Annotated in this window: 98 protein-coding genes, 5 tRNA genes, 1 rRNA gene, 2 pseudogenes and 1 riboswitch (1 of these 107 only partly in view); of the genes and pseudogenes, 41 read left to right on the top strand and 65 right to left on the bottom strand. The window is 59.5% G+C overall.

What is annotated here, in order from left to right; genetic code table 11:
- Together BKX96_RS33010 and BKX96_RS20305 are read right to left on the bottom strand one after the other, a co-directional pair.
- Positions 1-335: ribosomal RNA gene (locus tag BKX96_RS33010) — 16S ribosomal RNA — on the bottom strand; the annotation flags it as partial.
- 694 nt (positions 336-1029) lie between these two features.
- Positions 1030-1106: transfer RNA gene (locus BKX96_RS20305), tRNA-Arg, on the bottom strand.
- A 576-nt stretch (positions 1107-1682) separates the two neighbouring features.
- Here BKX96_RS20305 and BKX96_RS20295 point away from each other — a divergent pair.
- Positions 1683-2009 carry an Arc family DNA-binding protein gene (locus BKX96_RS20295; RefSeq protein WP_003178899.1) on the top strand — a complete coding sequence of 109 codons (327 nt, stop codon included), beginning with the start codon at positions 1683-1685 and terminating at the stop codon, positions 2007-2009.
- A 102-nt stretch (positions 2010-2111) separates the two neighbouring features.
- On the opposite strand, the gene mgtE is transcribed toward BKX96_RS20295, so the two are convergent.
- The 8 genes from mgtE to ltaE form a co-directional block, all read right to left on the bottom strand.
- Positions 2112-3554 carry a magnesium transporter gene (mgtE, locus tag BKX96_RS20290; RefSeq protein ID WP_046819623.1) on the bottom strand — a complete coding sequence of 481 codons (1443 nt, stop codon included), beginning with the start codon at positions 3552-3554 and terminating at the stop codon, positions 2112-2114.
- Positions 3555-3962: 408 nt separating this feature from the next.
- Positions 3963-4039: transfer RNA gene (locus BKX96_RS20285), tRNA-Arg, on the bottom strand.
- A 72-nt stretch (positions 4040-4111) separates the two neighbouring features.
- A tRNA-Arg gene (locus tag BKX96_RS20280) sits at positions 4112-4188 on the bottom strand.
- 107 nt (positions 4189-4295) lie between these two features.
- Positions 4296-4386, bottom strand: a tRNA-Ser gene (locus BKX96_RS20275).
- Positions 4387-4448: 62 nt separating this feature from the next.
- A complete protein-coding gene (gene csrA / locus BKX96_RS20270) occupies positions 4449-4637 on the bottom strand; it encodes a carbon storage regulator CsrA (protein ID WP_002554426.1) in 189 nt (62 codons plus the stop codon).
- Between the two features lie 188 nt (positions 4638-4825).
- Complete coding sequence (locus BKX96_RS20265; protein ID WP_046819622.1) at positions 4826-6067, bottom strand: aspartate kinase; 1242 nt, start codon at positions 6065-6067, stop codon at positions 4826-4828.
- 91 nt (positions 6068-6158) lie between these two features.
- Complete coding sequence (gene alaS / locus BKX96_RS20260; protein ID WP_046819621.1) at positions 6159-8780, bottom strand: alanine--tRNA ligase; 2622 nt, start codon at positions 8778-8780, stop codon at positions 6159-6161.
- Between the two features lie 146 nt (positions 8781-8926).
- Positions 8927-9931: a low-specificity L-threonine aldolase gene (ltaE, locus tag BKX96_RS20255; protein ID WP_046819620.1), complete on the bottom strand. Its 1005-nt coding sequence runs from the start codon at positions 9929-9931 to the stop codon at positions 8927-8929.
- 174 nt (positions 9932-10105) lie between these two features.
- Positions 10106-10278: riboswitch (FMN riboswitch) on the top strand.
- A gap of 113 nt (positions 10279-10391) precedes the next feature.
- Here ltaE and BKX96_RS20250 point away from each other — a divergent pair.
- Positions 10392-10904 (top strand): 6,7-dimethyl-8-ribityllumazine synthase, encoded by a 513-nt coding sequence (locus tag BKX96_RS20250; RefSeq protein WP_046819619.1) that lies wholly within the window; start codon positions 10392-10394, stop codon positions 10902-10904.
- Between the two features lie 110 nt (positions 10905-11014).
- On the opposite strand, the gene astE is transcribed toward BKX96_RS20250, so the two are convergent.
- The 14 genes from astE to acs form a co-directional block, all read right to left on the bottom strand.
- On the bottom strand, positions 11015-12025 hold the full coding sequence (gene astE, locus BKX96_RS20245) for a succinylglutamate desuccinylase (RefSeq protein ID WP_077185300.1): 1011 nt from the start codon (positions 12023-12025) through the stop codon (positions 11015-11017).
- Between the two features lie 11 nt (positions 12026-12036).
- Positions 12037-12327 (bottom strand): hypothetical protein, encoded by a 291-nt coding sequence (locus BKX96_RS20240; protein ID WP_045057447.1) that lies wholly within the window; start codon positions 12325-12327, stop codon positions 12037-12039.
- 25 nt (positions 12328-12352) lie between these two features.
- Positions 12353-13699 (bottom strand): N-succinylarginine dihydrolase, encoded by a 1347-nt coding sequence (gene astB / locus BKX96_RS20235; RefSeq protein WP_046819617.1) that lies wholly within the window; start codon positions 13697-13699, stop codon positions 12353-12355.
- Between the two features lie 139 nt (positions 13700-13838).
- Positions 13839-15308, bottom strand: coding sequence for a succinylglutamate-semialdehyde dehydrogenase (gene astD / locus BKX96_RS20230; RefSeq protein WP_166620463.1), 1470 nt, complete (start codon positions 15306-15308; stop codon positions 13839-13841).
- Positions 15305-16330, bottom strand: coding sequence for an arginine N-succinyltransferase (gene aruG, locus BKX96_RS20225; protein WP_046819615.1), 1026 nt, complete (start codon positions 16328-16330; stop codon positions 15305-15307). The genes astD and aruG overlap by 4 nt, the downstream gene beginning before the upstream one ends.
- Before the next feature lie 73 nt (positions 16331-16403).
- Positions 16404-17423 (bottom strand): arginine/ornithine succinyltransferase subunit alpha, encoded by a 1020-nt coding sequence (aruF, locus tag BKX96_RS20220; RefSeq protein WP_046819614.1) that lies wholly within the window; start codon positions 17421-17423, stop codon positions 16404-16406.
- Positions 17424-17661: 238 nt separating this feature from the next.
- Positions 17662-18882, bottom strand: coding sequence for an aspartate aminotransferase family protein (locus BKX96_RS20215; RefSeq protein WP_046819613.1), 1221 nt, complete (start codon positions 18880-18882; stop codon positions 17662-17664).
- 302 nt (positions 18883-19184) lie between these two features.
- Complete coding sequence (gene argR / locus BKX96_RS20210) at positions 19185-20165, bottom strand: transcriptional regulator ArgR (protein ID WP_046819612.1); 981 nt, start codon at positions 20163-20165, stop codon at positions 19185-19187.
- A 241-nt stretch (positions 20166-20406) separates the two neighbouring features.
- Complete coding sequence (locus BKX96_RS20205) at positions 20407-21171, bottom strand: ABC transporter ATP-binding protein (protein ID WP_046819611.1); 765 nt, start codon at positions 21169-21171, stop codon at positions 20407-20409.
- 27 nt (positions 21172-21198) lie between these two features.
- Positions 21199-22311: a M14 family metallopeptidase gene (locus BKX96_RS20200; RefSeq protein WP_046819610.1), complete on the bottom strand. Its 1113-nt coding sequence runs from the start codon at positions 22309-22311 to the stop codon at positions 21199-21201.
- 1 nt (position 22312) lies between these two features.
- Positions 22313-23011 carry an ABC transporter permease gene (locus tag BKX96_RS20195; RefSeq protein ID WP_046819609.1) on the bottom strand — a complete coding sequence of 233 codons (699 nt, stop codon included), beginning with the start codon at positions 23009-23011 and terminating at the stop codon, positions 22313-22315.
- Positions 23008-23697 carry an ABC transporter permease gene (locus tag BKX96_RS20190; protein WP_047532379.1) on the bottom strand — a complete coding sequence of 230 codons (690 nt, stop codon included), beginning with the start codon at positions 23695-23697 and terminating at the stop codon, positions 23008-23010. The genes BKX96_RS20195 and BKX96_RS20190 overlap by 4 nt, the downstream gene beginning before the upstream one ends.
- Before the next feature lie 83 nt (positions 23698-23780).
- Positions 23781-24557 (bottom strand): L-arginine-binding protein AotJ, encoded by a 777-nt coding sequence (gene aotJ / locus BKX96_RS20185; protein WP_046819607.1) that lies wholly within the window; start codon positions 24555-24557, stop codon positions 23781-23783.
- 690 nt (positions 24558-25247) lie between these two features.
- Complete coding sequence (acs, locus tag BKX96_RS20180; protein WP_046819606.1) at positions 25248-27203, bottom strand: acetate--CoA ligase; 1956 nt, start codon at positions 27201-27203, stop codon at positions 25248-25250.
- Between the two features lie 474 nt (positions 27204-27677).
- On the opposite strand from acs, the gene BKX96_RS20175 reads away from it, so the two are divergent.
- The 4 genes from BKX96_RS20175 (at position 27678) to BKX96_RS20160 (ending at position 31438) form a co-directional block, all read left to right on the top strand.
- A complete protein-coding gene (locus tag BKX96_RS20175; protein WP_046819605.1) occupies positions 27678-27941 on the top strand; it encodes a DUF2790 domain-containing protein in 264 nt (87 codons plus the stop codon).
- Positions 27942-28481: 540 nt separating this feature from the next.
- Positions 28482-29729 carry a ribonucleotide-diphosphate reductase subunit beta gene (locus tag BKX96_RS20170; protein WP_007978181.1) on the top strand — a complete coding sequence of 416 codons (1248 nt, stop codon included), beginning with the start codon at positions 28482-28484 and terminating at the stop codon, positions 29727-29729.
- A 354-nt stretch (positions 29730-30083) separates the two neighbouring features.
- Complete coding sequence (locus tag BKX96_RS20165; RefSeq protein WP_046819604.1) at positions 30084-30623, top strand: BRO-N domain-containing protein; 540 nt, start codon at positions 30084-30086, stop codon at positions 30621-30623.
- A 101-nt stretch (positions 30624-30724) separates the two neighbouring features.
- Positions 30725-31438, top strand: coding sequence for an HNH endonuclease (locus BKX96_RS20160; RefSeq protein ID WP_077185298.1), 714 nt, complete (start codon positions 30725-30727; stop codon positions 31436-31438).
- Between the two features lie 129 nt (positions 31439-31567).
- Here BKX96_RS20160 and BKX96_RS33275 read toward each other — a convergent pair.
- The 6 genes and pseudogenes from BKX96_RS33275 to arcD (BKX96_RS20130) form a co-directional block, all read right to left on the bottom strand.
- Positions 31568-32128 (bottom strand): annotated as a pseudogene (locus BKX96_RS33275) (DUF6933 domain-containing protein); the annotation flags it as partial.
- A 46-nt stretch (positions 32129-32174) separates the two neighbouring features.
- Positions 32175-32930: a hypothetical protein gene (locus BKX96_RS33440; protein WP_179092162.1), complete on the bottom strand. Its 756-nt coding sequence runs from the start codon at positions 32928-32930 to the stop codon at positions 32175-32177.
- Positions 32931-33053: 123 nt separating this feature from the next.
- Positions 33054-33437 (bottom strand): hypothetical protein, encoded by a 384-nt coding sequence (locus BKX96_RS20145; RefSeq protein WP_046819600.1) that lies wholly within the window; start codon positions 33435-33437, stop codon positions 33054-33056.
- Positions 33434-34846, bottom strand: coding sequence for a PAAR domain-containing protein (locus BKX96_RS20140; RefSeq protein WP_077185296.1), 1413 nt, complete (start codon positions 34844-34846; stop codon positions 33434-33436). The genes BKX96_RS20145 and BKX96_RS20140 overlap by 4 nt, the downstream gene beginning before the upstream one ends.
- A gap of 213 nt (positions 34847-35059) precedes the next feature.
- Positions 35060-35923 (bottom strand): DNA-3-methyladenine glycosylase family protein, encoded by an 864-nt coding sequence (locus BKX96_RS20135; RefSeq protein ID WP_077185295.1) that lies wholly within the window; start codon positions 35921-35923, stop codon positions 35060-35062.
- Positions 35920-37347: an arginine-ornithine antiporter gene (gene arcD / locus BKX96_RS20130; RefSeq protein ID WP_077185294.1), complete on the bottom strand. Its 1428-nt coding sequence runs from the start codon at positions 37345-37347 to the stop codon at positions 35920-35922. Before arcD (BKX96_RS20130) ends, BKX96_RS20135 begins: the two co-directional genes overlap by 4 nt.
- A 439-nt stretch (positions 37348-37786) precedes the next feature.
- Between arcD (BKX96_RS20130) and arcD (BKX96_RS20125) the strand changes: the two genes are divergently transcribed.
- From arcD (BKX96_RS20125) to BKX96_RS20070, 12 genes are all read left to right on the top strand, one after another.
- Entirely contained in the window at positions 37787-39214 is a 1428-nt protein-coding gene (gene arcD, locus BKX96_RS20125; protein WP_077185293.1) for an arginine-ornithine antiporter, read from the top strand.
- A 33-nt stretch (positions 39215-39247) separates the two neighbouring features.
- Entirely contained in the window at positions 39248-40504 is a 1257-nt protein-coding gene (arcA, locus tag BKX96_RS20120) for an arginine deiminase (RefSeq protein ID WP_046819595.1), read from the top strand.
- A gap of 68 nt (positions 40505-40572) precedes the next feature.
- A complete protein-coding gene (locus BKX96_RS20115; protein ID WP_046819594.1) occupies positions 40573-41583 on the top strand; it encodes an ornithine carbamoyltransferase in 1011 nt (336 codons plus the stop codon).
- Positions 41584-41773: 190 nt separating this feature from the next.
- Positions 41774-42703: a carbamate kinase gene (gene arcC, locus BKX96_RS20110; protein WP_046819593.1), complete on the top strand. Its 930-nt coding sequence runs from the start codon at positions 41774-41776 to the stop codon at positions 42701-42703.
- Positions 42704-42715: 12 nt separating this feature from the next.
- Positions 42716-43078: a DUF5064 family protein gene (locus tag BKX96_RS20105; protein WP_046819592.1), complete on the top strand. Its 363-nt coding sequence runs from the start codon at positions 42716-42718 to the stop codon at positions 43076-43078.
- Between the two features lie 238 nt (positions 43079-43316).
- Entirely contained in the window at positions 43317-44825 is a 1509-nt protein-coding gene (gcsR, locus tag BKX96_RS20100) for a transcriptional regulator GcsR (protein ID WP_077185292.1), read from the top strand.
- 437 nt (positions 44826-45262) lie between these two features.
- Complete coding sequence (gene gcvH / locus BKX96_RS20095; protein ID WP_046819590.1) at positions 45263-45646, top strand: glycine cleavage system protein GcvH; 384 nt, start codon at positions 45263-45265, stop codon at positions 45644-45646.
- A 10-nt stretch (positions 45647-45656) separates the two neighbouring features.
- Entirely contained in the window at positions 45657-48506 is a 2850-nt protein-coding gene (gene gcvP, locus BKX96_RS20090) for an aminomethyl-transferring glycine dehydrogenase (RefSeq protein ID WP_077185291.1), read from the top strand.
- A 210-nt stretch (positions 48507-48716) separates the two neighbouring features.
- Complete coding sequence (locus tag BKX96_RS20085; RefSeq protein WP_077185290.1) at positions 48717-50093, top strand: L-serine ammonia-lyase; 1377 nt, start codon at positions 48717-48719, stop codon at positions 50091-50093.
- Between the two features lie 36 nt (positions 50094-50129).
- A complete protein-coding gene (gene gcvT / locus BKX96_RS20080; protein WP_077185289.1) occupies positions 50130-51254 on the top strand; it encodes a glycine cleavage system aminomethyltransferase GcvT in 1125 nt (374 codons plus the stop codon).
- 402 nt (positions 51255-51656) lie between these two features.
- Positions 51657-51869 (top strand): cold-shock protein, encoded by a 213-nt coding sequence (locus BKX96_RS20075; protein WP_007977299.1) that lies wholly within the window; start codon positions 51657-51659, stop codon positions 51867-51869.
- A 95-nt stretch (positions 51870-51964) separates the two neighbouring features.
- Positions 51965-52453: an RDD family protein gene (locus BKX96_RS20070; RefSeq protein WP_077185287.1), complete on the top strand. Its 489-nt coding sequence runs from the start codon at positions 51965-51967 to the stop codon at positions 52451-52453.
- A gap of 135 nt (positions 52454-52588) precedes the next feature.
- Here BKX96_RS20070 and nadA read toward each other — a convergent pair whose 3' ends face one another.
- From nadA to BKX96_RS19975, 19 genes are all read right to left on the bottom strand, one after another.
- Positions 52589-53647: a quinolinate synthase NadA gene (gene nadA / locus BKX96_RS20065; RefSeq protein ID WP_008054654.1), complete on the bottom strand. Its 1059-nt coding sequence runs from the start codon at positions 53645-53647 to the stop codon at positions 52589-52591.
- A 276-nt stretch (positions 53648-53923) separates the two neighbouring features.
- Positions 53924-53999: transfer RNA gene (locus tag BKX96_RS20060), tRNA-Lys, on the bottom strand.
- 63 nt (positions 54000-54062) lie between these two features.
- Positions 54063-54755: a 7-cyano-7-deazaguanine synthase QueC gene (queC, locus tag BKX96_RS20055; protein WP_046818800.1), complete on the bottom strand. Its 693-nt coding sequence runs from the start codon at positions 54753-54755 to the stop codon at positions 54063-54065.
- Position 54756: 1 nt separating this feature from the next.
- Entirely contained in the window at positions 54757-55404 is a 648-nt protein-coding gene (gene queE, locus BKX96_RS20050; protein ID WP_046818801.1) for a 7-carboxy-7-deazaguanine synthase QueE, read from the bottom strand.
- Positions 55405-55571: 167 nt separating this feature from the next.
- Positions 55572-56417, bottom strand: coding sequence for a tol-pal system protein YbgF (gene ybgF, locus BKX96_RS20045; protein ID WP_046818802.1), 846 nt, complete (start codon positions 56415-56417; stop codon positions 55572-55574).
- 6 nt (positions 56418-56423) lie between these two features.
- Complete coding sequence (gene pal / locus BKX96_RS20040) at positions 56424-56921, bottom strand: peptidoglycan-associated lipoprotein Pal (RefSeq protein ID WP_003178634.1); 498 nt, start codon at positions 56919-56921, stop codon at positions 56424-56426.
- Positions 56922-56973: 52 nt separating this feature from the next.
- On the bottom strand, positions 56974-58254 hold the full coding sequence (gene tolB / locus BKX96_RS20035) for a Tol-Pal system beta propeller repeat protein TolB (protein ID WP_179092165.1): 1281 nt from the start codon (positions 58252-58254) through the stop codon (positions 56974-56976).
- Between the two features lie 17 nt (positions 58255-58271).
- A complete protein-coding gene (gene tolA, locus BKX96_RS20030; protein WP_077185284.1) occupies positions 58272-59369 on the bottom strand; it encodes a cell envelope integrity protein TolA in 1098 nt (365 codons plus the stop codon).
- Positions 59369-59821 (bottom strand): protein TolR, encoded by a 453-nt coding sequence (gene tolR, locus BKX96_RS20025; protein ID WP_162488917.1) that lies wholly within the window; start codon positions 59819-59821, stop codon positions 59369-59371. Before tolR ends, tolA begins: the two co-directional genes overlap by 1 nt.
- A 23-nt stretch (positions 59822-59844) precedes the next feature.
- Positions 59845-60540, bottom strand: coding sequence for a protein TolQ (tolQ, locus tag BKX96_RS20020; RefSeq protein WP_007995636.1), 696 nt, complete (start codon positions 60538-60540; stop codon positions 59845-59847).
- The gene (gene ybgC / locus BKX96_RS20015; protein WP_046818806.1) at positions 60530-60997 is read right to left on the bottom strand and encodes a tol-pal system-associated acyl-CoA thioesterase; all 468 of its coding nucleotides are present in this window, start codon (positions 60995-60997) and stop codon (positions 60530-60532) included. The genes tolQ and ybgC overlap by 11 nt, the downstream gene beginning before the upstream one ends.
- A gap of 127 nt (positions 60998-61124) precedes the next feature.
- Positions 61125-62186, bottom strand: coding sequence for a Holliday junction branch migration DNA helicase RuvB (gene ruvB, locus BKX96_RS20010; protein WP_046818807.1), 1062 nt, complete (start codon positions 62184-62186; stop codon positions 61125-61127).
- Entirely contained in the window at positions 62187-62795 is a 609-nt protein-coding gene (gene ruvA, locus BKX96_RS20005; RefSeq protein ID WP_046818808.1) for a Holliday junction branch migration protein RuvA, read from the bottom strand.
- Positions 62796-62909: 114 nt separating this feature from the next.
- Positions 62910-63434: a crossover junction endodeoxyribonuclease RuvC gene (ruvC, locus tag BKX96_RS20000; protein WP_008015799.1), complete on the bottom strand. Its 525-nt coding sequence runs from the start codon at positions 63432-63434 to the stop codon at positions 62910-62912.
- Positions 63435-63568: 134 nt separating this feature from the next.
- Positions 63569-64315 (bottom strand): YebC/PmpR family DNA-binding transcriptional regulator, encoded by a 747-nt coding sequence (locus BKX96_RS19995; protein ID WP_046818809.1) that lies wholly within the window; start codon positions 64313-64315, stop codon positions 63569-63571.
- A 126-nt stretch (positions 64316-64441) separates the two neighbouring features.
- Positions 64442-66217: an aspartate--tRNA ligase gene (gene aspS, locus BKX96_RS19990; protein ID WP_046818810.1), complete on the bottom strand. Its 1776-nt coding sequence runs from the start codon at positions 66215-66217 to the stop codon at positions 64442-64444.
- A 109-nt stretch (positions 66218-66326) separates the two neighbouring features.
- Positions 66327-66548, bottom strand: coding sequence for an FmdB family zinc ribbon protein (locus BKX96_RS19985; RefSeq protein WP_007977333.1), 222 nt, complete (start codon positions 66546-66548; stop codon positions 66327-66329).
- Positions 66549-66684: 136 nt separating this feature from the next.
- Positions 66685-67023: a ribbon-helix-helix domain-containing protein gene (locus BKX96_RS19980; RefSeq protein ID WP_046818811.1), complete on the bottom strand. Its 339-nt coding sequence runs from the start codon at positions 67021-67023 to the stop codon at positions 66685-66687.
- 255 nt (positions 67024-67278) lie between these two features.
- Positions 67279-67749 carry a Dps family protein gene (locus BKX96_RS19975; protein WP_046818812.1) on the bottom strand — a complete coding sequence of 157 codons (471 nt, stop codon included), beginning with the start codon at positions 67747-67749 and terminating at the stop codon, positions 67279-67281.
- A 307-nt stretch (positions 67750-68056) separates the two neighbouring features.
- Between BKX96_RS19975 and BKX96_RS33435 the strand changes: the two genes are divergently transcribed.
- Complete coding sequence (locus BKX96_RS33435) at positions 68057-68659, top strand: cold-shock protein (RefSeq protein ID WP_046818813.1); 603 nt, start codon at positions 68057-68059, stop codon at positions 68657-68659.
- A gap of 77 nt (positions 68660-68736) precedes the next feature.
- Here the strand turns inward: BKX96_RS33435 and BKX96_RS19965 are convergent, their stop codons facing one another.
- The 3 genes from BKX96_RS19965 to BKX96_RS32440 are packed head-to-tail and all read right to left on the bottom strand — an operon-like array spanning position 68737 to position 69672.
- Positions 68737-68943 carry a SlyX family protein gene (locus BKX96_RS19965; RefSeq protein WP_007977339.1) on the bottom strand — a complete coding sequence of 69 codons (207 nt, stop codon included), beginning with the start codon at positions 68941-68943 and terminating at the stop codon, positions 68737-68739.
- Between the two features lie 3 nt (positions 68944-68946).
- A complete protein-coding gene (locus BKX96_RS19960) occupies positions 68947-69372 on the bottom strand; it encodes an HIT domain-containing protein (RefSeq protein ID WP_046818926.1) in 426 nt (141 codons plus the stop codon).
- A 54-nt stretch (positions 69373-69426) separates the two neighbouring features.
- Positions 69427-69672, bottom strand: coding sequence for a hypothetical protein (locus BKX96_RS32440; protein ID WP_143512448.1), 246 nt, complete (start codon positions 69670-69672; stop codon positions 69427-69429).
- 605 nt (positions 69673-70277) lie between these two features.
- Between BKX96_RS32440 and BKX96_RS19955 the strand changes: the two genes are divergently transcribed.
- A complete protein-coding gene (locus BKX96_RS19955; RefSeq protein WP_046818814.1) occupies positions 70278-71606 on the top strand; it encodes an OprD family porin in 1329 nt (442 codons plus the stop codon).
- 204 nt (positions 71607-71810) lie between these two features.
- Here BKX96_RS19955 and BKX96_RS19950 read toward each other — a convergent pair whose 3' ends face one another.
- Together BKX96_RS19950 and BKX96_RS19945 are read right to left on the bottom strand one after the other, a co-directional pair.
- A complete protein-coding gene (locus BKX96_RS19950; RefSeq protein ID WP_046818815.1) occupies positions 71811-72653 on the bottom strand; it encodes a mechanosensitive ion channel family protein in 843 nt (280 codons plus the stop codon).
- Positions 72654-72790: 137 nt separating this feature from the next.
- Positions 72791-73276: a YajQ family cyclic di-GMP-binding protein gene (locus BKX96_RS19945; RefSeq protein ID WP_007977344.1), complete on the bottom strand. Its 486-nt coding sequence runs from the start codon at positions 73274-73276 to the stop codon at positions 72791-72793.
- Between the two features lie 142 nt (positions 73277-73418).
- Between BKX96_RS19945 and BKX96_RS19940 the strand changes: the two genes are divergently transcribed.
- The 3 genes from BKX96_RS19940 to BKX96_RS19930 are packed head-to-tail and all read left to right on the top strand — an operon-like array spanning position 73419 to position 77002.
- Entirely contained in the window at positions 73419-74336 is a 918-nt protein-coding gene (locus tag BKX96_RS19940) for a putative 2-dehydropantoate 2-reductase (RefSeq protein ID WP_077185282.1), read from the top strand.
- A 45-nt stretch (positions 74337-74381) separates the two neighbouring features.
- Positions 74382-76418: a sensor histidine kinase gene (locus BKX96_RS19935; protein ID WP_046818817.1), complete on the top strand. Its 2037-nt coding sequence runs from the start codon at positions 74382-74384 to the stop codon at positions 76416-76418.
- A 2-nt stretch (positions 76419-76420) separates the two neighbouring features.
- Positions 76421-77002: a cob(I)yrinic acid a,c-diamide adenosyltransferase gene (locus BKX96_RS19930; RefSeq protein ID WP_046818818.1), complete on the top strand. Its 582-nt coding sequence runs from the start codon at positions 76421-76423 to the stop codon at positions 77000-77002.
- Between the two features lie 140 nt (positions 77003-77142).
- Here the strand turns inward: BKX96_RS19930 and BKX96_RS19925 are convergent, their stop codons facing one another.
- The 4 genes from BKX96_RS19925 to secA form a co-directional block, all read right to left on the bottom strand.
- On the bottom strand, positions 77143-78087 hold the full coding sequence (locus BKX96_RS19925) for a Nudix family hydrolase (RefSeq protein ID WP_077185281.1): 945 nt from the start codon (positions 78085-78087) through the stop codon (positions 77143-77145).
- A complete protein-coding gene (locus BKX96_RS19920) occupies positions 78084-78716 on the bottom strand; it encodes a glutathione S-transferase family protein (protein ID WP_077185279.1) in 633 nt (210 codons plus the stop codon). Before BKX96_RS19920 ends, BKX96_RS19925 begins: the two co-directional genes overlap by 4 nt.
- A gap of 133 nt (positions 78717-78849) precedes the next feature.
- Entirely contained in the window at positions 78850-80067 is a 1218-nt protein-coding gene (argJ, locus tag BKX96_RS19915; RefSeq protein WP_046818821.1) for a bifunctional glutamate N-acetyltransferase/amino-acid acetyltransferase ArgJ, read from the bottom strand.
- 121 nt (positions 80068-80188) lie between these two features.
- The gene (gene secA, locus BKX96_RS19910) at positions 80189-82924 is read right to left on the bottom strand and encodes a preprotein translocase subunit SecA (RefSeq protein ID WP_046818822.1); all 2736 of its coding nucleotides are present in this window, start codon (positions 82922-82924) and stop codon (positions 80189-80191) included.
- A 307-nt stretch (positions 82925-83231) separates the two neighbouring features.
- On the opposite strand from secA, the gene BKX96_RS19905 reads away from it, so the two are divergent.
- Entirely contained in the window at positions 83232-83687 is a 456-nt protein-coding gene (locus tag BKX96_RS19905; protein ID WP_046818823.1) for a DUF721 domain-containing protein, read from the top strand.
- Positions 83688-83731: 44 nt separating this feature from the next.
- Here the strand turns inward: BKX96_RS19905 and BKX96_RS19900 are convergent, their stop codons facing one another.
- On the bottom strand, positions 83732-85219 hold the full coding sequence (locus BKX96_RS19900) for a helicase HerA-like domain-containing protein (protein ID WP_077185306.1): 1488 nt from the start codon (positions 85217-85219) through the stop codon (positions 83732-83734).
- Positions 85220-85408: 189 nt separating this feature from the next.
- Here BKX96_RS19900 and BKX96_RS33570 point away from each other — a divergent pair.
- From BKX96_RS33570 to gpgF, 5 genes and pseudogenes are all read left to right on the top strand, one after another.
- Positions 85409-86440 (top strand): annotated as a pseudogene (locus tag BKX96_RS33570) (cache domain-containing protein); the annotation flags it as partial.
- A gap of 93 nt (positions 86441-86533) precedes the next feature.
- On the top strand, positions 86534-87298 hold the full coding sequence (locus tag BKX96_RS33565; protein ID WP_410454539.1) for a methyl-accepting chemotaxis protein: 765 nt from the start codon (positions 86534-86536) through the stop codon (positions 87296-87298).
- A 138-nt stretch (positions 87299-87436) separates the two neighbouring features.
- On the top strand, positions 87437-88558 hold the full coding sequence (gpgS, locus tag BKX96_RS19890) for an N-acetylglucosaminyl phosphatidylglycerol synthase (RefSeq protein ID WP_077185278.1): 1122 nt from the start codon (positions 87437-87439) through the stop codon (positions 88556-88558).
- On the top strand, positions 88551-89327 hold the full coding sequence (gene gpgD / locus BKX96_RS19885) for an N-acetylglucosaminyl phosphatidylglycerol deacetylase (RefSeq protein WP_077185277.1): 777 nt from the start codon (positions 88551-88553) through the stop codon (positions 89325-89327). The genes gpgS and gpgD overlap by 8 nt, the downstream gene beginning before the upstream one ends.
- Positions 89324-90319, top strand: coding sequence for a glucosaminyl phosphatidylglycerol flippase (gene gpgF, locus BKX96_RS19880; protein ID WP_077185276.1), 996 nt, complete (start codon positions 89324-89326; stop codon positions 90317-90319). Before gpgD ends, gpgF begins: the two co-directional genes overlap by 4 nt.
- A gap of 213 nt (positions 90320-90532) precedes the next feature.
- Here gpgF and purU read toward each other — a convergent pair whose 3' ends face one another.
- A complete protein-coding gene (gene purU, locus BKX96_RS19875; RefSeq protein WP_046818827.1) occupies positions 90533-91381 on the bottom strand; it encodes a formyltetrahydrofolate deformylase in 849 nt (282 codons plus the stop codon).
- 336 nt (positions 91382-91717) lie between these two features.
- On the opposite strand from purU, the gene mvaT reads away from it, so the two are divergent.
- Positions 91718-92095, top strand: coding sequence for a histone-like nucleoid-structuring protein MvaT (gene mvaT, locus BKX96_RS19870; RefSeq protein WP_008058684.1), 378 nt, complete (start codon positions 91718-91720; stop codon positions 92093-92095).
- Positions 92096-92193: 98 nt separating this feature from the next.
- Here mvaT and sbcB read toward each other — a convergent pair whose 3' ends face one another.
- Positions 92194-93624, bottom strand: coding sequence for an exodeoxyribonuclease I (gene sbcB / locus BKX96_RS19865; RefSeq protein WP_046818828.1), 1431 nt, complete (start codon positions 93622-93624; stop codon positions 92194-92196).
- Between the two features lie 184 nt (positions 93625-93808).
- On the opposite strand from sbcB, the gene BKX96_RS19860 reads away from it, so the two are divergent.
- The 6 genes from BKX96_RS19860 to BKX96_RS19835 are packed head-to-tail and all read left to right on the top strand — an operon-like array spanning position 93809 to position 100528.
- Positions 93809-94534 (top strand): RDD family protein, encoded by a 726-nt coding sequence (locus tag BKX96_RS19860; protein WP_077185275.1) that lies wholly within the window; start codon positions 93809-93811, stop codon positions 94532-94534.
- Positions 94531-95508, top strand: a complete 978-nt coding sequence (locus BKX96_RS19855) for a stage II sporulation protein M (protein WP_046818929.1) — start codon at positions 94531-94533, stop codon at positions 95506-95508. Before BKX96_RS19860 ends, BKX96_RS19855 begins: the two co-directional genes overlap by 4 nt.
- The gene (locus BKX96_RS19850) at positions 95495-97042 is read left to right on the top strand and encodes a DUF4129 domain-containing protein (RefSeq protein WP_077185273.1); all 1548 of its coding nucleotides are present in this window, start codon (positions 95495-95497) and stop codon (positions 97040-97042) included. The genes BKX96_RS19855 and BKX96_RS19850 overlap by 14 nt, the downstream gene beginning before the upstream one ends.
- Positions 97039-98202 (top strand): DUF4350 domain-containing protein, encoded by a 1164-nt coding sequence (locus tag BKX96_RS19845; RefSeq protein WP_077185271.1) that lies wholly within the window; start codon positions 97039-97041, stop codon positions 98200-98202. The genes BKX96_RS19850 and BKX96_RS19845 overlap by 4 nt, the downstream gene beginning before the upstream one ends.
- On the top strand, positions 98199-99200 hold the full coding sequence (locus BKX96_RS19840; RefSeq protein WP_046818832.1) for an AAA family ATPase: 1002 nt from the start codon (positions 98199-98201) through the stop codon (positions 99198-99200). Before BKX96_RS19845 ends, BKX96_RS19840 begins: the two co-directional genes overlap by 4 nt.
- Positions 99197-100528 carry a DUF58 domain-containing protein gene (locus BKX96_RS19835; RefSeq protein ID WP_077185269.1) on the top strand — a complete coding sequence of 444 codons (1332 nt, stop codon included), beginning with the start codon at positions 99197-99199 and terminating at the stop codon, positions 100526-100528. Before BKX96_RS19840 ends, BKX96_RS19835 begins: the two co-directional genes overlap by 4 nt.
- Positions 100529-100561: 33 nt before the next feature.
- Here BKX96_RS19835 and BKX96_RS19830 read toward each other — a convergent pair whose 3' ends face one another.
- On the bottom strand, positions 100562-100921 hold the full coding sequence (locus BKX96_RS19830) for a PilZ domain-containing protein (RefSeq protein ID WP_046818834.1): 360 nt from the start codon (positions 100919-100921) through the stop codon (positions 100562-100564).
- A 241-nt stretch (positions 100922-101162) separates the two neighbouring features.
- On the bottom strand, positions 101163-101537 hold the full coding sequence (locus BKX96_RS19825) for a tetratricopeptide repeat protein (protein ID WP_046818835.1): 375 nt from the start codon (positions 101535-101537) through the stop codon (positions 101163-101165).
- A gap of 172 nt (positions 101538-101709) precedes the next feature.
- Here BKX96_RS19825 and pyk point away from each other — a divergent pair, with 172 nt between their 5' ends.
- Complete coding sequence (gene pyk, locus BKX96_RS19820) at positions 101710-103161, top strand: pyruvate kinase (protein ID WP_046818836.1); 1452 nt, start codon at positions 101710-101712, stop codon at positions 103159-103161.
- 337 nt (positions 103162-103498) lie between these two features.
- On the opposite strand, the gene BKX96_RS19815 is transcribed toward pyk, so the two are convergent.
- Positions 103499-104434, bottom strand: a complete 936-nt coding sequence (locus BKX96_RS19815) for an iron-sulfur-binding ferredoxin reductase (RefSeq protein WP_077185267.1) — start codon at positions 104432-104434, stop codon at positions 103499-103501.
- Positions 104427-105533: a GGDEF domain-containing protein gene (locus BKX96_RS19810; protein WP_077185265.1), complete on the bottom strand. Its 1107-nt coding sequence runs from the start codon at positions 105531-105533 to the stop codon at positions 104427-104429. Before BKX96_RS19810 ends, BKX96_RS19815 begins: the two co-directional genes overlap by 8 nt.
- A gap of 323 nt (positions 105534-105856) precedes the next feature.
- Here BKX96_RS19810 and BKX96_RS19805 point away from each other — a divergent pair, with 323 nt between their 5' ends.
- The 4 genes from BKX96_RS19805 to BKX96_RS19790 all read left to right on the top strand — a co-directional run.
- Entirely contained in the window at positions 105857-107380 is a 1524-nt protein-coding gene (locus tag BKX96_RS19805) for a fumarate hydratase (protein WP_008061943.1), read from the top strand.
- A 144-nt stretch (positions 107381-107524) separates the two neighbouring features.
- Positions 107525-109300, top strand: coding sequence for a sensor histidine kinase (gene mifS / locus BKX96_RS19800; RefSeq protein WP_077185263.1), 1776 nt, complete (start codon positions 107525-107527; stop codon positions 109298-109300).
- Positions 109285-110616, top strand: a complete 1332-nt coding sequence (gene mifR / locus BKX96_RS19795; protein ID WP_046818841.1) for a two-component system response regulator MifR — start codon at positions 109285-109287, stop codon at positions 110614-110616. The genes mifS and mifR overlap by 16 nt, the downstream gene beginning before the upstream one ends.
- A gap of 202 nt (positions 110617-110818) precedes the next feature.
- Positions 110819-111911 carry the 5' portion of an MFS transporter gene (locus BKX96_RS19790; RefSeq protein WP_046818842.1) on the top strand. Its footprint extends 227 nt past the window's final position, so the window shows 1093 of its 1320 coding nt (coding positions 1-1093); the start codon lies at positions 110819-110821; the stop codon falls past the right edge of the window.

Below are 111911 nucleotides of genomic sequence, written 5' to 3'. Positions count from 1 at the left end.
AGATGTGTATAATATGCAGGTTCCAGTGTGACTGTTCATCCTCTCAGACCAGTTACGGATCGTCGCCTTGGTGAGCCATTACCTCACCAACTAGCTAATCCGACCTAGGCTCATCTGATAGCGCAAGGCCCGAAGGTCCCCTGCTTTCTCCCGTAGGACGTATGCGGTATTAGCGTCCCTTTCGAGACGTTGTCCCCCACTACCAGGCAGATTCCTAGGCATTACTCACCCGTCCGCCGCTGAATCAGAGAGCAAGCTCTCTTCATCCGCTCGACTTGCATGTGTTAGGCCTGCCGCCAGCGTTCAATCTGAGCCATGATCAAACTCTTCAGTTCAAACATCTTTGGGTTTTGAGAAAACCCTAAACTTGGCTCAGCAATCGTTGGTTACATCTTTGATTTCTCGCGGAGTAACTTGTGATGCTGATAATCTGTTGACTAGCAGTCTGACTCCACAAGCACCCACACGAATTGCTTGATTCAGTTGTTAAAGAGCGGTTGGTTAAGATCTTTCGTCTCAACCGAGGCGCGCATTCTACAGCAGCCTCACTTGCTGTCAAGTGATATTTTTCAGAAGTTTTCAAGGAATCCTTAACAACTTCAACCACTTGCGCTTCAGATCTCTCATCAGCGGGAGGCGAATTCTACAGCGTTACACGCTGCTGTCAACACCTCTTTTTCAACTCCCTGCCGGCTTCGATGAACTGAAGCAAGTCACTGTCAAAACTGCGTAACTCTTTGTTTACCAAGGAGTTTTCCGTTTCGACTGCGCCGGAAGTGGGGCGAATTATAGGCTTCCAGAATCTGCCGTCAACCACTGATTTACTGTTTCTATCAAAAAGGCAATTTGAAGCGGGAAAAACCGCCCTTCTATATAGAAGAGAGCTCCAAACAATCACCCATTATGAAAAAGCCCCGCCAGATACCTATCTGAGCAGGGCTTTCATGCCTCAAGCAATCCGCTTGCACCTACCCGGCACTCACAAAGGCCAGGCGAGAGAATCATGAACTGCTGAAGGTTGAATACGTATGGTGTCCCAGGGCAGGTTCGAACTGCCAACCTTCCCCTTAGGAGGGGGATGCTCTATCCAATTGAGCTACTGAGACACAGATGCCGGCGGAAATACGCGCAGCGAGACGGCGTGCATGTTAACGGGCGAGCCTGCCTTTGTCATGTCATCCGTGGGCTTTTTAAGTGTAGGCAGATGTCACGCGAGGGCTCGGACTTTCGACGCGCAAGCAGACGACAACCCGCCCTCCCCCTCCCAGCAAGACACAGCTACATGAAATCAGCCTGCCACCCATCCTAAACGAGTCTCGCTACACGCTTGCCACTAGTAAATCGGCCAATTGCCACTATCCTGTACAGATAAGGATCAGTGATCGAATTCGCATGGGATGCCCCAGGTTTTTTTCAGAAGGACCAGAGGGTAAAGGACGCGACCAGAGAGACGGACCCGGCAGTTTTTCAAAACCAGTCCGCATTTCTGATAATTGGTGCTGGCATAACGCCTTTATCCAGCTCAATATTTGTCACAGAATTGGCGCCAATGATCTGGCGATTTTGAGGCATGATGTCTGCCTCTATCAATTCAGGTTGAACATTTGGCCAGAGCGCTTGTCCTATCAGACATCCTGCGGCCAATCCCGAGAACCGCTCCCCTGAACTAACCGGTTAAATATATGCGCCCATTGAAACAGGCAATTTATTCCAGCCGTACGGCTGACAAGTTCGTCGTACGTCTGCCAGACGGAATGCGTGAACGCATTGCCGAAGTGGCTCGCAATCATCACCGCAGCATGAACTCTGAAATCATTGCGCGCCTGGAGCAGAGTCTCATTCAGGAAGGCGCACTGGGCGAAGAGCTGAGCATGCGCCTGGACAGCCCGGAGTTGTCACTGCACGAGCGCGAGCTGCTGCAACGCTTCCGCCAACTCTCTCACCGTCAGCAGAATGCGCTTGTCTCACTGATCGCCCATGACGCCGAGATGGCTGCAGACGCTTCCTGACTCATCCCCGCAAGTTCAAGCCAGCGTGATCGCTGGCTTTTTTTTGCCTGAAATTCGGTCATAAAAAAGCCCGCCGTAGGGCGGGCTTTAAAACAGAGCGCTTCAGAGCAGGAAAATCGTTGCCAGCCCAAGGAAGATAAAGAAGCCACCACTGTCGGTCATGGCGGTAATCATCACACTGGCCCCCATCGCAGGGTCCCGCCCGAGTCGCGCCAGGGTCATCGGGATCAGGACCCCCATCAACGCCGCAAGCAACAGATTGAGGGTCATGGCCGCAGTCATCACGACACCGAGTGACCAGCTGCCATACAACAGGTAGGCGACAACGCCGATCACCCCACCCCAGATCACGCCGTTGATCAAGGCTACCGCCAGCTCCTTGCGCATCAGCCGCGAAGTATTGCCCGTACTCACCTGATCCAGCGCCATGGCCCGAACGATCATGGTGATGGTCTGGTTGCCGGAGTTACCGCCGATGCCTGCGACGATCGGCATCAACGCCGCCAGCGCCACCAGCTTCTCGATGGAGCCTTCGAACAGACCGATCACCCGGGAAGCGACAAATGCGGTGATCAGGTTCACTGCCAGCCAGGCCCAGCGGTTACGCAGGGACTTCCAGACTGACGCAAATATGTCCTCTTCTTCACGCAGACCTGCCATGTTGAGAACTTCGTTTTCGCTCTCCTCACGAATCAGGTCGACCATCTCATCGATGGTCAGACGGCCGATGAGCTTGCCGTTCTTGTCGACCACGGGCGCCGAAATCAGGTCGTAACGCTCGAATGCCTGGGCAGCGTCATAGGCTTCTTCATCCGGATGAAAGCTCACCGGGTCGCTGGCCATGACTTCGGAAACCTGCTTGTCCGGATCATTGACCAGCAAGCGCTTGATCGGCAGCACACCCTTGAGCACACCGTCGTAGTCAACCACGAACAGCTTGTCGGTATGGCCAGGCAGCTCCTTGAGGCGGCGCAGGTAACGCAGGACCACTTCGAGGCTGACATCCTCACGGATGGTGACCATCTCGAAGTCCATCAGCGCGCCGACCTGGTCCTCGTCATAGGACAACGCCGAGCGCACTCGCTCGCGCTGCTGGCCGTCAAGGGTTTCCATCAGCTCGTGGACGACGTCTCGCGGCAGCTCGGAAGCCAGGTCGGCAAGCTCGTCGGCATCCATGTCCTTCGCCGCAGCCAGGAGCTCGTGATCGTCCATGTCGGCGATCAGGGTTTCACGAACCGAATCGGATACTTCGAGCAGGATGTCGCCGTCGCGATCAGCCTTGACCAATTGCCACAGCGTCAGACGATCATCCAGCGGCAAGGCTTCAAGAATATAGGCGACGTCGGCGGAGTGCAGGTCATCGAGCTTGCGTTGCAGCTCGACCAGATTTTGCCGGTGAACCAGGTTTTCAACTCGATCCTGATGCGGACCTTCCTGGCGATGGGTCAGGTCTTCAACCACTCGCTGACGCTGCAACAGCTCAACAACTTGAGCCAGGCGGTCCTGCAAGCTTTCCTGCGTTTTCTTTACTTCAACTTCAGACATAGGCGAACTCCACTCCCAGCAGCGGGGCGCGCCGGAAGGATCAATCAGTCAATTCATGATTGGAAAATCGGGTTATTGAGTAACTACTGGGTAAGTCCATGGAAGTAATCCAAAAGCCCCGGCGGGGCTGACGGGGGCAATCATACACCGACTGACGGCTTAAAACGTTAAAAAATCATGGCTGAAACAAGCGCTTGCGAAACAATCTTGAGCGCGCACCTAACGCTACAAAGTGCGACGACTCATCTGGAAAAGAAAACACAATGGTGATGGAAAATGCGGGCGCTTACCTTGATCGGTAGCTGTCATGGCGAACGAACATCGAATTCGACGAGAGAGGATGCAGGAAGGAAAAAGCCAAAACCCAGACGGCAAAAAGCCCGCGTAAAACGCGGGCTTTTTGGTGTATGGTGCACTCGACAGGATTCGAACCTGTGACCGCTCGGTTCGTAGCCGAGTACTCTATCCAGCTGAGCTACGAGTGCATTTTGTGTTTTTAGACCAGATCACAACTGGTTGGAGCCAAGTCATTCACATCACTGCAAACAACTCTTAAATGGTGCACTCGACAGGATTCGAACCTGTGACCGCTCGGTTCGTAGCCGAGTACTCTATCCAGCTGAGCTACGAGTGCATTTGTTGCCGCGCATTATAGGCCGTCTAATCTCTATGTCAAGCACTTTTTCTAGTAATTTCAACAACTTACCGAAGAAGCCAGATTACAACGTACTACGCAAATAATGGCGGAGAACGGGGGATTCGAACCCCCGACACCCTTTTGAGGTGTACTCCCTTAGCAGGGGAGCGCCTTCGGCCACTCGGCCAGCTCTCCGCAACACGGGGCGTATCTTAACCAACCTTTTCCCCGTTTGCAAACATAAAAAACGATAAAAATTAATGGCTTGGTTCTTCGTCCTTCTCTTTCTTTATACGCAGGTAAATTTCCTCACGGTGGACCGCAACCTCTTTAGGGGCGTTGACACCGATACGCACTTGATTTCCTTTGACGCCGAGCACGGTCACGGTGATTTCGCCATCACCAATAATCAGGCTTTCTGCGCACCGACGAGTCAGAATCAGCATACCTTTCTCCTCACGCATTACATTTTCAGGGACAACAGTCTGCAAAAAAAAGGCACTCGACCTACAACCAGAATGGTCATCGGCCTACATGCCTGAGTATTGACCAGCGCGAGCAAAAGAACAGCCTTGGGGTCGCGCCTTGCAAAAAAACAAAAGGCGCGGTCAGACCGCGCCCCTTGGCAAACGCATCACTCGCCCTGGCGGACCGGTGCGTCCAGTTCGAAAGCCGTGTGCAAGGCGCGCACAGCCAGTTCCAGATACTTCTCTTCGATCACGACGGAGACTTTGATTTCCGATGTGGAGATCATCTGGATATTGATGGTTTCCTTGGCCAGTGCTTCGAACATGCGGCTGGCAACGCCTGCGTGGGAGCGCATGCCAACGCCGACGATCGAGACCTTGGCGATCTTGGTGTCACCGATGACTTCACGGGCACCCAGCTCGCTAGCGGTCTTTTCCAGCACGGTTTGCGCCGCCTGGTAGTCGTTGCGGTGCACGGTGAAGGTGAAGTCGGTGGTGTTATCGTGCGCAACGTTCTGCACGATCATGTCGACTTCGATGTTCGCGGCGCTGATAGGGCCGAGAATCTTGAAGGCAACGCCCGGGATGTCTGGCACGCCACGGATGGTCAGCTTGGCTTCATCGCGGTTGAAAGCGATACCGGAAATGATCGGCTGTTCCATGGTTTCCTCTTCATCAATAGTAATGAGGGTGCCCGGACCCTCCTTGAAGCTGTGCAATACGCGCAGCGGAACGTTGTACTTGCCGGCGAACTCCACCGCACGGATCTGTAGCACCTTGGAACCGAGGCTGGCCATTTCCAGCATCTCTTCGAAGGTGATCTTGTCCAGGCGCTGGGCCACGGACACGACGCGCGGGTCAGTGGTGTAGACGCCATCGACGTCGGTGTAGATCTGGCACTCGTCGGCCTTCAAGGCTGCTGCAAGGGCCACGCCGGTGGTGTCGGAGCCGCCACGACCAAGAGTGGTGATGTTGCCGTGCTCGTCGACACCCTGGAAACCGGCGACAACCACCACACGACCGGCCTTCAGGTCGCCGCGAATCTTCTGGTCGTCAATCTGCAGGATACGCGCTTTATTGTGCGCACTATCCGTCAGGATCCGTACCTGGTTGCCGGTGTAGGACACTGCCGGCACACCGCGCTTGATCAGCGCCATGGCCAACAGGGCAATCGTCACCTGCTCACCCGTGGAAACGATCACATCCAGCTCGCGAGGAACCGGTTGATCGCCGCCACTGATTTGCTTGGCCAGATCAATCAGACGGTTGGTTTCGCCGCTCATTGCAGACAGCACAACCACCAGGTCATCGCCGGCATCGCGGAATTTCTTAACCTTGTCGGCAACCTGCTCGATTCTCTCGACGGTGCCGACCGAGGTGCCTCCAAATTTCTGTACGATCAAAGCCATTTCAAAGCCGCCTCTGCCCATGAAGGGCGCCCAAATAATCACTCAAACAGCGTTGCGACCCGCCACTAGACTGCGGGCCGCAGGCACTGCCTTATAAACCCTGCTCTACAAACGGAACGGTCAGCGCGAGTGCCGCATCCAGGGCGCCAGCGTCGGTACCGCCGCCTTGCGCCATGTCTGGACGACCACCGCCCTTCCCGCCCACTGCCGCAGCGGCTTGCTTCATCAAATCACCGGCTTTGAGTTGGCCAGTCAGGTCTTTGGTTACGCCTGCAACCAGAACGACCTTCTCCTCATGGACACTGCCGAGCAGGATCACTGCGCGGCCGAGTTTGTTTTTCAGTTGATCGACCAGCGCCAGCAGCGCCTTGCCATCCTGCCCGTCCAGACGCACGGCCAGCACTTTCACGCCCTTGACGTCCAGGGCTTGCGCCGACAGATCGTCACCCGCGGCGCTCGCGGCCTTGGCTTGCAACTGCTCGAGTTGCTTCTCCAGCAGACGGTTGCGCTCCAGCACAGCCGACAGCTTGTCGATCAGGTTTTCGCGGCTGCCCTTGACCAGGCTGGCCGCTTCCTTGAGTTGTTCTTCCGCCGCGTTCAAGTAGGCCAGTGCTTGCGCACCGGTGACCGCCTCGATACGACGCACACCCGAAGCCACACCGCCTTCGCTGATGATTTTCAGCAGGCCGATGTCGCCGGTGCGGTTGGCGTGGATACCGCCACACAGCTCAACGGAGAAATTGCCCATGCTCAGCACGCGCACGTTGTCGCCGTATTTCTCGCCGAACAGCGCCATGGCGCCTTTCTGCTTGGCGGTTTCGATGTCGGTTTCTTCGGTTTCAACGGCGGAGTTCTTGCGAATCTCGGCGTTGACGATGTCTTCCAGTGCCTTCAGTTGCTCAGGCTTGATGGCTTCGAAGTGGCTGAAGTCAAAGCGCAGGCGCTGACTGTCGACCAACGAGCCTTTCTGCTGGACGTGATCGCCCAGCACCTGACGCAAGGCGGCGTGCAGCAAGTGAGTCGCGGAGTGGTTCAGCGAAGTGGCGTGACGTACGTCGGCATCCACCTGCGCCTGAACCGGCGAGCCAACGATCAGGCTGCCCGAATCCAGCACACCGTGGTGCAGGAACGCGCCGCCGGTCTTGGTGGTGTCGCGCACGTCGAAACGTGCAGCGCCAGCCTGGAGGAAGCCGCAATCACCAATCTGACCACCGGATTCTGCATAGAACGGCGTCTGGTCGAGAACGACCACGCCCTCTTCGCCTTCGCTCAACACGTCGACCGACTGCCCATCTTTATAGAGCGCAACAATCTTGGCGCTACCGCTGTGAGCGGTGTAACCGGTGAACTCGGTATCGACGTCAACCTTGACCAGGCTGTTGTAGTCCATGCCGAAGGAGCTGGCCGAACGCGCGCGAACGCGTTGGGCTTCCATCTCGCGCTCGAAACCGGCTTCGTCGATGGTCAGGCTGCGCTCGCGCGCGATGTCGCCCGTCAGGTCCATCGGGAAACCGTAGGTGTCGTAGAGCTTGAACACGACATCGCCCGGAACCACATCGCCCTTGAGCTCGGCCAGATCCTGCTCGAGGATTTTCAGGCCCTGCTCCAGGGTCTTGGCGAATTGTTCTTCTTCGGCTTTGAGCACGCGCTCGATGTGCGCCTGCTGGGATTTCAGTTCCGGGAAGGCTTCGCCCATCTCGGCGACCAGGGCCGCGACGATCTGGTAGAAGAAGCTGCCCTTGGCGCCCAGTTTGTTGCCGTGACGGCAGGCCCGACGAATGATCCGGCGCAGTACATAACCGCGACCTTCGTTGGATGGCAGCACGCCATCGGCAATCAGGAAACCGCAGGAACGAATATGGTCAGCCACGACTTTCAGGGAAGCCTGGGCGTCGTTGGTGCAACCGATGGCCTTGGCCGATGCGTTCAGCAGGCTCTGGAACAGGTCGATTTCATAGTTCGAGTGAACGTGCTGCAGCACGGCACTGATCCGCTCCAGGCCCATGCCGGTGTCGACCGACGGCGCTGGCAGCGGGTGCAACACGCCATCGGCGGTGCGGTTGAACTGCATGAACACGTTGTTCCAGATTTCGATGTAGCGGTCGCCGTCTTCTTCCGGTGAGCCCGGTGGGCCACCCCAGATGTCGGCGCCGTGATCGTAGAAGATCTCGGTGCAAGGACCGCACGGGCCGGTATCGCCCATGGTCCAGAAGTTGTCGGACGCGTACGGCGCGCCTTTGTTGTCGCCAATACGCACCATGCGCTCGGCCGGAACGCCGATTTCCTTCGTCCAGATGTCGTACGCCTCGTCATCGCTGGCGTAGACGGTGACCCAGAGCTTTTCCTTCGGCAGGTTCAGCCATTTGTCGGAGGTCAGGAAGTTCCAGGCGTAAGTGATCGCGTCACGCTTGAAGTAATCGCCGAAGCTGAAGTTACCCAGCATTTCGAAGAAGGTGTGGTGACGGGCGGTATAACCGACGTTTTCCAGGTCGTTGTGCTTGCCGCCGGCGCGTACGCATTTCTGGCTGCTGACGGCGCGGGTGTACGCGCGCTTTTCCTGGCCCAGGAAGCAGTCCTTGAACTGGTTCATCCCCGCGTTGGTGAACAGCAGGGTTGGGTCGTTGCCCGGAATCAAAGAGCTGGAGGCTACACGGGTGTGGCCTTGCTCTTCGAAGAAGCGAAGGAAGGCTTCACGGATTTCTGCGCTTTTCATTAGGTTCTTCCACGGAGGCTGCGGCCAAAGGCCTGTTCGAAACGTCAACAGACGAATCGACGGCAAAGGGCCGCATTATATCGGCCCTGCGCGCGGGGTACAGCGTGTTTATACGATAGAAACGTTCAATTGGAGCGCTAACGCTATCACTTACGGGAAAAGTCGACGAATGTCGCGACGACCTGCTCGATTTGCCCGCGACTGACGTCCATGTGCGTGACCATGCGCAGACGAGCGGCAGCACTGAGCATGATCCCGCGCCCGGCGGCGAACGACTTGAGTGCTTCCGCCTCGTCGCCCATCGCGACGTAAACCATATTGGTTTGCACCGGTTCGACCTCAAAACCTGCTTCACGCAGGCCTTCGGCGAGCAATTGGGCGTTGGCGTGATCGTCGGCCAGGCGCTGAACGTTATGTTCCAGCGCGTACAGGCCTGCCGCCGCGAGAATCCCGGCCTGGCGCATGCCGCCGCCGACCATCTTGCGCAGGCGCCGGGCCTTGCCAATCAACTCGACCGAGCCACACAGCACCGAACCTACCGGCGCGCCCAGCCCCTTGGACAGGCAGACCGAGACGGAATCGAAATGCCGGGTGATTTCCCGGGCATCGACGCCCAGCTTCACCGCCGCGTTGTACAGCCGCGCGCCGTCCAGGTGCAGTTGCAACCCGTGCTCACGGGTGAAGCTGCGGGCCCGGGCCAGGTATTCCAAGGGCAGGACCTTGCCCTGCATGGTGTTTTCCAGCGCCAGCAAACGGGTGCGAGCGAAATGGAAGTCGTCCGGCTTGATCGCCGCGGCGACCTGTAAAAGGTCCAGCGAGCCATCGGCCTGCACTTCCAGCGGCTGAGGCTGGATCGAACCGAGTACCGCCGCCCCGCCACCTTCGTACTTATAGGTGTGTGCCTGCTGGCCGACGATGTATTCGTCACCGCGCTCGCAATGGGCCATCAAAGCCAGCAGGTTGCTCATGGTGCCCGTCGGGACAAACAGGGCGGCAGCAAAACCCAGCCGTTCTGCCAGCTCGGCTTCCAGTCGGTTGACCGTCGGATCTTCGCCATACACATCGTCACCGGTGGCCGCAGTAGCCATCGCCTCGAGCATGCCGGGGGTGGGTTGGGTGACGGTGTCGCTGCGAAGATCAATCACACTCATGACTCGGGCCTCGTAAACAGGGGAAATCGTTGTAAGGAAAGGATTACTGCGGTCAAGCCGCTGAATAATCAACCCTTATACAACGGAAAACTCGATAACAATCATCCGAAAGGTCCGATGCGCGCGTAGGAAATATGTGATAAAAACGCTTCGCTGCCAAACAATCTGGTAGCAAAACGTTCTCAGGGCGGGGTGCAACTCCCCACCGGCGGTAATTGCGTGCAACACGCATAGCCCGCGAGCGCTTGGTGACAGACACGGGGTTTTGCCGTGTGTGGCGACAAGGTCAGCAGACCCGGTGTGATTCCGGGGCCGACGGTCATAGTCCGGATGAAGAGAGAACGGGATTGGCGCACCTGGCACCTATACCAAAGCGCCGTCCGTGGGCACTTGTGCCTGCGTACCCTTAAATCCCATTCGATTCATAAGCCCTGTTTTTCACACAAACAGGAATCAGAACATGCAACCCACCGCAATCGACAGCAAAAGCAAACACCATCACGGCGAGCGCGTAGCGTTCATCCAGGCCTGCTGGCACAAGGACATTGTCGACCAGAGCCGAAAAGGTTTCGTCGCCGAAATGATTGCCCAGGGTTATCAGGAGTCCGACATCGACTTCTTCGAAGTCGGCGGCGCCTTTGAAATGCCCCTGCACGCCAAGTTGCTGGCCAAGACCGGCCGTTATGCCGGCATTGTCGCCGCTGCCCTGGTAGTGGACGGCGGCATCTACCGCCACGAGTTCGTTGCCCAGTCGGTGGTCAGCGGCCTGATGCAGGTTCAGCTGGAAACAGAAGTGCCGGTGTTCTCGGTGTCCCTGACCCCGCACCACTTCCATGCCGGCGAAGAACTGCATCATAAGTTCTTCTTTGATCACTTCGTGCACAAAGGCCAGGAAGCGGCGAAGACGTGTGCGGATACGCTGCACAAGATTCGTGCACTGCGTCGCACCGAGCCGCGTGCCGTCGCGGTTTAACGCAGGACCTGTAGGAGCCTGGCTTGCCAGCGAAGACGGCGGCACATCCACATGAATGTGCCTGTTACACCGCTTTCGCCGGCAAGCCGGCTCCTACAAAGGGGGTAGTGTCAGGCGAGGTTTTCGTCGGTGGTCGGCACGATCAGGATGCCGGCCCGCAGACCATTCTTCACCTTGGGGTTCGGGAAGATGATCCGGGCGCCCTCCTCCTCGATGATCCAGCGGGTATTGGCGATGTCTTCCGCCAGCAGGTAACCCACTTCCAGCTCTGAAAAGTTCTCGATGTCCACTGGCAGGTTCAGGCGGAAGCTGTCGCTGTGCTTGATGATTTCCCGTGCCACGCTGAACAGCTGCAAACCGTCCAGTGCCTCTTCAGCCAACTCGGGCTCGGTGCCTTCGATGATCTGCTTGAGACGGGTTTCCAGGCGGGAGACGTTCACCCCGTCGTTCTGCCCGAACGGCCGCGCCTTGCCCAGTTCGAGGGTGAAGGCCTCGGCGCCGAGCTTGTCGTAGGTATAGGAACTGAAGACGATGGACGGCTTGTTCTGCAACAGCACCGCTTCCATGCCGGCGGCGCGCAGACGGGCCAGTTCCTGCCGCGAATGCTGGCGATCTTCCTTCCAGGGGTACAAGGCGAACTGTTCGATTTTCGAACCACGAATCGCCGTGTGCAGGTCGTAGTGCAGTCGCTGGCGATCCGGCAGGCTGAAGAAACTGGCCGCCAGGCGTTCCAGTTCACAGGCGCGCAGGGCTTCGCAGCCACTGCTTTGTTCGTGACGGCCGTTGAACAGCCGATTGACGTCCTGCTCGACAAAACGCTCGCCCTTGCGAATCGCGTCGGGGTTGCCGAACAGAAACAGAATACGGGCGCGCGGTTTCAGGTCGCCGCGGGCGATGTCATGCAACAGGCGATCGAGCAGTTCGATCGGCGCTGTTTCGTTACCGTGGATACCGGCCGACAGGAGGAGGTCCAGGCCGTTGTCGCGCACTTCGGGCGGCCGGACTTCCAGCGCACCTTCGCTCAACCAGCGCATGCGCACGCCTTCGACAGTCAGTTGAGTCTTCTCCGCCGGTTCGCGGCCGGCGAGGGTCAGTTCAAGCAGTTTGCCGAGGGCGAGCATAGGCGGTTTCCTTAATGGTCGTGATTGCAATCCGGGCCGTGAACGTGTTCCTCGTCGTCGCCCAGGTCAGCCGGTTCCATCTCCAGTTGCAGACTTACCAGATTAGTCGCCAATGGGCGCAACAGCAGGTTGGCGTATTCGGCGTCGCCTTCTTCGACGTCCACGCCGATCAGCAACTGGCCACGGCCATCCTGCTGGATCCACAGCTCTTTGCCTTGCCACATGACCGCGACGCGGGTGCAAGACGTTTCCAGTTGCGTGCCGTCGGTGTCTTCAAGGATCAGCTGCAGGGTATCGCTCATGTCTTTACGCTCTCGTTTGAGACTTTCAATTGATCTGGAATGGATAAACCGCGCCCAGTTTAAGGATTTGCGTCAGTTCATCCAGTGCCGTCCGGCACTCAAGCAGCAATTGCGGGTCCGCCAGATCGTTTTCGGTCATGCGGTCGCGGTAGTGCTTCTCGACCCATTCGGTCAGAGTGCCGTACAACGGTGCCGTCATGATAACCCCTGGGTTGACCGCCGCCAGTTCGGTTTCGTTGAGTGCGACACGCAACCTCAGGCAAGCAGGGCCACCGCCATTCTGCATGCTCTGCTTGAGATCGAAGACTTTCACTTCGCGGATCAGGCCGCCGGAGCTGGTCAAACCCTGCAGGTATTGCCATACGCGCTCGTTGCCACGGCATTCTTCCGGCACGATCAACAGCATGGAGCCGTCAGGACGCGACAGCAGCTGGCTATTGAACAGGTAGGAGCGAACCGCGTCTTCGACGGTGACCGCGGAACGCGGAACGCACACCGACTGAAATTTCCCACCGACCTTGGCGAGTTTGCCCTGCAATTCGGCGAGCATCTTGTCGGTCTCGAGGAAAGCGTCCTCGTGATAGAACAGCACTTCGCCATTGCCCACGGCGATCACGTCATTGTGGAACACGCCCTGGTCGATCACCGACGGGTTTTGCTGGCCATAGACCACGCCGTCATCGCTCAGGCCGTGCAGGCGAGCAACCGCCTGGGATGCTTCGAGGGTCTGGCGCGCCGGGTACTTCTGCGGAGCCGGGTAGCGGGTGTCGAAGGCACTGCGGCCGAACACGAAGAATTCGACGCCGGCTTCGCCGTACTCACGGCAGAAACGGGTGTGGTTGGCCGCGCCTTCGTCACCGAACTGCGCCACGGCCGGCAATGCGGCGTGGTGGGCGAAGTGCTTCTGGTCGGCGAACATGGCGCCCAGCACGCGGCTGGTGGTCGGGTGTTCGATGCTGCGGTGATACTTGCAGTTGAGGTTCGCGGCGGTGAAGTGCACGCGGCCATCCGCGGTGTCAGCACTCGGGCTGACGGTGGCGGCGTTGGCTACCCACATGCTCGATGCCGAGCAACTGGCGACGAGCAATGGCATGGCTTCCTTGGCGGCACGTTCGATCACTTGCGCGTCGGTGCCACTGAAACCCAGGCGGCGCAAGGCGGCCACGTCCGGGCGCTCCTGCGGGGCTAGAACGCCTTGCTGAAAGCCCATGTCCATCAACGCTTTCATTTTCGCCAGGCCTTGCAGCGCCGCTTCCTTCGGATTCGAAGACTGCTGGCTGTTGCTCTGGGACGCGACGTTGCCGTAGGACAGGCCGCCGTAGTTATGGGTCGGCCCCACTAGACCGTCAAAATTGACTTCATAGGATTTCATCGGCGAGGCTCCACGAGAATCTGTTGTTATAGACTTCAAGTAACAATTCAGTAAGACCGAGGCGTGGCCTTCGCGAGCAGGCTCGCTCCCACAGGGAAATGCATTCCAATGTGGGAGCGGGCTTGCTCGCGAATGGGCATCACGCCATTTTCACGCCTGGCGTCAGGGCCGCTGGCAAAGTCAGGCTCGGTGTTTCCAGCGACGCCACCGGGTACGCGCAGTAATCCGCCGCGTAGTAGGCACTGGCGCGATGGTTACCCGAGGCACCGACGCCACCGAACGGTGCGCTGCTCGCGGCGCCGGTCAGTTGCTTGTTCCAGTTGACGATGCCGGCGCGGCTTTCCAACCAGAACTGCTGGTAGCGCGCTTCGGAATCCGACAGCAGGCCAGCGGCCAGGCCGTACTCGGTGTCGTTGGCTTCAGCGATCGCCGCCTCAAAATCAGCGTAGCGGATCACTTGCAGCAGCGGGCCGAACAGCTCTTCGTCCGGACGATCAGCGACCGCCGTGACGTCGAGAATGCCTGGGGTCAGCAAGGCGGCCTGGGCCTGGGGCTGGGTCATTTCCAGCAACGCCACCGCACCGTTGGCCAACAGATGCTCCTGGGCATCCATCAACGCTTTCGCCGCGCCGAGGGAAATCACCGAGCCCATGAAGGGGGCCGGTTGCTGATCGAACGCACCGACTTCAATCGATGCACTGACCGCCACCAGGCGCGCCAGCAATGTGTCGCCCCAGGCGCCTTGCGGCACCAGCAAGCGACGGGCACACGTGCAGCGCTGGCCGGCAGAGATGAATGCCGACTGGATGATGGTGTACACCGCGGCATCGAGATCGGCGACCTGATCCACCACCAGCGGGTTGTTGCCGCCCATCTCCAGCGCCAGGATCTTGTCCGGGCGACCGGCAAATTGCTGGTGCAGGTGATTGCCCGTGCGGCTGGAACCGGTGAAGAACAGGCCGTCTATGCCCGGGTTCGCCGCCAGGGCGATACCGGTTTCGCGAGCGCCCTGCAGCAGGTTCAGCACGCCCGCTGGCAACCCGGCTTCGATCCAGCACTTGACCGTCAGCTCGGCAACTTTCGGCGTCAGCTCGCTCGGTTTGAACAGCACGCTGTTACCGGCCAGCAGTGCCGGCACGATATGCCCGTTGGGCAAGTGCCCCGGGAAATTGTAAGGGCCGAACACCGCTACCACGCCATGGGGCTTGTGGCGCAGCACCGCAGTGGCATCGCCCAGCGGGCCGCTTTTCTCGCCCGTGCGCTCGCGGTAGCTCTGTACCGAAATCGCAATCTTGTTGACCATGCTGGTGACTTCGGTGGCCGATTCCCACAGGGGCTTGCCGGTTTCCTCGCCGATGGCATGGGCCAGTTCGTCTGCATGACTTTTCAGGGCTGCGGCAAAGGCTTCCAGCACCGCGATACGCTCTTCCAGGGTGCGCCGGGCCCAGCCGGGGAACGCCTGGCGCGCAGCCTGCACGGCCGACTCGACCTGATCGGCGGTGGCACCGTTTCCGGACCACAGCACCTGCTGGGTCACCGGGTTCAGCGACTCGAAGACTTCGCCCTGACCGGCCAGCCATTCACCTGCAATGTATAGCGACTTCATTATTTCGACTCCCGAGCAGCGGACAACGCCACGGCGCGCACTTGATCGCCAGCGTTGAGTTGAAGACGTTTGGCGGTCAGCGGATCGACCACCAGCGTGCCGGCGGCAAGACGTGCCGGAGCGGCAGTGATGCGGCAGTCTTCGCGCTTGCGGTTATGAATGATGAACGGCGTGGCGTCGTCACCCGGCGTGCCGATGGCCAGCACCAGTGCCTGGCTATCACGCACGGCGCGGATCTTGCTGGTTTCGCATTCGATGGCCGGGCCGGCGTCGAAGATGTCGACGTAGCCCTGGTAACTGAAGCCTTCGCTCTTGAGCATCGACAACGCAGGCTCGGTGTCCGGGTGCACCTGGCCGATCACGTTGCGCGCATCTGGCGACAGGAAGCAGGTGTACAGCGGAAACTTCGGCATCAGCTCGGCGATAAAGGCTTTGTTGCCTACGCCGGTCAGGTAGTCCGCCTGGCTGAATTCCATCTTGAAGAAGTGCCGTCCCAGGCTTTCCCAGAATGGCGACCGCCCGGCTTCGTCGGACACACCGCGCATCTCGGCAATGATCTTGTTGCCGAACAGTTGCGGGAATTCGGCGATGAACAGCATCCGCGCCTTGGACAGCATGCGACCGTTGAGGCCACTGCGGTAATCGGCGTGCAGGAACAACGAGCACAACTCGGAATTGCCGGTCAGGTCGTTGGCCAGGAAAAGGGTCGGGATTTCCCGATAGATGTTCAGCTCCTGCGAAGCGCTGACCGTCAGACCGACACGGAAGTTGTACCAGGGCTCACGCAGGCCGACGGCGCCAGCAATGGCGGAAATACCCACCACGCGGCCGTTGTCGTCTTCGAGCACGAACAGGTAATCCGCATCGCCCCGTCCGGCTTCGCCGCGAAAGGTCTTCTCGGCCCAGCCAACCCGGTGGGCCAGACGCTCTTCGTTGGCCGGCAAGGTGGTCAGGCCGGTGCCGGTGCTGCGGGCCAGGTCGATCAGAGCGGGTAAATCGCTGCTGCGTACGGGACGAACGATCATGCTATCTCCTCAAACGGGCCGCTTGCGCCACCCGTGAAACTCGCTGCTTTCTAAGCATTCTTTTAAGCAGGTGTTAAACCGCCACCAGGCGCACGCTGGCACCTTCACCGACGCCCAGGGCTTCGGCCGTTTCCAGGTCCAGGGTCACCGGCTTGCCCGGCGCGTAGTCAAGCTCGAGCATGACCGCGCGGTAGTCCTGCAACTGGGCATTGGCCACCAGGTACTGACGACCGACGCCTTTGACCGGCTCGCCGATCTTCACTGGCACCACGCGGCTCTGGGCGATCGAACGGATCCCCGAGACACGGGCATGCAAGGTCGGACCGCCGTCGAAGATGTCGATGTAGTGATCGGTTTCGAAGCCTTCGCGCATCAGGATGTCGAAGGTGATCTGTGCCCGAGGGTGCACCTGGCCCATGGCTTCCTGGGCGGAGTCCGGCAGCAGCGGCACGTAGATCGGGTAGTGCGGCATCAGTTCGGCGAGGAAGGTCCGGCTCTTCAGGCCACACAGGCGTTCGGCCTCGGCGTAGTTGAGGTCGAAGAAGTTGCGACCGATGGCATCCCAGAACGGCGAGTCGCCATTTTCATCGCTGTAGCCGACGATCTCGGTCACCACCGAATCGGCGAAGCGTTCCGGGTGGCTGGCGACGAACAGCAAGCGGCCACGGGAATTGAGCTCGGCCCAAGGCGAGCCCACCAGCTCGCGCTGTACGTAGAAACTGGTCAGCAAGCTGTTGCCGGTCAGGTCGTGGCACTGCGAGAGCACGTGAATCTTGTTATGAATCTTCAGCTCGCGGGAGGCGTGCACAAAGGTTTCATTACGGAAACTGTAGAACGGCTCGGAATAACCCGCCGAGGCCACAATCGCCGAACAGCCCACCAACTTGCCGGTGGCCGTGTCTTCGAGCACGAAAAAATAACTCTCTTCACCGTTGAAGCTGACTTCGGCGGCGAACGAGGCTTCGCTCGCGGCAATCTTGTCGCTCAGGCGTTCAACGTCATCCGGCAAGGAAGTGACACCAATCGGGCTGTCCGCAGCCAGACGCTGTACCTCGCCCAGGTCAGCCATTTGCGCGGGGCGCATCACCAGCATGGTGTCACTCCTTAATCAAGAACAGGTCGACCCGATTGGTCGACGGAGAAAAAATACCTGGGCTGCCCTGCGACGTCCCTTGTAGGAGCTGGCTTGCCAGCGAAGAGGCCCTTAAGCCTTGTGGCGACTTATTGGCCGCCTTCGCTGGCAAGCCAGCGCCTACACAGGGGGGAGCGTCAGGACTGTCCGGCATAAAAATTGGGTTCGACGCCTGAAAAGCCAGGCGTCGAAGGGTCTATCAGGCTTGCGTCAGTTTTGCTGCAGCGCGTTCGAAACGGTCCAGGCCTTCGTCGATGTCCGCATCTTCCACCACCAGGCTTGGGGCGAAACGCACCACGTCCGGGCCGGCTTGCAGCACCATCAGGCCTTCACGCTCGGCGGCGTTGAAGATGTCCTTGGCCTTGCCTTTCCAGGCATCGCTCAGGACGCAACCGATCAACAGGCCCATGCCACGCACTTTAGTGAACAGGCCGTATTTCTCGCCGATCTGCTCCAGGCGCGCCTTGAACTTGTCGTGCTTGGCATTGACGCCGGCCAGCACTTCAGGGGTGTTGATCACGTCGATTACCGCTTCGGCGACCGCACATGCCAGCGGGTTGCCGCCGTAGGTGGTGCCGTGGGTGCCGACGACCAGGTGCTTGGCCAGGTCTTCGGTGGTCAGCATGGCCGCGATCGGGAAACCGCCGCCCAGGCTCTTGGCACTGGTCAGGATGTCCGGGGTCACGCCGTAATGCTGGTAGGCGAACAGATGGCCGGTGCGGCCCATGCCGGTTTGCACTTCGTCGAAAATCAGCAGCGCGTTGTGCGCGGTGCAGAGTTCGCGGGCACCTTGCAGGTATTCCAGTTCAGCCGGGATCACGCCGCTCTCGCCCTGGATCGGCTCCAGGACCACCGCGCAGGTCTTGTCGGAAATGGCGGCTTTCAGCGCGGCCAGATCGTTGTACGGCACGTGGGTAATACCGGTGATCTTCGGACCGAAGCCGTCGGAGTACTTCGACTGGCCACCGACGTTCACGGTGAACAGGGTACGGCCGTGGAAGCTGTTAAGCGCGGCGATGATTTCGTACTTCTCGCTGCCGAAGCGGTCGAAACCGACACGACGGGCCAGCTTGAAGGCTGCTTCGTTGGCTTCGGCGCCCGAGTTGCAGAAGAAGGCACGCTCGGCAAAGGTGGCATCGACCAGTTTGTGGGCCAGGCGCAGGGCCGGCTCATTGGTGAACACGTTGGACACGTGCCACAGCTTGTTGGCCTGCTCGGTCAAGGCACCGACCAGCGCCGGATGTGCGTGGCCCAATACGTTGACGGCAATACCGCCGGCGAAGTCGATCAGCTCGCGACCGGACTGATCCCAGACGCGGGAACCGGCGCCACGCACGGGAATGAAGGCGGCAGGCGCGTAGTTGGGAACCATAACCTGATCGAAATCGGCGCGTTGTACCGCAGCGTGCTCAACGGACATCGGAGTCTCCTGAAGAGAAAACACTCGCCTGAAACTGGCGAGCTTGGTGAGGATTGTAAGGACAGTTTTCAGCCCGGCCTTGCCGCCAAGCGACAACTTCTTATAGCGCAAACCCCGGTTTTTCCCGGGTTTACGGCAATGCGACATATAGGGTCGCAAAGGCGCAGTTTAAACTGTCGCGAGCGCTTGTAGGAGCTGGCTTGCCAGCGAAGGCGGCCCAGCGCCATGCACCGCCCCTGAGGACGCCTTCGCCGGCAAGCCGGCTCCTACAGGGGATGACGCAGGATGAACGGGCGCTGGAGTTAGCCGCGCTCGGAGGGTACCGAGGACAATTCGAACGGGCTGCTGCTGCGCCGCTGGTTGCGATCTTCGCGCGGCGTGGCGCCGAAGAAGTTGCGGTAGGCGCTGGAGAAATGCGGGCCGGAGGAGAAACCGCAGGACAGGCCGATCTGGATGATCGACTTGCTGGTCTGCATCAGCATCTGCCGGGCCTTGTTCAGGCGCAGTTCCAGGTAGTACTGGCTCGGCACGCGGTTGAGGTATTGCTTGAAGATCCGCTCCAGTTGTCGACGAGACACGCACACATGCTGGGCGATTTCGTCGGTGGTCAGCGGCTCTTCGATGTTGGCTTCCATCAGCAACACCGCCTGGGTGAGCTTGGGATGGCTGGAGCCGAGGCGGTTCTGCAACGGAATACGCTGGCGCTCGCCGCCCTCGCGAATCCGCTCGACCACCAGTTCTTCCGACACCGCGCCAGCCAGCTCGGCACCGTGATCGCGGGCCAGCACCGCCAGCAACAGGTCGAGCACCGACATACCGCCACACGCGGTCAGGCGATCGCGGTCCCAATCAAACAGATGACTGGTGGCGATGACTTTCGGAAAGCGTTCGGCGAAATCATCCTGCCAGCGCCAGTGCACCGCGGCGCGGTAACCGTCGAGCAAACCCAGTTGCGCCAGCGGATAAACACCGGCCGACAAGCCGCCGATCACGCAGCCGGCACGCACCAGTTGCTTGAGCGCACTGCTCAGCGCCGGCGCGAGGCTGGTCGGCGGCTCGTCGGCGAGCAGGAACAGTTTCTGGAAGTTTTCCAGCTTGCCGGCCCAGGCTTCACCCGGCAATTGCCAGGCGCTTTCGGTCGCCGGTTCGGCTTGCAGGAAGGACAGTTCATAGACCACGTCCGGATGCACACGCTGGGCAACGCGCAAGGCCTCCTCAGCCAGCGCAAGCGTCAGTGCTTTAGTGCTGGGCCAAATCAGGAAACCAATTCGATGGGCAGTCATGGGCGAGCAATCCGAAGCGAAGAACAGTGATGAAGGCATGGGCCAATGCTAGCCCGTAAATGAACGCAAATCTCAAAGCCTACACAGATCAACTGTAGGAGCTGGCTTGCCAGCGATGGCGGTCCAGAGTCATGCACCACCCTTGAGGACGCCTTCGCCGGCGAGCCGGCTCCTACAGGGATCGGAGCCAGCCTTCAGGTTGCGAAGCATGCACGATCCCGGTGCACAACGGCAGTCCTGATTATTTCAAGCTGCCGGACAGGAATTGCTGCAAGCGTTCGGACTGTGGATTGACCAGCACTTCACGCGGGTTGCCGCTTTCTTCGACCACACCTTTGTGCAGGAACACCAACTGGTTCGACACTTCACGGGCGAAGCCCATTTCGTGGGTCACCACGACCATGGTCCGGCCTTCCTGGGCCAGGGCCTGCATGACTTTGAGCACGTCGCCAACCAGTTCCGGATCCAGAGCCGAGGTCGGTTCGTCGAAGAGCATCACCTCAGGTTCCATCGCCAGCGCACGGGCAATCGCCACGCGCTGCTGTTCGCCGCCGGACATGTGGCCCGGGTAGGCATCCTTGCGATGCGCCACGCCCACCTTGTTCAGGTAGTGCTCGGCTTTCTCGCGGGCCTCGGCCTTGGACACGCCCAGTACATGCACCGGCGCCTCCATGATGTTTTCCAGCGCGGTCATGTGCGACCACAGGTTGAAATGCTGGAACACCATCGACAGGCGCGAACGCATGCGTTGCAGTTGTTTCGGATCGGCGGCCTTCATGGCGCCGTCCTTGCCTGCCACCAGTTTCAGCTCTTCGTTGTTGAGCAGGATCCTGCCCGCGTGCGGCTGCTCCAACAGGTTGATGCAGCGCAGGAAGGTACTTTTGCCGGAGCCACTGGAGCCGATGATGCTGATCACATCGCCAGCCGCCGCTTTCAGGGACACGCCCTTGAGCACTTCGTGACTGCCATAGCGTTTATGCAGGTCTTGGACTTCAAGCTTGTACATGCGGTCGGTTCTCACAAAAACAGTCAGTCAGTCGTTGAGCAAGCGCCCGTGACGCAGCGCTTCGCGCCCCGCCACCTTGGCCAGCCAGAAACCGGGTTGGGCGTAACGCAGCCGCTCAATGGCAAACAGCACCCCGGACGTACCAGCACACACCGTGCTGACCCGATCCGCCAGCGGATCGATCACTTCGAAAATCTCGTCGCCCGCCTCAACCCATTCACCAGGTTTACGCAGGAAACTCACCACACCGGGGTGCGGTGCGAACAGCAATTCGGTGCCTTCGAACGGCAGGCCTTCGCACGCTGGCTGGGCAGGTTGCGGCCAGTCTCCGCTGATCAATCCCTGCTCGGCGAGGAACGCCAGGATGCCCTCGGCGTAAGCCTCAGTCTCAGGGCGACCGGTATCAGCCTGACCACCCAGTTCAAGGGTCGTCGCCAGGCACGCCAGCGGAATCTGCGCGTCCGGGAACTGACGCGACAAGCGCAACCACGGCAACGAACAGGCTTCGTCGAAGGAACTGCCGCCGGAGTCTTCCGCCAGCAAGCCAACTCGAACATTCAAGTGCGCAGCCAGCGAACGCCACTGCGGCCAATGTTGCGGCAAGGCATACATGTGCAGCGCCGCTTCGGCATCGCAATGCAGGTCCAATACCACGTCGGCAGTGCAGGCATGGCTGAGCAGGATGCGCTGCATGCCCTGCAACTGGCTGCTGGCCGGTGGCAGTGCGGCCAGATGATCGCTCATGGCCTGGCGGATCAAGCGGATATTGGCGTGCGGGTCATCGCCCAGATGGCCATCGAGTCCTGCGGCCACCGGCGCGCTCAGCTCGACGAAATCGCGGTTGAAATTCTTACCGCTGCCGGCCTCGAAACGCCCTTGATGATTGCCCTGCAGCAACTGACCGAGGCCCAGTGGATTGGCCACCGGCACCAGTTCGATCACGCCGTTGAGCAAGCCTTGGGCTTCGAGCTCGGCCAGGCGCGTTTTCAGCGCCCAGGCGGTGCGCATGCCGGGCAATTCATCGGCGTGCAGGCTGGCCTGGATGTAGGCCTTGCGCTCACCGCTGCCGAAGCGGAACACCGAGATCTGGCGCTCGCTGCCCAGGTGGCTCCACGGCAAAACATGATCGATGCGTTCCATATCAGTGCTTCCGCGGGGCCAGGTAGCCCAGCCAGCGGCGCTCGGCCATCTTGAACAGCTTCACCAGGATGAAGGTCAGGCACAGGTAGAACACGCCGGCGGTGATGTAGGCCTCGAACGGCAGGTAGAACTGGGCGTTGACCGTGCGCGCGGCACCGGTGATATCGATCAGGGTCACGATGGACGCCAGGCTGGTGGTCTGCAGCATCATGATCACTTCGTTGCTGTACTGCGGCAGTGCGCGGCGCAGGGCCGACGGCAGCAGGATGCGCTTGTACATCTTGAAGCGCGACATACCCATGGCCTTGGCCGCTTCGATCTCGCCGTTCGGCGTGGCGCGCAGGCTGCCGGCGATGATTTCGGCAGTGTAGGCGCTGGTGTTGATGGCAAACGCGAGGCAGGCACAGAAGGTTGCGCTGGACAGCCACGGCCACAGGAAGCTTTCACGTACCGCTTCGAACTGCGCCAGACCGTAGTAGATCAGGAACAGCTGCACCAGCATCGGCGTGCCGCGGATCACGTAGGTGAAGAGCCAGGCCGTCATGTTGACGACTGCGTTCTTCGAGACGCGCATCAGGCCCAGCGGCAAGGCCGCCAGCAGACCGAAAAACAGCGACAGCGCGAGCAATTTGAGGGTGGTCACCAGGCCGCCGAAGTACAGCGGCAAGGCCTCCCAAATGACGTTGTAGTCGAAGATCATAGATCAGCCGCCCTTACGCCTACCGAGTAGCGCTTCTCAAGGTGACGCAATGCCAGCAACGAGACACTGGTGATCACCAGGTACATCGCCGCCACTGCGAGGAAGAAGGTGAAAGGCTCGCGGGTGGCATCTGCCGCCTGCTTGGCCTTGAACATCATGTCTTGCAGTCCCACCACCGAAATCAGCGCGGTGGCCTTGGTCAGCACCAGCCAGTTGTTGGTGAAACCCGGAATCGCCAGGCGAATCATCTGCGGCACCAACACCCGGAAGAACACCTGGAAACTGCTCATGCCGTAGGCCATGCCGGCTTCAGCCTGCCCCTTGGGAATCGCCATGAACGCACCACGGAAGGTTTCCGACAGGTAGGCACCGAAGATGAAGCCCAGGGTGCCGATACCGGCGGCCAAGGGGTTCAGGTCAATGTATTCGTCGAAACCGAGCAGCGGCGCGACACGGTTAAGCAGGTCCTGACCACCGTAGAAAATCAGCAGGATCAGCACCAGGTCGGGAATCCCGCGGATTACCGTGGAGTACAGGTCGCCCAGCCAGGCCAGCCAGCGCACCGGCGACAGACGCAGCGCCACGCCGATCAGGCCCAGGACAATGGCCAGGGCCATGGACGACAAGGCGAGCTGAAGCGTCAGCCAAGCGCCATCGAGGATGACAGCCCCGTAGCCTTTCAACATGATTCAGGTCCTCGAAAGTTGGGATGAAAAAATGGCGCAAACCTCAGAAAAACCTGTTGCTTGCGCCATTTCGGACGTGTCTGTTACTTGCCGTAGATATCGAAGGCGAAGTACTTGTCCTGGATTTGCTTGTACTTGCCGTTCTCGCGGATGGCCGTGATCGCGGTGTTGATCTTGTCTTTCAGCGCGTCACCCTTGCGAACCGCGATACCCACGCCGTCGCCGAAGTATTTGACGTCGGTGAACGCCGGGCCAACGAAGGCGAAACCTTTACCGGCGTCGGTTTTCAGGAAACCGTCATTGAGCAGCGTAGCGTCTGCCACGGTGCCGTCGAGGCGGCCGGCGGCCACGTCGAGGTAAATCTCGTTCTGCGAACCGTATGGCTTGATCTCGGCACCCAGTGGCGCCAGGACTTCGCGGGCGAAACGCTCGTGGATCGAACCACGCTGCACGCCGATGTTCTTGCCCTTGAGCTCGGTCAGACCTTCGCTGACCTGAGTGCCTTCCTTCATGACCAGGCGAGCTGGGGTGTTGTAGTACTTGTTGGTGAAGTCCACGGACTTCTTGCGGTCTTCAGTGATCGACATGGACGACAGGATTGCATCGATCTTGCGCACTTTCAGCGCCGGGATCAGGCCGTCGAACTCTTGCTCGACCCACACGCACTTGACCTTCATCTCTTCGCACAGGGCGTTACCGATGTCGTAGTCGAAACCCACGATGCTGCCGTCCGGCGCTTTGGAGGCGAACGGAGGGTAAGCCGCTTCGATACCGATCTTCAGGGGCTTTTCATCGGCGAAGGTTGGCAGGGACAGCACGCAGGACATTGCCAGGGCGCCAAGCAGCACGAGTTTCTTCATCTTGGGACTCCATCGGTAAAGGGCTAAAACGGCAGAGTGAGCGACAGCCCAATATGCGAATGAGTGAAACCGCAAAACGTTGCTGCGTCCTAGGATGCGGGCGTTGAAATTCAACACAGGCAATGACGAGCGAGTGATCGGCATTCTAACGACAGGCCCGGAGCCGATATTTCTTCAATGCGACAACTAGTTACAGATGCACCAAGAAAGCCGTTCGAGCACATTGACAGCCCTGCAAAATCATGCGAGAGCAAAAGACGGTAAACCGATCTGTATTGCAAGTTGCGGGCCTATTATTGGCAAACCCTTCTAATCCGGCAAGCGCAGCGTGGATTCTTATTTTTTGTGGAGGCATCCAACAGGGCTTCGCGTTTCCCAACGCCCCGAATTGGCGCAGCACGGTTACACATTCAGTAACCTGAAAGGTCGCAGGTAACAGTAGGAAAGATCCTACAGGGGAAGCCGATAATTATTGGCTGTTGTTTATGCGGAGCCTGTTCTGGCCCCTTCGCGGGCAAGCCCGCTCCCACAGGTTTCCATGGTGTGACACAGATCGCGCCCCCTCCATAGCCCCCTGTAGGAGCGGGCTTGCCCGCGAAGAGGCCAGCACTGCCAACACAAAACCCTCAGCCAACAAAAAGCCCCACCAGGCTCAACACCTGGCAGGGCTTCAATGACGCTGAACGCTACTTAAGCAACATTCATGGTCCGGTGCGTATCAATCAAATGCTGCACCACACCCGGGTCGGCCAGGGTGGAAATATCCCCCAGCCCATCGTACTCAGCCGTGGCAATCTTGCGCAGGATCCGGCGCATGATCTTGCCCGAACGAGTCTTCGGCAGCCCCGGCGCCCACTGGATCACATCCGGTGAAGCAATCGGGCCGATCTCCTTGCGCACCCAGTTTTTCAGCTCCAGGCGCAGCTGCTCGCTCGGCTCCTCACCATTTTTCAAGGTGACATAGACATAGATGCCCTGCCCCTTGATGTCGTGCGGCACACCAACCACCGCCGCTTCGGCGACTTTCGGGTGGGCGACCATCGCGCTTTCGATCTCGGCGGTGCCCATGCGGTGACCGGACACGTTGAGCACGTCGTCGACGCGACCGGTGATCCAGTAGTAACCATCGGCATCACGACGGGCGCCGTCACCGGTGAAGTACATGCCACGGAAGGTCTTGAAGTAGGTGTCGACGAAACGGTCGTGATCGCCGTACAGCGTACGTGCCTGGCCTGGCCACGAATCGAGAATCACCAGGTTACCCTCGGCCTCGCCTTCGATGATATTGCCCAGGTTGTCCACCAGTGCCGGCACTACGCCGAAGAACGGACGCGCCGCGGAACCCGGTTTCAGGCCATGAGCACCCGGCAGCGGGCTCATCAGGGTCGCGCCGGTTTCGGTCTGCCACCAGGTGTCGACGATCGGGCAACGGGATTGACCGACATTCTTGTAGTACCAGTCCCAGGCTTCCGGGTTGATCGGCTCACCCACCGAACCCAACAGGCGCAGACTGCTGCCATCGGCACCTTCTACGGCGGCCGTACCCGCGGCCATCATGGCGCGAATGGCGGTCGGGGCGGTGTAGAGGATATTGACCTTGTGCTTGTCGACGATCTTCGCCACCCGGGTGATGTCCGGATAGTTCGGTACGCCTTCGAACAGCAGCGTGGTCGCGCCGTTGGCCAGCGGGCCATAGACGATGTAGGTGTGGCCGGTGACCCAGCCGACGTCGGCGGTGCACCAGTAGACTTCACCCGGACGGTAGTCGAACACGCGCTCGTGGGTCATGGCCGCGTACAACAGGTAACCGCCGGTGGTGTGCTGCACGCCCTTGGGCTTACCGGTGGATCCGGAGGTGTAGAGGATGAACAGCGCTTCTTCGGCGCCCATCTCTTTAGGCGCGCAAACAGTGCCCGCCACTTTCATCAGGTCTTCGTACCAGATGTCCCGGTGCTGGTTCCACTTGATGTTGCCACCGGTACGCTGGCACACGATGACTTTCTGGATGCTGCTGGTTTCCGGGTTGGTCAGGGCGTCGTCGACGTTGGCCTTGAGCGGGATCTTCTTGCCGGCACGAATGCCTTCGTCTGCGGTGATTACCACTTTCGACTTGCAGTCGATGATGCGACCGGCCAGGGCCTCCGGCGAGAAACCGCCGAACACCACCGAGTGAATCGCGCCGATCCGGGTACAGGCCAGCATGGCGACCACGGCTTCGGGGATCATCGGCATATAGATAGTCACCACGTCGCCGCGGTGCACGTCCTGGCCACGCAGGGCGTTGGCGAACTTGCAGACCTGTTCGTGCAGTTCGCGGTAGGTGATGTTGCGGCTTTCGGCAGGGTCATCGCCCTCCCAGATGATCGCGACCTGATCGCCGCGCTCGGCCAGATGACGGTCCAGGCAGTTGTAGGAAACGTTGAGGGTGCCGTCGGCGAACCACTTGATGTCGACGTGGTGATCGTCGAAGGACGTCTGTTTCACCGTGGTGAAAGGCTTGATCCAGTCGAGGCGCTTGGCCTGTTCGCGCCAGAAGCCGTCCGGGTTGACGACCGACTGCTGGTACATGGCCTTGTAGGTCGCCTCGTCAGTCAGCGTGTTGGCCAGAACCTCGGGACGAACGGGATACAGGGAAGCCGCACTCATCTTTCTTACCTCGGTGGAATAGTTGTTTTTGTATGACCCTGTTGTAGCCCGGGCGGGGCCTATAGAACCATTCGACGATGGTAGTAACAAGCCCACACGAAATGTCCTGATACCCGCACGCATCCCACCCCCCCTGTGGGAGCGAGCCTGCTCGCGAAAAACCCGAGAACACCAAGGGGCATCAGACACAGCGCGTTATTGTTAACGATCATCGTCGGAACGCCGCCCGGAGCAAGCTCGCTCCTACAGAGGGTGCCCGGGGATTGTTACAAAATCCGCCAAAGGTGTTTATCAAAACCACGCCTATATGAATGCCACCCCCACGCCTAAAATTCGCTCCGCCAACCCGGCAAACTGAGTTAACCAAGTTACAGCCCCCACGAAGGCAGTTAACCCAAACCCAAGTAGTCCGATCCACACGCAACCCCAAAAAGGTTGCGTGACCCCACTCGACTTGAAAAAGGTAAACACTAGATGAAAGCTTTATTGGTTCTGGCCCTCAGCAGCCTGTGCGCAACCGCCATGGCAGACGAGGCCCAGACTGATGTCGCGCAGCAACAACCGGCTATCGAGGATTACACTTATTCGATGGACCTGGACATCGCCAAAGTTATTTCCATGAGCGAAGTCCCCAATGTGTGTGAAGTTGTGCCGATGAAAATGGAATATGACGACTCCAAAGGCCAGCGCCATATCCTGCGCTACAGCGTCATGGGTAACGGCTGCTCCAGCGGCTGATCTGACTGCGCCGAATCCGGCCGCTTCAGCGCTTAGCTGGAGGTCGATTCCAGCCCGGCTCGCGCCGGGCTCAGTTGTGTCTTAACTGGTCAAAAATCGCCCACAAACACAAGATGTAGTAAAAAAGGCGCTTTTCTGCTTACTTTTTGAGCAAAACCGATTCCCCGCCATTTGCGCAAAAAAAAATCTTCACCCGCCAAAGCCCTGTAAACCCTCGCTCCGACCGAAAAACCCGCCCTTTCCACCGCTCCATGCGCGGATTCGCCCCACCACGACCGTGAAAATTTCCCTATAATGCGGCCTTAAACGGGCCTGCAATATCCCCTTACAGGGATGAAAAGCCAGTCTGAAGCCCCGCAACGGCATTCGATGCCGATTGCGCCCATCAGTGGCTCTCGGAACCCCGTACAAAATTTATGTTTATTGCCTGCGTGTACCGCTGCAAAAAACGCTATCCAACGCGGCCAGCACCGCCGTGTGAAAAACCAACCCATCATTTTCACACGGGCACACTGGCCCTCACGCAGGAGACGACACGTCATGCTGAGCTGGGACGAATTCGACAAAGAAGACACGGAAGTAGCAGTCAAGAGCGCCAACGCTGGCCACGCCACCGAAGCCAACATGGACCGTCTCGACAGCGCCGGCGGTGCCGCCGCCCTCGAAGCGCGCGCCGTGACCGCCGCTGACTCTGCCGCCGTTGCCCGCGCCAAAGCCGCCCTGGACTCGCTCGACGTCGCCGAAGGCCTCGCCGAACTCGAAGGCGCCTCCGCCCGTGTCGCTGTCGATGAAAAGCGCATGATCAACTGCCGTGCCGACCTCAACCAGCTCGTACCTTTCAAGTACGACTGGGCCTGGCAGAAGTACCTGGACGGCTGCGCAAACCACTGGATGCCGCAAGAAGTCAACATGACCGCCGACATCGCCCTCTGGAAAAACCCGGAAGGCCTGACCGACGACGAGCGCCGCATCGTGATGCGCAACCTCGGCTTCTTCTCCACCGCCGACTCCCTGGTTGCCAACAACCTGGTGCTGGCCGTGTACCGCCTGATCACCAACCCGGAATGCCGCCAGTACATCCTGCGCCAGGCCTTCGAAGAGGCGATCCACACCCACGCCTACCAGTACTGCATCGAATCGTTGGCCATGGATGAAGGCGAAATCTTCAACATGTACCACGAGATCCCATCGGTCGCGAAAAAAGCCACCTGGGGCCTGAAGTACACCCGTTCGATCTCCGATCCAAAGTTCGAAACCGGCACCGTCGAAACCGACAAAGAGCTGCTGCGCAACCTGATCGCCTACTACTGCGTCCTGGAAGGCATCTTCTTCTACTGCGGCTTCACCCAGATCCTCTCCATGGGCCGCCGCAACAAAATGACCGGCGTCGCCGAGCAGTTCCAATACATCCTGCGCGACGAATCCATGCACCTGAACTTCGGCATCGACGTGATCAACCAGATCAAAATCGAAAACCCACATTTGTGGGATGCTGAAATGAAGGAAGAAGCTTCGCAGATGATTCTGCAAGGTACTCAGCTTGAGATCGAATACGCTCGTGACACCATGCCTCGTGGCGTGCTGGGCATGAACGCAGCGATGATGGAGGACTACCTCAAGTTCATCGCTAACCGTCGCCTGTCGCAGATCGGTTTGAAAGAAGAGTACCCAGGGACTACGAACCCGTTCCCTTGGATGAGCGAGATCATGGACTTGAAGAAAGAGAAAAATTTCTTTGAGACTCGCGTAATCGAATACCAAACCGGTGGTGCGCTTAGCTGGGATTGATTCCTTGGCAAGCCACGATTCAGCGATTTGAATCGCTAAATCGAACATCTAAAAGCCCCGATCTGATCGGGGCTTTTTTTGACAGCAGGAAAACCCCTACAGCATTTCCAGCTGCATCCGCATTGATGACCATTCAAAGCCATTCTAATCTCTGCTGCAGGTGCCTAAGAAACGCCCAACGTAGAAGCTAACCTCACACACAGAACGCATGCTGCTACCAGCAAGTAAGCGCATTCGTGTGTGGGCAAACAGCTTCGTTGGGATTCTTAGGTCCTCTACGTTGGGCTCCGGCCCTCTTCAAATTCAAACGTAGAGGTAATGGAAATGCCTGCACAAACTCCACACCGATCGGTAATGACCGATCCTCTCAGTTCGACAGTCTTCCACCGCCATAACCTCCCACTCCACGCCCTCCTCCTTGAAAACCAACCATGGTTCTGTGCCCACGATGTCGGTCGATTGATGGGTTTTCACTTGAGTGAGCGCATGCTCAACAAACTGGACAAAGACCAGCATCGCGCGTTGTGGATTGAGTATTACCGACAACCGAAAAAACAACTGATGCTCAGTGAGTCCGGCGTGTATGCGCTGTTGGTGTATCACTACGCACCCGGAAATCGGTTGTTGCGTGAATGGCTAACCCATCAGGTCGTACCGGCTTTACGAGATGCTGATCAACCGAAGAACTCGGATCGGCCGATGTTGAGTTTGTTGGATTGGCCGGAGATGTCCTTAAGTCTGTTGTGTTGGCAAGATGAAGGTTGGATTCGGCTGCGCGATATGCCTTACCTACTGCATGATCACACGCAGCGGAGAGCGCCTGTCGCTAGGCCTTGGTGGCGGAGAGTCGTGCAGGTGTTTCGGTCGTCGAAGCATTCGATGACGCGCTTGTAGGATCCTCTTCAAGATCTGTCGCTATTTCTTGTAGGAAATTTCGTAGACAGTCGTAGTGGCCACTCAGTATCGTCCGAGGGTTTTCAACTCTCGGCGATTGTATGAGCGAAAAGATAAAAGACGGCGACTGGAGCGTTTCTGAGATCAAGGCCGCGGTAGATGCCTATCTGAAGATGCTCGCGCTAGAGCTAAGCGGGCAAAAATTCGTGAAGACTAAAGTGAATCTGGCTCTACGCGAAACAGCCTTACCCACCCGCACCAAAGGCTCCGTCGAATTCCGGATGCAGAACATCTCTACGGTTCTGATGAAGATGGATCGGGAGTTCATCAAGGGATACAAGCCTGCCAAGAATGTTGGTTCGAATGTTGAGCAGTTAATTCAGGCCGCGCTCACCGAACGAGGCGTTCAGCCTGGCGACCCCACCGCTCCGACAGATGACGAACAAACCCTAGAGCGTCGTGCTGCTGCGCTTCAAAAGCTAAAGATCAAGAAGCCGCCAGAAGGCATTAAGAAACCGAAACGAGCGGCGAGCTCAAGCACAGTTTTTGTCCGTGACCCCGAGGTGCGAGCGTGGGTGCGAAATGAAGCCGAAGGTCATTGCGATGGCTGTGGCGAACCTGCCCCGTTTCAAAAACTTGGGTTGCCTTATCTAGAAGTTCACCACGTTAAGCCGCTCGCCGAAAAAGGCTCGGATCAAGTCACCAACGCCGTAGCGCTGTGCCCAAACTGCCATCGTCGCTGTCACCATTCGAGCGACAATGAGGAGTTCACCGCTTCGCTTTATAAGAAGGTCAGACGGTTGATTCCTGAGTAATCGAACTCTGTGTCGGGATCGCTTATCCGCTTTGCCGACTCAGCGAAGTCCAAAGCAACTGCATGACCAGAAAGTTTGATGCGGACCAGAGACAGATGATGCTCATTGACCTCTATGCTGCCGCGAAAGATCATCTGGGTAGTAATAGTCCTTGCGGCCTTTACTGCTTCGCGGCGTGTCGTTCATATCACTGTCGAAGCGACCAGCCACCAATTCATCCCGGGGCAACGTACCCCATTCGGCGGCGCAACCTTCGAAGATCCAGGCAATTTCATTGAGGTGTTTTTGCGCACCGCGATGCCCGCGTTTGTAAAACACGTACTCGCGGCAACTCTCCTAGAAGCGCTACATCATCGGCTCGTCATCGACCCAATGAAGGATGTCGTGGTGGCCCGCATGGCGGATCAGGCCATTTATCCAACGCTCGGCAAAACGATCGACGAAACCTTCAATATCCGCTTTGTTCGCGTCCGCGAATATCATGCAATACCGGGTTTGCACATGGATGACGAGCAGCACGTGCTTGCGTTGAACGGTAATAGTGTGGACCAGCCACTGCTCGGCTGACGCATCAGGCACATCGTCTTCAATAACGTACGATGGTGGTTTGTCCACCGGAGTAATTTTCTTCATGCTCAAGGAGTTGTCGACAGGAGGATCGCCAGTGCGGGCAGAATGGACGCTAGCCATCACCCTCAACTGAACATTCAACCGTCTATTAGCATTTTTTAATGAGTCACCTATAGTCAATATCATCGGCAAAGAAAATAGATATCCAGTATAAAAAAAGCCCGAAACACAGACTGCGCCTTATTATTCTCTCACATGCCTTTTCGTTAGAGTAGCGATAGAGATTAGCCGCAACGACAGTCAACAAACCAACTGCGAACATAATCAATGCCAGCGCAGGAACTGCAACCCCAAGACCGTTGAACGCCAACAACCTGGATCTCACACGCCCTCCCCCATAAGGCAATACGATATGATTGTAATAAATCGAATAACCAGCCAACAGCAAACAACACAGGGAAATAACACTGAGCAAGACCTTCAACCTTACAGAGGCCTGCTTCAGCATATTCACTCCTCTCGCATCATGCAGTGATTTTCTACACGTATAGCAGAGTCCACCCTTAATTCGCGCCATATTCACTTCGTTTGTCACGCTACAATGCTTGCATTTTTTTGCTAACAGCTTTACTTTTCCACGCACCATCAGACCGCCCCCCCGCCCACCAGCCACTCCTCCGCTAAAACTCCCCAACTCTGTTAGTCGGACTCGTTCACATGCGTCGATACTTCCTGCAACGCAAACCTTTTGAACCTTCATGGCAGATGCCCCGCCATCAATGGCGATACAGAGCCAACCGCCGTAATTAACGTACTTCGAAGCCTTCGCCACGCCTTCAAGATGGGTGGCGTAACCTGGAATTTGCCCCCCGGGACTGGCATTGATCGAGTGGTGGATCAGGCTTTGGCTGGAAATACCCAACATTTTTTCAAGTTAATGTGGTGTGGAAAACCGATCCCTTTTCGGGTCAGTGCCGTCATACGGACAAAAGGGGACAATTATTTCCATTCGAAAGCGTGAATAATAAATCATCCCCCTTTTTAGTCAGTCAAGTATTCCTGACCCTCTTATACAGACCAATAATGCCATGGAGATGAAAATAACTATAAACCCCCATTGCAGCGCTATAAGCTTTCGCCTGAGGTGCAAAGGGAAGTTTCTAATATCTTCAGCATCAAGGACGCCTTGCTTCAAAAAAAATCGAGGAAATGTCAAAACAAAAGATATCCCTCCTACTAACTGCATTTTACCGTAAGGGCCGGAGTGTTTGTGCGTAGCGCTAGTTATGCTTGATGAACTATTTTTGAAATGCTTAGTCATTTCTTCGCTTTGGGTATATCCCAAGTAAAGAGCGAGTGCAATACAAATGAACAGGCTAACAATCACGATGCAACTCAAGCTACCAACAACCAGTCCTGCGGTAGTCATTTCATCGCCTCATAAATTACTTCACCAGCCATTTCACCTAGCTGACCACCCAATGCACCACCCGCATAAGAGCCAACGCCAACCACGACGATACTGCATGCCAACGTCCCTATCCCGCCTGTAGGCACCCCCAACCCAATGCAAAGTGCACCGACAACGGGGGCACTTAACATCCAGCCAGCACCCATGCCACCGCCGATACCCACAACAAAGCTTCCTGTCTCGGTAAATCTAACACGCTCGCAAGCTTCGGAACTTCCCGCCGTACACACATCCTGCACCTTTAAGACAGATGCTCCTCCGCCGACGACCGTCCCGACCCAACCGCCGTATTTGACGTATTTAGAAGCCTTCGCCACACCTTCAAGATGGGTCGCATGACCCGGTATTTGCCCCCCGGGACTGGCATTGGTCCAGTGGTGGACCAGGCTTTGGCTGGAGATACCCAACATTTTTTTCAAGTTGATATGGTCAGGGAATCCAATGCCCTTGCGGGTCAGTGCCGTCATATGGCTGTTCAGCTGTGCGAGCAGACGCTGGCGCTCTGCAAAGAACGCTGGCGAGCGCAGGTGCCCATCTCTTTGAAGCGTATTCCGTTGCAACGCTTCGATATCACTCAAGGCATTGCCTACGTTATCCAGGTTGTTCTTGAAAACGCTCGCGCCAATGCCGATAGCGTTCGAGCCATAGGTCAGGAAGGTCTGGATGACATCACGGTGTTGCACCATGAAATCCGCTTCTTCAGGGCTAAGCGTTTCAATGATCTGGTTGGTCTTGGCTGCCACATCCATGAGCAGGGCTTCTTCACGGGTGCATTGGTAATTTTGGGGGTCGCTCAGCACGACCATCGAGCCGGCTTTGACGTCGCGCAGGTTAGGATTGAGCAACTTGAATTTGCCCATCACCGCCGGGTCACGCACGGTGAACAAGGAGGCTTCAATCTGCTCACGGGTGGTGCTTTTCGGCACGATGTAGAAGCCCGGTTCCTGGGCTGCTGTAGTGCCCAGGGGCACTGGCTTGGAAGTGCTCGACGCAGACGCGAAACCGGCTGGCCGTGGCGCTGCCGGATTGCTGGCGAGAGGTGTGGTGGGTTGGGCCACGGCCCTTGTGGTCTGGGGCGCAGCACTGCTACGCGACTCATAAGTGGCAGTAAAAACCGACGGGATCAACCTGGCTCTGCAAGGGCAGGTGCTGTAGCTGTCCAGCGAGCCCGCCACGATCCTGCCATGACTGTTGATGTAAGAGACGCCTCCCACGATGGTGTAGGTTTCGTCGTTTTTTCCGCAGGAAACGCGGTCGCCTTCACGCGCATGGGCGATACCAAACATCATGACGCGTGTATCGGCTTCCAAAACCTTGCCGCCGCAAGTGGTCTCGTCACCCAGGCGAATGAAATGTCCTTTGGCCATTGCTGATCTCCCTCTCTGCTGGCGCCCCATTTATGGAAAGCGCACCACTGTTCACGATCGATAAGCCGACTCAGGATGAGTGGCTTAACGCAAAGTACGTGGACAAAGAGGAAACTCAAGATGGTCTAGAAAATCAGGAAAGATCCCACAAGCCATGCAGAAAAAGCCGACGAAAATGGAGATAGGCGAAAATGATCTGTTCAACCAGCTCACTCAATCCGCTCGACTCAACGAAGTCCACAACAACTGCGCCGCATACCCCCGATACGGCCGCCACCCTTCAGCCCGCGCCAACAAATCCCGAGCCGTCACCGCCCCACCCTCCAATGCCGCCAGCGCATTGATCAACCCCACATCCCCATTCGGCAACCCATCCATCTCCCGTAATTGCCGCAGGGCAATGTACTGCGCCGTCCAGTCACCAACCCCATACAACCCCAGCAACCGCGTCACTCCGCCCTGCCGACCAGGCTCAAACAATAGAGGATCATCGAGCAAGGCCTGAGCCACACCCGACAGCGTACGGCCACGGCTTTTCGGCATCCCCAATGTCGACAGGTCCGCCGCCGCCAACACCGCAGCCTCAGGAAACACGTGGGTCAAGCCGTCGTGCGGCGAGGTCAGTGGCGCGCCGTATTGCGCCACCAGTTTGCCTGCCAGTTTGATGGCCGCGCCTACGCTGATCTGCTGCCCCAACACGGCGCGGATCGCCAGTTCCAGACCGTCCCACGTCCCTGGTACGCGCAGTCCCGGACGCTGTGCGATCAGGCGTGCCAGCAAGGGATCGGCCACCAGGTGACGTTGCATGGTGACCAGGTCGGCGTCCAGGTCAAACATCCGCCGCAGCCTGGCGACGATCTCGGGTACTGCGTTCGCATCGGGGAAGTCGAGGGTCAGTTCCAGTGAGTCTGCGGTCGCAGGCTTGATCGAGAGTGTGCCGTGAAGTCCGTTCAAGCCGATGCTGCGCGAGTAAACGCCGTCGACCACTGCTTCGATTCCGGTAATCGCCCGTGCCGACAGAAACCCCAGCATCGCCGGCCAGTCGTAGGGCGGCTGGAATGCCAGTAGCCGCTTCACAGCCGCAGCACCCCGCTGTACAGCGCATACGCGGCCAAGCCGGCTCCGCTGATGACGCAGGTAAAGATGCCCTTCTCGAGGGTGGTGAACACTGGCTTGCCCTGTTCGCGCCTGGCCTTGGCGAACAGGATCACGCCCGGCGCATAGAGCAAGGCGGAGAGCAGCAGGTATTTCAAGCCACCGGCGTACAGCAGCCACACCGCGTAGCACAGGGCGACGCCGCCGATCAGCAGGTCTTTGGTCCGCTCGGCGGAGGCGTGCTCGTAGGTTTCACCGCGTCCGCTCAACAACACGGCATAAGCCGCCGACCACAGGTAGGGCACCAGGATCATCGATGAAGCGAGGTAGATCAGGCTGGTGTAGGTGCCGGCGGAGAATAGCGTGATCAGCAAAAACAGCTGGATCATCACATTGGTCATCCACAGCGCATTGACCGGCACGTGGTTGGCGTTCTCCTTGGTCAGGAACGCCGGCATGGTCTTGTCCTTGGCGGTGGCAAAGAGGATTTCGGCGCACAGCAGCGCCCAGGACAGCAAGGCTCCCAGCAGTGAAATCCCCAGGCCGACGCTGATAAGCAATGCGCCCCAGGGGCCGACGATGTGCTCGAGCACCGCGGCCAGCGACGGGTTCTGCAAGGTGGCCAGTTCCGGCTGGCTCAGGATGCCCAGCGACAGCACGTTGACCAGCACCAGCAATGCCAGCACCCCGAGAAATCCGATGACCGTGGCCCGGCCCACGTCGGCACGTTTCTCGGCCCGCGCGGAATAGACGCTGGCGCCCTCAATGCCGATGAACACGAACACCGTGACCAGCATCATGTTGCGCACCTGGTCCATCACGCTGCCGAAACTCGGGTTGCTGCGCCCCCAGATGTCACGGGTAAAGACGTCAGCTTGAAAAGCCACGGCGGCGATGACGATGAACATGATCAGCGGCACAATCTTCGCCACCGTCGTCAGCAGGTTAATTAAGGCTGCCTCCTTGATCCCGCGCAGCACCACGAAATGCACCGTCCACAGCAGCACCGAGGCACAGGCGATGGCGATCGGGGTGTTGCCTTCGCCGAACACCGGGAAGAAAAACCCCAGGGTGCTGAACAGCAATACGAAGTAACCGACGTTACCGAGCCAGGCGCTGATCCAGTAGCCCCAGGCGGATGAGAAGCCCATGTAGTCGCCAAAACCGGCCTTGGCGTAGGCGTACACTCCTGAGTCCAGTTCCGGCTTGCGATTGGCCAGGGTCTGGAACACGAAGGCCAGGGTCAGCATGCCGATGGCAGTAATTCCCCAGCCAATCAATATCGCACCGGCGTCGGCCTTGGCCGCCATGTTCTGCGGCAGGGAAAAGATTCCTCCGCCAATCATCGACCCCACCACCAGCGCGATCAATGCGCTCAGGCGAAGCTTTTGCGTGGATTGCGACATTGGCTGCGTCTCCGTTCCCAGGGGCGGCAGTCGCCGCGAGATCGTCACAAAAACCTGCATTACTTAAATGAATGAAGCGTAATGACGTTTATTCGATAGCGCCAACCAACGCCCTTTGTTGCGAAATGTGACGAAATGCAATGCATATAATCATTCGCTTTATACAAGTTAGCTTATAAGCCATTTCCATTCTGACAAGACTTGAGGAAAATTTGCGGATTGGTAAAAACGAACTAGCTTCATAAATCGCAAGGAATGCGAAAAATTTCCAACAATCTCAACGAGGCGTCTGAAACGCGCATTGCCGGCAGTAGCCATGTGCAAGTCAATTATTCAGTTATTAAAAATGGAATGAAGACTTTCTCTGATCTAAGTCATCTGACTGCAAGGTCGACGCACTTAGTCTGTTGTCTCACTTCTCCTGCAATGGAGTCATGCAATGTCTGAAGCCCCCGGAAAACTGAAACTTGGCGCACTGGTTGCGTTGGTCGTCGGTTCGATGATTGGTGGCGGTATCTTTTCCTTGCCACAGAACATGGCGGCCAGTGCTGACGTCGGCGCCATCCTGATTGGCTGGGCGATTACCGCTGTCGGCATGCTCACCCTCGCCTTTGTGTTCCAGACGCTGGCCAACCGCAAACCTGACCTGGACGGCGGGGTGTACGCCTACGCCAAGGCCGGTTTCGGCGACTACATGGGTTTCTCGTCAGCCTGGGGTTACTGGATCAGTGCCTGGCTGGGCAACGTTGGCTACTTCGTGCTGTTGTTCAGCACCCTGGGCTACTTCTTCCCGGTGTTTGGCGAAGGCAACACCGTCGCCGCCGTGGTCGGCGCGTCCGTGTTGCTGTGGGCCGTGCATATGCTCGTGCTGCGGGGGATCAAGGAAGCGGCGTTCATCAACCTGGTGACCACGGTCGCCAAGATCGTACCGTTGATCCTGTTTGTGCTGATCGCGATTTTCGCCTTCAAGCTGGAGATCTTCACCGCCGACATCTGGGGCCTGAAGAACCCGGACCTGGGCAGCGTGATGAACCAGGTGCGCAACATGATGCTGGTCACCGTGTGGGTGTTCATCGGCATCGAAGGCGCGAGCATTTTCTCGGCACGTGCGGAAAAACGCAGCGATGTGGGTAAGGCCACGGTGATCGGCTTTATCACCGTGCTGCTGATTCTGGTGCTGGTGAACGTGCTGTCGCTGGGCATCCTGACCCAGCCGGAACTGGCCAAGCTGCAGAACCCTTCGATGGCCGCCGTGCTGGAACACGTGGTGGGCAAGTGGGGGGCGGTGCTGATCAGCGTCGGCCTGATCATCTCGTTGCTCGGTGCGCTGCTGTCCTGGGTGCTGCTGTGCGCGGAGATCATGTTCGCCGCCGCCAAGGACCACACCATGCCGGCGTTCCTGCGCAAGGAAAACGCCAACCAGGTACCGGTCAACGCCCTGTGGCTGACCAATGCCATGGTGCAGATATTCCTGATCATCACACTCTTCTCGGCCAGCACCTACCTGTCGCTGATCTATCTCGCCACCTCGATGATCCTGGTGCCGTACCTGTGGTCGGCGGCGTACGCCCTGTTGTTGGCCGTGCGCGGCGAAACCTACGAAGGCGCGGCGAGCGAGCGCCAGAAGGATCTGATCATTGGCGCGGTGGCGCTGATCTACGCGGTCTGGCTGCTGTACGCCGGGGGCGTCAAATACCTGCTGCTCTCGGCCCTGCTCTACGCGCCCGGCGTGATCCTGTTCGCCAAGGCCAAGCTGGAACTCAAGAAACCGGTTTTCACCAACGTCGAGAAGCTGATTTTCGCCCTGGTGATCGTCGGCGCCCTGGTGGCGGCCTACGGTCTCTACGACGGCTTCCTGACCCTGTAACACGACTGTCTTGCCCTCTGGAGGTTCACTGAAATGACCACGGAAAAAGTTAAGTACGGCGTCCATTCCGAAGCCGGCAAACTGCGCAAAGTCATGGTTTGCTCCCCCGGCCTGGCCCATCAGCGGCTGACCCCGAACAACTGCGACGAATTGCTGTTCGATGATGTGTTGTGGGTGGCCCAGGCCAAGCGCGACCATTTCGATTTCGTCACCAAAATGCGCGAACGCGGTGTCGATGTGCTGGAAATGCACAACCTGTTGACCGACATCGTCGCCATCCCCGAAGCCCTGGACTGGATTCTCGAACGCAAGATCACCGCCGATTCGGTGGGCCTGGGCCTGATCAATGAAACCAGTTCGTGGCTGCGCAGCCTGGAGCCGCGACACATCGCCGAGTTCTTGATTGGCGGTGTCTCTGCCGATGACCTGCCGGACAGTTTCGGCGGCAAGACCATCCAGATGTTCCGAGAATTCCTCGGCCACTCCAGCTTCATCCTGCCGCCACTGCCCAACACTCAGTTCACCCGCGACACCACCTGCTGGATCTATGGTGGCGTCACGCTCAACCCGATGTACTGGCCGGCGCGTCGCCAGGAAACCCTGCTGACCACCGCCATCTACAAGTTCCACCCGCAGTTCACCAACGCCGAATTCGAAATCTGGTACGGCGACCCGGACAAGGACCACGGCAGCTCAACCCTTGAAGGCGGCGACGTGATGCCGATTGGCAACGGCGTGGTGTTGATTGGCATGGGCGAACGCTCCTCGCGCCAGGCCATCGGCCAACTGGCAGTCAGCCTGTTCAAGAACAAAGCAGTGGAGAAAGTCATTGTCGCCGGCCTGCCGAAATCCCGAGCGGCGATGCACCTGGACACCGTGTTCAGTTTCTGCGACCGCGATGTGGTGACCATCTTCCCGGAAGTGGTGAACCAGATCGTCGCCTTCACCCTGCGCCCCGATGAAAGCAAACCCGGTGGCATCGACATCCGCCGCGAAGAAACCAACTTCCTCGACACCGTGGCCCAGGCCCTCAACCTCAAGGCCCTGCGCGTCGTCGAAACCGGCGGCAACAGCTTCGCCGCCGAACGCGAGCAATGGGACGACGGCAACAACGTGGTCGCCGTAGAGCCCGGCGTGGTCATCGGCTACGACCGCAATACCTACACCAACACCCTGCTGCGCAAGGCCGGGGTGGAGGTCATCACTATCAGCGCCGGCGAACTCGGTCGCGGTCGCGGCGGCGGCCACTGCATGACCTGCCCGATCATCCGCGATCCGATCGACTACTAACCCATCAGCGTTGGCCCGCGCGAACCTGTGCGGGCCAACGGGATACCCGACACCTTAGGAGATCCAAAATGGCGTTCAATATCCATAACCGCAATCTGCTGAGCCTGGAACACCACACCCCTCGCGAATTGCGCTACCTGCTCGACCTGTCACGCGATCTCAAGCGCGCCAAATACACCGGCACCGAACAGCAACACCTCAAGGGCAACAACATCGCGCTGATCTTCGAAAAAACCTCGACCCGCACCCGCTGTGCGTTCGAAGTCGCGGCCTATGACCAGGGTGCCAACGTTACCTACATCGACCCGAACTCCTCGCAGATCGGCCACAAGGAAAGCATGAAGGACACCGCCCGGGTGCTGGGGCGCATGTACGACGCCATCGAGTACCGTGGCTTCAAGCAGGAAATCGTCGAGGAGCTGGCCAAGTTTGCCGGCGTGCCGGTGTTCAACGGCCTGACCGATGAATATCACCCGACGCAAATGATCGCCGACGTGCTGACCATGCGTGAAAACGCCGACAAACCGATCCACGAAATCAGCTACGCCTACCTTGGGGATGCGCGTAACAACATGGGTAATTCGCTGCTGCTGATCGGCGCCAAACTCGGGATGGACGTGCGCATCTGCGCGCCGAAAGCCCTGTGGCCGCTGGACGACCTGGTGGCCCGCTGCAAGAAGTACGGCGAAGAAAGCGGTGCGCGCATCACCCTCACCGAAGACCCGAAAGCGGCGGTCAAGGGCGTGGACTTCATCCACACCGACGTCTGGGTCTCCATGGGCGAACCGGTCGAAGCCTGGGCCGAGCGCATCCAGCAACTGCTGCCGTACCAGGTGAATGCCGAACTGATGAAAGCCACCGGCAACCCGCGCACCAAGTTCATGCACTGCCTGCCGGCGTTCCACAACAGCGACACCAAGGTCGGCAAGCAGATTGCCGAGCAGTACCCAAACCTGAAGAACGGCATCGAAGTGACCGATGACGTGTTCGAGTCGCCGGCCTGCATCGCCTTCGAGCAAGCGGAGAATCGCATGCACACGATCAAGGCGATTCTGGTGTCGACCTTGGCTGACCTCTAAAGACCGACCCGGCTCCCACTGAAGGAACAGGGTCAATGTGGGAGCGGGCTTGCTCGCGAAAGCGGTGTGTCAGTCGACATCATTGTTTCCTGATAAACCGCATTCGCGAGCAAGCCCGCTCCCACACTGGCCCGATTCCAACCGGGAGACCGCGTTGCTTGCAAACTCTTTGTTTAGAAGGACATGCACCATGCGTATCGTCGTTGCTCTGGGCGGTAACGCCCTGCTCCGCCGGGGTGAACCCATGACCGCGGATAACCAGCGCGCCAACATCCGGATCGCCACCGAGCAGATCGCCAAGATTCATGCCGGCAACCAACTGGTCATCGCCCATGGCAATGGCCCGCAAGTCGGCCTGCTGTCGCTGCAAGCGGCGGCCTACACCTCGGTGTCACCTTACCCGCTGGACGTGCTCGGCGCCGAAACCGAAGGCATGATCGGCTACATCATCGAACAGGAACTGGGCAATCTGCTGGACTTCGAAGTGCCCTTCGCCACCCTCCTGACCCAGGTCGAAGTCGATGCCAACGACCCGGCCTTCCAGAACCCGACCAAACCCATCGGCCCGGTCTACTCCAAGGCCGAAGCCGAAAAACTCGCCGCTGAAAAGGGCTGGGCGATTGCCCCCGATGGCGACAAATATCGCCGCGTGGTCGCCAGCCCCAAACCCAAGCGCATCTTCGAAATCCGTCCGATCAAGTGGCTGCTGGAAAAAGGCAGCATTGTGATCTGTGCTGGCGGTGGCGGCATCCCCACCATGTACACCGCACCCGGCAAGCTTGAAGGCGTCGAAGCGGTGATCGACAAGGACCTGTGCTCGGCGCTGCTGGCCGAACAGCTTGAAGCTGACCTGCTGGTGATCGCCACCGACGTCAGCGCTGCGTTCATCGACTTCGGCAAACCGACCCAGAAGAGCATCTCCCAGGCGCACCCGGACGAAATGGAAAAGCTCGGCTTTGCCGCCGGCTCCATGGGACCGAAAGTGCAGGCAGCCTGCGAATTCGCGCGCCATACTGGAAAGGTCGCGGTGATCGGCTCACTCGCGGATATCGAAGCGATCGTCCAGGGCACGGCCGGCACGCGCATCAGCACGGCGACACCTGGCATTACCTACTTGTAAGGAGAGACGCCCATGGCACAGTTTGAGCCAGGTCACTTGCACATTGAGCGTCATGCGCTGACACCGGACGATGTCAGCTACAACGTGCACCTCGACTATGAAGTCAGCAAGAATGACAAAGGTGAAAAAGGCATCCAGTTCACCATGCATGGCAGCATTCAGGGCAAGGACATGTCAGAGCCCTTCTTCCTGCCCAAGGAAGAGGCCTACAACTTTGCCAGGGATGTGACGAGAATTGCCGAGAAGTACGGAATCCCGAAAACCCACAGCCAGATCGGCTCGGTGCACAAGCATTACGACTTGATGTTCGAAGACATCCGGCAGCAGTTGAATATGAAGTCCGGCGACGCGGTGAATCCCGAGCACTTCGAATAACCCGAACAAACATTCTGGGGTCAATCCAAACCACTGTGGGAGCGAGCCTGCTCGCGAAAGCGGTGTGTCAGTCGCCATCCACGTTGCCTGACACGACGCCTTCGTCGGAACGCCGCCCGGAGCAGGCTCGCTCCCACAAGGGGACCTCGCCACGCTGAAATCCCGCGCAGGATTTCATCATTCGCTTGCTCCAAGGCATACTTGCCACCCTCCGCACGCCAGAACCCAAAACCGCCCCATGCGTATCCACGTCAGCTTCATCGATCGAGTCGGCATCACCCAGGAAGTCCTGGCCCTGCTCGGTGGACGCAACCTCAACCTGGATGCGGTGGAAATGGTCCCGCCCAACGTCTACATCGATGCGCCAACCCTGAGTCCGCAAGTGCTCGAGGAACTGCGCGATGCGCTGCTGAGCGTCCGTGGCGTGCAGGCGATGACCGTGGTCGATATTCTTCCCGGCCAGCGCCGGCACCTGCAGCTCGATGCGCTGCTCGCGGCGATGACCGACCCGGTGCTGGCGCTGGACAGCGCCGGCAAGGTACTGCTGGCCAACCCGGCATTGATCGCCCTGTATGGTCGCGAACCGGCCGGTGAAAGTGTCGCCGACCTGTTTGCCGACCCGGCGCTGCTCGATGCCTTGCTCGAACAGGGTTTTCGCCTGCCGCTGCGGGAAATTACCGTCAACGGCCAGACGTTGTTGCTGGACGCCACGCCGATCACCGACGCTGGCGCCCTGCTCACCCTGTATCAACCCAACCGCATCGGTGAACGCCTGTCGGCCCTGCACCACGATCACGCCGAAGGATTTGATGCGCTGCTCGGTGAATCACCCGTGATTCGCACGCTCAAGGTCCGAGCGCAACGGGTGGCGGCACTCGATGCGCCCCTGTTGATCCAGGGCGAAACCGGCACCGGCAAGGAACTGGTGGCGCGGGCTTGCCACGCCATCAGTGCACGGCACAGCTCACCATTTTTGGCCTTGAATTGCGCGGCATTGCCGGAGAACCTCGCCGAAAGCGAACTGTTCGGCTACGCCCCTGGTGCCTTCACCGGCGCGCAACGGGGCGGCAAGCCGGGGCTGATGGAACTGGCCAACCAGGGCACGGTGTTTCTCGACGAGATCGGCGAGATGTCACCCTACTTGCAGGCCAAGTTGCTGCGCTTCCTCAACGATGGCAGCTTCCGTCGGGTCGGCGGCGATCGTGAGGTCAAGGTCAATGTGCGGATCCTCAGCGCCACCCACCGTGACCTGGAAAAAATGGTCAGCGAAGGCTTGTTCCGCGAAGACCTGTTCTACCGCCTCAACGTGCTCAATGTCGAAGTCCCGCCCCTGCGTGAACGGGGCCAGGACATTCTGCTGCTGGCCCGCTACTTCATGCAGCAGGCCTGCGCACAGATCCAGCGCCCGGTCTGCCGCCTGGCGCCGGGCACTTATCCGGCGTTGTTGGGTAACCGCTGGCCGGGCAACGTGCGGCAACTGCAAAACGTGATCTTCCGTGCGGCAGCCATTTGCGAAAGCAGCCTGGTAGACATCGGCGACCTCGACATCGCCGGTACCTCGGTGGCGCGCCAGAGCGACCAGGAGGTCGACAGCCTGGAGCAGGCCATGGATGAGTTCGAGAAAACCCTGCTGGAAAAGCTCTACGTCAGCTACCCCTCGACCCGTCAACTGGCCAACCGCCTGCAAACCTCTCACACCGCCATCGCCCATCGACTGCGCAAGTACGGCATTCCTAATAAGCCCTGACCGCTCGGTCAAATGTGGGAGCGGGCTTGGTCCGGGCGGCGTTCCGACGAAGGCAGTGTGTCATTCACAGATGAATTGACTGGTCTGCCTTCGCGAGCAAGCCCGCTCCCACAGGTTTGAGTCCGGCCCGGAAATTTCACTCCAAAAACGACCTCCACCTGTACTGAAAGCGCTACAGCGGAACGATATCGCTACACCCCTCTTCTAACGGCCCTGCGCAAGGCTTTGATCCACTTCAGCTTTTTTCTTCTGCCGCCTCTGTAGCGATATCGCTACAGCCTGCGAATTCAGTTGCGCCGTGAATTATCGCAACCTGTTGATTTAAAACAATAAAACAACATTGGCCGCGTTCTTGCTTAGTAACCCTGCATAAACCAGGGCATTGCCCAAGCATTCAATCGCGTCCACCAGACGAGTCTGGCCCCTTAGGAGTTTCCATGAGCGAGTTGCGTTTTACTGAAGATCACGAATGGCTGCGCACCGAAGCTGACGGCAGCGTCACAGTCGGCATCACCGCTTTCGCGCAGAACGCCCTGGGTGACGTGGTTTTCGTACAACTGCCGGAGCTGCAGTCCTACGACAAAGGCGCTGAAGCCGCCACCGTGGAATCGGTAAAAGCCGCCAGCGGCGTGTACATGCCACTCGACGGCGAAGTGCTGGAAGTGAACCCGGCGCTGGACAGCAGCCCTGAGCTGGTCAACGAAGATCCGCTGGGCGAAGGCTGGTTCTTCCGCTTCAAGCCCGCTGACGCTGCCGCTGTCGGCCAACTGCTGGATCAGGACGCCTACGACCGCCTGATCAAAGCCCAAGCCGAAGCCTGAGGAACCCGCCATGACGATTAATCTCAGCACCGCCAACGAATTCATCGCCCGCCACATCGGCCCCCGCGCCGGTGACGAGCAGGCCATGCTCAACACCCTCGGTTTCGACTCCCTCCAGGATCTGAGCGCCAGCGTCATCCCCGACAGCATCAAGGGCACCAGCGTGCTCGGCCTGGAAGAYGGCCTGAGCGAAGCCGAYGCCCTGGCGATGATCAAAGGCATCGCCGGCAAGAACCAGCTGTTCAAGACCTTCATCGGCCAGGGCTACTACGGCACCCACACGCCGTCGCCGATCCTGCGCAACCTCTTGGAAAACCCAGCCTGGTAYACCGCCTACACCCCGTACCAGCCGGAAATTTCCCAAGGCCGTCTCGAAGCGCTGCTGAACTTCCAGACCCTGATCAGTGACCTCACCGGCCTGCCGATCGCCAACGCCTCCCTGCTCGACGAAGCCACCGCCGCCGCCGAAGCCATGACCTTCTGCAAGCGCCTGAGCAAGAACAAGGGCAGCYACCAGTTCTTCGCATCACGGCATTGCCACCCGCAGACCCTCGACGTGCTGCGCACCCGTGCCGAACCGCTGGGCATCGAGGTGGTGGTCGGTGACGAGCGCGAACTGAGCGACGTGACGCCGTTCTTCGGCGCCCTGCTGCAGTACCCGGCGAGCAACGGTGACGTGTTCGACTACCGCGAACTGACCGAGCGCCTGCACGCCGCCAACGCCCTGGTGGCCGTGGCCGCCGACCTGCTGGCCCTGACCCTGCTGACCCCGCCGGGCGAATTCGGTGCCGACGTGGCCATCGGCAGCGCGCAACGYTTCGGCGTGCCGCTGGGCTTCGGWGGCCCRCACGCGGCCTACTTCTCCACCAAGGACGCGTTCAAGCGCGACATGCCGGGSCGTCTGGTCGGCGTCTCCGTCGACCGTTTCGGYAAGCCGGCCCTGCGCCTGGCGATGCAGACCCGCGAGCAGCACATCCGCCGCGAAAARGCCACGTCGAACATCTGCACCGCGCAAGTGCTGCTGGCCAACATCGCCAGCATGTACGCCGTGTACCACGGTCCGAAAGGCCTGACGCAGATTGCCCAGCGTGTGCATCACCTGACTGCGATCCTGGCCCAAGGCCTGAAAGCGATCGGCCTGAACGTCGAGCAAGAAACCTTCTTCGACACCCTGACTCTGGCCACTGGCGCGCAAACCGCTGCGCTGCACGAACAGGCACACGCCCAACAGATCAACCTGCGTGTGGTCGATGGCGAGCGCCTGGGCCTGTCCCTGGATGAAACCAGCACCCAGGCCGATGTGGAAACCCTGTGGGCGCTGTTCGCCGCGGGCCAGGCCCTGCCGGATTTCGCCGCCCTCGCCGCGTCGACTCAAGCAACCATCCCGGCCGCATTGGTKCGCCAATCGCCGATCCTCAGCCACCCGGTGTTCAACCGCTACCACTCGGAAACCGAGCTGATGCGCTACCTGCGCAAGCTCGCCGACAAGGACCTGGCGCTGGACCGCACCATGATCCCGCTGGGCTCGTGCACCATGAAACTCAACGCCGCCAGCGAAATGATCCCGGTGACCTGGGCCGAATTCGGCGCCCTGCACCCGTTCGCCCCGGCCGAACAAAGCGCCGGTTACCAGCAGCTGACCGATGARCTGGAAGCGATGCTCTGCGCCGCCACCGGCTACGACTCGATCTCGCTGCAGCCCAACGCCGGGTCCCAGGGCGAGTACGCCGGCCTGCTGGCCATCCGCGCCTACCACCAGAGCCGTGGCGACGACCGCCGCGACATCTGCCTGATCCCGTCSTCGGCCCACGGCACCAACCCGGCCACCGCGCAGATGGCCGGCATGCGTGTRGTSGTSACCGCCTGCGACGCCCGCGGCAACGTCGACATCGAAGACCTGCGCGCCAAGGCCATCGAGCACCGCGACCACCTCGCYGCGCTGATGATCACCTACCCGTCGACCCACGGCGTGTTCGAGGAAGGCATCCGCGAAATCTGCGGCATCATCCAYGACCACGGCGGCCAGGTGTACATCGACGGCGCCAACATGAACGCCATGGTCGGCCTGTGCGCCCCGGGCAAGTTCGGCGGCGACGTCTCGCACCTGAACCTGCACAAGACCTTCTGCATYCCCCACGGCGGTGGYGGCCCGGGYGTCGGCCCGATCGGCGTCAAGTCGCACCTGGCGCCATTCCTGCCAGGCCACGCGCACATGGCGCGCAAGGAAGGCGCGGTGTGCGCCGCACCGTTCGGCAGCGCGAGCATTTTGCCGATCACCTGGATGTACATCCGCATGATGGGCGGTGCTGGCTTGAARCGCGCTTCGCAGCTGGCGATCCTCAACGCCAACTACATCTCCCGTCGCCTGGAAGAGCACTACCCGGTGCTGTACACCGGCAGCAACGGCCTGGTCGCGCACGAATGCATCCTCGACCTGCGCCCGCTCAAGGACAGCAGCGGCATCAGCGTCGATGACGTCGCCAAGCGCCTGATCGACTTCGGCTTCCACGCCCCGACCATGTCCTTCCCGGTGGCCGGCACCTTGATGATCGAGCCGACCGAAAGCGAATCCAAGGAAGAACTGGACCGCTTCTGCGACGCCATGATCCGCATCCGCGAAGAGATCCGCGCGGTGGAAAACGGCACGCTGGACAAGGACGACAACCCGCTGAAAAACGCCCCGCACACCGCGGCGGAATTGGTTGGCGAGTGGTCGCATCCGTACAGCCGCGAGCAGGCGGTGTATCCGGTAGCGTCGCTGATCGAAGGCAAATACTGGCCGCCGGTCGGTCGTGTCGACAACGTCTTCGGCGACCGCAACCTGGTTTGCGCCTGCCCGTCGATCGAAAGCTACGCTTAAACGAATGGGGGCAGGTTCGCCTGCCCCCACTTTCCAGAACACCGCTCCCCCCTGCAGGAGCTGGCTTGCCAGCGAAGACGGAATATCAGCCAACACAACTGTTGCCTGACACACCGCCTTCGCTGCGATGCGGCGACCCGACAAGCCAGCTCCTACAGGATCTCCACAAGATTTGCGCCAATTCCTATAACAAGAAACCGGAGAACAACCATGTCGTTAAGCGTGTTCGACCTGTTCAAGATTGGCATCGGCCCCTCCAGCTCCCACACCGTCGGTCCGATGCGTGCTGCTGCGCGTTTCGCCGAAGGTCTGCGCCGTGAAGGGCTGTTGGCTGCAACCACCTGCGTCAAGGTTGAGCTGTACGGCTCACTGGGCGCCACCGGCAAGGGCCACGGCAGCGACAAGGCTGTGTTGCTCGGCCTGGAAGGCGAACACCCGGACACCGTGGATACCGAAACCGTCGCCGCCCGCCTGCAAACGATACGCGGCAATGGTCGCTTGAACCTGCTCGGCGAACACAGCATTGCGTTCAATGAGAAAGAACACCTGGCGATGATTCGCAAACCGTTGGCCTATCACCCCAACGGCATGATTTTTCGCGCGTTCGATGCCGCCGGTCTGCAAATCCGCAGCCGCGAGTACTACTCGGTCGGAGGTGGTTTTGTCGTCGATGAGGACGCCGCTGGCGCCGACCGCATCGTCGAAGACGCCACCCCCCTGACCTTCCCGTTCAAAAGCGCCAAGGACCTGCTCGGTCACTGCACCACCTATGGCTTGTCCATCAGCCAAGTGATGCTGACCAACGAAAGTGCCTGGCGCCCGGAAGCGGAAACCCGCGCCGGCTTGCTGAAAATCTGGCAGGTGATGCAGGACTGTGTCGCCGCCGGTTGCCGCAACGAAGGCATCCTGCCCGGCGGCCTGAAGGTCAAGCGTCGGGCAGCCGCGCTGCATCGGCAATTGTGCAAGAACCCCGAATCAGCACTGCGCGACCCGCTGTCGGTACTGGACTGGGTCAACCTGTACGCCTTGGCGGTCAACGAAGAAAACGCCAACGGCGGGCGCGTGGTGACAGCCCCGACCAACGGCGCGGCCGGGATCATTCCGGCGGTGCTGCATTACTACATGCGCTTCATTCCCGGCGCGACCGACGACGGGGTGGTGCGCTTCCTGCTGACCGCCGCGGCCATCGGCATCCTGTACAAGGAAAACGCCTCGATCTCCGGCGCCGAAGTCGGCTGCCAAGGCGAAGTCGGCGTGGCTTGCTCCATGGCGGCGGGCGCCCTGTGCGAAGTGCTTGGCGGCACCGTGCAACAAGTGGAAAACGCTGCGGAAATCGGCATGGAACACAACCTCGGACTGACCTGCGACCCGATCGGCGGGCTGGTGCAAGTGCCTTGCATCGAGCGCAACGCCATGGGTTCGGTCAAGGCCATCAATGCCGTGCGCATGGCCATGCGCGGCGACGGGCAGCACTTCGTGTCCCTCGACAAGGTCATCCGCACCATGCGCCAGACCGGCGCCGACATGAAAAGCAAATACAAGGAAACCGCCCGAGGCGGTTTGGCGGTCAACATTATCGAGTGCTGATGCGCGCTCATCTGCACACTTCTCCAGGAGTTGAATATGTCCACCGAACAACTGTTGAAAACACCGTTGCACGCCCTGCACATCGAATTGGGTGCGCGCATGGTGCCGTTCGCCGGCTATGACATGCCGGTGCAATACCCACTGGGCGTGATGAAAGAACACCAGCACACCCGCGAGCAGGCTGGCCTGTTCGATGTTTCGCACATGGGCCAGATCCGCCTGACCGGCGCCAATGCCGCCAAGGCCCTGGAAACCCTGGTACCCGTCGACATCATCGACCTGCCGGTGGGCATGCAGCGCTACGCGATGTTCACCAACGAGAGCGGTGGCATCCTCGACGACCTGATGGTCGCCAACCTGGGTAACGACGAGCTGTTCCTGGTAGTGAATGCCGCGTGCAAGGACCAGGATCTGGCCCACCTGCGCAAGCACATCGGCGACCAGTGCACCATCGAGCCGCTGTTCGAAGAACGCGCCCTGCTCGCCCTGCAAGGCCCGGCTGCCGTGACCGTGCTGGCACGCCTGGCGCCAGAAGTGGCCAAGATGACTTTCATGCAGTTCGCCCGCGTGACTCTGCTGGGCGTGGATTGCTTTGTCAGCCGCTCGGGTTACACCGGTGAAGACGGTTACGAAATCTCGGTTCCGGCCGCCAGTGCCGAAGCCTTGGCCCGCGCCCTGCTGGCCGAGCCGGAAGTGGCGGCCATCGGCCTCGGCGCGCGCGACTCCCTGCGCCTGGAAGCCGGCCTGTGCCTGTACGGCCATGACATGAACACCGACACCACCCCGATCGAAGCCAGCCTGCTGTGGGCCATCTCCAAGCCGCGTCGTGCCGACGGTGCGCGTGCCGGCGGCTTTCCTGGTGCAGAAACAGTATTCGCCCAACAACAGGGCGGTGTTACCCGCAAGCGCGTTGGCCTGCTACCGCAGGAACGCACCCCGGTGCGCGAAGGCGCGGAAATCGTCAACGAAGCTGGCGAAATCATCGGCAGCGTTTGCAGCGGCGGCTTCGGACCGACCTTGGGCGGCCCTCTGGCCATGGGTTACCTCGACAGCGCCTACATCGCCCTCGAGACGCCGGTATGGGCCATTGTTCGTGGGAAAAAGGTGGCTTTGCTTGTAAGCAAAATGCCATTTGTTCCACAACGCTACTATCGCGGCTGATTAACTGTTCCTATAAGTAACGCGGTTGTGCTTACACTGCACTAATGTGTAACGCAACCGCCATAAAATAGTGCATCGTTTGGCTCTAAGCTTCGATTATGAACTTTGATTATAACGATCGAAAACATTTGAACACCGCCAGTGCATAAGGCCGGGCTAGTTGTCATCCATGCCAGGAACCTGAGCAAATCCGGGCCTTGCAGAGGGCTTGTTTTTTATCCCGTAGTTGGCGTAGAGTTTGTTCACTGTGTTTGCATGGGTCGCTTGGAATCGTGACCTGGGCAGTAGCCTACAAGTTAGCTACATCCCGTTCGACGTCTTCTTACTCTCCTGCAACCAGCCCCAGTACTCTTTCATGAGAGAGAGACTGTCATTAATTTTTTGCGTCAAAGGAAATAAGAAATGTCCCAACGTCAGAGCGGTACCGTCAAGTGGTTTAACGACGAGAAAGGTTTTGGTTTTATCACTCCTGAAAGCGGTCCGGATCTGTTCGTGCATTTCCGCGCCATCCAGGGCAACGGCTTCAAGAGCCTGAAAGAAGGCCAGAAAGTGACTTTCATCGCCGTGCAGGGCCAGAAAGGCATGCAGGCTGACGAAGTACAAGCAGAAGCCTAATCTTCTGTAACGAAAAAGCCCCTGATGCTGACATCAGGGGCTTTTTTGTGCGTGTAAATCCGTAAAATGGCTTCTTTTTGCGCCCAGAGGCTGCCATGTCGAAACACTTCCTCAAACCCCAGGGCGACTTCCCCGCCGTCGGCCTGGGTCGTCGCCTGGCAGCGATGTTCTATGACTTCCTGTTGTGCACCGCCCTGCTCATCGTCACCAGCGGCGTCTACAAGATGATCCAGATGGCGATCATCGGGGAAGAGAAAATGCGTACCCTCACCGAAGCCGGCGCGCTGGACGGCGATCCACTGCTGTCGACGGTGCTACTGTTCGTGCTGTTCGGCTTCTTTGCCAAGTTCTGGACCTACTCCGGCCAGACCCTGGGCATGCAGGTGTGGGGCGTGCGCGTACAGAATGCCGATGGCTCGTCCATCAGCCTGTGGCAGGCCCTGTTGCGCTTTGTGGTGTCGATCGCATCGTTGTTGTGCGTGGGCCTGGGGTTCTTCTGGTCGCTGTTCGACAAGCAGAAACGCAGCTGGCATGACATGTACTCCAATACCCAGCTCGTTCGCATTCCAAAGAAGACCAAATAATTTTCGGTAAACACAAACCAATGTGGGAGCGGGCTTGCTCGCGAAGAGGCGCGTCAGACAATATCACTGTCGACTGATACACCCTCTTCGCGAGCAAGCCCGCTCCCACAGTTTTATCGGGTTACCTGACAGACCTCAGGCGTTCCCGGCCAGCTTCATCCGCGCCGCCTGGGTAAAGTCCAACATCCGCTTCAACGGCCGAATAGCCTGCGGAATCAACGCCGGATCAACAAAGATCTCGTTCGTCCCCTCTTTCAAGCTCTTGAGCGTGCGCTCAAGGGTGTTCATCGCCATCCACGGGCAATGCGCGCAACTACGGCATGCCGCGCCGTTACCGGCCGTTGGCGCTTCGATAAAGACCTTGTCCGGACACAACTGCTGCATCTTGTAGAAGATACCGCGGTCGGTGGCGACAATCAGGGTCTTGTTCGGCAGGCTCTGTGCCGCCGCGATCAACTGACTGGTGGAGCCGACGGCATCCGCCAGCTCGATCACCGAGGTCGGCGACTCCGGATGCACCAGGATCGCCGCATCCGGATACAGCGCCTTCATATCTTCGAGCTGCTTGGACTTGAATTCTTCGTGAACGATGCAGGCACCGTCCCACAGCAGCATGTCGGCACCGGTCTGGCGCTGGATGTAGGTGCCCAGGTGCTTGTCCGGCCCCCAGATGATGGTTTCGCCGTTATCCATCAGGCTTTCGACGATTTCCAGCGCACAGCTGGACGTCACCACCCAATCCGCGCGGGCTTTGACCGCCGCCGAGGTATTGGCGTAAACCACCACCGTACGCTCCGGATGCTGGTCGCAGAATGCGGAAAACTCATCGACCGGACACCCCAGGTCCAGTGAGCACGTCGCCTCCAGGGTCGGCATCAGGATGCGTTTCTCGGGGTTGAGGATCTTGGCCGTCTCGCCCATGAATTTCACCCCGGCGACCACCACGGTCTTGGCCGGATGGGCATTGCCGAAGCGGGCCATTTCCAACGAGTCGGAGACACAGCCACCGGTTTCTTCGGCCAGGGCCTGAATAACCGGATCGCAATAGAAGTGCGCCACCAGCACCGCGTCCTGAGCCTTGAGCTCGGCGGCGATGGCGGCACGGTAATAAGCTTCCTCGTCGGCGGTCAGCGGCTTGGGCTGCTTGGCGTCGAGGTGGGCTTGAACCAGAAGGCGTTCGGAAATCTGCGTCATTTTCGCAAGACCTGCAGGCGCTTAAGCGCGAAAGTCGAGTATACACCCCGGCTCCGGACCCTTGAGGGTACCGCCGGGAGAGTGAGTCATCATCAGAGCTTTGAAGAGGCGCAAGGCTACAGAATATCCGCGGGATGCAAAAGATGATTCTGACCTGAGCCGTGCGGTGCTGATCGGGATCGGAATCAGGATCGGCGAAAGCACAAATCGCAGGCAAAAAAAAACCCGGAAATCCTCACTTGCGTGGGCCTTCCGGATTTTCTAAACCGCCAAAAATGGTGGGTCGTGTGGGATTCGAACCTACGACCAATTGGTTAAAAGCCAACTGCTCTACCAACTGAGCTAACGACCCGCTGTGTGGTGGCGCGTATAATACTGATTTTTAAGGACTATTCAACACCTATTTTAAAAATAATCAAAAATAAGGTGTTGGGTCGCTGATTCCGGCCGCCGCAAAGCCTTCTGCGCGCAGACGGCAGCTGTCGCACTTGCCGCAGGCACGGCCGTTATCGTCGGCCTGATAGCAGGAAACGGTCAGGCCGTAATTCACACCCAGCTTCACGCCAGCCTGGACGATTTGCGCCTTGCTCAGGTTTTGCAGTGGCGCCTGGATGCGGAAGCCATTGCCTTCTACGCCGGCCTTGGTCGCCAGGTTGGCCATACGCTCGAAAGACTCGATGAACTCGGGACGGCAGTCCGGGTAACCGGAGTAATCCACTGCGTTGACACCGATGAAGATGTCCCGTGCGCCGAGCACTTCCGCCCAGCCCAATGCCAGGGACAGGAACACCGTGTTACGCGCAGGCACGTAGGTCACCGGAATGCCCTCGCCCAGCTCTTCCGGGATATCGATGCTGCTGTCGGTCAGCGCCGAGCCACCCATGCCGTTCAGGTTCAGGCCGATGACCTTGTGCTCGACCACCCCCAGGTCGCGGGCGACCCGCTCGGCGGCGTACAGCTCGGCGTGGGAACGCTGACCGTAGTCGAAACTCATGGTGTAGCAGCTGTAGCCTTCGGCACGCGCCATGGCCACGACAGTTGCCGAGTCCAGGCCACCGGACAACAGGATGACCGCACGTTTTTCAGCAGTGTTGAGTGGTTCAGTCATTTCAGCGCCCCGGTTCGTCATTCCATAGATATTTATGCAGCTGCAACTGCAAACGCACTGGCAGGTTATCCGCCACCACCCAGTCCGCCAGGTCTCGTGCATTGAGATCATGGTGGCTTGGCGAGAACAGGACTTCACCAGCGCGCTTGTCCAGACCGTACTGGATCAGCTTGGACACGGACCAGTCATAGTCTTCCCGCGAGCAGATGACAAACTTCACCTGATCGTTGGGCGTCAACAGCTCGATGTTTTCGTAGCGGTTGCGATGCGCTTCCTTGGACCCTGGGGTTTTCAGGTCGACAACGCGACTGACCCGGGAATCTACCGCCGAGATATCGATCGAGCCACTGGTTTCCAGTGACACTTCGTAACCGGCATCACACAGGCGCTTGAGCAATGGAATGGCATTGGGCTGGGCCAGGGGCTCGCCGCCCGTGACACAGACGTAGCGCGGACGAAAACCGGCGACCTGCTCGAGGATATCGTCGAGGGTGCGCAGGGTTCCGCCAGTGAAGGCGTAGGCGCTGTCGCAGTATTGGCAACGCAGGGGGCAACCGGTCAGGCGCACAAAAACAGTGGGCAGGCCAGCAGTCCGCGTTTCACCCTGCAACGAGTAGAAAACTTCGGTAATTCTCAATGTGTCTTGCATAGTCGCCACGGGCGTAACAGCTAAACAGGCTGTCCGCCTCCGTCAGGCACTTCAAGGAGCCTCGGCAATGCGCAGGCCCCAAAAAGCGTGTTTCATAAAAAGGGCGTGAATTCTAACGAAAAAACCCGCGACAAGCGCGGGTTTCTTCGAAAGGGGTCAAGCAGCCCTTACATTTTTTGCAGGTCACGCTGGGCCAGCTGAGCGGCGGAAGTGCCCGGAAACTGGGACACAACCTGCTGCAGAATGCCTTTTACCTTGTCTGGATGACCGAGGCGGCGCTCTACGTCAGCAAGCTTGTACAGCGAGTCAGGCACTTTGGCGTGCTTGGGGTACAACTGCGAAACCTTGGCAAAGGCCTGACCCGCACCTTGCAGATCGCCTTTGGCCAGGTTCACTTCGCCCAACCAGTACTGGGCATTGCCGGCGTACTGGCTGTTCGGGTACTTGCGCAGGAAAGCGGCAAAAGCCTGGCTGGCCTTGTCGAAATCCTTGGCCTTGATCAGGTCGAAGGCAGCATCGTAATAGAGCTTTTCCTTCGCCGGATCCGCCGGCTCGCTACCCGCGGCGGGTGCTTGAGCGGCGGCCGCTCCCGCACCTGCAGCTGCGCCAGCGGCTGCACCGGGGGCGTTCAAGTCGCCACCGGTTGAAGAATTCTCAGGAGTCGCGGCTGGTGCAACGCCGGTTCCTATGCGCCGATCAAGATCCTGGTATCGCTCCAGGCTTTCCTGCTTCATGCGCGCTACATCATTTTGCAGCTCTTCGATCACACCCTGTTGGCGTGAGATCTGATCCTGCATTTGTTGCAGTTGGTTGAACAGCTGGCCCTGTGCCGAGACAGGGGCCGAAACCCCTCCCCCGGCATAGGCGCCGTTCGTACCGTAGCCTGCAGGCGGATAAGTGCTCCCGCTATTGTTATAGCCGGAGTCATTATCGACCACAGGAACCGCAGCCCACGCCGCAAGCGGCGCGAGGCTGAGAGCCAGAACAGTTACAGCACGACGGCACGTTCGCATGACGAATTACTTACGCAGTTCGACGCGACGGTTTTGAGCCCAGGACTGCTCGTCGTTGCCGGTAGCAACTGGACGCTCTTCGCCGTAGGAAACCAGTTCCAGCTGAGCTGGGGAAACGCCTTGCAGTACCAGGTAGCGCTGAACGGCTTTCGCACGACGCTCGCCCAGTGCCATGTTGTACTCACGAGTACCACGTTCGTCGGTGTTGCCTTCCAGAACAACGCGAGCGCCGTTTGCTTTCAGGTCTTTGGCGTGAACGTCCAGAGCGCGCATGGCTTCTGGCTTCAGGTCCGAACTGTCGTATTCGAAGTAGAAAGTGGTGATAGCGCGCAGTGCAGCTTCTTCGCTCAGGGAGCCGTCAACTGCACCAGTGTTTGCGCCGTAACCAGCGTTTGGATCTACCGCGCCTTCACCGGCATTGTCGCCGCCTTTGGACGAGCAACCTACAGCTACAGCCATGGCCAGTGCCAGCGCAGCAAATTTACCAAACTTCAGCATTTCCATCGTGAAACTCCTAATGAACCCCAGTGTGTTAAGTAAAACGTATAGCGCCGCGTCAGTTCAGGTAAGGGGACCAGGAAGGTTCTCTGACTTCGCCTTGAGCGGTAGGAAGCGGGAGCCTTACGCGTCCATTGATAGACACGAGCATCAAGACTCCCCGGCCCTGCTGGCGGGTGGCGTAGATTACCATGGTGCCGTTGGGCGCGACAGTGGGCGACTCGTCCAGAGTGCTATCAGTGAGGATTTTTACACTACCGCGTTGCAAATCCTGGGCCGCCACCTTGAAATTGGTGAAGCCATCCTGACGGTGAATCATGACAAGCGTCTTTTCATCAGCCGACAGTTTAGGGTTGGCGTTGTAGTTACCGACGAAAGTCACTCGTTCGGCACCGCCGCCGCCCACACTGGTCTTGTAGATCTGCGGCTTGCCACCACGATCGGAAGTGAAGTAGATGGTCGAGCCATCCTTGCCCCAGAACGGTTCGGTGTTGATGCCAGGACCGTTGGTGACACGGGTGATCTGACGCGAACCCAGGTTCATCACATAGATGTCCGGGTTGCCGTCTTTCGACAGTACGAACGCCAGGCGATTGCCATCCGGCGACCAGGCTGGCGCGCCGTTCAGGCCTTCGAAGTTGGTGATCTGCTCACGGCGACCGGTGTCGATGTTCTGCATGAAAATGCGCGGACGCTTCTGCTCGAACGAGACGTAGGCGATACGCTTGCCATCGGGTGCGAAACGCGGCGACAGGATCGGCTCGCGCGATTGCAGCAGGGTCACGGCACGGGCGCCGTCATAGTCCGAACGCTGCAGCGTGTAACGGGTGTTCTTTTCGGAGAAGCGCTCGGCCGTCACGTACAGCAGGCGAGTCGAGAACGCACCCTTGATACCGGTGAGCTTTTCGAACGACTGGTCAGCGATGTAGTGCGACATGTCGCGCAACTGATCGACGCTGCCCGACACGCTGCCGGTCAGCACTTGCTGCTCGGTGGCGACGTTGAACAGGGCGTATTGAACCTGCAGGCGACCGCCCGTTGGCGCAATGCTGCCGACCATCACGTACTGTGCGCCCAGCGCCTTGAAGTCGCGGAAGATGATTTCGCTGGCCTGGCTAGGCTGGCTGATCATGTTCTGCTTTGGAATCGGCGAGTAGTAACCCGAGTTGCGCAGGTCGTTACCGATGATTTCCGCCATGTCGTCCGGCAGCACGCTGCCGCCCTGGTTGCCAAACGGCACGACCGCGATCGGGGTGGCCCGATCGCTGCCGCTGGTGACCAGAATGTTTTTCTCATCTGCCATCGCGATCCCTGCCATGCAGCAGATCACGACGAGCATTCCTCGAAGGAGGTTTCTCACGGGGCTAGATCCTCAGGTGTGAATGTCATCTTGAATGAACGATACGGAGCAAAATCGCTCGGCTTCATTCCCTGCATTTCTGTCAAACGTCCAATATTCTTCACTGCCGCTACGGCTGAAGCGTCAAACGGACCGTCGCCACTGGACTTGAGCACCTTGACCGAAGTCACCGTACCGTCCGGCAACATGCCGATTTGCAGCTGAACCGTCATGCCTTTGCGGGCCGAAGGTGGACGAGCCCAGCCTTCCGCTGCACGCACTCGAATCAGGTCGTCGAAACTGCCGGCGACTTCGTCACCCTGCTCATCGGCCAAGGCCTGCTGACGCTGCGGCGTATCGGAAAGCAAATCTGCCAGGGCCTGGGCCTTTTTGTCTTCGGCGGATTTACGCGCCGCATCCTGCGATTTCTTCTTCGCAGCATCGGCAGCAGCTTTCTTCTTCGCTTCTTCGGCGACTTTCTTCTTCGCCTCTTCAGCTTCAGCTTTCTTCTTGGCGTCTTCGGCGGCTTTCTTTTTCGCGTCTTCGACGATCTTTTTCTTCGCTTCTTCAGCGGCCGCTTTCTTGGCCTCTTCTTCAGCAGCCTTCTTGGCTTCTTCTTCCGCTTTCTTCTTGGCTATATCAGCCAATTGTTTCTCTTCTGCCTTCTTGGCTTCGGCGGTCTTCTTCGCTTCATCGGCTTTCTTGGCTTCATCAGCCTTCTTGGCCTCATCAGCCTTTTTCGCCTCTTCCGCTTTCTTCGACTCGTCGGCCTTCTTGGCTTCCTCGGCCTTTTGAGCCGCGTCTTCTTTCTTTTGTTCCGCAGCCTTTATCGCTTCCTGCTCGACCTTCTTCTGTTCCAACTGCTCGACTTCGGTCTGGCGCGCGGCGGATTTCTTCGCCTCACCCGCAATCTTCTGATTGGTCTGGGTGGTCGCCTGACTTTTCGATTTCAGCTGGTACAGGGTCGCCTGGACGATCGGCTTGGCCGGCGGCAGCTCCGGGGTGAAGGCAAAACTGACGAACAGCATGCCGAACACCAGCACGTGCAAGCCAATCGCCCAGACACTAGGCCAGAAGTAGCTTTCCGAGGCGGACGGCTCTCGCTGTTGCTGCATCAGGGCGCCTCGGTAATCAAGCCAACATTACCGACGCCGGCTTTCTGCAACCCGCCCATGGCGCCCATGACGGAGCCGTAGTCGACACTCTTGTCACCGCGGATGAACACCTGGGTGCGCTTGCCGCTTTCGTTGCCTACGCGAATGATCTTGGTCACCGCATCAGTCATCTGCGGCAGGGTCATGGCCCTGTCCTGCTGCTTCTCGGTGTCGACTTCGCTGCCAAGGTTCCAGTAGTAGGTCTTGTCGGATTTGATCGAAATGGTCAGGACCTGGGTGTTGTTGTCTTGCGGCAAGGCTTCGCTGGAAACCTTGGGCAGATCAACTTTCACGCCCTGATTGAGCATTGGCGCGGTCACCATGAAGATGACCAGCAGCACCAACATCACGTCGATGTAGGGCACTACGTTCATCTCGGCGACCGGCTTGCGCTTTTTGCGAGCTCGAGCGATTAAAGCCATTGGAAATTACCTGCTTATTCTTCGCTGGTGTGCACTTTACGGTGCAGGATCGCCTGGAATTCATCGGCGAAGGTGTAGTAGCGGCCCAGCAAGGTTTCGCTGCGAGCAGCAAAACGGTTGTAAGCGATAACGGCTGGAATGGCAGCGAACAGACCGATCGCGGTGGCGATCAGGGCTTCAGCGATACCCGGGGCCACGGTGGCCAGGGTCGCTTGCTGGGCAGTCGCCAGGCCACGGAAGGAGTTCATGATGCCCCAGACCGTACCGAACAGACCGATATACGGGCTCACGGAACCGACAGTGGCAAGGAATGGCAGGCTCTGCTCGAGCTTTTCTTCTTCACGGGAAATGGCCACGCGCATGGCACGGGCCACACCTTCCATGACCGCCTCGGGATCGACTCCAGGCTGCTGGCGCAGACGGGAGAATTCCTTGAAGCCGGCGCGGAAGATCTGCTCGACACCTGAATCCGGGTCCGGGTTGCTACCCGCCTGACGGTAGAGCTTGGACAGGTCGATACCCGACCAGAAGCGCTCTTCGAAGCTCTCCAGGGCACGTCGACCGGCGCGCAGCAGGTTGCTGCGCTGAAAGATCATGATCCATGAGGTCACCGATGCGGCTACCAGGGTCAGCATTACCAGTTGCACCACGATGCTGGCATTGCTGACCAGGCTCCACATGGAGGAATGGTCGACGACGTTAGCTTCCACGCTTTATCTCCTGCTTTGAGTGTGTACCCGCGCCGCTCACGGCGGCAAAGGCCGCTCGTAGAGCTTCGGGAATGGCCCGGGGTTTCAAACTGTCGGTGCGCACACAGGCCACCAAAAACTGCCCTTCGCAGAGCAGCGCATCATCCGTCGCCCGCCTGACCTGCTGTTTGAAGCGCAGGCTGGCACGGTTCAATTCAATTACTTCAGCGCTTACCAGCAGCTCGTCGTCCAGTCGCGCCGGCGCGTGGTAGCGCGCTTCGCTGGAATGCACGACGAACAACAGGTCCTCCCCTGCCAGCTGCGATTGGGCAAAGCCCAGCTCTCGTAGCCGCTCGGTTCGAGCCCGTTCCATAAACTTGAGGTAATTAACGTAATACACGATGCCGCCCGCATCGGTGTCCTCGTAATAAACGCGACAACGATGTGCGAAAGGCTCAAGCCCGTTTTGCGCGCGCATACTCTAGTGCTTACTCCTCAGGTTGCCAATCCGGCCAGGCAACTGTTTTTCAAAGTTCTGCGGCTTTCGCGCAAAAGTACGGTCCTCGGACCACACATTGCCCGAAAAAATCAGCTCGCAACGTTAATTAATCGTCCACGGCATCAAGAAACTCGTCTACTACGGGCATTTCGCCCAATCGTGACGGAATGTTTAATCCGAAATGCAGGTACGCATGCCGAGTCACCACCCGGCCCCGCGGCGTGCGCATGATGTAGCCCTGTTGGATCAGGTATGGCTCCAGCACGTCTTCAATGGTGTGACGCTCTTCGCTGATGGCTGCGGCCAGGCTGTCCACCCCCACCGGGCCGCCATCGAACTTCTCGATCATGGTCAGCAACAGACGTCGGTCCTGGTGATCGAAGCCACGCTCGTCGACATCCAGCAGGTTCAGGGCCAGGTCGGCGATCGGCTTGGTGATGTGGCCTTTGGCGCGCACTTCGGCGAAATCCCGTACCCGGCGCAGCAGGCGGTTGGCGATCCGCGGTGTGCCACGGGCTCGACGAGCGATTTCGAAGGCGCCCTCCGGGTCCAGCGGCAGGCCGAGAATGTTCGCCGAACGGCTGACAATCGTCGACAAGTCGGCGGTGCTGTAGAACTCAAGACGCTGGACGATACCGAAACGATCACGCAACGGGTTGGTCAGCATCCCCGCCCGGGTGGTCGCCCCGACCAGGGTGAACGGTGGCAGATCGAGCTTGATCGACCGCGCAGCCGGACCTTCGCCGATCATGATGTCGAGCTGGAAATCCTCCATGGCCGGATAGAGCACTTCCTCGACAATCGGCGACAAGCGATGGATTTCATCGATGAACAGCACGTCGTGCGGCTCAAGGTTGGTCAGCAGCGCCGCCAGGTCACCAGGCCGCTCGAGGACCGGCCCCGAGGTGCTCTTGATCGACACGCCCATTTCCTGGGCGATGATATTGGCCAGGGTGGTCTTGCCCAGCCCCGGCGGGCCGAAGATCAACGTGTGGTCCAGGGACTCGTTGCGCCCGCGGGCAGCCTGGATGAACAACTCCATTTGCTCGCGAACGGTCGGCTGGCCAATGTACTCGGCCAGGCTGACGGGACGTATCGCCCGGTCCTGGACTTCCTCGCGATCACGGGGGGCGCCCGTGGCGGCGATCAGACGGTCGGCTTCAATCACTTAGATCATTCCCTTCAGGGCACGACGAATCAGGTCTTCGCTGCTCAAGCCTTTCTCCTTGATCGCGGAAATCGCCTTGCTGGCTTCCTGCGGCTTGTAGCCCAGGGAGATCAGCGCGCTGACCGCATCGTTTTCGGCGCTGTTGACCGGCGCTGGCCCGTCCGGCTGGTTCGGCACCAGGGCAAACATGGCCGGCACGGTTTCCCAGGCCTTGAAGCGATCCTTGAGCTCGACCAGCAGGCGTTCGGCGGTTTTCTTGCCGACGCCCGGCACCTTGGTCAGTGCCGAGGTGTCCTGGGACTGCACGCAACGGACCAGTTCGTCGACTTCCAGGCTCGACATCAGGGCCAGGGCCAGTTTCGGCCCCACACCATTGAGACGGATCAATTCGCGAAAAAAGTCTCGCTCACGCTTGCCGACGAAGCCATAGAGTAACTGCGCGTCCTCGCGCACGACCAGATGGGTGTGCAGCGTCAGCGGTTCACCGACCGACGGCAGGCGATAAAGCGTGGTCATGGGCACTTCAAGCTCATACCCCAGGCCATTTACATCCAGAATCAGGTGCGGCGGCTGTTTCTCAGCCAGTGTGCCGCGCAAGCGTCCAATCACGTTACAGATCCTTGAGCGTTGGCCAGCCCTGGGCCAGCGACTGAGAGAACGAGGATTTGGCGCCGACAACCCAGGCGCATCCCCCTCATTCCAGAAAAATAATTGCTGATGCTATCAGAGACGCAGGCGCCCGCCACGACTGCGTGCGGCGCCCAGGCCATGGGGCAACAGGCTGGAGCGGGTGTGCGCATGGCAAATGGCAATGGCCAGGGCGTCGGAGGCATCGATTTGCGGTTTGCTGGTCAGCTTGAGCATGTGCATGACCATCATCTGTACCTGTTCTTTATTGGCCGCGCCGGTGCCGACCACGGCCTGTTTGACCTGGGTTGCCGTGTATTCGGCGATCTCCAGGCTTTCCTCGGCGCCGGCGACGATGGCGGCGCCACGGGCCTGCCCCAGTTTCAGGGCGGAATCGGCATTGCGTGCCATGAACACCTTCTCGATGCCCATGGTGACCGGATGGTAGGTCTGAATGATCTCGCGCACCCCGCGATAGACAATCTGCAGACGCTCATGCAATTCGCCAGCTCCAGTGCGGATGCAACCGGAGGCCACGTACTCGCAGCCACGCCCGGTATCACGAACCACGCCATAACCGGTAATGCGCGAACCGGGGTCGATACCAAGAATTAAAGTCATAACGCCTGCAACGCTGAAGCAAATATCCAAGGGAATTGTAGGAGCTGGCTCGCCAGCGAAGGCGGCCTCAAGACTTGCACAAGTTCAAGGGCCTCTTCGCTGGCAAGCCAGCTCCTACAATGAAGGCGTAGCATTCAGCTTAGTTGTGCGGCGACCGATTCCGGGATTTCGGCGTTGGAGTAGACGTTCTGCACGTCATCCAGGTCTTCGAGCATGTCGATCAGCTTGAGGACTTTTTCGGCACCTTCCAGGTCGAGCTCGGCACTGGTGGTCGGCAACATGACGATTTCCGCGTCATCGCCTTTGAAACCGGCCGCTTCCAGCGCGTTGCGCACCGCGTAGAATCCGGTGAACGAGGTGAACACATCGACGGAGCCATCTTCGTTGCCGACCACGTCATCGGCATCGGCTTCCAACGCTGCTTCGGTCAAGGCATCTTCATCGACGCCTGGCGCAAAGCTGATTTGCCCCTTGCGCTCGAAAAGATAAGCCACCGAACCGTCGGTGCCGAGGTTGCCGCCGCACTTGCTGAATGCATGGCGAACAGCCGCTGCGGTCCGGTTGCGGTTGTCCGTCATGCACTCGACCATCACCGCCACGCCGCCAGGCCCGTATCCTTCGTAGGTCAGTTCTTCGACGTTGTCGGCTTCGGTCGCACCCGCGCCACGGGCAATGGCGCGATCGATGATGTCGCGACTCATGTTCGCCCCAAGCGCCTTGTCCAGGGCCAGGCGCAAGCGCGGATTCGAGCCCGGATCGCCACCACCCTGACGGGCCGCGACGGTCAGCTCACGAATCCATTTGGTGAAGATCTTGCCCCTCTTGGCATCCTGACGTTCTTTGCGGTGCTTGATGTTCGCCCACTTGGAATGACCTGCCATAACTCGCTCCGAATTCTCTTTGAAACATTGCCCGCCACGCTGCATCGCGCCGGCCGGCAAAACAAAAATCTTGAACTGCTTTATGTATAAAGAAAGGGCGCATCCGCAGATGCGCCCTCCTGGGCCTTACTCAGCCTTGGGCGTTTCGCGCAAGCGAATGTGCAGTTCGCGCAATGCCTTGGCATCGACCTGGCCCGGTGCCTGAGTCATGACGTCCGCCGCGCTCTGGGTTTTCGGGAAGGCGATCACTTCACGGATCGACTGGGCGCCGGTCATCAGCATCACCAGACGGTCCAGACCGAAGGCCAGGCCACCGTGCGGCGGCGCGCCGTATTTCAGGGCGTCGAGCAGGAAGCCGAATTTCTCTTCCTGTTCCGCTTCATTGATGCCCAACAGACGGAACACCGACTGCTGCATCTCTTTGCGGTGGATACGGATCGAACCGCCACCCAGCTCGGTGCCGTTCAAGACCATGTCGTAGGCACGGGACAGGGCGCCAGCCGGATTGGCTTCCAGCTCTGCCGGGGTGCACTTCGGCGCGGTGAACGGGTGGTGCAAGGCGGTGAAGCTGCCGTCTTCGTTCTCTTCGAACATCGGGAAGTCGACGACCCACATTGGTGCCCACTTGCAGGTCAGCAGGTCCAGGTCGTGGCCGAGCTTGATCCGCAGCGCGCCCAGGGCTTCGCTGACGATCTTGGCTTTGTCGGCCCCGAAGAACACGATATCGCCGTCGACCGCACCGACGCGATCGAGGATCACGTTCAGGTTGGCTTCCGGGATGTTTTTCACGATCGGCGATTGCAGACCTTCAACACCGGCAGCGCGCTCGTTGACCTTGATGTACGCCAGGCCCTTGGCACCGTAGATACCGACAAACTTGGTGTAGTCGTCGATCTGTTTGCGCGGCATGCTCGCCCCGCCTGGAACGCGCAGAGCGGCGATACGGCATTTAGGGTCGTTGGCCGGGCCGCTGAATACCTTGAAATCGACTTCCTTGAGCTGGTCGGCAACGTCAACCAATTCCAGCGGGTTACGCAGGTCCGGCTTGTCGGAACCGTAGCGACGCATGGCCTCTTCGAAGGTCATGTGCGGGAATTCACCGAACTCCAGACCCAGCACTTCCTTGAACAGGTTGCGGATCATTTGTTCGGTCAGGCCCATGATCTCTTTTTCATCGAGGAAACTGGTCTCGATGTCGATCTGGGTAAATTCCGGCTGACGGTCGGCGCGCAGGTCTTCGTCGCGGAAGCACTTGGCGATCTGGTAGTAACGGTCGAAGCCGGCCACCATCAGCAGTTGCTTGAACAGCTGCGGCGACTGCGGCAGGGCGAAGAACGAACCGGCGTGGGTACGGCTCGGCACCAGGTAATCGCGCGCACCTTCAGGGGTAGCACGGGTCAGGATCGGCGTCTCGACGTCAAGGAAGCCGTTCTCGTCGAGGAAACGACGGATGCTGGTGGTCATGCGCGAACGCAGGCGCAGCTTCTCGGCCATTTCCGGACGACGCAGGTCCAGGAAACGATAGCGCAGGCGGGTTTCCTCACCGACGTCGGAGAACTCGTTCAAGGGGAACGGCGGAGTTTCCGACTCGTTCAGCACTTCCAGCTCATAGCCCAGGACTTCGATCATGCCCGACGCCATGTTGGCGTTGGTGGCACCGGCCGGACGCAGGCGAACCTTGCCGGTGATTTTCACGACATACTCGCTGCGCACGCGATCGGCGGCGGCGAAGGTTTCAGCGCGGTCCGGGTCGAACACCACCTGGGCCAGACCGTCACGATCACGGATATCGAGGAAAATCACCCCACCGTGGTCACGACGACGGTGGACCCATCCGCAAAGGGTAATTTCCTGGCCGTCCAGGCTTTCGTTCAGTTGGCCGCAATAATGGCTGCGCATCATGGTAGTGGTTTCACTTCTCGTAATTCGACATTCGGTTGGAGTGCTTGCGTCGATCCGCTGACGGATGACGCAAGCACTCGCGCGTGTGGTTCAACTCAGGTCCGAAACCCTAGTCAGCTTTGTCACCGCCGGCCAGGTTCTTCTTGGAACCGGTCTTGAAATCGGTCTCGTACCAGCCCGTGCCGCTGAGGCGGAAGCCTGGCATGGATAGCATCTTCTTAAGCTCCGGTGCCTGGCACGCAGGGCAGTCGACCAACGGTGCATCGCTGATCTTTTGAATGGCTTCCAACTGATGACCACAGGAAGCACATTGGTAATCGTACATCGGCATGGGGGTTGTCTCGGCGATCAGATTGCTACCGCGCACGCTGGGTTTTGCGGCAAAGAGCGGGATTATATCCATTAAATGCAGCCTGTGCAGCCGTAAGACTGCACAGATCGACACGTTGCTCTTTGATTCATCCGGTTCATGCCATGGCCGGGCAACGCCCCTCCTTGAGGCTGTGGACAACACAGACCACCCGCACCAACCCGCTGAAATTTCGCACCCCACCATGACGCAAATGCACTTCGCGATCGAAATGGGACAGCAACGCACTGACCGAACAGCAATTGACCCTGGCCATGTCGGCCAAAATATCCCAATACACCTGCTCAAGCCGCAAGCAGGTGGCAAAGCCATTCAATCGCACCGATCGGGACTGCGGCCGGGCCAGCCCCATGTCGAACTCGCTGACAAATGGATCGATCCATCCATCCCTGGCCGAACTCACCCGCCCCTCGCCTCTCCTGCCTTCATATTCCATAACGCTGACACTCCTTTGCCATTTGCGGTTTCTATAAAAGCCATTGCATGCCTATAAAAACGTGAGGGCAAAGTTATAGCCAGATGACTTTATGACCATCCACGTAGGATAAGCCAACAACAGAAGGCGGATCAGGGAGAGCGTCCTAGTCCAGCACTTTTCCCACAGCAACAAGCGAAGAATCGTTCAGGCTACAGATCGCTAATCCGAAGAAACGCAGCGCGCAAACAACAGAGCCATCCGCGCGCCGGCGCATCATTGATCGAGCATTGCGCGGAGCATCCAAGCAGTTTTCTCGTGGACCTGCATGCGCTGGGTCAGCAGGTCAGCCGTAGGTTCATCGCTGACTTTGTCGAGCAGCGGGAAGATCCCTCGGGCAGTACGCGTGACAGCCTCCTGCCCCGCCACCAGTTGCCTGATCATGTCCTCAGCCGCAGGCACGCCCTCTTCTTCCTTGATGGAGGACAGGCGCGCATAAACAGAATAGGCACCCGGCGCCGGAAACCCGAGCGCACGAATACGCTCGGCAATTGAATCGACCGCCAAAGCCAACTCGTTATATTGCTCCTCGAACATCAAATGCAGGGTTCGGAACATCGGGCCTGTAACGTTCCAATGGAAGTTATGGGTTTTCAGGTAAAGCACATAGGTGTCCGACAGCAGGCGCGAAAGCCCTTCGACGATGGACTTGCGGTCCTCTTCACTGATACCGATATCGATTGCCATGTTTTTCCCCTAAAGGTGATGAAGTTCATCCAACAGGTGCAGGACCACTCTAGCAAGCCTGTCGCCAGGCTGCAGCCCGACCACCTCGCCAGGCGATGGCAAGATCACCCGATGCACCGCTGGACTCCTTGATTTGAGTAGGCTGCAGCTTTGCTGTTAAATAGGCAGCGTGTCGTCAGTGCCTATTTTTTCGGGCGCTACGCATAGGCTGATACCGGGCACGTGTCCAACGCCTCTTATTTATTCCGAAGCGAACCGTGCGCCATCAGCTCTTCCTTGTGAGCTGTCTTAACGTGAGTTAATCAAAATGTTGAAAATCGTCCACCTGCTGATAGGCGCAGCGGCTTTGCTGCTGTCCTTCATCCCTAGCCTGCGATCCGAAGCTTTACCGTACCTGCAACAACCCGATGCGCTGTACCTGGCCTTTTTCGGCCTGCTCAACCTGACGCTTGCCCCAGTTATTCCTTACTGGAACAAAGGCCCTCGCCATCAACTGCAAAACCTGGTCAGCATCCTGCTGGTTCTGGCGGTCGTCCTGCAAACCGTGACACTGATCGCGGAAATGCCGGTCATTGCCGGTCAGCCTGCCGTGCTGTTCAGCCTCATTGCAGCCTTTATCGCTGTTGCCCTGCACCTGGCCATCAGCTTCTACAAATCGTCACCGGCCGCCGCTTCGCCTAGCTATGACATGAGCAACCGCGATACCGGGACCGTCAAGTGGTTCAACACCTCCAAAGGCTTCGGCTTTATTTCCCGCGACTCAGGCGACGATATTTTCGTGCACTTCCGGGCCATTCGCGGCGAAGGCCATCGTGTCCTGGTCGAAGGCCAGCGCGTCGAGTTCTCCGTCATGAATCGTGACAAAGGCCTGCAAGCCGAAGACGTCATCGCCGCCCTGCCGCGACGCTGATACAAAGGCAAATAAAAAACCGCGAACATGTTCGCGGTTTTTTATTGCCTGCACTCTTTGTAATGGGGCCGCGGCGCTTAATAATGTGGCGGCGGCGCTTCTTCTTCGAAAGACTCGAACTGGCCGACCATTTCCTCTTGCCGCTTGAGCAGCGCGGCCATTTGCAGCTGCAGGCGTTCGACCACCCGCTGCTGCGCCACCAGGACATCATTCAACGCCTGGATGGTGTCATCCTGAAACGCCAGTCGGCTTTCAAGGTCGGTTACGCGTTCTTCGAGGCTCATGGCTCAACCCTCCACAAACTTGAAATCATCGGTCAACACCAGGCGCAGCCGTTCGCGAATCGCCGCGACCTGCTCTGCATTGTAAGGCTTGGCTGAAATTTTGCCCCAGATCGGCGCGGGCCAGGCCGCGTCTTCACGCTTGCGCACGATCACATGCATGTGCAACTGGCTGACCACGTTGCCCAGGGCAGCGACGTTCAGCTTGTCGGCATCGAACGAGTCCTTGAGCAACTCCGACAACGAGGTCGTTTCCTGCCAGAGTTGCTGCTGATCGGCGACACTCAACTGAAATATCTCGCTGATATCGTCCCTGCGTGGCACGAGGATGAACCAGGGGTAGTTCGAATCATTGGACAACAGTAACCGACAAAGCGGGAAATCACCGATCGGTAGTGTGTCTTGTTGAAGTCGTGGATCTAAAGTGAACACTGCGCATACTCCCGCCAGGTCATCATTTTTCAGCTTGGCGCCCATCCCGAGAGATCATACGCCACGCCACTTGACGGAAGCATACCCTGCTGGCTTCACGGCGAACCACTGCTTGCGCCGCCGGAGGATCAACAAATGGCGCGAACCCGCCCCGCGATGAGACATTTCCTGCGAAAACGCACCAACACCGAACCAAGCATCGACAAAATGCGCTGAAATGACCAGAAAACCACAACCTGTTCCCGATACGTCAAATGCCCGGCTGTGTGAATTCGGCACAGTCATAAAAATTTTTTGCACCAAAACCGCACAGTACGTCTACGCTGAGTGCTTCGCACATCCGCCAATTACTCACTGGCGGGGTGAACCGGTAACGCTTTTATCTGTCGCGCGACCAAACAGAAGGCTAAACCACGAGGCCAACCACGGCGTCAAGCCCGCAGCAAAGAGGTGTGATACCCCCGGTTTCATGAGGTTTTTACCGCATCAGGCAGCCAATCAGAAAAAAAATCCGTAGAGTTCTGATTTGTGCACGTTTGTTGCATTGTTACCCACATCGTCTATAAGGCACCGCGGGAAGCGGGCAGCCTTAAGACCAAGAAAAACAGTGGCAGGGTAGCCCGATGGAGATTCAAACGTTTCACCAGGGACTCTTTTTATCGATGCGCCAGTCCAGAAAAACAGCATTAAAGTTGTCAGTCCGGTTGCATCGGGGCTGTAAATTTGCGACATCTAGCTAGCCGTTTACGACAGGGTCGTAAAGAAGCTGAAAGGATAGATGCGCAAGTATCGCCAACATTGTCGGCGTGATATAAGTTTGCGCCGACACAAAAAGAAAGAGCCGCCCAGATAATAAAACAGGTGGAGCGGCAGTACTCTTCTAAAAACCAAAGGAGCAAATCACGATGCGCGTGATGAAGTGGAGCATGATCGCACTGGCTGTTGCAGCAGGCACCTCGCAGTTCGCAATGGCGTCTTCCCAGGACGAATCCAAGGGTTTCATCGACGATTCGAGCCTGAAACTCAAAACCCGTTTTGAGTACATGAACCGCGACTACAAGAATGGTGCAAGCAACCCTAGTTCCGGCACTGCCGGCTATCGTCAGGATTCCGGTCTGAGCCAATTGCTCACCTACGAGTCGGGCTTCACTCAAGGTATCGTTGGTTTCGGCCTCGACGCCATGGCCATGGGTTCGGTCAAGCTGGACGGCGGCTCGGGCAAGCGCGGTAACGGCCTGTTCGCCAACGACAGCGACGGCAACCCGGAAAAATCCCAGGGCAAGGTAGGCGGTGCAGTGAAACTGCGTCTGTCCGACACCACCCTGAAATACGGCCAGCAATTCGTTGCCAGCCCTGTATTCGCTACCGACGACAGCCGTCTGATCCCGGAAGTCGCTACCGGCACCCTGCTCACCTCCAAGGAAATCAAAGGCCTGGAACTGAGCGCTGGTCGCTTTACCGCGCTGAGCAAGCAAACCGGCATGGCCCGTGACAGCATCGGCGGCGTATCCGATGAAGATGGCAACCACGGCAAAGGCCTGAGCGGCGGCATCAACATCTTCGGTGCAAGCTATGCCTTCACCGACAACTTCACCGCTGCACTGGCTGCATCGGATGCCGAAGAGTACTTCAAGAAGTACTACGCCAACCTGAACCTGACCCTGCCGATCAACGACGAACAGTCGCTGAACTTCGACCTCAACGCTTACAAAACCAAAGGCGATAAGCGCGGCGACACCATCGACTTCCTCGGTGACGGCGTTCTGGGCGTGGACAACAACCTGTGGTCCCTGGCAGCAGCCTATAGCCTGGGCGCTCACAAGTTCACCCTGGCCTACCAGCAGTCGAGCGGCGACAACGCTTACTACTACGGCGTTGACGGCAACAGCACCATCTTCGTATCCAACTCCATTCAGATCTCCGACTTCGTGGGCCGCGAGGAGAAATCCTACCAAGCTCGCTATGACCTGAACATGGCGACCTACGGCGTACCTGGCCTGAGCTTCATGACCCGTTACGTAATGGGTGACAACATCAAGACCAACGGTCTGGGTGAAGGTAAGGAAAACGAGTGGAACCTGGAGTCCAAGTACGTAGTACAGGAAGGTCCAGCAAAAGACCTGTCGTTCCGTGCTCGTTTCGCCAACTACCGTTCGAACGGTGCGTACAGCGCCTATTCGGCTGACAACTACGACACCCGCCTGATCATCGAGTACCCGCTGAGCATCCTGTAATCAGGCTGTAAAACCGGAACTCTGTAGATCAAGAAACCGCCCACCTCTTAAGGTGGGCGGTTTTTTTATGCCTGCCACATACCCAACACTTGGGCAAGCAACTTGCGCGCATAACGTTAATACTTTTTTCAATGAACCGATCAATAGTCACAAAAAAACCCAAGAGACTATTAGCCTCTTGGGTTTATGCAGTAACAAACAGACTTACTGTACTGACGCTTCCTGAACCACGCGAACTACACGCTGGGGAAATGGAATGTCAATACCCGCCGTCTTCAATCGGTCACGCGACTGTTCGTTAAACATGAACATCACGTCCCAGTAATCCGCCGTTTTCACCCAGACCCGCAGGGAAACAGTGATGGAACTGTCACCCAGGGTCGAAATGACTGCCTGAGGCTCCGGATCGGTCAATACGCGCGGATCCTTGGCCAGTTCCAGCAAGACTTCACGGGCCTTTTGCAAGTCCGCTTCGTAATCGACACCCACATCGAATACTACCTTGCGGGTCGGTTGGCGGTTGGTGTTGGTGATGATGCCGTTCGACAGGTTGCCGTTAGGTACGATGATGGTCTTATTGTCGCCGGTACGCAGCACGGTGTGGAAGATCTGGATGCTGTCGACGGTGCCGGCAACCCCTTGGGCTTCGATCCAGTCACCGATACGGAACGGACGGAACAGCAAGATCAGCACGCCGCCGGCGAAGTTTGCCAGGCTGCCCTGCAACGCGAGGCCGATGGCCAGGCCCGCCGCACCGATCGCCGCGACGAACGAGGTGGTTTCAACACCGATCATCGACGCTACGCTGACGACCAGCAGGATCTTGAGAATGATGTTAGCCAGGCTGCTGATAAACCCTTGCAGTGCAAGGTCGGCGTTACGCAGGGCAAGCAGGCCGCCAAGCTTTTGCGTGACCTTGTTGATCAACCACCAGCCGACAGCCAGGGTGATCACCGCCAACAGCACACGGCTGCCATACTCCATGATCATTGGGATCCATGACTGGGACACCTTGACCAGGTTGTCTACTTCAGCATTCAAATCCATTGTCGTTCTCCTGATTTCCGGCTACCCGGTACACGAAAAATAAACGGCAGAAAAGACCGTACCCGTCAGAGTCAATCGTTTCTACCGTTGCTTGGGCCTCGGACGCCTAAAACGCCTTTAGGTTCCCGCCTTGCAGGTCAATCGCGGAAGTTGTTGAACTGCAGCGGCATGCCGAATTCCTTGGCCCGCAACACAGCAATGGCTTCCTGCAGGTCGTCACGCTTCTTGCCGGTGATGCGCACTTGCTCACCCTGGATGGCAGCCTGCACCTTCAGCTTGGCGTCCTTGACGTGAGCGACGATTTTCTTCGCCAGCTCTTTGTCGATACCTTCCTTGAGCACCGCTTCCTGCTTCATCAGCTTGCCCGATGCGAACGCATCCTTGACCTCAAGGCACTGCACATCGATCTTGCGCTTGACCAGGGCCAGCTTGAGAATCTCAATCATCGCTTCGAGCTGGAAATCCGCTTCAGCGGTCAGGTTGACGGTCAGGTCCTTTTCCTTGAATTCGAAGCTGCCTTTGCCTTTCAGGTCATAACGACGATCGAGTTCCTTGACGGCGTTCTCGACCGCGTTGGTGACTTCGTGTTTGTCCAGTTCGGATACCACGTCGAACGACGGCATGTAATCTCTCCAATAAATAGGGCACGCTCAATCAAGAGGGAGCACGCCTGGCTTGCGGTTAAAATCCGCGCTGATTATAACGGGTCTTTCCCATCATTCACTGCGAGCCTCCCATGCGCGCCTTAAACAGAGCAAAAAGCTGATGTCCACCACCTGGCATGTTCTAGGCGCCGGTAGCCTCGGCACATTGTGGGCCGCGCGTCTGGCGCGGGCCGCCGTGCCGGTGCGACTGATTCTGCGTGACGCGGCCCGGTTGCAGGCGTACGAGGCGGCAGGCGGCTTGACCCTGGTCGAACATGGCCAGGCTCAGTGCCATGCGGTAAGCGCCGAAACGGCCGACAGCCTCACCCCGATCAATCGCCTGCTGGTCGCCTGCAAGGCTTACGACGCGGAACAGGCCGTGGCACAACTGGCACCGCGCCTGGCGCCCGGGGCCGAACTGATCCTGTTGCAGAACGGCTTGGGCAGCCAGGACGCCGTGGCAGCGCAAGTACCGCAGGCGCGTTGCATTTATGCGTCAAGCACTGAAGGCGCCTTTCGCGATGGTGACTGGCGCGTGGTCTTCGCCGGGCACGGGTTCACCTGGCTGGGAGATGCCGGGCATCCCGTCGCACCGATCTGGCTGGACGACCTCGACGCCGCGGGCATTCCCCATGAGTGGAGTTCCGAAATCCTCACCCGGCTGTGGCGCAAACTGGCACTCAACTGTGCGATCAATCCGTTGACGGTGCTGCACGACTGCCGCAATGGCGGATTGCAGGAGCATCACTGTGAGGTTGCCACCCTGTGCGGTGAGCTGATCGAGCTGCTGGAGCGTTGCGGTCAGCCGGCAGCAGCGGAAAACCTGCAACAGGAGGTTGAACGGGTGATTCACGCGACCGCCGCCAACTACTCGTCGATGTATCAGGATGTCAGCAACCGGCGCCGCACCGAAATCAGCTACCTGCTCGGCCACGCCTGTAAAGTTGCCGCACGGCATCAACTGACCCTGCCGCACCTCAATCAGCTTGAATCGAGGTTGATCGCGCGCCTGCAAAGCCTTGGATTGCCCAGCGACTGAGCAGCGGCTACGCTGGCCACTTGTTCCTTTGCAGCGATTAACCTGATGCCATTGCGCCAGCGTCTTGAAAACCTCCCTGTCGGCCAGAAGCTGCTGGCCGCCCTGTTGGTGCTGTTGACCACTGTACTGCTGGTCGCCAACCTGACCTTCATCAGCGCCGCGTACTACATTTCCCAGGAAAGCATGGCGCCCCAGGCACTGCAGACCATCGGCCGCCTGGTCTCCAACCCGAGCCTGGTGTCCGAAGCCTTGCAGTCGCCGGAAAGCGCCCAACGCCTGCTCAATGAGCTCGACAGCTATTCGCCGCTACGGGCCGCAGCCCTGTATGACGGCAAGGGCGAGCGCCTGGCGCAGTTGCAGCATGGCGATCATCTGAGCCTGCCCAAGCGTTACCAGCACATCGAATCCTGGCAAGTCACCGAGTTTCGCAGCAACCAGGTCATCACCCTGCCCCGCCCCGGCACCGCACCCGGCCATCTGCTGCTGGTGGCCAGCAGTGAGTTGCCCATGGCGTTCTATACCGGGACACTGACCGCCAGCCTGGGCATCCTGATTTTCAGTGTGCTGCTATGGATGATCATCGCGCGGCAGATCAAACGCCTGATTACCCAGCCTATCCATCAGCTGGAGGAACTGTCCCGGCAGGTGACCCGGGAAGAGAACTACGCCCTGCGCGCCTCCCGGGGCAACCACGATGAAATCGGCAGCCTGGCCGAAGCATTCAACACCATGCTCTCGCGGATCGAGGCCCGAGAGCAGCAACTCAAGCGCGCCCGTGATGACTCCCAGGCCGCGTATGACCAGGCCCAAGGCCTGGCAGAGGAAACCCGCCACACCAATCGCAAGCTGGAACTGGAAGTCCAGGTCCGGAGCAAGATCGAGAAAAAGCTCACGGGATTTCAGAATTACCTCAACAGCATCATCGACTCCATGCCATCGGCACTGATCGCCCTCGACGAACAGCTCTACGTGACGCAGTGGAACCAGGAAGCCAGCGCCCTTTCCGGTACGCGCCTGGATGAAGCCTTGAACCAGCCGATCTTCCTCGCCTTCGAACCGCTCAAGCCCTTCCTCCCGCAGCTCAAGCAAACCGTAGAGCAGCACACGGTGGCCAAGATCGAGCGCGTGACCTGGGTCAAGGACGATGAACCGCGCCACTACGCCCTGACCTTTTATCCGCTGATGGGCGGTGCCGGGCGTGGCGTGGTGATCCGGATCGACGACATCACCCAGCGTCTCTCACTGGAAGAAATGATGGTGCAATCGGAGAAAATGCTTTCCGTCGGTGGCCTCGCCGCCGGCATGGCCCACGAAATCAACAACCCGCTCGGCGCGATCCTGCACAACGTGCAGAATATCCGCCGTCGCCTGTCCCCCGAACTGCCCAAGAACCTGGAGCAGGCCGAGCAGGTCGGCATCGAGCTGTCGACCGTCAACCAGTACCTGCAAGCGCGCGAAGTGCCGCAGCTGCTCGACGGTATCCAGCAGGCCGGCGCCCGGGCGGCGAAGATCGTCACGCACATGCTCAGTTTCAGTCGCCGCAGCACCCGGCAAATGGCCCCGTGCGATCTGCCGGCACTGATCGATCAAGCGGTGGAAATCGCCGGAAATGACTTCGACCTGGCCATTGGCTTCGACTTCAAGGGGCAGGCAATCATCCGCCAGTTCGACCCGGCGCTGGGGCCGGTACCCGGCACCGCCAACGAGCTGGAACAGGTGCTGCTCAACCTGCTGAAAAACGCCGCTCAAGCCATCCATTTACGTGAAGACGACAGTGAACCTGGCCGTATCATCCTGCGCACCCGTCTCAATCCACCCTGGGCGGAAATCCAGGTCGAGGACAACGGCATCGGCATGAGCGAAAGCGTGCGCAAGCGCACCTTCGAACCGTTTTTCACCACCAAGGAAATCGGCCAGGGCACCGGCCTTGGCCTGTCGGTCTCGTATTTCATCATTACCAACAACCACAAGGGCCAGATGGAAGTGCAATCCACCCTCGGCCAAGGCACCTGCTTCACCCTGCGCCTGCCATTGGCGAGCACCCCGCTCGTCTCTCAAGAACTCAACCAGCTATCGAGGTAATCATGGGCTTTCGCCTGTCGAAGATTTACACCCGCACCGGCGACAAAGGCGAAACCGGCCTGGGCGACGGTCGCCGCGTGCCCAAGGACCACCCACGGGTCGAGGCTATCGGCGAAGTGGATACGCTGAACAGTCAGGTCGGCGTATTACTGGCCGCACTGACGGCAGAAAGTGCCCTGCATCCGGGTTTGCAGGAAGTGATCGAGGTCTTGGCACCTTGTCAGCACAGGTTGTTTGACCTGGGCGGTGAGCTGGCGATGCCGGAGTATCAGGCGTTGAATGCCGGGGAAATCGAGCGCCTGGAAGTGGCGATTGATGTGTGGAATGAAGAGCTGGGGCCGTTGGAAAACTTCATCCTGCCCGGCGGCTCGATGCTGATTGCCCAGGCTCATGTCTGTCGCAGCCTGGCGCGCAGTGCCGAGCGCCGCTGTCAGCATCTGAATGCGATCGAGCCGCTGGCCGGGGTGGGTTTGGCATATATCAATCGGTTGTCGGATTTGTTGTTTGTGGTGGCACGGGTGATTGCCCGGCGCCAGGGGGTTGCGGAGATTCTTTGGCAGCCGGCGGCGAAACCTGAAGCTTAGTCGTCGCCCATTAGGCCCACTTCGCGGGCAAGCCCGCTGCCACAGTGATCGCGTCGAACACAAAACCTGTGTACACCGCTAAACCTGTGGGAGCGAGCTTGCCCGCGAAGAGGCCGGCAGCATCACAGCATAATCAGGCCTCAGGCCTCAGGCCAAAAAGCCCGAATCCCCGCCACGCCCTGGGCACCTGCCGCCCAAGCCTTCTGAACCTGCGCAGGGCCAACGCCGCCCAGCAAAAACACCGGTTTGCTGAAGCCCTCGATCAAGCTCGAAGCCTGCTCCCAACCCAGCGGTTGCGCCCCCGGATGCGTCAAAGTCGGTTGTACCGGCGACAAGGTCACGAAGTCGACGCCCATTTCTTCGGCCAGCGCCAGCTCCTCAGCGTTATGGCAGGACGCCGCCAACCAGCGCGATGCCGGCAGTGGCCGACCAGCGGCTGCGTATTTGCGCAATTGTGCCGAAGTGATGTGCCAACCAGCGGAAGGGAAATCCCCCAGCCACTCGAACGGCCCCTTGATCATCAATTGCGCCTTGCCGGCACACAGCCCTGCCGCATCCACGGCCAGATCGCGGTACTTGGGGTCGTAACCGTTTGGCGCGCGCAACTGGATCAACTTGATGCCGCCCGCGATGGCCTTCTGGATTCCCCGCAGCAGAGCCGGGGTTTCCAGATCTTCCGGGGTGATCAGGTATTGCTCGGGCAAGCGGGCAGCCGCGACGATCGGCCGGTTGGCCTCGGGGAACTCGTATCCCGACAGGTCCCGGGCGGTGACCCAAGCCAGGGGCTGGCCTTCGGCGCCATGAGGCTCGCCGGTGAACGCCGAGACTTCCCAGACGTCCAGCAACACCTGTTTGTCCGGGTAATCATGGTGGACCTTGATCAACGGGCGCGCCGCGCCGACCACGATACCCAGCTCTTCGTGCAGCTCTCGGGCCAGGGCGCTTTCGACCGACTCGTCGGCCTCGACCTTACCACCGGGAAACTCCCACAGGCCGCCCTGGTGCTGAGTGTCGGCACGGCGGGCGATGAGGATCTTGCCGCTGTCATCACGGATGACGGCGGCCGCTACGTGTACTCGTTTCACCGCTCGATTTCCTCCAGGCCAGCCTTCTGCCAGGCCTTGAAGGCTGGCCATTGGTAGATGGTTTGAACATAGGCTTCGTCAGCCTCGGGCAATTTCACCTGATAGGTGCGCAGGCGTACGGCAATCGGGGCGAAGAACGCATCGGCCAGGCTGATACGGCCAAACAGGTACGGACCACTTTCGGTGGCCGCAGCACGGCACTCGGCCCACAGGGCCGACATGCGCTCGATGTCGGCCTGCACGTCCGCCGGGAGCGGCGAGAGTGGCGCATCATGGCTCAGGTCGAAGGGCATGTTGCCGCGCATGGCGAAGAAACCGCTGTGCATCTGCGCGCACGCCGAACGTGCCTGGGCGCGAGCGCGCACATCTTTGGGCCAGAGGCCAGCGTCCGGAAACTGTTCCGCCAGGTATTCGGCAATCGCCAGGGAGTCGGCGATGGTGCCGTGCTCGGTCTTCAACAGCGGGACCTTGCCGGTTGGCGAGTGTTTGAGCAGGCGTTCGCGGGTGTCCGACTGGTTCAGCTTGATCAGTTCTTCGGTGTAAGACGCGCCGGCCAGATCAAGGGCCAAGGCGCCGCGCAGGGACCAGGAAGAAAGCAGTTTGTCGCCGATGATCAGGTGCAGGCTCATGTTCAAGCGTCCTTCAAGCTAAAGGGATACCTGTAGGAGCTGGCTTGCCAGCGATAACGGTAGCGGCCTCAACACATCTTTCGCTGCAGAGGACGCCTTCGCCGGCCAGCCGGCTCCTACAGTTTCTGCAGCGTTATGTACGGTACTCGGCGTTGATCTTCACGTATTCGTGGGACAGATCGGTGGTCCAGATGGTTTCGCTGCAGTCGCCACGACCCAGCTCGATACGGATGGTGATTTCTTCCTGTTGCATCACCGCTGCGCCCTGGGCTTCGGTGTAGGTGGCAGCGCGGGCGCCACGGCTGGCGATGCACACTTCACCAAGGAACACATCGATCTTGCTCACATCCAGGTTCGGTACGCCGGCACGACCGACCGCCGCGAGGATACGGCCCCAGTTCGGGTCGGAAGCGAACAGTGCGGTCTTGATCAATGGCGAGTGGGCCACGGTGTAGCCGACGTCCAGGCATTCCTGGTGATTGCCGCCGCCGTTGACTTCAACAGTAACGAATTTAGTCGCACCTTCGCCGTCGCGTACGATCGCCTGGGCCACGTCCATGCACACCTCGAACACCGCTTGCTTGAGCTTGGCGAACAACTCGCCTTCGGCGCGGGTGATTTCCGGCAGCGCCGCCTGACCGGTGGCGATCAGCATGCAGCAGTCGTTGGTCGAAGTGTCGCCGTCGATGGTGATGCGGTTGAACGACTTGTTCGCGCCGTCCAGCATCAGGTTTTGCAACACATCGCGGGCAACCTTGGCGTCAGTGGCGATATAGCCAAGCATGGTCGCCATGTTCGGACGAATCATGCCCGCGCCCTTGCTGATACCGGTGACCGTGATGGTCACGCCGTCATGCTGGAACTGGCGGCTGGCGCCCTTTGGCAGGGTATCGGTGGTCATGATGCCGGTGGCGGCAGCTTCCCAGTTGTTCTCCGACAGATCGTCGAGGGCGGCTTGCAATGCACCTTCGATTTTCTCGACCGGCAGTGGCTCGCCGATCACGCCGGTGGAATACGGCAGCACCTGGCTGGCATCGACACCGGTCAACTCGGCCAGTTTGGCGCAAGTACGCTCGGCCGCGGCCAGGCCTGGCTCACCGGTACCAGCGTTGGCATTGCCGGTATTGGTCAGCAGGTAACGCACCGGCCCCTGCACGCGCTGCTTGGCCAGGATTACCGGGGCTGCACAAAAGGCGTTCAGGGTGAACACGCCCGCCACCGTGGAGCCTTCGGCACAACGCATGACTACAACATCCTTGCGCCCCGGGCGCTTGATACCGGCCGAGGCGATACCGAGTTCAAAACCGGCAACCGGGTGCAACGTTGGCAAAGGACCAAGACCAACAGCCATGAATGCGCTCCTTTATAGATGATGTCTGCACCGCTTTAGCAAAAGCGGGGGGTTGAAATGGCAAAACGCCGCGACGGCATGAGCCGGTCGCGGCGCGGGTATTTCAGCGTATGGAACGGGTTTACTGGATCTGCCCGTGGCAATGCTTGAATTTCTTGCCCGAACCGCAGTAGCACAGCTCGTTACGGCCCAGCTTCTGCTCGTTGCGAACCGGGGCGGTAGCCAGGGCCACATCGACCTCTTCACCCAACTGCTCCGGCTGCTCCAAGCTCGGGGCCTCTTCATGCAGGAACTGCATGCGAGCGGCCAGCGCTTCGGCTTCCTGGCGCAGGCGCTGCTCTTCTTCGATCGGATCTTCGCGACGCACCTGAACGTGCGACAACACACGGATCGAGTCGCGCTTGATCGAATCCAGCAGCTCGGAGAACAGCGTGAACGACTCGCGCTTGTACTCTTGCTTCGGGTTCTTCTGCGCATAACCGCGCAGGTGGATGCCGTGACGCAGGTGGTCCATGGTCGACAGGTGGTCTTTCCACAGGTCGTCCAGTACGCGCAGTACGATTTGCTTCTCGAAGGTGCGCAGCGCTTCGGCGCCCGCCTGGTCTTCTTTCTCGTTGTACGCGGCGATCAACTCCTGCATCAGTTTCTCGCGCAGGGTTTCCTCGTACAGGTGATCGTCTTCGTCGAGCCATTGCTGGATCGGCAGTTTCACCCCGAAATCGCTTTCCAGTGCCGCTTCCAGACCCGCCACGTCCCACTGCTCTGGCAGCGATTGCGGAGGAATGTGCGCGCTGACGGTAGCGTTGAGTACGTCCTGACGGAAGTCGGCAATGGTTTCACCGATGTTGTCAGCGGCCAGCAACGTGTTACGCATGTGATAGATCACTTTACGCTGTTCGTTGTTGACGTCGTCGAACTCGAGCAGTTGCTTGCGAATATCGAAGTTGCGGCCTTCGACCTTGCGCTGGGCCTTTTCGATGGCGTTGGTCACCATGCGGTGCTCGATCGCTTCGCCAGGCTGCATGCCCAGGGCCTTCATGAAGTTCTTCACCCGGTCCGAGGCGAAGATGCGCATCAGGCTGTCTTCCAGCGACAGGTAGAAACGGCTCGAACCGGCGTCGCCCTGGCGACCGGCACGACCACGCAACTGGTTGTCGATACGGCGCGATTCGTGACGCTCGGACGCGATCACCTGCAAACCGCCCGACTCGAGCACTTGCTGGTGACGTTTCTGCCAGTCGGCCTTGATCTGGGCGATCTGCTCAGGGGTCGGGTTTTCCAGGGAGGCGACTTCAACTTCCCAGTTGCCACCCAAGAGGATGTCGGTACCACGACCGGCCATGTTGGTGGCGATGGTCAGTGCACCCGGACGACCGGCCTGGGCGATGATCTCGGCTTCCTTTTCGTGGAACTTGGCGTTCAGGACCTTGTGTTCGATGCCTTCCTTCACGAGCAGGCTGGACATGTGCTCGGAGGTTTCGATGGTCGCAGTACCCACCAGCACCGGACGGCCAGCGGCCATGCTTTCCTTGATGTCGGCGACGATGGCCGCGTATTTCTCGTCGGCGGTCAGGAACACCAGGTCGTTGTAGTCCTTACGGGCCAGCGGCTTGTTCGGCGGAATGACCATGACCTGCAGGCCGTAGATCTGGTGGAACTCGAACGCTTCGGTGTCGGCCGTACCGGTCATGCCGGACAGTTTGTTGTACAGACGGAAGTAGTTCTGGAACGTGGTCGACGCCAGGGTCTGGCTTTCGGCCTGGATGTTCAGGTTTTCCTTGGCTTCGATGGCCTGGTGCAGGCCTTCGGACAAGCGACGGCCCGGCATGGTACGACCGGTGTGTTCGTCGACCAGGACAACCTGGCCATCCTGCACGATGTATTCGATGTTGCGATGGAACAGCTTGTGCGCACGCAGGCCGGCATACACGTGAGTCAGCAGGCTCAGGTTATGCGCCGAGTACAGGCTCTCGCCTTCGGCCAGCAGGCCGATGCGAGTGAGGGTTTCCTCGACGAACTGGTGACCGGCTTCGTTGAGTTCGACCTGGCGGGTCTTCTCGTCAACGGTGTAGTGGCCGGCCTTGGTGACTTCGCCTTCAACTTCTTCAACGTGCAATTCCAGCTGCGGGATCAGTTTGTTGATCTCGATGTACAGCTTGGAGCTGTCCTCGGCCTGACCGGAAATGATCAGCGGGGTACGGGCTTCGTCGATGAGGATGGAGTCGACTTCGTCGATCACGGCAAAATTGAGTTCGCGCTGGAATTTTTCTTCCATGCTGAACGCCATGTTGTCGCGCAGGTAATCGAAACCGAATTCGTTGTTGGTGCCGTAGGTAATGTCGGCAGCGTAGGCCGCGCGCTTCTCTTCCGGCGGCTGGAACGGCGTGACCACGCCGACCGTCAGGCCGAGGAATTCGTAGAGCGGACGCATCCAGTTGGCGTCACGGCGGGCCAGGTAGTCGTTCACGGTCACAACGTGCACGCCCTTGCCGGACAACGCGTTGAGGTAAACGCCCAGTGTTGCCACCAGGGTCTTGCCTTCACCGGTACGCATCTCGGCGATCTTGCCTTCATGCAAGGTCATGCCGCCGATCAGCTGGACATCGAAGTGGCGCATGCCCATGACACGCTTGCCGGCTTCACGGGCGACCGCGAAGGCTTCCGGCAGCAGCTTGTCGAGGGTTTCCCCTTTGGCGAAGCGGGCCTTGAACTCATCTGTCTTGGCACGCAATTGATCGTCCGAAAGGGCCACCATTTGCTCTTCGAAGGCATTGACGAATTGCACCGTCTTGAGCATGCGTTTGACTTCACGCTCGTTCTTGCTTCCAAAAAGTTTCTTTAACAAAGGCGCAAACATATCGGCAGGATCTTCCACACTAAAGGGATGGAGGGCGGCCCCGTGAGTCGCCCGAGCAGCCCTCATGGCCGCATGCGAACGAGCATTCTACCCGGAAACGGTGGTGAGGAAAGTGGCGTTGTTCCACGATGCTGGCACTGCGTTGTAACGGGGCTCACTTAAAATAAGGGCAAATCGCTGAACTTCAAGCCATTCACGGCAGAAGTTACTTGTTGATTTAATGGGTAAAGCACGTGCAAAGCAATGGGTCGGGCGCATCCGCTGCTTTCTGCTACCATGGCGGCTCTGTTACTTCAGGTGTCTGATCATGGCATTTCGCCCTCTTACGGCCAGAGCACCCGCCGTTCTGCTTCGCGAAGCCAAGCCGCTCAAGGCCATTCTCGGTCACGCCCAACGCCTGGGGCATTTGCAACGTCTGCTCGAGAGCCAGCTGCAGCCCGCCGCGCGCGCCCATTGCCATGTGGCGTCCTGGCGCGAAGGCAGTTTGTTGCTGATTGTCACCGACGGTCATTGGGCCACTCGTCTGCGTTACCAACAAAAACGCCTGCTCCGGCAATTGCAGATGTTCGACGAATTCGCCAACCTGACGCGAATCCTGTTCAAGGTGCAGCCGCCGACCGTGCAGCAAGGTGCGGCCGGGCATACCATGGATTTATCCAATGATGCCGCCGCGACCATCCAGGCCACGGCTGACGGGATCAGCGATCCGAACCTGCGGGCGGCGCTGGAGCGGTTGGCGGCGCACGCCAGACCCAAAGCCTGACACAGACACCATGTGGGAGCAGGCAAGCCCGCTCCCACAAGGATTTAGCGGCTTTTCTTGCCACCTAATAATGAGCCCATCAAGCCGCGCACCAATTGTCGGCCCAACTGGTTGGCCGCCTGTCGCATCGCCGACTTCAGTGCCTGCCCCGCCGCCGTGCCGAGGAACTCCCCGGCCTGTTCGGTGAAGCTTGGCTCTTCGGCCGCCGGTTTATCCGGTGCCGCCTCAGGTTCCGGCGCCAGCCCCTTGCGCCCCATCAGCACCTCATATGCCGACTCCCGATCGATCGGTTTGTCATACCGCCCTTTGAACGGCGAGCCGCCGATCAGCACGGTGCGTTCGGTGTCACTCAATGGCCCGATTCGCGACTGTGGTGGCGCCACCAAGACACGCTGGACCCTCTCCGGCGTGCCCTTGTCCTGCAAGGTACCCACCAGCGCCTCGCCGATGCCCAGTTCGGTCAGCACCGACAGGGCGTCAAACGCCGGGTTCGGGCGAAAACCGTCCGCCACCGCCCGCAGGGATTTCTGCTCCTTGGCGGTGAACGCGCGCAAGCCGTGCTGGATGCGCAGGCCCAACTGTGCCAGCACGTCGTCGGGCAAGTCGCCGGGTGATTGGGTGACGAAATACACCCCCACCCCTTTGGAACGAATTAGCCGCACCACTTGCTCCAGGCGGTCCTGCAGCGCTTTGGGTGTGCCGGCGAACAACAAGTGCGCCTCGTCGAAAAACAGCGCGAGCAGTGGTTTGTCCGAATCGCCGCGTTCAGGCAGTTGCTCGAACAGCTCGGCCAGCAGCCACAACAGGAAAGTCGCATAGACCTTCGGCGCTTCATGCACCAGGCGACTGGCATCGAGCAAATGAATGCGGCCGCGGCCATCGGCAGTCGGTTGCAGAATGTCCTCCAGTTGCAGCGCCGGCTCACCGAATAGCGCTTCAGCGCCCTGCTGTTCCAGGGTTGCCAGGCGCCGTAGCAGGGCCTGGCTGGAGCCGGTGGTCATCAGCGCCGCGTCATCACCCAACAACTGTGGATTGTCCTTGAGGTGATTGAGCAGTGCCTTGAGGTCTTTTAGATCCAGCAGCAACAGGCCTTCGCGGTCGGCAACCTTGAACGCGGCATACAGCGTCGACTGCTGGCTGTCGGTCAGTTCCAGCAGGCTTCCCAGGAGTAACGGTCCCATTTCGCTCAAGGTCGTGCGCAGCGGATGACCGGACTGACCGTGAATGTCCCACAAGGTCACCGGATACGCCGCAGGCTTGTGGTTCAGCCATGGCATGCCGGCTATCCGCTCGGCGATCTTGCCCTGGGGGTTGCCGGCAGCGCCCAGGCCGCACAGGTCTCCCTTTATATCGGCGGCAAACACCGCCACGCCGGCATCGCTGAAGGCTTCGGCCATGCGTTGCAAGGTTACGGTCTTGCCGGTCCCCGTAGCACCCGCGATCAAACCGTGGCGGTTCGCCAGGCGCATGGCCTGGGCGATCGGCTGTCCCGCGAGGTCGGCGCCGATAACTAGCTGCAATGAATCAGGCATTTGGTCACCCATGGTTAATCTTTGGTCCTACACGGCCGATAGAAATAACGACAAAGCAGACAGACACAAATCTGTCGGACATTTCCCTTAAGGAGCGACGGAAATTTCACTTGCTTTCAACATTGCCCATCGTGCGTCCCTTTATAAAAGCACGCGCAGGACATTAAGACCTTAGCGGAACCCCAAGCCATGAACAAAAATCTACGCTTCAGCCATAAAATCCTGCTTGCCGCCGCCCTCATCGTCATTGCCACTTTCGCCTCATTCACCCTGTATAACGACTATTTACAGCGCAATGCCATCCGCGAAGACCTGGACAACTATCTGAACGAGATGGGCGACGTCACCGCCAGCAACATCCAGACCTGGCTGACCGGCCGTATCCTGCTGATCGAGAACCTGGCGCAAAACATTGCCATCAACCCGGAACAAACCAACGTCGCCGCCCTGCTGGAACAGAAAGCCCTGACGTCGACGTTCATGGCGTCCTACCTCGGTGACGCCACCGGGCACTTCACCATCCGTCCGGATGCGAAGATGCCAGACGGTTTCGACCCACGGGTTCGCCCTTGGTACAAGGGGGCGCAAAATAGCAGCACGCCGACCCTGACCGAACCCTATGTCGACGCGGCGACCGGTCAGACGATCATTTCCATCGCCATGGCCTCGACGAAAGCCGGGCAAGGCGTAGGCGTGGTGGGCGGCGACCTGAGTTTGCAAACCTTGATCGACACCCTGAGCGCCCGTGACTTCGACGGCATGGGCTACGCCTTCCTGGTCAGCGCCGACGGCAAAATCCTGGTCCACCCGGACAAGGCCTTGGTCATGAAGTCCCTGGGCGAGGCATACCCGCAAAATACCCCGCGCATCAGCCGCGACTTCAGTGAAATCGTGGTCGACGGCAAAACCCGCATCGTCACCTTTACCCCGATCAAGGGCCTGCCTTCTGTCAACTGGTACATCGGTCTGTCGGTGGACAAGGACAAAGCCTTCTCGATGCTCAGTGAGTTCCGCGCCTCGGCGGTGGTTGCCACAGTGATCGCCGTCGCCATCATCATCGCCCTGCTGGGCATGTTGATCCGCCTGCTGATCCAGCCACTGCACGTCATGACCCGGGCCATGGCCGACATCGCCGACGGTGAAGGCGACCTGACCAAGCGCCTGGTGATCCAGAACAACGACGAGTTCGGCAGCCTCGGTACCGCCTTCAACCGTTTTGTGGAACGTATCCACGGTTCGATCCGCGAAGTGTCCTCGGCCACGGGCCAGGTCAACGAAGTGGCGTTGCGCGTGGTCGCCGCCTCGAACTCGTCGATGTACAACTCCGACCAACAGGCATCACGCACCAGCAGCGTGGCAGCGGCGATCAACCAGCTCGGCGCTGCCGCCCAGGAGATCGCCCGCAATGCCGCGCAAGCGTCGAGCCAGGCCAGCGATGCCCGTAACCTGGCCGAAGATGGCCAGCAAGTGGTGGACCGTAGCATTGCCGCGATGAATCAACTGTCGAACATGCTCAGCGCGTCCAGCAGCAACATCGAATCGCTCAACAGCAAAACCGTGAACATCGGACAGATTCTCGAAGTGATCACCAGCATTTCCCAGCAAACCAACCTGCTGGCGCTCAACGCTGCCATCGAAGCGGCGCGGGCCGGGGAAGCCGGGCGTGGATTTGCCGTGGTGGCCGATGAAGTGCGCAACCTGGCACATCGCACCCAGGAATCGGCGCAGCAAGTACAGACCATGATCGAAGAACTGCAGGTCGGTGCCCGCGAGTCGGTCAGCACCATGAGCGACAGCCAGCGCCACAGTCAGGACAGCGTGGAAATTGCCAACCTGGCCGGCGAGCGCCTGAGCAGCGTCACGCAACGCATCGGCGAAATCGATGGCATGAACCAGTCCGTGGCGACCGCCACCGAGGAACAGACCGCGGTGGTCGAGTCGATCAACGTGGACATCACTGAAATCAACACGCTGAACCAGGAAGGCGTGGAAAACCTGCAATCTACCTTGCGTGCCTGTTCGGACCTGGAGCAACAGGCGGCGCGGTTGAAGCAGTTGGTGGGCAGCTTCCGCATCTAACCTTTTATCCAGCTTCTTCGCGGGCAACGCTCCAACTTGCCCGCGAAGTAGCTCTTCCAGGCACGCCACCCCTCCAAATCCCAACCGAACATCTATTCTTCATAAAGGTCAACCAAGGGAGAACAACGGACCGGAGGGATGTTCATCGTGCATATCGCTGACATAACCATGTTCTACGCCCCTGCCAGCGGTGGCGTGCGCACCTATCTGGATGCCAAGCATCATCGCCTGTGCACCAGGCCAGGCATTCGCCACAGTGTGCTGATACCAGGAGCAATCCTCAGCGAAAAGGATGGCATCTACACGGTTCCGGCGCCTGCCCTGCCCTTCGGCAAAGGTTATCGTTTCCCTCTGCGTCTCGCGCCCTGGCGCAATGTCCTGCAGGTTCTGCAACCCGATCTGATTGAAGTCGGCGACCCTTACCTCACCGCCTGGGCGGCCCTGGACGCGCGTCGCCAACTGGATGTGCCAGTCATCGGCTTTTATCATTCGGACCTGCCACTGCTGGCCAGCAATCGAATGGGCAACTGGGTCACGCCAAATGTCGAGGCCTATGTCAGCAAGCTCTATGGCAATTTCGATCGGGTACTGGCACCGAGCCAGGTCATGGCCGATAAACTGACCGCCCTGGGGGTGAAGAATGTTTTCGTGCAGCCCTTGGGGGTCGACCTCCAGGTGTTTCATCCCGACGCACGGGATACCGGCCTTCGGGCCGAGCTGGGACTGGACGAAAACACTTATCTATTGATCTTCGCCGGGCGCGGTTCCAAGGAGAAGAACCTGCCGGTACTGCTCGAATGCATGAAACGCCTGGGCCGACGCTATCACTTGCTGCTGGTCGGGTCGTCGATGCCAACCACGGTGCCGGACAATGTCACGGTTATCGACCAATTCTGCCCGGCTACGCAAGTCGCTCGCCTGATGGCCAGTGCCGACGCACTGCTGCATGCCGGTGACCAGGAAACTTTTGGCCTGGTGATCCTTGAAGCCATGGCCTGCGGTATCCCGGTAGTGGCGGTGGCAGCTGGCGCGTTTGAGGAAATCATCACCGAACAATGTGGCCTGTTGTGTGCCCCCAACGATCCGTTGGCCATGGCCTACGCGGTGCGCGAGCTGTTCAGCCAGGGCAGCGCAGCCCTGGGCCAGCAAGCCCGACGCCATGTCGAGCGGCACTATGCCTGGGACGCGGTAGTCAACAGTCTGCTCGGCCACTATCACGCCGTCCTCGGCAGCCAATGGCCGCGAGCCGCCAATGCTTGAAACCACGGATGCGCCCGGCTTGCTGTTGGTGCTGCACGATGTCGCGCCACCGACCTGGGCCGATTACCAACCCTTTGTCGAAGCCGTCGACGCACTGGGCCGTGTGCCGATCTCCTGGCTGGTGGTGCCGGATTTCCACAAACACAACGACCTGCAAGCCCATCCGCAATTTCGTCGTCAACTCGGCGCACGGCTCGAGCGCGGCGACGAACTGGTGCTGCACGGTTACTTTCACTGCGACGACGGTCCGAAGGCGAGCAATCCCCGCGACTGGTTCATGCGCCGGATCTACACCCACGAGGGCGAGTTCTACAGTCTGTCTCGCGAGGCAGCACTCACCCGCCTGCATGCCGGCATTGAAATGTTCCAGCGCTACAATTGGCCACTGCAGGGCTTCGTCGCGCCAGCCTGGTTGATGAGTGACGGCACGCGCCAGGCCTTGAGCCAATTACCGCTGAATTACACCAGCGACGCCCGACATCTGTATCGCCTGCCTGATTTCACCGCGATCGATGCCCCAGGACTGGTCTGGAGTGCGCGCAGTGCCTGGCGTCGTGGCGTGTCGAAACTGGTCAGCCAGCAACTCGAACAACGCTGGCGAACAGCGCCGGTGATTCGCTTGGGTCTGCACCCGGTGGACATGCGCCATGAGTTATCGCGCACGTACTGGCTGCAAACCCTCAAGCGCCTGCTCGATGAGGGCCGCGTGCCGATGACCAAGGCCCGTTGGCTGGCCTTGCACTGCCAGCGCATGGGGCTTGCGGCATGAGTCGCTCGATTCTGCTGTGCATCGGCCTGCTCGCCGCGCTGCTGATTCCCTGGCTGCTGGGTGGCAGCGAAACCTGGTCTCGGCTCAATGACTTTCCGCTGAGCAGCTTGATGGTCATGTTCGGCATGATCCTGCTGTGTTGGGTGGTCAATACGATGCGCTTGCGCCTTTTGCTGGGGGATCAGCGCGACAAGGTCCGCCCGCTAAAGAGCCTCGGCGTGGTGATGGCGGCCGAATTTGCCTATTGCGCCACACCAGGTGGCAGCGGCGGACCACTGACCATCATGGCGTTGCTGGCGCGCAACGGCGTGCGACCGGCCCGGGGCAGCGCCGTGTTTGCCATGGACCAACTGAGCGATTTGTTGTTTTTCCTCTGCGCATTGATCGGGATCCTGATTTACGCCCTGTTCCAGCATCTCAGCCAGCACATGGCGTGGTTGCTGATCGTCAGTGCCCTGTCGATGTTCGGTGGGCTGGTCGGTTGCGTGGTGGTGGCGCGCTATCACCGAATGCTGATTCGCATGGGGGGCCGACTGCTGGCACGCCTCAACGTCGAGCCCTCGACCCGTATGCGCTGGGCACGCAAGCTCCTGCACTTTCTGGCGGCGTTCACCGATACCCTGAAGCTGCCTGCGCACACGCTGATCACTGTGTTTGGCTTGACGTGCGTGCACTGGATCTTGCGTTACAGCGTGTTGTACCTGGCGCTGCGCGGGCTCGGCGCGGACTTGCAGTGGGCCTGGAGTTTTCTGATCCAGATGGTTTCACTGAGTGCGGGGCAGTTCAGCCTGTTGCCAGGCGGAGCGGGGGCGGCAGAATTGACTTCAGCGGCATTGTTGGCGCCCATGGTCGGCAAATCCACGGCGGCGGCGGCCATTCTGATCTGGCGGGCGGTGACTTATTACTTTTATTTGCTGGTGGGTGGACCGGTGTTTTTGTTGATGCTGGGGCGGCCGTTGCTCAAGAAACTCATGAAGAGCGTGTATTTGTAGGAGCCTGGCTCGCCAGCTCCTACATGCCATCTTCAGGGCTCATTTCATCGGGGTCGTAACGGCTCAAGCACCCCTCGCCCAAGGTCGCGGGTGCCCTGCAAGTGGCTTTGTCCCGCGGATCGGCCATGTTCAAATCCTCGGTGCAGAAACGGCGAAGGGCCTGCAGCGATTGAACGCCCAGGCCCTTCGAATTTCAACCGTTTAGTGCGGTGATCAGAACACCACGGTTTTGTTGCCGTGGACCAGCACCCGGTCTTCAAGGTGGTAGCGCAGACCACGGGCCAGCACCATTTTCTCGACATCACGGCCGAAACGCACCATGTCTTCGATACTGTCGCTGTGGCTGACGCGCACCACGTCCTGCTCGATGATCGGGCCGGCGTCCAGTTCTTCGGTTACATAGTGGCAGGTAGCACCGATCAGCTTCACACCACGCAGGGAAGCCTGGTGGTAGGGCTTGGCGCCGACGAACGACGGCAGGAAGCTGTGGTGGATGTTGATCACTTTGTGCGCATATTCACGGCACAGCTCAGGCGGCAGGATTTGCATGTAGCGGGCCAGTACGACCACTTCGGCATCGTGTTGCTTGACCAGGCGCGAAACCTCGGCGAATGCAGGCTCCTTGTCCTGGGGATTGACCGGTACGTGGTAGTACGCAATGCCGTGCCATTCGACCATGCTGCGCAGGTCGTCATGGTTGGAAATCACGCAGGCGATTTCGCAATCCAGTTCATCGCTGTGCCAGCGATGCAGCAAGTCGGCGAGGCAGTGAGATTCGCGGCTGGCCATCAGGACCACACGCTTCTTCTGCGCGGTATCGGTGATGCGCCAGTCCATCGAGAACTCTTCGGCAATCGGCGCAAAGGCTTCGCGCAAGGCGTCGATACCGAAAGGCAGCGAATCGGCACGAATTTCGTGACGCATGAAGAACCAACCACTGAGATTGTCCGAGTGGTGGCTCGCTTCGGTGATCCAGCCGTTATGGGACGCCAGAAAGTTACTGACTTTGGCAACGATGCCGACGCGGTCCGGGCAAGAAATCACCAGCCGAAAAGTGCGCATGAGGGGGAAACTCCAGAACTTCGCAAAGGCGGCCATTCTAGCGATTGCGCAGCAAAACTGCAGTATTGATGACGTATTGCCTCAGCCAACGGCTGGCGCCAAGGTTCTCGCGCCACCAGATTGGCACCGGGCACAGTGCACTAGACCCTCGACAAGCAGCAGTTTGTAAATATCTGTAGCACAAGCAGCGAACTATTTAACTGCGTATCCAATGTGCGCTGAATTCACAGGAATTAAATTAAATAAACTCAGGTTTAATGTTTACTTGATGAAACACCCTGACTATTATTGCCGCACTGTCACCTGCCATCCTGTGCCCTACATAAGGTAGTAATCATGTCCTTGATCAACGAATATCGCGCCACCGAAGAAGCTATCAAAGAGCTGCAAGCCCGTTTGAAGAACCTGTCCCAAGACGACAAACTGCAAACCGAGCTGGAATTCGAAGGCAAACTGCGCACCCTGATGGGCGAATATTCCAAGTCCCTGCGCGACATCATCGCGCTGTTGGATCCAGAAGCCAAAACCAAAGCCCCACGTGGCGGCGCAGTAAAAACTACTGGCACCAAGCGTGCTCGCAAAGTTAAACAATACAAAAACCCGCACAACGGCGAAGTCATCGAGACCAAAGGTGGCAACCACAAAACTCTGAAAGAGTGGAAAGCCAAGTGGGGCGGTGACGTGGTTGAAGGCTGGGCGACCCTGCTGGGCTAAGTCTGCTTGCCTGTCGCAGCTCGATTGCGACAAAAAAACGCCAGCACAAGCTGGCGTTTTTTATGCCCGGAGTTTTTTGCCGCCGGGCATTTTCGAATTCAAAGATTCAAACGTTTGCGCAGATCCTGAACATATTCCTGCCATTCATTCAGTACCGCCTGTTGCAACGATGTGGCGGTTGGGGCCAATTGGGCTGCGGCCTCTACGAAACTATCCAGGGTATGTGGCGCGCCGTATTCAGGCACTGACAAACGTTTCTGACAGAATATTCGCCAGCGTTCTTGCTCGTCGAGACTCAAGGTGTCGGGAAAGTTACGTGCTCGATATCGAAACAATAGCTCGGGCAATCGTTCATCATCGAAAGGCCATTGCTGTTGTGCCAATTGCAGTGGGTCGACTGTTCTGACTTGCTCGCATAGACGCCGATCACGGTCGCCGATAAATCCGTCGTATAACTGTTGTTCAGGATCCTCGCTGGGGGAAAAATCTTCACGGGCATAAATCGCCACAACTTTAGCTTGCCACTCTTGCTGCGCGTCACTTAGTCGCAGCGCTCGTTGTCGATAGAGGGCAACATCCGTCTCCAGGCGCAGCTGATCTTCAGGCCGAAGAACCGCTAACGGCGCCACCACGGGGCATTTGTTGATGTGGATAAGCTTGAGCGGTACTGGCAACTCACCGTCGGCCAGGTCTTCGCGACGGGTATACAGGCGCTGGCGCAAGGTTTCGGCATCGAGATCGAATAAACCCTGCGGGTCGAGGTGCAGGTCGCAGACGATCAAAGCATTCTTGTTGCGCGGGTGCCAGGCCAAGGGCAACACCACGCCGACATAGTTGCGCGCCGCAGAGAAACGCCCCGACACATGCACCATGGGCTGCAACAGACGAATCTGGTCCAGAACCTTTTGCTTGCTGCGAAGCTGAAACAACCAGTCATACAACTTCGGCTGTTTCTCCCGGATCAGGCGCGCCAGGGCGATGGTGGCGCGGACATCCGACAGCGCTTCGTGGGCATTGCCATGATCGATGCCGTTGGCGGCGGTCAGGCGTTCGAGCTTGAGCGTCACCCGCCCCTCATCGTCCGTCGGCCAGACAATGCCATCGGGGCGCAAGGCGTAGGCCGCGCGCACGACATCGATCAGGTCCCAGCGACTGTTGCCGCCCTGCCATTCCCGTGCATAAGGGTCGAAAAAATTGCGGTACAGGCTGTAGCGGGTCATCTCGTCGTCGAAGCGCAACGTGTTGTATCCCGCGCCACAAGTGCCCGGTGCCGCCAGCTGGGCATGGACCCGGGTCATGAAGTCGGCTTCGCTCAACCCGTCCTCGGCCAGTCGGGCAGGCGTGATGCCGGTGATTGCGCAGGCTGCGGGATGCGGCAGGATGTCGTCGCTGGGCCGGCAAAAGAGGTTGACCGGATCGTCGATTTCATTGAGCTCGAAGTCAGTACGCAACCCCGCCATTTGCAGGGGGCGGTCGCAACGGGGATTGATGCCCGTCGTTTCGTAGTCGTACCAGAAGATGGAGGTCACGGGCTATTCCTGAACTGAAGATTGGCGAAGTCTAGGCGTTCCCGTCCCGCTCCGGCCAGCAATCGCGCCATTCAATCATCCCTGGCTACGCAATGTGCAATACATAGTTATGTCGTTTTTCCCGGTGAGACTGCTAGCATCCCGTGAAGAGACAAACCGATCAGGCCACACCATCAGGTTGCCTATGCTCGACACTACAGCACTGCCACGGAAAGCAACGCTGTCCCCGCCACTGGACACGCGGTACCAGGTCGAAACGCCCGAAGGCATCGACTTGCCACTGCGCCCGGCCGGGTTGATGGTGCGCGCCCTGGCGTTTTCCATCGACCTGGCGTTGCGCGGGTTGATCCTGGGCCTGCTGTTCGTTGCCCTGGCGATGCTCGGAAAACTCGGTGCGGGGCTGGGATCGATCCTGCTCTTCGCCGTGAGCTGGTGGTACATGGTGCTGTTCGAAGTCTTCAACCAAGGCTGTTCACCGGGCAAACAATGGATGGGCCTGCGTGTCATCCAGGACGATGGCACGCCCGTTGGCTGGTCTGCATCACTGCTGCGCAACCTGTTGCGGTCTGTCGACATGCTGCCCTTCGGCTACTTCCTCGGCGCCATCAGTTGCCTGCAACATTCCAGCTTCAAGCGCCTCGGTGACCTGGCCGCCGGCACGCTGGTGGTCTACCGCGAACAGCCGCTCACCCGCCCGCAACTGCCACCTTCACCACCCCGCCGCCCACCTTTTGCACTGACATTGTCCGAGCAGCGCGCCATCCTAGGGTTCGCCGAACGCCAGGCCGGGCTTTCCGACGCCAGGGTCAACGAGCTCGCCTCGATCCTCGCGCGCCCCTTGCAGGTTCCGCCACCCCAAGCCGTGGCCGAACTCAACGGCATCGCCCATGGCTTGTTGGGGCCGGCATGAAACAAAGCCATTTCGAACACCGGCACATGGCCGAATGGGAGCAGTTTTCCCTGTTGCTGGACAGGCTGGAGCGGGACAGGCAAGCCGAGGGCGCCGCTCATTTCCCGGCCGATTATCGGCGCATGTGCCAACACCTTGCACTGGCTCGCGAGCGTGGTTACAGCAGCTTCCTGATCGACTCACTGCAGCAACAGGTGTTGCGTGGGCACCAGCAACTTTATCGGCATCGCAGCCAGCTGGGGGCCAATGCGCTGGGTTTCATCCTGGCCGGCTTCCCCCGTCTGGTACGCGAACAATGGCGCTTCGTACTCGCCGCCAGCCTGATGTTTTTCGGCAGCCTGATCGTGTTTGCAGGGCTGGTGTATCTGTTTCCGGAGCTGGTCTATAACCTGATTCCGGTCGAACAGGTCAGCGAGATACAAAGCATGTACGACCCCGATGCCGGTCACCTGGGGCGCTCCGTGGAGCGGGCAGCCAGTGAAGACTGGGCGATGTTCGGCTACTACATCACGCACAACATCGGGATCGCCTTCCAGACGTTCGCCAGCGGTTTGCTGTTTGGCTTGGGCAGCGCTTTTTTCCTGGTCTACAACGGCTTGATGATCGGTGCGGTGGCCGGGCACTTGACCCATATGGGCTATGGGCAAACCTTCTGGTCCTTCGTGGTGGGTCACAGTGCCTTTGAACTGACGGCCATTGCCCTGGCGGGTGCCGCCGGCCTGCAACTGGGTTGGGCGTTGATCGCACCGGGACGCCTGCCCCGTGCCGAATCCTTGCTCCTGATGGCCCGCAAGAGCGTGCTGCTGATTTGCGGAGTCATGATGTTTCTGCTGATTGCGGCATTTATCGAAGCCTACTGGTCGTCGCGGACAGCCCCGGCGCCCCTGGCCAAATACCTGGTCGGTGCAGCCCTCTGGGTGCTGGTGGCGGTTTACCTGCTATTCGCCGGAAGGAGCCGCCATGCGCCTGAGTGACACCACAGTGGTCATTCGCCCGAGAGCCTCCTGGGAAGCCATGGATCTCGGCGTGCTGTTGAGCCAGCGCCACCGGCGCCTGCTGATGACCAGTTGGGCGTTTGTCACCTTGCCGATTTTCGCCCTGCTCACCTGGTTGCTGTGGGATTCGCCGACCCTGGCCGTGTTCATCTTCTGGTGGCTGAAGCCGGCCTTCGAACGCTTACCGTTATACATCCTCTCCAAAGCCATCTTCGGTGAAACGCCCACCCTCAAACAGGCACTTTACCAATGGCCACGGTTGCTCAAGCCGCAACTGCTGGCCAGCCTGACCTGGCGACGCCTGAGCCTGAGTCGCAGCTTCCTGCTGCCCGTGTTACAGCTCGAAGGCCTGAGCGGTGAGGCGCGCCAACAGCGATTGCAGGTGTTGTTGCAGCGCGACGCTGGTGCGGCACGCTGGCTGACGGTGATCGGTGTGCACCTGGAAAGCGCGCTGTGGATCGGTTTGATGGTGCTGTTTTACCTGCTGTTGCCGCAACAGGTCGCACTCGACTGGAGCTGGCAGACGCTGATCAGCGCCGCGACACAGGACTGGCACTGGCTGGAACACCTGTCCAACGGGTTCTACGCCCTGGTGCTGGTGGTGTGGGAGCCGGTCTACGTGGCCGCAGGCTTCAGCCTGTATCTGAACCGGCGCACCGCGCTCGAAGCCTGGGATATCGAGCTGGTGTTTCGCCGCCTTTCCCAGCGCCTGAGCGGCGCAACCCTTGCCCTGTTGCTGGCGGCGACCTTGCTGGTGCCGATCGCATCCACCGTCTGGGCGGCGGGGCCAGCGCCTGCAGCACCCGACAGCCCGCGCTTGCTGGAGCAATCATTGACCAGCCAGGCATCCCGGGCCAGCATCAAGGCGATCCTCGATCAACCTCCGTTCAAGAACCGGGAAACCATCACCCGTTATCGCTTCGGCGAAAACCAGGCCGCCGACGAAAGCGCGGATGACGACACCACACCCCAATGGCTGAAAGCGTTGCTCCAGATGTTTGACAAGCAGCATTTCGGCGCCTTGGCCACGCTGATCGAAGCCATGCTGTGGGCAGCCGTGATCGGCGCCATTGGGGTCCTGGTCTGGCACTATCGTGAGTGGTTGCAGGCGTTCGTCAGCCGCCGCCCGCGCCTCGCTGAGAAAGCCCCACGTCCACTTCCAGCACAGGCCTTCGGCCTGGACCTCGACCGCGAAACCCTGCCCCCGGACATCGCTGCCAGTGCCGAAAACCTCTGGCAGAGCAACCCGCGCGCAGCGCTTGGCTTGCTCTATCGCGCCCTGCTCAGCCGCTTGTTGCACGACTTCGATATCCCGCTCAAGGCCGCCGACACCGAAGGCCAGGTCCTGGAACGCATCGAGCAACTGCAGCAACCGGCCCTGCTGGCCTTCAGCAAGGACCTGACCACCCACTGGCAAAACATGGCCTACGGGCACCAACTGCCGCCCGCCCATGTGCAGCGCCAACTGTGTGATGGCTGGCGTGGCGTATTTGACCCGGGAGGCGTCCGTTGAACCGACGCACCTGGCATATCGTCAGCGCGGTGAGCGCTGTGCTGCTCGGCACACTGATGATTTATCTGTACCTGAAGGCAACGCCCTATCCGGCCGAAATCGACCACGGCCCGGCGCCTGAAGCCCAGGCTAATCCCTACCTGGCCGCCGAGCATTTCCTGCGCAAACAAGGCCTGAGTGTCAGCCATGCCAACAGTCTCGACATCCTGCCCAGCCTGACGCCGAACCATCACAGCCTGTTGTTGTTCGGCGACCGCTACAACATGACGCCCAGGCAGATCGATCAAGTGCTGGAATGGACCCGGGCCGGCGGGCGCCTGCTGTTTGTTGCTCAATCGCTATGGGATGAGCAGACCGGGCAAAGCAATGACCTGTTGCTTGATCGGGTGCAACTGCAGCAATCGCTGAGCAAAGACCTCAAGGATCCGCCGTCCGACACCCCGGGCGATCCCTACCCGCAGCTGACCAAACTCTATCTGGAAAATGAAGACGCACCGGCCTACGCCGGCTTCGATACCGCGTTCCATCTCGAAGACCCGAAAAACCTCGCCCAGGCCTGGGCCAACAGTGGCAAGGCCACCCATATGATGCAACTCAACCACGGCCTCGGTTCGATCATTGTGGTGACCGATGCCGACCTGTGGAAAACCCCGGCCATCGATCAATACGACAATGCCTGGCTGCTCTGGTACCTGACTGTCGATACCGATGTGACCCTGTTGTTCAACGCCGAGCACGCTAGCCTGCTGACATTGCTGCTGCGGCATTTCCCCCAGGCGTTGGTCGCCTTGGTCGCCCTGATCGGGCTGGCTTTCTGGCACTTCGGCGTGCGCCATGGCCCATTGCAGCAACCGCAGCCCAAAGCTCGCCACCAGTGGCAGGACCACCTGCGCGCCAGCGCCGATTTCATGTTGCGACACAATGGCCAGGACAGCCTGCTGCAAGCCTTGCAGCAAGACGTACTGCGCCGTGTGAGACATCGCCATCCCGGCTACGAACAATTCGATGTTGCCGAACAATGGCGGGTACTCGCCCGCTTGAGCGGCCAACCCACGAGCGCGGTCAGCCAAGCCATGAGCCCGCGGCCGAGACAGCGGCTTTCCAGCGCTGAATTCAGCCGCCAAGTCGCCCGTCTGCAAAACCTGAGGAATGCGTTATGAGTCAACCGACCGAGCCCGATGCAATCAATCACGCCACTGCGCAACGCCAGCGCGCCAGCCAGTTGGCCCAGGCGGTGCGCCATGAATTGCAAAAAGCCTTGATCGGCCAGGACACGGTCATCGACGACGTGCTGACAGCATTGCTCGCCGGCGGCCACGTGTTGCTCGAAGGCGTACCGGGGCTGGGCAAGACGTTGCTGGTCAGGGCGCTGGCACGTTGTTTCGGCGGCGATTTTGCGCGCATCCAGTTCACCCCGGACCTGATGCCCAGCGATGTCACCGGGCATGCGGTGTACGACTTGCAGACCGAGCAATTCAAACTGCGCAAAGGTCCGTTGTTCACCAACCTGTTGCTGGCCGACGAGATCAACCGCGCCCCGGCAAAAACCCAGGCTGCACTGCTCGAAGCCATGCAGGAACGCCAGGTCACCCTCGAAGGCCGCGCCCTGCCGATCGCTCAGCCGTTCATGGTGCTCGCCACACAAAACCCCATCGAACAGGAAGGTACCTACCCCCTGCCAGAAGCCGAGCTGGATCGCTTCATGCTCAAGGTGCGCATGGACTACCCCGATGCCGAGCAGGAGTTGAACATGGTGCGTCAGGTCAGCCGCTCGACCCGGGCAGACATGCTCGACGTGCAACCGCTGCGCACCGTGCTGCAAGCCAAGGACGTGCTGGTCCTGCAACGCATTGCCAGCCAATTGCCAATGGATGAACAGGTCCTCGATTATGCCGTGCGCCTGGCCCGCACCACCCGCAGCTGGCCCGGCCTGACCCTCGGCGCCGGGCCTCGTGCGTCCATTGCGCTGGTGCGCTGCGCACGGGCCCGGGCCTTGTTGCGAGGCGGCGAGTTCGTGATTCCAGACGACATCAAAGGCTGCGCCCTGTCAGTGTTGCGCCATCGCGTGCGCATCGCGCCGGAGCTGGATATCGAAGGTCTGGACGTCGATCACGTGCTACGGCAACTGCTCGATCAAGTACCGGCGCCACGCCTTTGAAACCTTCGCGCCTGCTGCTGATCTGGCTTGCGATCCTGCTGCTGATCGGCATAGCACTGGGCACATTGCAGGCACTGGACATTGCCGTTCCATCAACGCTGTTCTCGATCAACTGGGGCTTGCTCCTGGCGCTATTGGCCCTGGCTATGCTCGACGCCCTGCGTCTCAAACGCCTGCCCTCCCCCCGCGTACAACGACAAATGCCCGGTAGCCTGGCCCTCGGCCGTTGGAGTGAAGTGCGACTTAAAGTCGAGCACGACTTTGCCCAGCCACTGAACATCCGGGTCCATGACCACGTACCCGACGGTCTGAGCTTCGAGAACCTGCCCCTGTCGATCGAACTGCTTCCCGGCCAGCACAGCCACGTCGGCTATCGCCTGCGCCCGCTCAAGCGTGGCCACTTCACCTTCGATCACTGTGAGATCAATCTGCCGAGTCCATTGGGCTTATGGTCCGGCAAACGCCTGCTGAACGTGACCGACAACACCCGGGTCTACCCGGACTTCGCCCGACTCTACGGCGGCCAACTACTGGCGGTAGACAACTGGCTCAACCAACTCGGTGTACGCCAGCGGCAACGACGTGGCCTGGGCCTGGAGTTTCATCAATTACGGGAATTTCGCGAAGGCGACAGCTTGCGCCAGATCGACTGGAAAGCCACCGCCCGTCAACGCACACCGATTGCCCGGGAGTACCAGGACGAACGCGACCAGCAGATCATCTTCATGCTCGATTGCGGTCGACGCATGCGCAGCCAGGACGGTGAATTAGCGCATTTCGATCACGCGCTCAATGCCTGCCTGCTGCTGAGCTACGTCGCATTGCGCCAAGGGGATGCGGTCGGCTTCAGCACTTTTGCCAGCGACCACCCGTGCCATCTCGCCCCCGTGAAAGGCGCCGGCCAGCTCAACGTCTTGCTCAACACGGTATACGACCTGAAGAGCACCCAACGCAGCGCCGACTATCAAGCGGCTACCACCCAACTGCTGGCTCGACAGAATCGCCGGGCGCTGGTGCTGCTGATGACCAACCTGCGCGACGAAGACGATGAAGAACTGCTGACCGCCGTCAGGCGATTGAGCAAAAAGCATCAGGTGCTGGTCGCAAGCTTGCGGGAAAATGTCCTGGATACAACACGACTATTGCCGGTGCAAACCCTGTCGGAGGCATTGGTCTATTGCGGGACCGTTCAATACCTGAATTCACGCGCAGCACTCCATGAGCGTTTGAACGCCCATGGAGTTCAGGTAGTGGACATGCAGCCTGAGGCGCTGGGCCCAGCATTGGTCTCGCGTTATCTGAACTGGAAAAAAGCAGGAACGATTTAGAGCCGCTCTTCTCCCGGCGCAACGCTTGCCAGATCAGGCCGAAGCCGGCAACGGCTGGAAACTGAAGTATTGCTTCAATGCCTCCACCAACTGCCCATACTCCGGCGGTGCCCGTTGCAGGCTGAACCCGGCGTCGTAATGGTGCGGTGTTTCGTCCTCGTGGCACCACAAGCAACACGCCTGCAAATCGATGACCTGCATACACCCGTCGCTCGCGGGGATTTTCAGGCGCAAACCGAAATCGGCACCGATCATCATCGGCAACTGACTGATGAGCATCAGCCCGTCTTCGGAGACGTTGCCCAGAAACCCAATCGGCTTGTCGGTGACACTGTTGAACACTTTCAGAAAGTACGGCAGTTGATGCCGCTCGATACGGCGGTCAGTGAACATGCGCAATTCGCCCAGCCAGGCCCTTAAGCAGGGCCGCACTAATGCTTCGGAACGTGCCTGCCTGCTGTTGCATAAGGCATGGGCGCGCTCTCCCCGATCCTGGTGCGACAGTCCATGAACCGCTGCCGCTTACTCCTGCCGATCACGGGTGTTACGTCGGTTTCGAGGCGAGGCTCCAAACCGCTTTATTCGACTATAGCTCACCGTCGCCGGTGAGCCAGCCACCCAATGATAATCACAATCAGAAGCGGGTAGGACGCACCGCCGCCGAACTGCGCAGCGGGTAGTGGCCCAGCGCTTGCAAGGTTTCCAGGCGCGCCTGGGCGCGGTAGGCGTATTCGCTTTGCGGGTATGACGCGATGATGAACTGGTAGGTTTGCGCCGCATCGACAAACAGTTTCTGCCGCTCCAGGCACAGACCGCGCAGCATCGACACTTCCGGCCACACATAAGGCCGCGCGCGACTGGCGCGTTCGACCTTGGACAGCTCGAGTGTCACTTGCTCGCAATTACCGCGGTCATAGGCACTGTAGGCAAGATTCAAATGATGGTTCATCGACCAACGGGTGCAGCCCACGACACTGAGGGCAAGGACGGCTATGAGCACGAATCGCATGGGAGTTCTCCTGACTTGAGTTCTGTATCGACCCATGGCTCAAAATCTTCAGGCTGCCGACAACCAAAAGTGTTCGGTTCAATAAACAAACGAATAAGTAGTGCACATGAACAATGACTACACCCCAAGAGCATAGTAGCCTCACTCAGCGCTTGAACTCAGGAGTCTTTGCATGTCCGTCCGTCGTACCAAAATCGTCGCCACCCTTGGCCCGGCCAGTAACTCGCCGGAAGTTCTCGAACAGCTGATCCTGGCTGGCCTGGACGTCGCCCGCCTGAACTTCTCCCACGGCACCCCCGACGAGCACAAGGCTCGCGCGAAGCTGGTGCGTGACCTGGCCGCCAAGCACGGCCGTTTCGTTGCATTGCTGGGTGACCTGCAAGGCCCGAAAATCCGTATCGCCAAATTTGCCAACAAAAAGATCGAGCTGAAGATCGGTGATCAATTCACCTTCTCCACCAGCCATCCCCTGACCGAAGGCAACCAGCAAGTGGTCGGCATCGACTACCCGGACCTGGTCAAGGACTGCGGCGTAGGCGACGAGCTGCTGCTCGACGACGGTCGCGTGGTGATGCGCGTCGATACCGCCACTGCCACCGAACTGAACTGCACCGTGACCATCGGCGGCCCGCTGTCGGACCACAAAGGCATCAACCGTCGTGGTGGCGGCCTGACCGCTCCGGCCCTGACTGAAAAAGACAAGGCTGACATCAAGCTCGCTGCGGAAATGGAAGTCGACTACCTCGCGGTTTCCTTCCCGCGCGATGCCGCCGACATGGAATACGCCCGTCAACTGCGCGACGAAGCCGGCGGTACTGCCTGGCTGGTGGCGAAGATCGAACGCGCCGAAGCCGTGGCCGATGACGATACCCTCGACGGCCTGATCAAAGCCTCCGACGCCGTGATGGTGGCCCGTGGCGACCTCGGTGTGGAAATCGGCGACGCCGAGCTGGTGGGCATCCAGAAGAAGATCATTCTGCACGCACGCCGCCACAACAAGGCCGTGATCGTGGCGACCCAGATGATGGAGTCGATGATCCAGAACCCGATGCCGACCCGCGCTGAAGTCTCTGACGTAGCCAACGCCGTGCTCGACTACACCGACGCCGTGATGCTTTCGGCCGAAAGTGCTGCCGGCCTGTATCCGCTGGAAGCCGTTCAGGCGATGGCGCGCATCTGTGTCGGCGCTGAAAAGCACCCGACCAGCAAGACCTCCAGCCACCGTATTGGCAAGGAATTCACGCGCTGTGACGAAAGCATTGCACTGGCGACCATGTACACCGCCAACCACTTCCCGGGCGTGAAGGCGATCATCGCCCTGACCGAAAGTGGCTACACCCCGCTGATCATGTCGCGCATCCGCTCCTCGGTGCCGATCTATGCGTTCACCCCGCACCGCGAAGCCCAGGCCCGCGCGGCCATGTTCCGTGGCGTGTACACCATCCCGTTCGACCCGGCGTCGCTGGCGCCGAACGAAGTCAGCCAGAAGGCGATCGACGAGCTGGTCAAGCGCGGCGTCGTACAGAAAGGCGACTGGGTCATCCTGACCAAGGGCGACAGCTACCACACCACCGGCGGCACCAACGGCATGAAAATCCTGCACGTTGGCGATCCAATGGTCTGAGTGATCGAGCGCTGAAAAGTAAAAGCCCTGCCATGTGAATGGCGGGGCTTTTTTTCGTTTGAAGGAGTCAGCTCTCTCTAATGGCCAAGCGCCAGCTGTCAACGTTGACAGTTCCTATTTTTCCTCCGCGGTTTTACTAATGAATAACTGCAGATATGCCTGCAGAACATTCCAGGGAGAGAGAAATGACCATTTCAGTTGCAGCACAAACGACAAAATTGTCATTGCCGGCCTATCAGAATTCAGGAGTGTGGTAATTCGCTACCACGGCTGACACGTTGCACCCGCAGATCGCCAACGGGATGGTCAGAGTGGCCGACCACTGGAATATCAGCGTTCAGCCACGGCTCAGGAACACGTCGGCCAACAGCTGATTGCGCGGCAGTCCCGCCAGATACAGGCGCCGGGCAAAGACGTCGACGCTGTCGGGGGCTCCGCAGACCAAGGCCAGGGTTTGTCGGGAAACAAGACGCAGTTGTGTCAAGGCCGCTGGTAACTCGGCCGGCGTCCAGAATTCAACCGTCAGGTTCGGGCGACTGGCCGCCAGGGCTTGCAGTGGTTTGGCCAGATAATGCTCGTTGGCATCGTGCGCCAGGTGAATGACGCGAATGGCGCCTCGATGATCCTGGCGTAACGCTTCTCGCAACACCCCAAACAAAGGTCCCAATCCGGTGCCGGCCGCCATCAGCCACAGCGGTCGGTCGTGCCAGTCCGGGTCGTATTGCAAGGCCCCGCCGCGCAACTCGCCGAGACGGATCGGGTCACCGATATTCAGCTGACGGGCCGCGTCGCAAAATTCCCCCGACTGGCGACAATCGAGGTGAAACTCGAGAAAGCGGTCCTCTTCCGGGAGGCTGGCAAGGGAGTACGGCCGCGCCACGTTACCCGCCCACAGCACCAGATGCTGGCCGGCCCTGTAGCGCAATGGCCGCAGTGCAGTCAGGCGCAAGCGCAATACGTTGGGGCTCAACCAATCGGCGGCGGCGACCTCGGCCGGACGACCGTCCTGTTGCGGGTCGAAGGTGTGCACTTGCAAGTCCTCGACCACCTGGCACTGGCAGGCCAGGCGCCAGCCTTGCTGACGCTGCTCCGCGCTCAGGGCATCGGGGCGGCTATCGCTCGGCAACCCCTGCACGCACTGCACCAGGCACGCATGACAACTGCCGGCGCGGCAGCTGTAGGGTACGGGCACACCGTTCTGATTCAGGGCATCGAGCAGGTTTGTGCCGGCTGTCACCGACCATTGGCGATCGCCCACGCGTAATTCAGGCATCGACATTTTCCCATGCCGCCGCGCAACGATTGCGGCCGTCACGCTTGGCGCGATAAAGCGCCTGGTCTGCCCGCTGCAAGGCTTCATCGAGATCATCGCCCATTTCCAGCAGGGTCATGCCGGCGCAAAGGCTGAGACTGCCCACCTTCAAGCCAATCAGCTGGACATCGGTAAAGGCGATGCGCAGCCGCTCGCAACAGGCGGTCAACCGTTCGGCATCGCAATCAGGCAGTAACACCACGAACTCTTCTCCGCCGTAGCGTGCCAGGACATCACCGTCACGCAGGCAGGCCGACGCCACGCCGGCAAAAGCCTGCAGCACCTGATCCCCAGCCGCATGGCCGTGAAGGTCATTGATGCGCTTGAAATGATCGAGATCGATCAGCGCAAGGCCATGCACGACGCCGGCGTCCATGGCTTCCAGTTCCCGTGAAGCCAGGCCCAGGAAATGCCGGCGATTGAACAGCCCGGTCAACTCGTCGGTAGCCACCAGGTCCTCGAGCTGGCGCATCATCCCGCGCAACGTGTCCTGGTGAGCCTGCAAGGCGAAGCGGCGCTGGCGCATGCGCAGGCGTGAAGACTGGACGTGACGGGCGTACACCTCAAGCCAGACCAGGACAATAAACAGCACGCACACCTGCAACACCGCCAGCGCCGGGTCGGCCAGCTGAAAGTGGTAGCCCTCCCACAGCGTGATCGCGCTGAAACTGAAGAACACCAGCAACGCGCACCGGGCAAACGCGCGGCGCGACAGATGAAACAGCCCGAACAACAGAATCAGCACGTAGAACACCAGGAACGCGCCGCGTGCCTCATCCAGATTGACAATCAGCCAGGTTTGCCAGCCCAGCCCCAGCAATACCTGCGCCTCGGTCAGGCTGGGGTCGGAAAAACGCAGGTTGCAGCCGCTGTAGAACACCACGAACAACGCCGCCTGGCTGATGACCACGAGTGCGCTGCCAACGGCGACATTGGCCAGCGGCTCATCGTAATGACCGGTAAAAAACGCCAGCCACAGCAGCAGCAAAGCCAAGGCATAGGTGCCGGCCGCGAGGGCAAAACGTTTGAGCAACAGGCGCTGGATGGCGTTATGGGTCAATCGTTGACTCACCCTATGAAAGGAGACTGACAGAGCGTCCTACTCTACAGACCGATTGCCACTTTAGTGGTGCGGCCGATAAATGACCATTCAATTTTCAGGGGTTGCAGGCACTTTGCCCATAGCGGGGATCGGCTACGACAATGAGACCAAGGTTTGACCACCGACGCGTGTACCCGCCAGCAAGGCGCGTTATACTGCCGCGCCTTTTTAGCGTCGCGCCAGCATGCCCGGCGTGCCTTGAAAGGTGCTTGCAACCGACCGATGCACCCAAGCTGCAAGCACCTTATTGAATGTTCCCGTCTTTTAGAGGAGCGCGACTCATGACCGTGATCAAGCAAGACGACCTGATTCAGAGCGTTGCCGACGCCCTGCAGTTCATTTCCTACTACCACCCCGTGGATTTCATCCAGGCGATGCACGAGGCCTACCTGCGTGAAGAATCGCCGGCAGCTCGCGATTCGATGGCGCAGATCCTGATCAACTCGCGCATGTGCGCCACCGGCCACCGCCCGATCTGCCAGGACACCGGCATCGTGACCGTGTTTGTCCGGGTGGGCATGGACGTTCGTTGGGATGGCGCCACCATGGGCCTGGACGACATGATCAACGAAGGCGTGCGTCGCGCCTACAACCTGCCGGAAAACGTCCTGCGTGCTTCGATCCTCGCCGACCCGGCGGGCGCTCGCAAGAACACCAAGGACAACACCCCGGCCGTTATCCATTACTCCATCGTCCCGGGTAATACCGTGGAAGTGGACGTGGCGGCCAAGGGCGGCGGTTCCGAGAACAAGTCGAAAATGGCCATGCTCAACCCGTCCGACTCGATCGTCGACTGGGTTCTGAAGACCGTTCCGACCATGGGCGCCGGCTGGTGCCCACCGGGCATGCTCGGCATCGGCATCGGCGGCACCGCCGAGAAAGCCGCGGTCATGGCCAAGGAAGTGTTGATGGAATCCATCGACATTCACGAGCTGAAGGCCCGTGGCCCGCAGAACCGCATTGAAGAAATGCGCCTGGAGCTGTTCGAGAAGGTCAACCAGCTGGGCATCGGCGCCCAGGGCCTCGGTGGCCTGACCACCGTGCTCGACGTGAAGATCATGGACTACCCGACCCACGCCGCTTCGTTGCCGGTGTGCATGATCCCGAACTGCGCCGCCACCCGTCACGCCCACTTCGTGCTCGACGGTTCCGGCCCGGCCTCGCTGGAAGCGCCACCGCTGGACGCCTACCCGGAAATCGTCTGGGAAGCCGGCCCGTCGGCCCGTCGCGTCAACCTCGACACCCTGACCCCGGAAGAAGTGCAGAGCTGGAAACCGGGCGAAACCGTCTTGCTCAACGGCAAGATGCTCACCGGTCGCGACGCTGCGCACAAGCGCATGGTCGAGATGCTGAACAAGGGTGAAACCCTGCCGGTGGACCTCAAGGGTCGCTTCATCTATTACGTCGGCCCGGTTGATCCGGTTCGCGAAGAAGTGGTTGGCCCGGCTGGCCCGACCACCGCGACGCGGATGGACAAGTTCACCCGCCAGATCCTCGAGCAAACCGGCCTGCTGGGCATGATCGGCAAATCCGAGCGCGGTCCTACCGCCATCGACGCGATCAAGGACCACAAGGCCGTTTACCTGATGGCAGTGGGCGGCGCGGCTTACCTGGTGGCGCAAGCGATCAAGAAATCCCGCGTTGTCGCTTTCGCCGAACTGGGCATGGAAGCGATCTACGAGTTCGACGTCAAGGACATGCCTGTGACCGTTGCGGTCGACAGCAAGGGCGAGTCCGTGCACATCACCGGTCCTGCCATCTGGCAGCAAAAGATCAGTGAAAGCCTGGCGGTAGAAGTGCAGTAAGCGCTTCGACCGGCACGAAAAAGGCGACAGGGGGATGCTCCTGTCGCCTTTTTTATTGCCTGCTTTTGCAAGAGCCGCTTTTATGGGATGACAGCAAAGCCCCATGGTATGGTGCGCCCCCGTACACCTGTGTAATGCCCAAGCATGTTTGAATCCTCTCGTCCTTTGCGCCTGGCGCTGTATACCCTGTTGATCATCGCTGGCGCCGCCCTCGCCGCGACCCTGGCCGTTCGTCAAACCGTGCGCCAGTCACTGGTCGATGACGCAGCCCGTGCCAATCAGCAATTGGCGCTGTATGCCACCTCCCTGCATACCCTGATCGAACGCTACCGCGCCCTGCCCTCCGTGCTGGCACTCGACCCGCAATTGCGCGACGCACTCAAAGGCCCGGTGAGCCCCGGGCAACAGGAGGTGCTCAACCGCAAACTGGAACAGATCAACGGCGCCGCCGAGTCTTCGACCCTGGAACTGCTCGATCGCACCGGCCTGGCCGTGGCAGCGAGCAACTGGCGTTTGCCCAGCAGCTACGTCGGCCACAACTACGGTTTTCGCCCCTACTTCAACCAGACCCGCACCCAAGGCACCGGGCGTTTTTACGCCGTGGGGGTGACCAGTGGAATTCCGGGCTACTTCCTCTCCAGCGCGGTGACTAACGACGATGGCCAGTTTCTCGGCGCCATGGTGGTGAAACTGGAGTTTCCCGAGCTGGAACGCGAATGGCGCCAGGGTAGCGACACCCTGCTGGTCAGCGACGCCCGCGGCATCATCTTCATCGCCAACCAGCCGGGCTGGCGGTATCGGCACCTGAAACCGCTGAGCGACATCGATCGCGCCGAACTCAAGACCACCCGCCAATACGACAAGCAGCCGCTGATGCCGCTTGAATACCGATCATTGCGCCGCTTCGACGAAAACAGCGACCTGGCACGGGTCGATGGCCCCGACGGCCCGGCCGATTACCTGTGGGAATCCCTGCCGCTGGCCGCCGAAGGCTGGACCCTGCACCTGCTGCGCCGCCCGCAGGTTGCCTTTGAAGACAGTCGTAACGCCGCACTCGCTGCAGCGGGTATTTGGCTGACGCTGGTGTTTCTGCTGCTGTTTCTCAACCAGCGCTGGCGCCTGGCCAAACTGCGCCAGCGCAGCCGCGAAGAACTCGAGCAACTGGTTGAAGAACGTACCCGCGACCTGCGCACCGCTCAGGAAGGCCTGGTGCAATCGGCCAAACTGGCCGCCCTCGGCCAGATGTCCGCCGCCCTCGCCCACGAGATCAACCAGCCGCTGACCGCCCAGCGCATGCAATTGGCGACCCTGCGGCTGCTGCTCGACCACGGCCGGGTCGACGAAGCCTACAAGGCGCTCAAGCCGCTGGATGAAATGCTCACGCGCATGGCCGCGCTCACCGGTCACCTGAAGACCTTCGCCCGCAAAAGCCCCAGTGGCTTGCGCGAACGCCTGGACCTGGCCTCGGTGGTGGACCAGGCGCTGCAACTGCTCGACACACGATTGCGCGACGAACAGGTCAGCACCGTGCTGCACCTGACGCGACCGGCCTGGGTGCGTGGCGATGCGATTCGCCTGGAGCAAGTGCTGATCAATCTGCTGCGCAATGCCCTGGATGCGATGCAGGACAAACCCTGCAAGCGTCTGGAGATTCGCCTCGAAGCCCAAGAGCAAGCGTGGCGCCTGAGCGTCATCGACAACGGCGGCGGGATTGCCGAAGAACATCTGTCGAAAGTGTTCGACCCGTTCTTCACCACCAAACCGGTGGGCGATGGCCTGGGTATCGGCCTGGCGGTGTCCTTCGCTATCGTTCATGAATCGGGTGGACGCCTGACGGCGGATAATCATGACAAAGGCGCGGTGTTCTCCCTGACCTTGCCGATCGACCTGGAGGCGCACGGTTCATGCTCAATTCAGTGATGGTGGTCGACGACGAAAGCAGCATTCGCAGCGCCGTCGAGCAGTGGCTGAGCCTGTCGGGTTTCGAAGTGCAGTTGTTCAGCCGCGCCGACGAGTGCCTGGCGCAGTTGCCCAGGCATTTTGCCGGGGTGATTCTGAGCGACGTGCGCATGCCCGGCATGAGCGGCCTGGAACTGCTGGCCGAAGTACAGCGCCGCGACGCCGATTTGCCGGTGATTCTGCTGACGGGCCACGGCGATGTGCCCATGGCGGTCGACGCGATGCGCGATGGCGCCTACGATTTCCTGGAAAAACCCTTCAGCCCCGAAACCCTCCTCGGCAGTTTGCGCCGGGCGCTGGACAAGCGCCGGCTGGTCCTGGAAAACCGTGCCCTGCATGAACAGGCGGACAACCGCGCCAAACTTGACGCCACCTTGCTCGGTGTTTCCCGTAGCTTGCAGACCTTGCGCCGGCAGGTGCTCGATCTGGCGGCGCTACCGGTCAACGTCTTGATCCGCGGCGAAACCGGCAGCGGCAAGGAGCTGGTTGCCCGTTGCCTGCACGACTTCGGCCCACGTGCCGATAAACCCTTCGTCGCCTTGAACTGCGCGGCCATCCCCGAACAACTGTTCGAGGCCGAGCTGTTCGGCCACGAAAGTGGCGCATTCACCGGCGCCCAGGGCAAGCGCATCGGCAAGCTTGAATACGCCGATGGCGGCACGCTGTTTCTCGATGAAATCGAAAGCATGCCCCTGGCGCAGCAGGTGAAATTGTTGCGGGTGTTGCAGGAGCAAAAGCTCGAGCGATTGGGTTCAAACCAAAGTATTCGCGTGGACTTGCGGATCATCGCCGCGACCAAACCGGACTTGCTCGAGGAAGCGCGGGCCGGACGTTTTCGCGAGGACCTGGCTTACCGTCTGAACGTCGCTGAGTTGCGCCTGCCACCCTTGCGCGACCGCCGCGAAGACATTCCGTTGTTGTACGAGGCCTTTGCCCGCAGTGCCGCCGAGCGCCTGGGCCGCACCTTTGCGCCGTTGAGCGGGCCGCAGCTGAGCCATCTGTTGAGTCACGACTGGCCGGGCAATGTGCGTGAACTGGCGAATGTTGCCGAGCGTCAGGTGTTGGGACTTGGCGAGCCTGTACCGGCGGGCATAGAGCCCGGGCAGTCACTGGCGGCGCAACAGGAAGCCTTTGAAGCGCAGTGCCTGCGCGCGGCGTTGACCCGGCACAAGGGTGATGTGAAAGCGGTGCTCGAAGAGCTGCAACTGCCGCGCCGGACATTCAATGAAAAAATGCAGCGGCATGGATTGAACCGGGAGATGTTCCTCGGTGAATGATCGTTCCCACGCTCCGCGTGGGAACGATCAGGCTCGGCGAATTTCCGCTCACAACCATTCCTTCATAAGCGGATTTCCGCTCATCCACTCTACCAAACCCCTCTAAACCGGCCTTCTCCCTGTTGGCACAGCTCCTGCTATAGCCCCCGCAGGCTGCGTTAACGCGCGCTCCACAAAAAATAATTAAACGAAGGATCCTTCAATGGATAACTCCAATACCCTGCCCCGTGGGTCGGCTGCCGTGCCGACAAAAGAACGAACCACCTCCAGCCGCATCAAATCGATCTTCAGCGGTTCCGTGGGCAACATGGTCGAGTGGTATGACTGGTACGTCTACGCCGCTTTCTCGCTGTACTTCGCCAAGACCTTTTTCCCCAAAGGCGACACCACCGCACAACTGCTGAATACCGCCGCGATCTTCGCCGTGGGTTTCCTGATGCGTCCGATCGGCGGCTGGTTGATGGGCCTGTACGCCGACAAGGTGGGCCGCAAAAAGGCGCTGATGGCCTCGGTCTACCTGATGTGCTTCGGCTCGCTGCTGATCGCCCTGAGCCCCGGCTATGAAATCATCGGCATCGGCGCGCCGATCCTGCTGGTGTTCGCCCGTCTGCTGCAGGGCCTGTCGGTCGGTGGCGAGTACGGCACCTCCGCCACCTACCTCAGCGAAATGGCGACCAAGGAACGTCGTGGTTTCTACTCCAGCTTCCAGTACGTGACCCTGATCTCCGGTCAGCTCATAGCGCTGGCCGTACTGATCATCCTGCAAAACGTACTGACCACCGAAGAACTGTATGCCTGGGGCTGGCGCATCCCTTTCGCCATCGGCGCGCTGTGTGCCGTGGTCGCGCTATACCTGCGTCGTGGCATGGAAGAAACCGAGTCCTTCACCAAGAAGGAAAAGGCCAAGGAAAGCGCGATGCGCACCTTGATGCGCCATCCAAAAGAACTGATGACCGTGGTCGGCTTGACCATGGGCGGTACGCTGGCGTTCTACACCTACACCACCTACATGCAGAAATACCTGGTAAACACTGTCGGCATGAGCATCTCCGACTCCACCACCATTTCTGCGGCCACGCTGTTCCTGTTCATGTGCCTGCAACCGATCATCGGCGGGCTCTCGGACAAAATCGGCCGCCGACCAATCCTGATTGCCTTCGGCATTCTGGGCACACTGTTCACCGTGCCGATCCTCACCACCCTGCACACCATCCAGACCTGGTGGGGCGCGTTCTTCCTGATCATGGCGGCGCTGATCATCGTCAGCGGCTACACCTCGATCAACGCGGTAGTGA

It is taken from the genome of Pseudomonas putida, assembly GCF_001976065.1.
GTDB classification, from domain to species: Bacteria; Pseudomonadota; Gammaproteobacteria; order Pseudomonadales; family Pseudomonadaceae; genus Aquipseudomonas; species Aquipseudomonas serbica.
Note: the sequence above shows the minus strand (reverse complement) of the source record. Positions and strands in the feature narration are given on the sequence as shown.

Bases quoted from the DNA above. Each gene is read 5' to 3' on its own strand.
- BKX96_RS20295 (WP_003178899.1), top strand. From the start codon at position 1,683: ATGCGCCCATTGAAACAGGCAATTTATTCCAGCCGTACGGCTGACAAG.
- mgtE (WP_046819623.1), bottom strand. From the start codon at position 3,554: ATGTCTGAAGTTGAAGTAAAGAAAACGCAGGAAAGCTTGCAGGACCGC.
- csrA (WP_002554426.1), bottom strand. From the start codon at position 4,637: ATGCTGATTCTGACTCGTCGGTGCGCAGAAAGCCTGATTATTGGTGAT.
- BKX96_RS20265 (WP_046819622.1), bottom strand. From the start codon at position 6,067: ATGGCTTTGATCGTACAGAAATTTGGAGGCACCTCGGTCGGCACCGTC.
- alaS (WP_046819621.1), bottom strand. From the start codon at position 8,780: ATGAAAAGCGCAGAAATCCGTGAAGCCTTCCTTCGCTTCTTCGAAGAG.
- ltaE (WP_046819620.1), bottom strand. From the start codon at position 9,931: ATGAGTGTGATTGATCTTCGCAGCGACACCGTCACCCAACCCACCCCC.
- BKX96_RS20250 (WP_046819619.1), top strand. From the start codon at position 10,392: ATGCAACCCACCGCAATCGACAGCAAAAGCAAACACCATCACGGCGAG.
- astE (WP_077185300.1), bottom strand. From the start codon at position 12,025: ATGCTCGCCCTCGGCAAACTGCTTGAACTGACCCTCGCCGGCCGCGAA.
- BKX96_RS20240 (WP_045057447.1), bottom strand. From the start codon at position 12,327: ATGAGCGATACCCTGCAGCTGATCCTTGAAGACACCGACGGCACGCAA.
- astB (WP_046819617.1), bottom strand. From the start codon at position 13,699: ATGAAATCCTATGAAGTCAATTTTGACGGTCTAGTGGGGCCGACCCAT.
- aruG (WP_046819615.1), bottom strand. From the start codon at position 16,330: ATGATCGTTCGTCCCGTACGCAGCAGCGATTTACCCGCTCTGATCGAC.
- aruF (WP_046819614.1), bottom strand. From the start codon at position 17,423: ATGCTGGTGATGCGCCCCGCGCAAATGGCTGACCTGGGCGAGGTACAG.
- BKX96_RS20215 (WP_046819613.1), bottom strand. From the start codon at position 18,882: ATGTCCGTTGAGCACGCTGCGGTACAACGCGCCGATTTCGATCAGGTT.
- argR (WP_046819612.1), bottom strand. From the start codon at position 20,165: ATGACTGCCCATCGAATTGGTTTCCTGATTTGGCCCAGCACTAAAGCA.
- BKX96_RS20205 (WP_046819611.1), bottom strand. From the start codon at position 21,171: ATGTACAAGCTTGAAGTCCAAGACCTGCATAAACGCTATGGCAGTCAC.
- BKX96_RS20200 (WP_046819610.1), bottom strand. From the start codon at position 22,311: ATGGAACGCATCGATCATGTTTTGCCGTGGAGCCACCTGGGCAGCGAG.
- BKX96_RS20195 (WP_046819609.1), bottom strand. From the start codon at position 23,011: ATGATCTTCGACTACAACGTCATTTGGGAGGCCTTGCCGCTGTACTTC.
- BKX96_RS20190 (WP_047532379.1), bottom strand. From the start codon at position 23,697: ATGTTGAAAGGCTACGGGGCTGTCATCCTCGATGGCGCTTGGCTGACG.
- aotJ (WP_046819607.1), bottom strand. From the start codon at position 24,557: ATGAAGAAACTCGTGCTGCTTGGCGCCCTGGCAATGTCCTGCGTGCTG.
- acs (WP_046819606.1), bottom strand. From the start codon at position 27,203: ATGAGTGCGGCTTCCCTGTATCCCGTTCGTCCCGAGGTTCTGGCCAAC.
- BKX96_RS20175 (WP_046819605.1), top strand. From the start codon at position 27,678: ATGAAAGCTTTATTGGTTCTGGCCCTCAGCAGCCTGTGCGCAACCGCC.
- BKX96_RS20170 (WP_007978181.1), top strand. From the start codon at position 28,482: ATGCTGAGCTGGGACGAATTCGACAAAGAAGACACGGAAGTAGCAGTC.
- BKX96_RS20165 (WP_046819604.1), top strand. From the start codon at position 30,084: ATGACCGATCCTCTCAGTTCGACAGTCTTCCACCGCCATAACCTCCCA.
- BKX96_RS20160 (WP_077185298.1), top strand. From the start codon at position 30,725: ATGAGCGAAAAGATAAAAGACGGCGACTGGAGCGTTTCTGAGATCAAG.
- BKX96_RS20145 (WP_046819600.1), bottom strand. From the start codon at position 33,437: ATGACTACCGCAGGACTGGTTGTTGGTAGCTTGAGTTGCATCGTGATT.
- BKX96_RS20140 (WP_077185296.1), bottom strand. From the start codon at position 34,846: ATGGCCAAAGGACATTTCATTCGCCTGGGTGACGAGACCACTTGCGGC.
- arcD (WP_077185294.1), bottom strand. From the start codon at position 37,347: ATGTCGCAATCCACGCAAAAGCTTCGCCTGAGCGCATTGATCGCGCTG.
- arcD (WP_077185293.1), top strand. From the start codon at position 37,787: ATGTCTGAAGCCCCCGGAAAACTGAAACTTGGCGCACTGGTTGCGTTG.
- arcA (WP_046819595.1), top strand. From the start codon at position 39,248: ATGACCACGGAAAAAGTTAAGTACGGCGTCCATTCCGAAGCCGGCAAA.
- BKX96_RS20115 (WP_046819594.1), top strand. From the start codon at position 40,573: ATGGCGTTCAATATCCATAACCGCAATCTGCTGAGCCTGGAACACCAC.
- arcC (WP_046819593.1), top strand. From the start codon at position 41,774: ATGCGTATCGTCGTTGCTCTGGGCGGTAACGCCCTGCTCCGCCGGGGT.
- BKX96_RS20105 (WP_046819592.1), top strand. From the start codon at position 42,716: ATGGCACAGTTTGAGCCAGGTCACTTGCACATTGAGCGTCATGCGCTG.
- gcsR (WP_077185292.1), top strand. From the start codon at position 43,317: ATGCGTATCCACGTCAGCTTCATCGATCGAGTCGGCATCACCCAGGAA.
- gcvH (WP_046819590.1), top strand. From the start codon at position 45,263: ATGAGCGAGTTGCGTTTTACTGAAGATCACGAATGGCTGCGCACCGAA.
- BKX96_RS20085 (WP_077185290.1), top strand. From the start codon at position 48,717: ATGTCGTTAAGCGTGTTCGACCTGTTCAAGATTGGCATCGGCCCCTCC.
- gcvT (WP_077185289.1), top strand. From the start codon at position 50,130: ATGTCCACCGAACAACTGTTGAAAACACCGTTGCACGCCCTGCACATC.
- BKX96_RS20075 (WP_007977299.1), top strand. From the start codon at position 51,657: ATGTCCCAACGTCAGAGCGGTACCGTCAAGTGGTTTAACGACGAGAAA.
- BKX96_RS20070 (WP_077185287.1), top strand. From the start codon at position 51,965: ATGTCGAAACACTTCCTCAAACCCCAGGGCGACTTCCCCGCCGTCGGC.
- nadA (WP_008054654.1), bottom strand. From the start codon at position 53,647: ATGACGCAGATTTCCGAACGCCTTCTGGTTCAAGCCCACCTCGACGCC.
- queC (WP_046818800.1), bottom strand. From the start codon at position 54,755: ATGACTGAACCACTCAACACTGCTGAAAAACGTGCGGTCATCCTGTTG.
- queE (WP_046818801.1), bottom strand. From the start codon at position 55,404: ATGCAAGACACATTGAGAATTACCGAAGTTTTCTACTCGTTGCAGGGT.
- ybgF (WP_046818802.1), bottom strand. From the start codon at position 56,417: ATGCGAACGTGCCGTCGTGCTGTAACTGTTCTGGCTCTCAGCCTCGCG.
- pal (WP_003178634.1), bottom strand. From the start codon at position 56,921: ATGGAAATGCTGAAGTTTGGTAAATTTGCTGCGCTGGCACTGGCCATG.
- tolB (WP_179092165.1), bottom strand. From the start codon at position 58,254: ATGCTCGTCGTGATCTGCTGCATGGCAGGGATCGCGATGGCAGATGAG.
- tolA (WP_077185284.1), bottom strand. From the start codon at position 59,369: ATGCAGCAACAGCGAGAGCCGTCCGCCTCGGAAAGCTACTTCTGGCCT.
- ybgC (WP_046818806.1), bottom strand. From the start codon at position 60,997: ATGCGCGCGCAAAACGGGCTTGAGCCTTTCGCACATCGTTGTCGCGTT.
- ruvC (WP_008015799.1), bottom strand. From the start codon at position 63,434: ATGACTTTAATTCTTGGTATCGACCCCGGTTCGCGCATTACCGGTTAT.
- BKX96_RS19995 (WP_046818809.1), bottom strand. From the start codon at position 64,315: ATGGCAGGTCATTCCAAGTGGGCGAACATCAAGCACCGCAAAGAACGT.
- aspS (WP_046818810.1), bottom strand. From the start codon at position 66,217: ATGATGCGCAGCCATTATTGCGGCCAACTGAACGAAAGCCTGGACGGC.
- BKX96_RS19985 (WP_007977333.1), bottom strand. From the start codon at position 66,548: ATGCCGATGTACGATTACCAATGTGCTTCCTGTGGTCATCAGTTGGAA.
- BKX96_RS19980 (WP_046818811.1), bottom strand. From the start codon at position 67,023: ATGGAATATGAAGGCAGGAGAGGCGAGGGGCGGGTGAGTTCGGCCAGG.
- BKX96_RS19975 (WP_046818812.1), bottom strand. From the start codon at position 67,749: ATGGCAATCGATATCGGTATCAGTGAAGAGGACCGCAAGTCCATCGTC.
- BKX96_RS33435 (WP_046818813.1), top strand. From the start codon at position 68,057: ATGTTGAAAATCGTCCACCTGCTGATAGGCGCAGCGGCTTTGCTGCTG.
- BKX96_RS19965 (WP_007977339.1), bottom strand. From the start codon at position 68,943: ATGAGCCTCGAAGAACGCGTAACCGACCTTGAAAGCCGACTGGCGTTT.
- BKX96_RS19955 (WP_046818814.1), top strand. From the start codon at position 70,278: ATGCGCGTGATGAAGTGGAGCATGATCGCACTGGCTGTTGCAGCAGGC.
- BKX96_RS19950 (WP_046818815.1), bottom strand. From the start codon at position 72,653: ATGGATTTGAATGCTGAAGTAGACAACCTGGTCAAGGTGTCCCAGTCA.
- BKX96_RS19945 (WP_007977344.1), bottom strand. From the start codon at position 73,276: ATGCCGTCGTTCGACGTGGTATCCGAACTGGACAAACACGAAGTCACC.
- BKX96_RS19940 (WP_077185282.1), top strand. From the start codon at position 73,419: ATGTCCACCACCTGGCATGTTCTAGGCGCCGGTAGCCTCGGCACATTG.
- BKX96_RS19935 (WP_046818817.1), top strand. From the start codon at position 74,382: ATGCCATTGCGCCAGCGTCTTGAAAACCTCCCTGTCGGCCAGAAGCTG.
- BKX96_RS19930 (WP_046818818.1), top strand. From the start codon at position 76,421: ATGGGCTTTCGCCTGTCGAAGATTTACACCCGCACCGGCGACAAAGGC.
- BKX96_RS19920 (WP_077185279.1), bottom strand. From the start codon at position 78,716: ATGAGCCTGCACCTGATCATCGGCGACAAACTGCTTTCTTCCTGGTCC.
- argJ (WP_046818821.1), bottom strand. From the start codon at position 80,067: ATGGCTGTTGGTCTTGGTCCTTTGCCAACGTTGCACCCGGTTGCCGGT.
- secA (WP_046818822.1), bottom strand. From the start codon at position 82,924: ATGTTTGCGCCTTTGTTAAAGAAACTTTTTGGAAGCAAGAACGAGCGT.
- BKX96_RS19905 (WP_046818823.1), top strand. From the start codon at position 83,232: ATGGCATTTCGCCCTCTTACGGCCAGAGCACCCGCCGTTCTGCTTCGC.
- BKX96_RS19900 (WP_077185306.1), bottom strand. From the start codon at position 85,219: ATGCCTGATTCATTGCAGCTAGTTATCGGCGCCGACCTCGCGGGACAG.
- BKX96_RS33565 (WP_410454539.1), top strand. From the start codon at position 86,534: ATGTACAACTCCGACCAACAGGCATCACGCACCAGCAGCGTGGCAGCG.
- gpgS (WP_077185278.1), top strand. From the start codon at position 87,437: ATGTTCATCGTGCATATCGCTGACATAACCATGTTCTACGCCCCTGCC.
- gpgD (WP_077185277.1), top strand. From the start codon at position 88,551: ATGCTTGAAACCACGGATGCGCCCGGCTTGCTGTTGGTGCTGCACGAT.
- gpgF (WP_077185276.1), top strand. From the start codon at position 89,324: ATGAGTCGCTCGATTCTGCTGTGCATCGGCCTGCTCGCCGCGCTGCTG.
- purU (WP_046818827.1), bottom strand. From the start codon at position 91,381: ATGCGCACTTTTCGGCTGGTGATTTCTTGCCCGGACCGCGTCGGCATC.
- mvaT (WP_008058684.1), top strand. From the start codon at position 91,718: ATGTCCTTGATCAACGAATATCGCGCCACCGAAGAAGCTATCAAAGAG.
- BKX96_RS19860 (WP_077185275.1), top strand. From the start codon at position 93,809: ATGCTCGACACTACAGCACTGCCACGGAAAGCAACGCTGTCCCCGCCA.
- BKX96_RS19855 (WP_046818929.1), top strand. From the start codon at position 94,531: ATGAAACAAAGCCATTTCGAACACCGGCACATGGCCGAATGGGAGCAG.
- BKX96_RS19850 (WP_077185273.1), top strand. From the start codon at position 95,495: ATGCGCCTGAGTGACACCACAGTGGTCATTCGCCCGAGAGCCTCCTGG.
- BKX96_RS19840 (WP_046818832.1), top strand. From the start codon at position 98,199: ATGAGTCAACCGACCGAGCCCGATGCAATCAATCACGCCACTGCGCAA.
- BKX96_RS19830 (WP_046818834.1), bottom strand. From the start codon at position 100,921: ATGTTCACTGACCGCCGTATCGAGCGGCATCAACTGCCGTACTTTCTG.
- BKX96_RS19825 (WP_046818835.1), bottom strand. From the start codon at position 101,537: ATGCGATTCGTGCTCATAGCCGTCCTTGCCCTCAGTGTCGTGGGCTGC.
- pyk (WP_046818836.1), top strand. From the start codon at position 101,710: ATGTCCGTCCGTCGTACCAAAATCGTCGCCACCCTTGGCCCGGCCAGT.
- BKX96_RS19815 (WP_077185267.1), bottom strand. From the start codon at position 104,434: ATGCCTGAATTACGCGTGGGCGATCGCCAATGGTCGGTGACAGCCGGC.
- BKX96_RS19805 (WP_008061943.1), top strand. From the start codon at position 105,857: ATGACCGTGATCAAGCAAGACGACCTGATTCAGAGCGTTGCCGACGCC.
- mifS (WP_077185263.1), top strand. From the start codon at position 107,525: ATGTTTGAATCCTCTCGTCCTTTGCGCCTGGCGCTGTATACCCTGTTG.
- mifR (WP_046818841.1), top strand. From the start codon at position 109,285: ATGCTCAATTCAGTGATGGTGGTCGACGACGAAAGCAGCATTCGCAGC.